Annotated in this window: 92 protein-coding genes, 1 tRNA gene, 2 rRNA genes and 1 pseudogene (2 of these 96 running past the window's edge); 54 read left to right on the top strand and 42 right to left on the bottom strand. The window is 69.3% G+C overall.

All coding sequences use genetic code 11. The features are described from left to right. The 4 genes from BJ988_RS16015 to BJ988_RS16000 all read left to right on the top strand — a co-directional run. Nucleotides 1–1,166: ribosomal RNA gene (locus BJ988_RS16015) — 23S ribosomal RNA — on the top strand; it begins 1,924 nt to the left of the window's first position. Nucleotides 1,167–1,340: 174 nt separating this feature from the next. Next, nucleotides 1,341–1,457 (top strand): 5S ribosomal RNA (rrf, locus tag BJ988_RS16010). Nucleotides 1,458–1,586: 129 nt separating this feature from the next. Beyond that, nucleotides 1,587–2,693 (top strand): tetratricopeptide repeat protein, encoded by a 1,107-nt coding sequence (locus BJ988_RS16005; RefSeq protein WP_179658870.1) that lies wholly within the window; start codon nucleotides 1,587–1,589, stop codon nucleotides 2,691–2,693. A gap of 222 nt (nucleotides 2,694–2,915) precedes the next feature. Continuing rightward, a complete protein-coding gene (locus BJ988_RS16000) occupies nucleotides 2,916–3,446 on the top strand; it encodes a DUF3145 family protein (protein ID WP_179658869.1) in 531 nt (176 codons plus the stop codon). An 80-nt stretch (nucleotides 3,447–3,526) separates the two neighbouring features. Here BJ988_RS16000 and BJ988_RS15995 read toward each other — a convergent pair whose 3' ends face one another. The 7 genes from BJ988_RS15995 to aceE all read right to left on the bottom strand — a co-directional run bounded on the left by BJ988_RS15995 (nucleotide 3,527) and on the right by aceE (nucleotide 13,259). Beyond that, on the bottom strand, nucleotides 3,527–4,996 hold the full coding sequence (locus BJ988_RS15995; protein WP_179658868.1) for an acyl-CoA carboxylase subunit beta: 1,470 nt from the start codon (nucleotides 4,994–4,996) through the stop codon (nucleotides 3,527–3,529). A 161-nt stretch (nucleotides 4,997–5,157) separates the two neighbouring features. Next, a complete protein-coding gene (locus tag BJ988_RS15990) occupies nucleotides 5,158–6,426 on the bottom strand; it encodes a beta-ketoacyl-[acyl-carrier-protein] synthase family protein (RefSeq protein WP_179658867.1) in 1,269 nt (422 codons plus the stop codon). 90 nt (nucleotides 6,427–6,516) lie between these two features. Continuing rightward, a complete protein-coding gene (locus BJ988_RS15985; RefSeq protein WP_008364250.1) occupies nucleotides 6,517–6,768 on the bottom strand; it encodes an acyl carrier protein in 252 nt (83 codons plus the stop codon). A gap of 55 nt (nucleotides 6,769–6,823) precedes the next feature. Beyond that, a complete protein-coding gene (locus tag BJ988_RS15980; protein WP_179658866.1) occupies nucleotides 6,824–7,810 on the bottom strand; it encodes a beta-ketoacyl-ACP synthase 3 in 987 nt (328 codons plus the stop codon). Further along, complete coding sequence (locus BJ988_RS15975) at nucleotides 7,807–8,997, bottom strand: acyltransferase domain-containing protein (RefSeq protein WP_179658865.1); 1,191 nt, start codon at nucleotides 8,995–8,997, stop codon at nucleotides 7,807–7,809. Before BJ988_RS15975 ends, BJ988_RS15980 begins: the two co-directional genes overlap by 4 nt. 103 nt (nucleotides 8,998–9,100) lie before the next feature. Beyond that, nucleotides 9,101–10,288, bottom strand: coding sequence for a PucR family transcriptional regulator (locus tag BJ988_RS15970; protein WP_179658864.1), 1,188 nt, complete (start codon nucleotides 10,286–10,288; stop codon nucleotides 9,101–9,103). A gap of 130 nt (nucleotides 10,289–10,418) precedes the next feature. Next, nucleotides 10,419–13,259: a pyruvate dehydrogenase (acetyl-transferring), homodimeric type gene (aceE, locus tag BJ988_RS15965; RefSeq protein WP_179658863.1), complete on the bottom strand. Its 2,841-nt coding sequence runs from the start codon at nucleotides 13,257–13,259 to the stop codon at nucleotides 10,419–10,421. 85 nt (nucleotides 13,260–13,344) lie between these two features. Between aceE and BJ988_RS15960 the strand changes: the two genes are divergently transcribed. Beyond that, complete coding sequence (locus BJ988_RS15960) at nucleotides 13,345–14,238, top strand: carbohydrate kinase family protein (RefSeq protein ID WP_343051638.1); 894 nt, start codon at nucleotides 13,345–13,347, stop codon at nucleotides 14,236–14,238. Here BJ988_RS15960 and BJ988_RS15955 read toward each other — a convergent pair. Then, the gene (locus BJ988_RS15955) at nucleotides 14,235–15,209 is read right to left on the bottom strand and encodes an NAD(P)/FAD-dependent oxidoreductase (protein WP_179658862.1); all 975 of its coding nucleotides are present in this window, start codon (nucleotides 15,207–15,209) and stop codon (nucleotides 14,235–14,237) included. The two genes, BJ988_RS15960 and BJ988_RS15955, sit on opposite strands and share 4 nt — an antisense overlap. Further along, nucleotides 15,206–16,300 (bottom strand): glutamate-cysteine ligase family protein, encoded by a 1,095-nt coding sequence (locus BJ988_RS15950; RefSeq protein ID WP_179658861.1) that lies wholly within the window; start codon nucleotides 16,298–16,300, stop codon nucleotides 15,206–15,208. The genes BJ988_RS15955 and BJ988_RS15950 overlap by 4 nt, the downstream gene beginning before the upstream one ends. 67 nt (nucleotides 16,301–16,367) lie before the next feature. Here BJ988_RS15950 and BJ988_RS15945 point away from each other — a divergent pair, with 67 nt between their 5' ends. The 6 genes from BJ988_RS15945 to BJ988_RS15920 all read left to right on the top strand — a co-directional run bounded on the left by BJ988_RS15945 (nucleotide 16,368) and on the right by BJ988_RS15920 (nucleotide 22,071). Beyond that, nucleotides 16,368–17,144, top strand: a complete 777-nt coding sequence (locus BJ988_RS15945) for a siderophore-interacting protein (RefSeq protein WP_179658860.1) — start codon at nucleotides 16,368–16,370, stop codon at nucleotides 17,142–17,144. 194 nt (nucleotides 17,145–17,338) lie between these two features. Then, the gene (locus tag BJ988_RS15940; protein ID WP_179658859.1) at nucleotides 17,339–18,898 is read left to right on the top strand and encodes a TIGR03767 family metallophosphoesterase; all 1,560 of its coding nucleotides are present in this window, start codon (nucleotides 17,339–17,341) and stop codon (nucleotides 18,896–18,898) included. Between the two features lie 132 nt (nucleotides 18,899–19,030). After that, nucleotides 19,031–19,444 (top strand): DUF3052 domain-containing protein, encoded by a 414-nt coding sequence (locus BJ988_RS15935; protein WP_179658858.1) that lies wholly within the window; start codon nucleotides 19,031–19,033, stop codon nucleotides 19,442–19,444. Between the two features lie 151 nt (nucleotides 19,445–19,595). After that, a complete protein-coding gene (locus BJ988_RS15930) occupies nucleotides 19,596–21,350 on the top strand; it encodes an AMP-binding protein (protein WP_179658857.1) in 1,755 nt (584 codons plus the stop codon). After that, complete coding sequence (locus tag BJ988_RS15925; protein WP_179658856.1) at nucleotides 21,347–21,811, top strand: redoxin domain-containing protein; 465 nt, start codon at nucleotides 21,347–21,349, stop codon at nucleotides 21,809–21,811. Before BJ988_RS15930 ends, BJ988_RS15925 begins: the two co-directional genes overlap by 4 nt. Nucleotides 21,812–21,995: 184 nt before the next feature. Next, nucleotides 21,996–22,071: transfer RNA gene (locus tag BJ988_RS15920), tRNA-Val, on the top strand. A 441-nt stretch (nucleotides 22,072–22,512) separates the two neighbouring features. Here BJ988_RS15920 and BJ988_RS15915 read toward each other — a convergent pair. The 3 genes and pseudogenes from BJ988_RS15915 to BJ988_RS15910 form a co-directional block, all read right to left on the bottom strand. Beyond that, nucleotides 22,513–23,451 (bottom strand): annotated as a pseudogene (locus BJ988_RS15915) (integrase core domain-containing protein); the annotation flags it as partial. Nucleotides 23,452–23,522: 71 nt separating this feature from the next. Then, nucleotides 23,523–23,654, bottom strand: coding sequence for a hypothetical protein (locus tag BJ988_RS31020; protein WP_281365482.1), 132 nt, complete (start codon nucleotides 23,652–23,654; stop codon nucleotides 23,523–23,525). Continuing rightward, nucleotides 23,651–23,866, bottom strand: coding sequence for a site-specific integrase (locus tag BJ988_RS15910; protein ID WP_179658855.1), 216 nt, complete (start codon nucleotides 23,864–23,866; stop codon nucleotides 23,651–23,653). The genes BJ988_RS31020 and BJ988_RS15910 overlap by 4 nt, the downstream gene beginning before the upstream one ends. Between BJ988_RS15910 and BJ988_RS15905 the strand changes: the two genes are divergently transcribed. Continuing rightward, nucleotides 23,859–24,389, top strand: coding sequence for a hypothetical protein (locus BJ988_RS15905; RefSeq protein ID WP_179658854.1), 531 nt, complete (start codon nucleotides 23,859–23,861; stop codon nucleotides 24,387–24,389). The two genes, BJ988_RS15910 and BJ988_RS15905, sit on opposite strands and share 8 nt — an antisense overlap. Nucleotides 24,390–25,063: 674 nt before the next feature. On the opposite strand, the gene BJ988_RS15900 is transcribed toward BJ988_RS15905, so the two are convergent. Together BJ988_RS15900 and BJ988_RS15895 are read right to left on the bottom strand one after the other, a co-directional pair. After that, the gene (locus BJ988_RS15900) at nucleotides 25,064–26,545 is read right to left on the bottom strand and encodes a purine-cytosine permease family protein (protein ID WP_179658853.1); all 1,482 of its coding nucleotides are present in this window, start codon (nucleotides 26,543–26,545) and stop codon (nucleotides 25,064–25,066) included. After that, nucleotides 26,545–26,706 carry a hypothetical protein gene (locus tag BJ988_RS15895; RefSeq protein WP_179658852.1) on the bottom strand — a complete coding sequence of 54 codons (162 nt, stop codon included), beginning with the start codon at nucleotides 26,704–26,706 and terminating at the stop codon, nucleotides 26,545–26,547. The genes BJ988_RS15900 and BJ988_RS15895 overlap by 1 nt, the downstream gene beginning before the upstream one ends. 118 nt (nucleotides 26,707–26,824) lie before the next feature. On the opposite strand from BJ988_RS15895, the gene BJ988_RS15890 reads away from it, so the two are divergent. The 9 genes from BJ988_RS15890 (at nucleotide 26,825) to BJ988_RS15850 (ending at nucleotide 41,778) form a co-directional block, all read left to right on the top strand. Then, nucleotides 26,825–28,213, top strand: a complete 1,389-nt coding sequence (locus tag BJ988_RS15890) for a flavin monoamine oxidase family protein (RefSeq protein ID WP_179658851.1) — start codon at nucleotides 26,825–26,827, stop codon at nucleotides 28,211–28,213. A gap of 10 nt (nucleotides 28,214–28,223) precedes the next feature. Continuing rightward, on the top strand, nucleotides 28,224–28,826 hold the full coding sequence (locus BJ988_RS15885; RefSeq protein WP_179658850.1) for a TetR/AcrR family transcriptional regulator: 603 nt from the start codon (nucleotides 28,224–28,226) through the stop codon (nucleotides 28,824–28,826). Nucleotides 28,827–29,012: 186 nt separating this feature from the next. Then, a complete protein-coding gene (locus tag BJ988_RS15880; RefSeq protein WP_218860910.1) occupies nucleotides 29,013–31,076 on the top strand; it encodes an acetate--CoA ligase family protein in 2,064 nt (687 codons plus the stop codon). Further along, nucleotides 31,073–32,479 (top strand): aldehyde dehydrogenase family protein, encoded by a 1,407-nt coding sequence (locus BJ988_RS15875; RefSeq protein WP_179658849.1) that lies wholly within the window; start codon nucleotides 31,073–31,075, stop codon nucleotides 32,477–32,479. Before BJ988_RS15880 ends, BJ988_RS15875 begins: the two co-directional genes overlap by 4 nt. A gap of 65 nt (nucleotides 32,480–32,544) precedes the next feature. After that, nucleotides 32,545–33,702, top strand: a complete 1,158-nt coding sequence (locus BJ988_RS15870) for an acyl-CoA dehydrogenase family protein (RefSeq protein WP_179658848.1) — start codon at nucleotides 32,545–32,547, stop codon at nucleotides 33,700–33,702. A gap of 45 nt (nucleotides 33,703–33,747) precedes the next feature. Then, entirely contained in the window at nucleotides 33,748–34,725 is a 978-nt protein-coding gene (locus BJ988_RS15865) for an NAD(P)H-dependent flavin oxidoreductase (protein WP_179658847.1), read from the top strand. Between the two features lie 149 nt (nucleotides 34,726–34,874). Then, the gene (locus BJ988_RS15860; RefSeq protein ID WP_179658846.1) at nucleotides 34,875–38,009 is read left to right on the top strand and encodes a glycoside hydrolase family 78 protein; all 3,135 of its coding nucleotides are present in this window, start codon (nucleotides 34,875–34,877) and stop codon (nucleotides 38,007–38,009) included. Next, nucleotides 38,006–40,378, top strand: coding sequence for a glycosyl hydrolase family 2 protein (locus BJ988_RS15855; protein ID WP_179658845.1), 2,373 nt, complete (start codon nucleotides 38,006–38,008; stop codon nucleotides 40,376–40,378). The genes BJ988_RS15860 and BJ988_RS15855 overlap by 4 nt, the downstream gene beginning before the upstream one ends. Then, nucleotides 40,375–41,778: a glycosylhydrolase-like jelly roll fold domain-containing protein gene (locus BJ988_RS15850; RefSeq protein ID WP_179658844.1), complete on the top strand. Its 1,404-nt coding sequence runs from the start codon at nucleotides 40,375–40,377 to the stop codon at nucleotides 41,776–41,778. The genes BJ988_RS15855 and BJ988_RS15850 overlap by 4 nt, the downstream gene beginning before the upstream one ends. Before the next feature lie 27 nt (nucleotides 41,779–41,805). On the opposite strand, the gene BJ988_RS15845 is transcribed toward BJ988_RS15850, so the two are convergent. Beyond that, nucleotides 41,806–42,765, bottom strand: a complete 960-nt coding sequence (locus tag BJ988_RS15845) for a GlxA family transcriptional regulator (RefSeq protein ID WP_179658843.1) — start codon at nucleotides 42,763–42,765, stop codon at nucleotides 41,806–41,808. Nucleotides 42,766–42,874: 109 nt separating this feature from the next. Here BJ988_RS15845 and BJ988_RS15840 point away from each other — a divergent pair, with 109 nt between their 5' ends. Further along, the gene (locus BJ988_RS15840; RefSeq protein WP_179658842.1) at nucleotides 42,875–43,510 is read left to right on the top strand and encodes an isochorismatase family protein; all 636 of its coding nucleotides are present in this window, start codon (nucleotides 42,875–42,877) and stop codon (nucleotides 43,508–43,510) included. 13 nt (nucleotides 43,511–43,523) lie between these two features. Here the strand turns inward: BJ988_RS15840 and BJ988_RS15835 are convergent, their stop codons facing one another. Continuing rightward, nucleotides 43,524–44,762, bottom strand: coding sequence for an MFS transporter (locus BJ988_RS15835; protein ID WP_179658841.1), 1,239 nt, complete (start codon nucleotides 44,760–44,762; stop codon nucleotides 43,524–43,526). A gap of 75 nt (nucleotides 44,763–44,837) precedes the next feature. Here BJ988_RS15835 and BJ988_RS15830 point away from each other — a divergent pair, with 75 nt between their 5' ends. Next, nucleotides 44,838–45,770, top strand: a complete 933-nt coding sequence (locus BJ988_RS15830) for a LysR family transcriptional regulator (protein WP_179658840.1) — start codon at nucleotides 44,838–44,840, stop codon at nucleotides 45,768–45,770. Between the two features lie 29 nt (nucleotides 45,771–45,799). Here BJ988_RS15830 and BJ988_RS15825 read toward each other — a convergent pair whose 3' ends face one another. From BJ988_RS15825 to BJ988_RS15805, 5 genes are all read right to left on the bottom strand, one after another. Continuing rightward, nucleotides 45,800–47,086 carry an MFS transporter gene (locus BJ988_RS15825; protein WP_179658839.1) on the bottom strand — a complete coding sequence of 429 codons (1,287 nt, stop codon included), beginning with the start codon at nucleotides 47,084–47,086 and terminating at the stop codon, nucleotides 45,800–45,802. Nucleotides 47,087–47,103: 17 nt separating this feature from the next. Beyond that, entirely contained in the window at nucleotides 47,104–48,675 is a 1,572-nt protein-coding gene (locus BJ988_RS15820; protein ID WP_179658838.1) for a carboxylesterase/lipase family protein, read from the bottom strand. A 102-nt stretch (nucleotides 48,676–48,777) separates the two neighbouring features. After that, a complete protein-coding gene (locus BJ988_RS15815; RefSeq protein WP_179658837.1) occupies nucleotides 48,778–49,110 on the bottom strand; it encodes an ArsR/SmtB family transcription factor in 333 nt (110 codons plus the stop codon). Beyond that, nucleotides 49,107–49,580, bottom strand: coding sequence for an SRPBCC domain-containing protein (locus BJ988_RS15810; protein ID WP_179658836.1), 474 nt, complete (start codon nucleotides 49,578–49,580; stop codon nucleotides 49,107–49,109). The genes BJ988_RS15815 and BJ988_RS15810 overlap by 4 nt, the downstream gene beginning before the upstream one ends. Before the next feature lie 35 nt (nucleotides 49,581–49,615). Continuing rightward, the gene (locus tag BJ988_RS15805) at nucleotides 49,616–50,806 is read right to left on the bottom strand and encodes an MFS transporter (protein WP_179658835.1); all 1,191 of its coding nucleotides are present in this window, start codon (nucleotides 50,804–50,806) and stop codon (nucleotides 49,616–49,618) included. 110 nt (nucleotides 50,807–50,916) lie between these two features. Here BJ988_RS15805 and BJ988_RS15800 point away from each other — a divergent pair, with 110 nt between their 5' ends. The 5 genes from BJ988_RS15800 (at nucleotide 50,917) to BJ988_RS15780 (ending at nucleotide 56,498) form a co-directional block, all read left to right on the top strand. Beyond that, on the top strand, nucleotides 50,917–51,543 hold the full coding sequence (locus tag BJ988_RS15800; RefSeq protein WP_179658834.1) for an anthrone oxygenase family protein: 627 nt from the start codon (nucleotides 50,917–50,919) through the stop codon (nucleotides 51,541–51,543). A 103-nt stretch (nucleotides 51,544–51,646) separates the two neighbouring features. Beyond that, nucleotides 51,647–52,474 (top strand): endonuclease/exonuclease/phosphatase family protein, encoded by an 828-nt coding sequence (locus BJ988_RS15795; RefSeq protein ID WP_179658833.1) that lies wholly within the window; start codon nucleotides 51,647–51,649, stop codon nucleotides 52,472–52,474. 84 nt (nucleotides 52,475–52,558) lie between these two features. Continuing rightward, nucleotides 52,559–54,637, top strand: a complete 2,079-nt coding sequence (locus BJ988_RS15790; protein ID WP_246321499.1) for an MMPL family transporter — start codon at nucleotides 52,559–52,561, stop codon at nucleotides 54,635–54,637. Continuing rightward, nucleotides 54,634–55,881 carry a sensor histidine kinase gene (locus BJ988_RS15785; protein ID WP_179658832.1) on the top strand — a complete coding sequence of 416 codons (1,248 nt, stop codon included), beginning with the start codon at nucleotides 54,634–54,636 and terminating at the stop codon, nucleotides 55,879–55,881. Before BJ988_RS15790 ends, BJ988_RS15785 begins: the two co-directional genes overlap by 4 nt. Next, on the top strand, nucleotides 55,878–56,498 hold the full coding sequence (locus BJ988_RS15780; RefSeq protein WP_179658831.1) for a response regulator: 621 nt from the start codon (nucleotides 55,878–55,880) through the stop codon (nucleotides 56,496–56,498). Before BJ988_RS15785 ends, BJ988_RS15780 begins: the two co-directional genes overlap by 4 nt. 16 nt (nucleotides 56,499–56,514) lie before the next feature. On the opposite strand, the gene BJ988_RS15775 is transcribed toward BJ988_RS15780, so the two are convergent. Beyond that, the gene (locus tag BJ988_RS15775) at nucleotides 56,515–57,174 is read right to left on the bottom strand and encodes a response regulator (protein WP_179658830.1); all 660 of its coding nucleotides are present in this window, start codon (nucleotides 57,172–57,174) and stop codon (nucleotides 56,515–56,517) included. Beyond that, nucleotides 57,171–58,436, bottom strand: coding sequence for a histidine kinase (locus tag BJ988_RS31385; RefSeq protein WP_179658829.1), 1,266 nt, complete (start codon nucleotides 58,434–58,436; stop codon nucleotides 57,171–57,173). Before BJ988_RS31385 ends, BJ988_RS15775 begins: the two co-directional genes overlap by 4 nt. 148 nt (nucleotides 58,437–58,584) lie before the next feature. On the opposite strand from BJ988_RS31385, the gene BJ988_RS15765 reads away from it, so the two are divergent. Together BJ988_RS15765 and BJ988_RS15760 are read left to right on the top strand one after the other, a co-directional pair. Next, nucleotides 58,585–59,508, top strand: coding sequence for a type II CAAX endopeptidase family protein (locus BJ988_RS15765; RefSeq protein WP_179658828.1), 924 nt, complete (start codon nucleotides 58,585–58,587; stop codon nucleotides 59,506–59,508). Between the two features lie 59 nt (nucleotides 59,509–59,567). Next, nucleotides 59,568–60,164, top strand: a complete 597-nt coding sequence (locus BJ988_RS15760) for a DUF4232 domain-containing protein (protein WP_179658827.1) — start codon at nucleotides 59,568–59,570, stop codon at nucleotides 60,162–60,164. A gap of 28 nt (nucleotides 60,165–60,192) precedes the next feature. Here BJ988_RS15760 and BJ988_RS15755 read toward each other — a convergent pair whose 3' ends face one another. Then, on the bottom strand, nucleotides 60,193–61,449 hold the full coding sequence (locus tag BJ988_RS15755; protein ID WP_179658826.1) for an MFS transporter: 1,257 nt from the start codon (nucleotides 61,447–61,449) through the stop codon (nucleotides 60,193–60,195). Between the two features lie 104 nt (nucleotides 61,450–61,553). Here BJ988_RS15755 and BJ988_RS15750 point away from each other — a divergent pair, with 104 nt between their 5' ends. From BJ988_RS15750 to BJ988_RS15730, 5 genes are read left to right on the top strand one after another with little or no spacing between them, the layout of a single operon-like run. Further along, nucleotides 61,554–63,005 carry a pyridoxal phosphate-dependent decarboxylase family protein gene (locus BJ988_RS15750; protein WP_343051635.1) on the top strand — a complete coding sequence of 484 codons (1,452 nt, stop codon included), beginning with the start codon at nucleotides 61,554–61,556 and terminating at the stop codon, nucleotides 63,003–63,005. Continuing rightward, nucleotides 63,002–64,393: a lysine N(6)-hydroxylase/L-ornithine N(5)-oxygenase family protein gene (locus BJ988_RS15745; protein ID WP_179658825.1), complete on the top strand. Its 1,392-nt coding sequence runs from the start codon at nucleotides 63,002–63,004 to the stop codon at nucleotides 64,391–64,393. The genes BJ988_RS15750 and BJ988_RS15745 overlap by 4 nt, the downstream gene beginning before the upstream one ends. Next, complete coding sequence (locus BJ988_RS15740; RefSeq protein WP_179658824.1) at nucleotides 64,390–66,642, top strand: GNAT family N-acetyltransferase; 2,253 nt, start codon at nucleotides 64,390–64,392, stop codon at nucleotides 66,640–66,642. The genes BJ988_RS15745 and BJ988_RS15740 overlap by 4 nt, the downstream gene beginning before the upstream one ends. Continuing rightward, entirely contained in the window at nucleotides 66,639–68,639 is a 2,001-nt protein-coding gene (locus BJ988_RS15735; protein WP_179658823.1) for a penicillin acylase family protein, read from the top strand. The genes BJ988_RS15740 and BJ988_RS15735 overlap by 4 nt, the downstream gene beginning before the upstream one ends. Beyond that, entirely contained in the window at nucleotides 68,630–69,142 is a 513-nt protein-coding gene (locus BJ988_RS15730) for a GNAT family N-acetyltransferase (protein WP_179658822.1), read from the top strand. Before BJ988_RS15735 ends, BJ988_RS15730 begins: the two co-directional genes overlap by 10 nt. Nucleotide 69,143: 1 nt before the next feature. On the opposite strand, the gene BJ988_RS15725 is transcribed toward BJ988_RS15730, so the two are convergent. From BJ988_RS15725 to BJ988_RS15715, 3 genes are all read right to left on the bottom strand, one after another. After that, complete coding sequence (locus BJ988_RS15725) at nucleotides 69,144–69,479, bottom strand: DUF1048 domain-containing protein (RefSeq protein ID WP_179658821.1); 336 nt, start codon at nucleotides 69,477–69,479, stop codon at nucleotides 69,144–69,146. A gap of 122 nt (nucleotides 69,480–69,601) precedes the next feature. Next, a complete protein-coding gene (locus BJ988_RS15720) occupies nucleotides 69,602–70,891 on the bottom strand; it encodes an HNH endonuclease (protein WP_179658820.1) in 1,290 nt (429 codons plus the stop codon). Between the two features lie 444 nt (nucleotides 70,892–71,335). Beyond that, nucleotides 71,336–71,833 (bottom strand): hypothetical protein, encoded by a 498-nt coding sequence (locus BJ988_RS15715; protein WP_179658819.1) that lies wholly within the window; start codon nucleotides 71,831–71,833, stop codon nucleotides 71,336–71,338. A gap of 95 nt (nucleotides 71,834–71,928) precedes the next feature. Here BJ988_RS15715 and BJ988_RS15710 point away from each other — a divergent pair, with 95 nt between their 5' ends. The 4 genes from BJ988_RS15710 (at nucleotide 71,929) to BJ988_RS15695 (ending at nucleotide 78,119) form a co-directional block, all read left to right on the top strand. After that, nucleotides 71,929–74,226, top strand: coding sequence for an HAD-IB family phosphatase (locus BJ988_RS15710; RefSeq protein ID WP_343051634.1), 2,298 nt, complete (start codon nucleotides 71,929–71,931; stop codon nucleotides 74,224–74,226). 29 nt (nucleotides 74,227–74,255) lie between these two features. After that, nucleotides 74,256–75,446 (top strand): zinc-dependent alcohol dehydrogenase, encoded by a 1,191-nt coding sequence (locus tag BJ988_RS15705; protein ID WP_179658818.1) that lies wholly within the window; start codon nucleotides 74,256–74,258, stop codon nucleotides 75,444–75,446. 26 nt (nucleotides 75,447–75,472) lie between these two features. Continuing rightward, on the top strand, nucleotides 75,473–77,053 hold the full coding sequence (gene larAH, locus BJ988_RS15700) for an NPN-dependent hydroxyacid isomerase, LarAH14/15/16 family (protein WP_179658817.1): 1,581 nt from the start codon (nucleotides 75,473–75,475) through the stop codon (nucleotides 77,051–77,053). 133 nt (nucleotides 77,054–77,186) lie between these two features. Then, nucleotides 77,187–78,119: a lysophospholipid acyltransferase family protein gene (locus tag BJ988_RS15695; protein ID WP_179658816.1), complete on the top strand. Its 933-nt coding sequence runs from the start codon at nucleotides 77,187–77,189 to the stop codon at nucleotides 78,117–78,119. 26 nt (nucleotides 78,120–78,145) lie between these two features. Here BJ988_RS15695 and BJ988_RS15690 read toward each other — a convergent pair whose 3' ends face one another. After that, nucleotides 78,146–79,228 carry a baeRF2 domain-containing protein gene (locus BJ988_RS15690; RefSeq protein WP_179658815.1) on the bottom strand — a complete coding sequence of 361 codons (1,083 nt, stop codon included), beginning with the start codon at nucleotides 79,226–79,228 and terminating at the stop codon, nucleotides 78,146–78,148. 44 nt (nucleotides 79,229–79,272) lie between these two features. After that, on the bottom strand, nucleotides 79,273–79,707 hold the full coding sequence (locus BJ988_RS15685; protein WP_179658814.1) for a hypothetical protein: 435 nt from the start codon (nucleotides 79,705–79,707) through the stop codon (nucleotides 79,273–79,275). 166 nt (nucleotides 79,708–79,873) lie between these two features. Between BJ988_RS15685 and BJ988_RS15680 the strand changes: the two genes are divergently transcribed. Both BJ988_RS15680 and BJ988_RS15675 read left to right on the top strand, forming a co-directional pair. Then, entirely contained in the window at nucleotides 79,874–80,218 is a 345-nt protein-coding gene (locus tag BJ988_RS15680; RefSeq protein ID WP_179658813.1) for a hypothetical protein, read from the top strand. A gap of 8 nt (nucleotides 80,219–80,226) precedes the next feature. Continuing rightward, the gene (locus BJ988_RS15675) at nucleotides 80,227–81,099 is read left to right on the top strand and encodes a serine/threonine-protein kinase (protein WP_179658812.1); all 873 of its coding nucleotides are present in this window, start codon (nucleotides 80,227–80,229) and stop codon (nucleotides 81,097–81,099) included. A gap of 29 nt (nucleotides 81,100–81,128) precedes the next feature. Here BJ988_RS15675 and BJ988_RS15670 read toward each other — a convergent pair whose 3' ends face one another. Genes BJ988_RS15670 through BJ988_RS15660 form a run of 3 tightly spaced genes read right to left on the bottom strand, consistent with a single transcriptional unit; the run spans nucleotide 81,129 to nucleotide 83,498 of the window. Next, nucleotides 81,129–81,794: a response regulator transcription factor gene (locus tag BJ988_RS15670; RefSeq protein WP_179658811.1), complete on the bottom strand. Its 666-nt coding sequence runs from the start codon at nucleotides 81,792–81,794 to the stop codon at nucleotides 81,129–81,131. Then, nucleotides 81,779–83,263: a sensor histidine kinase gene (locus BJ988_RS15665; protein WP_179658810.1), complete on the bottom strand. Its 1,485-nt coding sequence runs from the start codon at nucleotides 83,261–83,263 to the stop codon at nucleotides 81,779–81,781. Before BJ988_RS15665 ends, BJ988_RS15670 begins: the two co-directional genes overlap by 16 nt. Then, entirely contained in the window at nucleotides 83,235–83,498 is a 264-nt protein-coding gene (locus tag BJ988_RS15660) for a hypothetical protein (protein WP_179658809.1), read from the bottom strand. The genes BJ988_RS15665 and BJ988_RS15660 overlap by 29 nt, the downstream gene beginning before the upstream one ends. A 102-nt stretch (nucleotides 83,499–83,600) precedes the next feature. Here BJ988_RS15660 and BJ988_RS15655 point away from each other — a divergent pair, with 102 nt between their 5' ends. After that, nucleotides 83,601–85,142: an AMP-binding protein gene (locus tag BJ988_RS15655; protein WP_179658808.1), complete on the top strand. Its 1,542-nt coding sequence runs from the start codon at nucleotides 83,601–83,603 to the stop codon at nucleotides 85,140–85,142. 7 nt (nucleotides 85,143–85,149) lie between these two features. Here the strand turns inward: BJ988_RS15655 and BJ988_RS15650 are convergent, their stop codons facing one another. The 3 genes from BJ988_RS15650 to BJ988_RS15640 all read right to left on the bottom strand — a co-directional run bounded on the left by BJ988_RS15650 (nucleotide 85,150) and on the right by BJ988_RS15640 (nucleotide 88,580). Next, nucleotides 85,150–86,088, bottom strand: a complete 939-nt coding sequence (locus BJ988_RS15650) for an intradiol ring-cleavage dioxygenase (RefSeq protein ID WP_179658807.1) — start codon at nucleotides 86,086–86,088, stop codon at nucleotides 85,150–85,152. A 418-nt stretch (nucleotides 86,089–86,506) separates the two neighbouring features. Next, nucleotides 86,507–87,865: an HNH endonuclease signature motif containing protein gene (locus tag BJ988_RS15645; RefSeq protein ID WP_179658806.1), complete on the bottom strand. Its 1,359-nt coding sequence runs from the start codon at nucleotides 87,863–87,865 to the stop codon at nucleotides 86,507–86,509. Nucleotides 87,866–88,328: 463 nt separating this feature from the next. Further along, nucleotides 88,329–88,580: a zinc-ribbon domain-containing protein gene (locus BJ988_RS15640; RefSeq protein WP_246321498.1), complete on the bottom strand. Its 252-nt coding sequence runs from the start codon at nucleotides 88,578–88,580 to the stop codon at nucleotides 88,329–88,331. 38 nt (nucleotides 88,581–88,618) lie between these two features. Between BJ988_RS15640 and BJ988_RS15635 the strand changes: the two genes are divergently transcribed. Further along, nucleotides 88,619–89,920, top strand: a complete 1,302-nt coding sequence (locus BJ988_RS15635) for an MFS transporter (RefSeq protein ID WP_179658805.1) — start codon at nucleotides 88,619–88,621, stop codon at nucleotides 89,918–89,920. A gap of 14 nt (nucleotides 89,921–89,934) precedes the next feature. On the opposite strand, the gene BJ988_RS15630 is transcribed toward BJ988_RS15635, so the two are convergent. From BJ988_RS15630 to BJ988_RS15610, 5 genes are read right to left on the bottom strand one after another with little or no spacing between them, the layout of a single operon-like run. After that, the gene (locus BJ988_RS15630) at nucleotides 89,935–91,581 is read right to left on the bottom strand and encodes an amidohydrolase (protein ID WP_179658804.1); all 1,647 of its coding nucleotides are present in this window, start codon (nucleotides 91,579–91,581) and stop codon (nucleotides 89,935–89,937) included. Then, nucleotides 91,581–92,414 carry an ABC transporter permease gene (locus tag BJ988_RS15625; RefSeq protein WP_179658803.1) on the bottom strand — a complete coding sequence of 278 codons (834 nt, stop codon included), beginning with the start codon at nucleotides 92,412–92,414 and terminating at the stop codon, nucleotides 91,581–91,583. The genes BJ988_RS15630 and BJ988_RS15625 overlap by 1 nt, the downstream gene beginning before the upstream one ends. Then, nucleotides 92,411–93,340, bottom strand: coding sequence for an ABC transporter permease subunit (locus tag BJ988_RS15620; protein ID WP_179658802.1), 930 nt, complete (start codon nucleotides 93,338–93,340; stop codon nucleotides 92,411–92,413). Before BJ988_RS15620 ends, BJ988_RS15625 begins: the two co-directional genes overlap by 4 nt. After that, entirely contained in the window at nucleotides 93,333–94,538 is a 1,206-nt protein-coding gene (locus BJ988_RS15615; protein ID WP_343051631.1) for a polyamine ABC transporter substrate-binding protein, read from the bottom strand. The genes BJ988_RS15620 and BJ988_RS15615 overlap by 8 nt, the downstream gene beginning before the upstream one ends. Further along, nucleotides 94,535–95,677 (bottom strand): ABC transporter ATP-binding protein, encoded by a 1,143-nt coding sequence (locus BJ988_RS15610; RefSeq protein WP_179658801.1) that lies wholly within the window; start codon nucleotides 95,675–95,677, stop codon nucleotides 94,535–94,537. The genes BJ988_RS15615 and BJ988_RS15610 overlap by 4 nt, the downstream gene beginning before the upstream one ends. Before the next feature lie 154 nt (nucleotides 95,678–95,831). Between BJ988_RS15610 and BJ988_RS15605 the strand changes: the two genes are divergently transcribed. From BJ988_RS15605 to BJ988_RS15595, 3 genes are read left to right on the top strand one after another with little or no spacing between them, the layout of a single operon-like run. Next, nucleotides 95,832–96,629 carry a Nif3-like dinuclear metal center hexameric protein gene (locus tag BJ988_RS15605; RefSeq protein ID WP_179658800.1) on the top strand — a complete coding sequence of 266 codons (798 nt, stop codon included), beginning with the start codon at nucleotides 95,832–95,834 and terminating at the stop codon, nucleotides 96,627–96,629. Nucleotides 96,630–96,671: 42 nt separating this feature from the next. Beyond that, nucleotides 96,672–97,388 carry a zinc ribbon domain-containing protein gene (locus BJ988_RS15600; RefSeq protein WP_343051629.1) on the top strand — a complete coding sequence of 239 codons (717 nt, stop codon included), beginning with the start codon at nucleotides 96,672–96,674 and terminating at the stop codon, nucleotides 97,386–97,388. Next, nucleotides 97,385–98,071 carry a histidine phosphatase family protein gene (locus BJ988_RS15595; RefSeq protein WP_179658799.1) on the top strand — a complete coding sequence of 229 codons (687 nt, stop codon included), beginning with the start codon at nucleotides 97,385–97,387 and terminating at the stop codon, nucleotides 98,069–98,071. Before BJ988_RS15600 ends, BJ988_RS15595 begins: the two co-directional genes overlap by 4 nt. Nucleotides 98,072–98,183: 112 nt before the next feature. Here the strand turns inward: BJ988_RS15595 and yaaA are convergent, their stop codons facing one another. Next, nucleotides 98,184–98,960 carry a peroxide stress protein YaaA gene (yaaA, locus tag BJ988_RS15590; RefSeq protein WP_179658798.1) on the bottom strand — a complete coding sequence of 259 codons (777 nt, stop codon included), beginning with the start codon at nucleotides 98,958–98,960 and terminating at the stop codon, nucleotides 98,184–98,186. A gap of 101 nt (nucleotides 98,961–99,061) precedes the next feature. Here yaaA and BJ988_RS15585 point away from each other — a divergent pair, with 101 nt between their 5' ends. The 7 genes from BJ988_RS15585 (at nucleotide 99,062) to BJ988_RS15555 (ending at nucleotide 107,474) form a co-directional block, all read left to right on the top strand. Beyond that, nucleotides 99,062–99,382 (top strand): hypothetical protein, encoded by a 321-nt coding sequence (locus BJ988_RS15585; protein ID WP_179658797.1) that lies wholly within the window; start codon nucleotides 99,062–99,064, stop codon nucleotides 99,380–99,382. 17 nt (nucleotides 99,383–99,399) lie between these two features. Beyond that, on the top strand, nucleotides 99,400–100,878 hold the full coding sequence (locus BJ988_RS15580) for an RNB domain-containing ribonuclease (protein ID WP_179658796.1): 1,479 nt from the start codon (nucleotides 99,400–99,402) through the stop codon (nucleotides 100,876–100,878). A gap of 58 nt (nucleotides 100,879–100,936) precedes the next feature. Next, on the top strand, nucleotides 100,937–102,220 hold the full coding sequence (locus BJ988_RS15575; RefSeq protein ID WP_179658795.1) for a hydroxyacid-oxoacid transhydrogenase: 1,284 nt from the start codon (nucleotides 100,937–100,939) through the stop codon (nucleotides 102,218–102,220). A 69-nt stretch (nucleotides 102,221–102,289) separates the two neighbouring features. After that, complete coding sequence (locus tag BJ988_RS15570; protein WP_179658794.1) at nucleotides 102,290–103,501, top strand: Bcr/CflA family efflux MFS transporter; 1,212 nt, start codon at nucleotides 102,290–102,292, stop codon at nucleotides 103,499–103,501. A gap of 36 nt (nucleotides 103,502–103,537) precedes the next feature. Then, nucleotides 103,538–103,963, top strand: a complete 426-nt coding sequence (locus BJ988_RS15565; RefSeq protein WP_179658793.1) for a PaaI family thioesterase — start codon at nucleotides 103,538–103,540, stop codon at nucleotides 103,961–103,963. A 198-nt stretch (nucleotides 103,964–104,161) separates the two neighbouring features. Next, nucleotides 104,162–106,873 (top strand): DEAD/DEAH box helicase family protein, encoded by a 2,712-nt coding sequence (locus BJ988_RS15560; protein ID WP_179658792.1) that lies wholly within the window; start codon nucleotides 104,162–104,164, stop codon nucleotides 106,871–106,873. Between the two features lie 136 nt (nucleotides 106,874–107,009). Then, entirely contained in the window at nucleotides 107,010–107,474 is a 465-nt protein-coding gene (locus tag BJ988_RS15555) for a lysozyme family protein (protein WP_218860901.1), read from the top strand. A gap of 51 nt (nucleotides 107,475–107,525) precedes the next feature. Here the strand turns inward: BJ988_RS15555 and BJ988_RS15550 are convergent, their stop codons facing one another. After that, a complete protein-coding gene (locus BJ988_RS15550; RefSeq protein ID WP_179658791.1) occupies nucleotides 107,526–108,278 on the bottom strand; it encodes a GDSL-type esterase/lipase family protein in 753 nt (250 codons plus the stop codon). A 133-nt stretch (nucleotides 108,279–108,411) separates the two neighbouring features. Between BJ988_RS15550 and BJ988_RS15545 the strand changes: the two genes are divergently transcribed. Continuing rightward, nucleotides 108,412–109,571 carry the 5' portion of a DUF7134 domain-containing protein gene (locus tag BJ988_RS15545; RefSeq protein WP_179658790.1) on the top strand. 79 nt of this gene lie beyond the right edge of the window, so only the first 1,160 of its 1,239 coding nucleotides appear in the window; its start codon is at nucleotides 108,412–108,414; its stop codon lies beyond the right edge, outside the window.

The following is a 109,571-nucleotide window of genomic DNA, read 5'->3' as shown; positions in this document are numbered from 1 at the left end:
GCTGGGGGAAGCGTGAAAGGCCGCAGAGACCAGGCCCAAGCGACTGTTTACTAAAAACACAGGTCCGTGCGAAGTTGTAAGACGATGTATACGGACTGACTCCTGCCCGGTGCTGGAAGGTTAAGAGGACGGGTTAGCCTCACGGCGAAGCTCAGAATTTAAGCCCCAGTAAACGGCGGTGGTAACTATAACCATCCTAAGGTAGCGAAATTCCTTGTCGGGTAAGTTCCGACCTGCACGAATGGAGTAACGACTTGGGCGCTGTCTCAACCGTGGACTCGGCGAAATTGCACTACGAGTAAAGATGCTCGTTACGCGCGGCAGGACGGAAAGACCCCGGGACCTTTACTATAGTTTGGTATTGGTGTTTGGTTCGGCTTGTGTAGGATAGGTGGGAGACTGTGAAGCGCACACGCCAGTGTGTGTGGAGTCAACGTTGAAATACCACTCTGGTCGTACTAGATGTCTAACTTCGGACCATGATCTGGTTCAGGGACAGTGCCTGATGGGTAGTTTAACTGGGGCGGTTGCCTCCTAAAGTGTAACGGAGGCGCTCAAAGGTTCCCTCAGCCTGGTTGGCAATCAGGTGGCGAGTGTAAGTGCACAAGGGAGCTTGACTGTGAGACAGACATGTCGAGCAGGGACGAAAGTCGGAACTAGTGATCTGGCCACGGCATGTGGAAGCGTGGTCACTCAACGGATAAAAGGTACCCCGGGGATAACAGGCTGATCTTCCCCAAGAGTCCATATCGACGGGATGGTTTGGCACCTCGATGTCGGCTCGTCGCATCCTGGGGCTGGAGTAGGTCCCAAGGGTTGGGCTGTTCGCCCATTAAAGCGGCACGCGAGCTGGGTTTAGAACGTCGTGAGACAGTTCGGTCCCTATCCGCCGCGCGCGTAGGAAACTTGAGAAATGCTGTCCCTAGTACGAGAGGACCGGGATGGACGAACCTCTGGTGTGCCAGTTGTACCGCCAGGTGCATGGCTGGTTGGCTACGTTCGGAAGTGATAACCGCTGAACGCATCTAAGCGGGAAGCACGTTTCAAGATGAGGTTTCCCACCCTATATGGGTTAAGGCCCCCTACAGACCATGGGGTTGATAGGCCGGAGGTGTACAGCAGTGATGCCCAGCCGACCGGTACTAATAGGCCGAGGGCTTATCTTTCATAAACCCTCAACAAAAACAACAACCATCGAAGACAACTTCTTTGATGAGACTGTTCGCGTCCACGAACCAACTAGCAACAAGCTAGAACTAAACAATGGCTTGGCCACCCCAAGCATCTCTGCCTGGCAGCGAAAGCGCCGACAGATCAACGCAGGGGTGAGTCGATAGAGTTACGGCGGCCATAGCGAAGGGGAAATACCCGGTCCCATCCCGAACCCGGAAGTCAAGCCCTTCAGCGCCGATGGTACTGCAACCGAGAGGCTGTGGGAGAGTAGGACGCCGCCGGACAAAATTTCAGGTAGAGGCCGCCCTTTTGGGCGGCCTCTACTGCATTTACTGGCACTTAGTATGTCAACAGAGCGATCGCGATGATCGTTCGAAGTCGGCCGCGGTGACGCGGCAGTGAGGATGGCGGCTATGGCTGAAGAGCGCCGTAGCAACAGAGGCGGAAAGCCCGCCGGACGCCCGGGGGGTCCGAAGAGCTCAGGTTCATCGAACGGCCGTGGCGGCCGAGCAGGTGGCGGCCGGCCCGGAGCCGGACGTAGCAGCGATCGCCGCGATGGCGGCACTGGTGGCGCCGGAGGCGCTGGCCGCGGAGGCGAGCAGCGCCGGGACGGTGGCCGTGGAGGCGACGAGCGTCGCGACGGCAAGCCGACGGGCGGCCGCAGCGGCGCCCCGCGCGCAGGAGGCCGTTCGGACGGTCCGAAGCGCGGCGGTGCCAGCAGCGACCGCAAGGGTGGCTACTCCAAGGACCGCGGCGGCAAGCCGGGCGGTAAGCCCCCTGCTGGCGCGCGGCGTCGTTTCGACGAGCCGCGCGAGGAGCGTACGGACGATCAGCGGGTCTACGACGGCCCGGAGCTGCCGGAAGAGGTGAGCGGCAAGGAGCTGGACCGAGCGATCTCGGCTCAGCTGCGTGGCTTGCCGGAGAAGCTGGCGGCGCGTATCGCCCGTCACCTGGTCGCAGCCGACATGTTCATCGACTCTGACCCGGAGCTGGCCTACCAGCACGCGAAGGCCGCCAAGTCGCGCACACAGCGGATCGCCGTGATCCGCGAGGCGCTCGGCGAGGCTGCGTACGCAGCGGGCCACTACTCCGAGGCGCTCGCGGAGCTGCGTGCAGCGAAGCGGATGAACGGCGCGGGGGCCTACCTGCCGATCATGGCGGACTGCCACCGCGCTCTCGGTCAGCCCGAGCAGGCGATCAAGCTCGCTCACAGCCCGTCTGTTGCAAACTTCGAGGCGCCGGCCAAGGCCGAGATGACGATCGTCGAGGCCGGTGCTCGTCGCGACATGGGCCAGCACGACGCGGCTCTGCGGATCCTCGAGCAGGCGCCGCTGAACAACAAGAGCCGCGAGTCCTGGGTGGTGCGACTGCGCTACGCGTACGCCGACACGCTCCAGGAGGCCGGCCGCGACAAGGACGCGCTGACCTGGTTCCACCGCACCTACGCGATCGACTCCGACGAGATCACCGACGCCGCGGTACGGGCCGAGGCGCTCGAGAAGACGGTCCAGCGGGACTGAGAACCCTTCAGAGCATGCAGTCAGTGGCGGTCGGCACCTGTGCCGACCGCCACTGACGGTTTTGCTTCGGTACTGGAGATCCTTGGCCGCGTAGGTAAGAATGGGTCCTACTACAACTACATAGCCAACTACATCCGTGTGAACCACCGAAGCATTTTCCTTCACGCATGATCGAGCCCGCTGGGGAAGGCGTAGCTCGCGCCGCAACGAAGGAGATATTCGGTGACCACTCAGATCAAGGACCCGAACGCCTCGCGTGGTACCGCCCGAGGCGTTGTGTTCGTGCATTCGGCTCCCTCCGCGCTCTGCCCCCATATCGAATGGGCCGTCGCGGGGGTTCTTGGCGTGCCGGTGACCTTTGACTGGACGCCGCAGCCGGCCCAGGCAGGCACCTACCGAGCCGAGCTGTTCTGGTCCGGTGCGGTCGGTTCCGCAGCGGCCATCGCCTCGGCGCTGAAGGGCTGGACGCACCTGCGCTTCGAAGTCACCGAGGACGGCACGTCGACCTCTGAGGGCGCCCGCTACTCCTTCACCCCCGATCTGGGCGTCTTCCACGCCACGACCGGGATGCACGGCGACATCATGATCCCGGAGGACCGGCTCAAGGCTGCGGTCGTGAAGGCCTCGCTAGGTGACACCACGCTCGAGCTCGAGGTGGACAAGCTCCTCGGCAAGCCGTGGGACGACGAGCTGGAGACGTTTCGTCACGCCGGGGAGGGCGCGCCCGTACGCTGGCTGCACCAAGTCGTCTGAGTGACTCGTCGGCCGCAGAGCACGGTCGACCACAACGCCGAGTCGGCGCGTCATGACGCGCCGACTCGGCGTGATTTGGATCAGAGCGGGATGTTGCCGTGGGCGCCGCGGCGTACGCCGTCGGTCTGGATGGCCTCTTCGAAGGCGGCGGCGATCGCGCTGCGAGTCGCCGCAGGCTCGATGACCTCGTCCACGACACCGATCTCGACCGCCTTGTCGACGCCGCCGGCGAGACGCTCGTGCTCGGCGGCGAGCTCCGCCTCGACCTGAGGACGGAGGTCGGGCGCGACCTCGGCGAGCTTGCGGCGGTGCAGGATGCGGATCGCGGCGACAGGGCCCATGACCGCGACCTCAGCGCCCGGCCAGGCGAAGACCTTGGTCGCGCCGAGGGAGCGCGCGTTCATGGCGATGTAGGCGCCGCCGTAGGTCTTGCGGGTCACCAGGGTGACCCGGGGGACCACGCACTCGCCGAAGGCGTGCAGAAGCTTGGCGCCGCGGCGGACGACCCCGTCCCACTCCTGGCCCACGCCCGGCAGGTATCCGGGGACGTCGACGAGGACGATCAGCGGGACGCCGAGAGCGTCGCAGAGGCGTACGAACCTCGAGGCCTTCTCCGCGGAGAGGGAGTCGAGACATCCGCCGAGCCGCAGCGGGTTGTTGGCCACGACGCCGACGGTGCGGCCACCGAAGCGGCCCAGGGTGGTGACGATGTTGGGCGCCCAGCGTGCGTGCAGCTCCTGGGCGGTGCCCTCGTCGAGGATGTTCTCCACCAGCGGGTGCACGTCGTAGGCGCGCTTCTTCGACTCGGGCAGCTGCTCGGCGAGGTCCTTGTCCTCTACGGCGCCGACGTCGAGGCCACCCTGAGAGCCGAGGAGGGAGGCGACCGTGCGGGCCTTGTCGAGGGCCTCGCGCTCGGACTCGGTGAGGATGTGCACGACGCCGGAGCGCCGGCCGTGGGGCTCAGGGCCACCGAGGCGCAGCATGTCGACGTCCTCGCCGGTGACTGAGCGTACGACGTCGGGACCGGTCACGAAGATGCGGCCCTCGGGGCCGAGGATGACCACGTCGGTGAGGGCGGGCCCGTAGGCAGCACCGCCGGCAGCCGGGCCGAGGACGACCGAGATCTGTGGGATCTTGCCGCTGGCCTGGGTCATCACATGGAAGATGCGGCCGACCGCGTGCAGAGACAGTACGCCCTCGGCGAGCCGGGCGCCGCCGGAGTGCCACAGTCCGATGATCGGCACGCCGTCGGTGATCGCGCGGTGATAGGCGTCGACGACCACACGGCAGCCGAGGTCGCCCATCGCGCCGCCCATGACGGTGGCGTCCGAGCAGAAGGCGACTGCCCGGGTGCCGTCCACCTCGCCGACGGCAGCCAGCATGCCGGAGCGCTGTCCTGAGCTTGTCGAAGGGTCGTCGTCGGGGGAGATGAGCTCGAGGGTGCCCTCGTCGAAGAGCGCCTCGAGGCGGGTCACCGGGTTGCGCGGGTCCTGGTCACGCGGAAGCTTCTGCTTTTTCGCGGGCGCAGGCGCGGAGGTGGTGATGGTCATCAGGCGATGTCCTGTCGATCGGCGCCGAGCGGGCGCCGTCCAGCCTGTGGGCTGGCTGGGCGCCGCCTCGACGGCAGAGTGAGGTTCTTCCGAGAGGCGGCAGCGCCGCCAAATCGCGCGATGGGCATCGCGCAGCCGGTGCCCGGCCGGCAGGACATGCCCTACAGGCTCCCGTAGATCACCGCGACGTTCGCGCCGCCGAAGCCGAAGGAGTTGTTGAGGGCGGCGATGTCGCCGGCCGGTAGGTCGCGGGTCTTGGTCGCGATGTCGAGCTCGACCGCGGGGTCGAGGTTGTCCAGGTTGATGGTCCGCGGCGACTGGCGGTGGTGGATCGCCAGGACGGTCGCGACGGTCTCGAGAGCACCGGCTCCACCGAGCAGGTGACCGGTCATGGACTTGGTCGAGGTGACCACGACGTTCTCGACGTGGTTGCCGAGGGTGGCGTGGAGCATAAGACCCTCCGCGATGTCGCCCTGCGGCGTCGAGGTCGCGTGGGCGTTCACGTGGACGATCGTGCTCGGGTCGACGTCGCCGTCCTCGAGCGCGCCCTTGATGGCACGGCTGCCGCCGCGGCCCTCGGGGTCGGGCTGAGCGATGTCGTGGGCGTCGGCTGTCACGCCGGCGCCGAGGACCTCGGCGTAGATCCGGGCGCCGCGCGCCTGAGCGTGCTCGAGCCTCTCGAGCACGACGATGCCCGCGCCCTCACCGAGGACGAAGCCGTCACGACCGGTGTCCCAAGGGCGGCTGACCGTGGTCGGGTCGCCACCGTCGGGGCCGGACGCGGTCTTGGACAGGGCCATCATGTTGGCGAAGGCCGCGATCGGCAGCGGGTGGATCGCTGCCTCGGTGCCTCCGGCCAGCACGACGTCGGCGCGTCCCAGACGGATCTGGTCGGCGGCCAGCGCGACTGCCTCGGACCCGGAGGCACAGGCGGAGATCGGGGTCTGAGCCGCGGCGCGGGCGCCGTAGGTCAAAGAGATGTTGGCTGATGAGGCGTTGGCCATCAGCATCGGGACGGACAGCGGGCTGACCCGGCGCGGTCCCTTGGCCAGCAGGATGTCGTAGTTGTCGAGCAGGGTGGTCACGCCGCCGATACCGGTGGCGACGGCGACGCCGAGGCGCTCACCGTCGAGGCCTGCCTCGGTGGCTGTGCCCTCGAAGCCGGCGTCCTTCCAGGCTTCGGCCGCAGCGACCACGGCGAACTGTGCGGAGCGGTCCAGGCGCCTGGCCTTGACCCTCTCCAGGACCTCGGACGGCTCGACGGCGATGCGGCCGGCGATGCGTACGGGCAGGTCGTTGGCCCACTCCTCGGTGAGCTCGCGGATGCCGGAGCGGCCGGCGATCAAGGCATCCCAGGTGGTGGCTACGTCTCCGCCGACCGGGTTGGTGGTGCCCAATCCGGTGATGACTACTCGGGTGCGGCTGCTCATGTGGTCTCCGTGGGTGGTTGGCGCGTCGTGTTCAGGTGAGGAAGGTCCGGCGACTCGGCCTGGGAGGGTTGGCCGAGCCGCCGGGGCGCGTCAGGCGTTCGCGGAAGCCTTCTCGATGAAGCTCACCGCGTCGCCGACGGTCTTGAGGTTCTTGACCTCCTCGTCGGGGATGGAAACGCCGAACTTCTCCTCGGCAGCGACGACGACCTCGACCATGGACAGCGAGTCGACGTCGAGGTCATCGACGAAGGACTTGTCGAGCTGAACGTCGGCGACATCGATGCCGGCGACCTCGTTGACGATCTCGGCGAGGTCGGAGCGGATCTCTTCGGTGGTGGCCATGTGTGGTGGTTCCTCTCGGATTTTTGGGTGCTGAAACTGTGGGACTGAATGCAGGCTAAGGGACGACGACGACCTGGGCGGCGTAGACCAGCCCTGCGCCGAAGGCGATGAGCAGAGCGGTGTCACCGGATTTTGCTTGGCCCTGCTCGATCATCCGCTCCAGGGCGAGCGGGACCGAGGCGGCCGAGGTGTTGCCCATGGTGGCGATGTCGCGGGCGATCTCGACCGTCGCCGGCAGCTTCATGGAGCGGGCGAGGGCGTCGACGATGCGCATGTTGGCCTGGTGAGGCACGAAGCAGTCGAGCTCGTCGGCGGTGATGCCGGCCTTCTCGAGCGCCTCCTGCCCGACCTTGGCCATCGCGAAGGCGGCCCAGCGGAAGACCGGGTTGCCGTCCATCGTCAGCCAGGGGATCTCCTTGGCCTCGTTCGCCACGAACCAGTCCGGGGTCTGGATCATGTCGGCCTTGTCGCCGGACGATCCCCACACCACCGGACCGATGCCCGGCTCGTCGCTGGGCCCGACCACAGCCGCTCCGGCGCCGTCGGCGAAGATGAAGGCGGTGCCGCGGTCGTGCGGGTTGGTGATGTCGGAGAGTCGCTCGACCCCGATCACGAGCACGTGCTTGGCGCTGCCACCTCGGACGAGGTCGCTGGCCATCGCGATGCCGTGACAGAAGCCTGCGCAGGCTGCCGATACGTCGAAGGCGGCCGGGTGGTCGGCGCCGAGCTCGTCGGCGACCAGCGCGGCGACGGCAGGCGTCTGACGCAGGTGGCTCACCGTCGCCACCAGGACGCAGTCGATCTGGTCGATGCCGATCCCGGCGTGCTCGAGCGCCTTGCGTGAGGCGGCGACAGACATCATCTGGACGGTCTCGTCCTCGTTCGCCCAGCGACGCTCGGTGATGCCGGAGCGGGTGCGGATCCACTCGTCGGAGGAGTCGATCAGGTCGACGATCTCGCTGTTGGGGACCACCCGGTTGGGGCGGTAGCCACCGACGCCGAGGATGCGGGCGTGCGGGGAACCTGAAGGGGCTGAGATCACGAGTGCTGCGCCCCCGTCGGGTGCAGACGCAGCAGCGGCTGACCGGGGGAGACGAGGTCGCCGTCCTCGACCAGCCATTCGATGATCTCGCCGCCGTGGGCGGACGTGATCACGATGGTGTCGCGGAGGCTGGCGATGGCGCCGATGTCGGTGCCGGCGGGGATCACGTCGACCCCGGAGACGGCCTCGGAGAGCTTGAACGTGCCCTTGGTCGGGGAGACGACCAGCCGCCACGTGGGCGTGGTCTCGATCAGGTTGGTCTCGCCGTGCTTCTCGACGAACGCGCGGGCGTCCTCGAGCTGGTCGGGAGTCTTGAGCGCGAAGGTCTCGACCCCCTTGAGAGCACGCTTCGCGATCCCGGTCAGGGTGCCGGCCGGCGGCATCTCCAAGATGCCGGTGACACCGATGTCGGACATGGTGTCGAGGCAGAGGTCCCAGCGGACGGGGTTGGCGATCTGGCCGACGATCCGGCCCAGGGCCTTGGCGCCGTCGTGGACGATCTGGCCGTCCTTGTTGCTGATCAGGCGCGTACGCGGGTCGTGGGTCGTGACGCTCTGGGCCAGCCGGGCCAGGTGGCCGACGGCGGGCTCCATGTGCTCGGTGTGGAAGGCGCCGGCGACGCTGAGCGGCATCAGCCTTGCCTTGGCGGGCGGCTCGGCCGCGAACGCCTCGAGCTGCTCGAGCGTGCCCGCGGCGACGATCTGGCCGGGGCCGTTGTCGTTGGCGGGGGTGAGGCCGTGCTTCTCGATCGAGGCGAGCACCTCGTCGCGGGAGCCGCCGAGGACCGCGGTCATGCCGGTCGGCGTCTTCGCGGCGGCCTCGGCCATGGCTTTGCCGCGCTCGCGCACGAGCACCATCGCCTGCTCGGCGCTGATCGCGCGGGCACCCGCGGCGGCGGTGATCTCACCGACGCTGTGGCCGGCGACTGCGCCGATCTTCGCGAAGGCGTCCGCGGGGTGCGGGAAGAGCTGGAGGGCCGCGACCAGACCGGTGGCGACCAGCAACGGCTGGGCGATCTCGGTGGCGCGGATGGTCTCTGCGTCGGCATTCGTGCCGTAGTGGATCAGGTCGATGCCTGCGACGGTTGAGAGCCACTCCATACGAGCGGCGAAAGCGGGGTCCTCCAACCACGGGGTGAGGAATCCTGGTGTCTGAGCACCTTGTCCTGGGGCGACAATGACGAGCACGAGACGATACTCCCGTCTGGAGGGGGGTCGGAGCACCTTCAGCGACGACGAATATCTGTCGCGCAATCTTGTAGGAGTGCTACAAAGCCGGAGAATGTGAGCCTCAGTGGTCCTGCTGCCGGCCGAGGATCAGGGCGACCTGCAGGGTGAGCGCGTCGCGGGAGTCGGTCGGGGAGAACCCGGTGAGCTCGGCGACCTGCTTGAGCCGGTAGCGCACGGTGTTCGGATGCACGAACAATGTGCGCCCGGTCGCCTCCAGGCCACCGCCGGCGGCGAAGTACGCAGCCAGGGTCTCGATCAGGGTGCTGCGAGCCTCCACCAGCGGCTGGTAGAGATGCTCGATCAGGTAGCGATGGGCCCACGCGTCGCCGGCCAGCGCACGTTCGGGCAGGAAGGACTGGCTGAGGGCCGGCCGAGGCGCATCGGGCCATCCGGGCGCTGCCCGATAGGCCGAGAGCGCAGCCCGAGCAGAGTTGGCGGCGGTCGCCAGTCCGGCGGCCACCGGTCCGACCACGACGGGGCCGTCTGCGAAGAGATCGTCGATGCGGCCGGCCGCCTTCAACGGATCGTCGATGCCGCCGAGCAGGGCCACGAGCCGGTCTCCCTGGACGGCGCACAGGGTGTGTAGGCCGTGGGTGCGGGCGCGGCGGCGTACCTCCTCCATGGCGGCGTCGAGGCCGATCCCCTCGGGGGCGTGGCCCAGCACCACGCACAGCGGCAGGTCGGCGTCCCAGCCGAGCGCGCTGGCGCGGGAGAGGACGACCTCGTCGGTCTCGGCGCGCAGGACGGCGTCGACCACGAGCGCCTCGAGCCGGGCGTCCCAGGCGCCGCGCTGCTCGGCGGCGCGGGCGTAGACCTCGGCGGTGGCGAAGGCGACCTCACGGGCGTAGCGGCCGATCGCCTCGTGCACGTCGGCGGCGTCCTCGGGGCCGAGGAGATGGTCGATGTTGGCCTCGACGACCTCGATCGAGAGCCGGACCAGGTCGACGGTCTGCTGGAGGGTGATGATCCCGGTCAGCGCCCGCGGCGCGACGCCGAACATCGACGCGGCCAGGTCGGGCTTGGCGGTGTCTGCGGAGGCGCCGCCGGCGTACCAGCCGACGAACTCCTTGATACCCGCCTGGACGATCAGGCCGACCAGAGAGCGGTTCTTGGCCGAGAGGTCCTTGAACCATGGCATCGCGTCGTCCATACGTGACGTGGCGGCGGTCGCCAACCGGCCGGTCGCGCGCCGCAGCGCCTGCGCGGTGCGCTGGCGGGTGGGAGGGATAACTGCGGTCACATCGTCCATTCTTGCGCGGCTTACGTCCAGAAACTTGCCGGGGGCGGGTGTTTGCCCCAGGTAGAAGCGCCGAGTCGGCGCAGATGTCTCAAGGATCTGGGACATCTGCGCCGACTCGGCGGCTTGCAGGGTCGCCGGCTCAGGCGTCCCCGCCCTCCTGCATGATGCCCTTCGCGGCAGTCGGGTCGTCGATCCGGTAGGCGTCGAAGGCCTTCTTCACCAGAGCGCCGTCGATCTCGCCGGCCTCGGCCAGGGCCTGGAGGGCCTGGACGACGACGGACTGGGCGTCGATCTGGAAGAAGCGACGCGCGGCCGGGCGGGTGTCGGCGAAGCCGAACCCGTCGGCGCCGAGGACGCGGTAGTCGTCAGGCACCCAGCGGGCGATCTGCAGCGGGACGGCCCGCATGTAGTCGGAGACCGCGACGACGGGACCGTTGGACGCCGAGAGCTTCTCGGTGACGTACGGCGTGCGCGGGGTCTCGCCCGGATGGTTGAGGCTCCACTGCTCGGCGTCGATGGCGTCGCGAGCCAGCTCGTTCCACGAGGTGACCGACCAGGTGTCGGCCTTGACGCCCCACTCCTCCTCGAGGAGGCGGGCAGCCTCCTCGATCCACGGGAAGCCGACGCCGGAGGCCATCAGGCGGACCTTCGGTCCCTCGCCCTCGGCGGTCGAGACCTTGTGGATGCCCTTCAGGATGCCCTCGACGTCGACGTCCTCGGGCTCCTTGGGCTGGCTGACCGGCTCGTTGTAGACCGTCAGGTAGAAGATGACGTCCTCCCCGTGCGGGTGCTCCTCGGACGTGCCGTACATCCGCTCGAGGCCGTTCTGCATGATGTGCGAGACCTCGTAGGCGAACGCGGGGTCGTAGTGCACGACCGCCGGGTTGGTCGCCGCCAGCAGCGGGGAGTGACCGTCGGCGTGCTGGAGACCCTCACCGGTCAGCGTGGTGCGACCTGCGGTGGCGCCGATCAGGAAGCCGCGGCCCATCATGTCGGCCATCGCCCAGATCGAGTCACCGGTGCGCTGGAACCCGAACATCGAGTAGAAGATGTAGAACGGGATCATCGGCTCGCCGTGGGTCGCGTACGCGGTGCCGGCAGCGGTCGCGGAGGCCATCGCCCCTGCCTCCGAGATGCCCTCGTGCAGCATCTGGCCCTGCGCGGACTCCTTGTAGGAGAGCAACAACTTCCGGTCGACGCTCTCGTACTGCTGGCCGCCCGGGTTGTAGACCTTCGCGCTCGGGAACATCGCGTCCATGCCGAAGGTGCGGTACTCGTCGGGTGCGATCGGGACGATGCGCTTGCCGATCTCCGGGTCACGCATCCAGTCCTTGAGGAGCCGGACGGTCGCCTGCGTCGAGGCGACCTTGTTCTTGCCGGAGCCCTGCTTGAGCTCGGTGTAGATCTTCTCACCCGGCAGGGTGAGCGGCTTGAACTCGACCCGGCGCTGGGGGAGCGGGCCGCCGAGCTGCTTGCGGCGCTCCATCATGTACTCGATCTCGGCCGACTCCGGACCCGGGTTGAAGAACGGCGCCGCACCGGTCTGCTCATAGGTCGCCTCGAGCTCCTTGTCGGAGATCGGCAGCAGCAGCCGGTCGCGGAACTTCTTCAGGTCCGCCATCGTCAGCTTCTTCATCTGGTGGGTGGCGTTCTTGCCCTCCAGAGCGTCGATCGTCCAGCCCTTGATGGTGTGGGCGAGGATGACGGTCGGCTGCCCGACGGTCTTGGTCGCCGCGTCGAAGGCCGCGTAGACCTTGCGGTAGTCGTGACCGCCGCGGGGGAGCTTGCGGATCTGCTCGTCGCTCATCTGCTCGACCATCTTGCGCAGGCGCGGGTCGGAGCCGAAGAAGTTCTCCCGGACGTACGCACCGGTCTCGACCGAGTAGGTCTGGAACTGGCCGTCGGGGGTGGAGTTCATCTTGTTGACCAGGGTGCCGTCGACGTCCTTCGCGAGCAGCTGGTCCCACTCGCGGCCCCAGATGACCTTGATGACGTTCCAGCCGGCGCCGCGGAAGTTGGACTCCAGCTCCTGGATGACCTTGCCGTTGCCGGTCACCGGGCCGTCGAGCTGCTGCAGGTTGCAGTTGATCACCCAGACCAGGTTGTCGAGCTCCTCGCGGGCGGCGACCCGGATGGCGCCGAGCGACTCGGGCTCACCCATCTCACCGTCGCCGAGGAAGGCCCACACGCGCTGGTCGGAGGTGTCCTTGACGCCGCGGTTCTGCAGGTAGCGGTTGAACCGCGCCTGGTAGATCGAGTTGATCCCGGTCAGGCCCATCGAGACCGTCGGGAACTCCCAGAAGTCGGGCATCAGACGCGGGTGCGGGTAGGACGAGATGCCCTGGCCGACGCCGTGCTGCACCTCCTGGCGGAACCGGAAGAGCTGCTCCTCGTTGAGCCGGCCCTCGAGGAACGCACGCGCGTAGATGCCGGGGGAGGCGTGGCCCTGGATGAAGACCTGGTCGCCGCCGCCGGGGTGGTCCTTGCCGCGGAAGAAGTGGTTGAAGCCGACCTCGTAGAGGCTCGCGGAGGACTGGTAGGTGGCGATGTGGCCGCCCACCTCGAGGCCCTTGCGGTTGGCGGAGGAGACCATGACGGCGGCGTTCCAGCGGATGAAGGCGCGGATGCGTCGCTCGATGTCCTCATCGCCCGGGAACCACGGCTCGCGGTCGGAGGGGATGGTGTTGATGTAGTCGGTGCTGCGCAGTGCGGGGACCCCGACGGACTTCTCTCGGGCACGCTCCAGCAGACGCAGCATCATGTAGCGGGCTCGCTCGCGTCCGCTCGACTCGAGCATCGCGTCGAACGAGCCGAGCCACTCACTGGTCTCTTCGGGATCAATGTCCGGAAGCTGGGTCGGTAGACCCTCGTGGATTACGGTCGGCTGGGCGGGGGTCGGGCCCTGCGGACCACCAGTCGTCTCGGTGGATTCATCGGTCACATCCTCAATGGTCGCACGCGGTCTAGAGCGGTTGCCCATCCGCGGTGGGTTACTGGACAGTAGGCGGTTTCTGCTGGTCAACCCCGGAAAATTCGAACGTGCGCCGAGTTGCTAATCTGCCGCTGTGACCAGCCTGGATCGTGACAATGCCGCTGCTGACGTCTTGGTGGTAGGTGAGGCACTGGTCGACGTCGTCACCACGGCAGACGGCGCAACCCAGGAACATCCCGGCGGGAGCGGCGCCAACGTCGCCGTCGCGCTGGGTCGGCTCGGCCGGCCGGTGCGCTACGCCGCCTCCTATGCCGATGACGCGCGTGGACAGTCCCTGGCCACGCATCTGGCCGGGTCAGGGGTCCGGATGGCGTGCGACCCGCACGTGCTGGCCCGGACCTCGACCGCGCAGGCCACGATCGCGGCCGACGGGTCGGCGGCGTACGTCTTCGACCTGGAGTGGAAGCTCGGCGAGATCGCCGTGGGCACGCCGCGGTTCGTCCACATCGGGTCGCTCGCTCCGGTGCTCTCGCCCGGCGCCGAGACGGTCTTCGCGCTGCTCGACGGGCTCCCGGACGGTGTGCGCGTCCTCTATGACATCAACATGCGGCCCACGCTGACCGGAACGGGCCAGGAGGTCGTCTCGCGGATCGAGAGAGCCGCGGCGTACGCCGATGTGGTCAAGGCGAGCGACGAGGACCTGGAGACGCTCTACCCCGGGCTGGGGCTCGACGACGCGGCGGCTCGGCTGCTCGCGCTCGGCGCCGGCGCGGTCGCGGTGACCCGTGGTGGCGACGGCGCCAGCTGGATCACCACGTCCGAGCGGATCGACGTCAGTGCGGAGAAGGTGACGGTCGTGGACACCATCGGTGCCGGCGACACCTTCTCCGCCGGCCTGGTCGACGCGCTCTGGGACGACTTCGAGCGCGACCGGCGTGAGGTGCTCGCCCACGGCGTCCGCGCCGCGGCGATCACCGTCTCGCGCGCCGGTGCCAACCCGCCGACCCGCGCCGAGCTGGGCGCCTAAGCGTCCAGGCGCTCGGCGAGCGTACGTCCCAGCCAGGCGGCAGAGCGGATGGCGCTGCCGCAGTTGGCGATGAGCAGGCCGGGCGCGGGTTCATCGACCACGAGGGTCTTCTGTGCCGTGTCGACGCCCCAGAGGATGTCGTCGACGCGGGCCTCGCGAAGCCAGGGGAGGGTCGCGCCGAGTCCACGGTCGAGGATCGTCGTCCAGTGGTCGACAGGTCCTGAGGTGTCGTCGTCCTCGACGATGTCCTCCTGGCCGACCAGGACCCGCAGCCGGTCGTCGATGAGCTTGAGGAAGACGTAACCGAAGCCGTCGCCGACGGGCACGATCGTGTGGGGCATCTGCTCGCGTTCGGGTGGCACCGGGAGGTCGAGCACGAAGAGCTGGCGCTTCTCGGGCGTCGCGCTGCTCTGCGGGAACACCGTGGCGTTGGCGGCACCCATCGCTCCGAGGACCCGTCCGGCGCGGACGGTGCCACGGGAGGTCTCGACGATGTGCCCGGAGCCGTCCGGACGGACCCCGGTGACGGCGGCAGCGTCGACGAACTGTGCTCCCCGCTCTTCCGCCTGGTCTCGCAGCAGCTCGACCAGCCGCGTGGCGGAGACGTTGAGCGCCGGGATGAGCTCACCGGTGTGGAGCAGGTGATAGGTGTTCTGGAGCATCGCCAGATCCGCATGGGGTGCGGCGTCGCGGATGAACTTCTCGGTCTCTGTCGTCATCTCGCGCTTGACCGGGTCCGGCCAGGTCCAGCGGATGCTGCCCCCGGAGTAGCGGTAGGTCGCGAGGTTCGCCGGATCGCCCGCGGGGTCGTAGTCGAGCACCACCACACGCAGGCCCGGCCTGGCCAGGAAGCAGGCCGTTGCGGCGCCGATGGGTCCGGCTCCGCAGATCGCCACATCGGCCTCCGCGGGCAGAGTCACGAGCGGGTCAGTGGTCGTGTCAGCGGGCAGGTCGGCGGGCAGATCGGTCAACGAAGTCCTTCCGAGAGGTACATCAGGCCTGTGCGCGAATATGCGTCCAGAAGGCTATCGGCAGGCGTACGTCCCGCGCGCAGCAACTGGTCCAGTCGGTCGAGGTGGCCGGCCTCCGCGCCCATGGTCGACCCCGCGGCGAGGGCTCGGTGGGCTGCGGTGAGCACCTCGCGGGCGCCGGCGGCGATCTCCGGATCGGCGAAGGCGGCCATGGCGGCACGCTGGTGCAGGTCACGGCTGGGGGTGTCGGCGAGGCCGGGGAGGTCGTCGGCGAGACAGACCCCGAGCGTCAGGGCGGCGCCGGCGAGCAGCAGGTCACGGGAGAGGAAGGCGTCGAAGGCCTTGAACTCGATGCGTCCCTCCTCGCGGGGGATCCGCGGCGGGTGGACCATCGTGGGTTCCGCCCCCGCCGGCGGTGAGCCCACGAAGCAGCGCGCCGCCACCCGCCGCCAGGTGCGCTCGTAGGTGCGCTTGCTGGGGCCGTGCCACGGCCGGCCGGCGTGGAACGGAGAGCTGAAGCTGAACGGCACCATGAACGGGCTGTAGTAGGTCAGCCGCCGGGTCACCTCGACGACCTCGGCCGCGGAGAGCTCGGGGAAGGAGAGGTTGATGTCGGGGCCGTAGCTCAGGTTGGAGACCTCGGCATGGTCGTACTCGCGGTGCTCGGCCCGCATCCGCTGCTCCCACTCGTTGAGCGGCGGGTCGAGGACGTACGCCTCTCGGACCGGGTTGAAGCCGACGATGCCCAGGCGCAGGCCCAGGGGATCGAGACGTGCGGAGAGATCGTCCTGCAGATCGATCAGCCGGTCGGCGGCCTCGGTCGTGTTCGAGCAGATCGGGGTGCGGATCTCCACCCCCTTGACCAGCATCGACGTGAAGACGCCATTGGGGTCGAACCGCTCGTCTCCCTCGAGGTACCAGTAGCCGTTCTTGATGCCGAGGTCGCCGCGCACCAGACCTTCGTCGGTGGTGCCGGAGCCGTCGGCGAGGGCGTGTTGGAGGGCGGCGAAGTCGAGGTCCCCGAAGTCATGGAAGGTGCCCGTCCCGCTCACCAGGGCATACTCGAACTCGAACCCGGCGGAGTAGAGCACGACGACACTCTAGGGCAGTCCACGGGCCGCAACCTGCCTTTCTCAGAATTTAGGTTAGGCTCCCCTCATGTTTCGCGCGGTCAAGCCGGAGGCAAAGCCGGATACGCGGGTCGTGGTCACCGCGACCCGCCGTCTCAGCGCCGGGATGACCCGTGTTCACCTCCGCGCCGAGGACCTCTCCGCGTTCGACGGCAGCGTCTGCACCGACCGGTTCGTGCGTCTGCAGATTCCGGTCGGTGACGGCTCCACCGTCTGCCGCACCTACACCGCGCTGGACCCCTCGGTTGCCGAGGGGACCTTCGCCATCGACTTCGTGCACCACGGCGAGGAGGGCGTCGCCGGTCGCTGGGCGGCGACGGCCGGACCAGGAGATGTACTCACCGTGCGCGGGCCCGGCGGGACGTACGCTCCTGACCCGACTGCCGACTGGCACCTGCTGGTCGGCGACGAGTCCGGTCTGCCCGCGATCCGGGCGGCGCTGGCGGTGCTGCCGGCCCATGCGGTGGGCTACGCCGTGATCGAGGTGCCCTCGGCGGAGCATCTCCAGCAGGTCGATGCGCCGGCTGGGGTCGAGGTGCGCTGGCTGGACGCCACGGTCGACCCGCCCCTCGACACCGTCGTGCGGGAGCTGCCCTGGCTGCTCGGCCGGGTGCACGCCTTCGTGCACGGCGAGGCCGAGGTCACGATGCAGCGGATCCGTCCCTACCTGCTGCGCGAGCGTGGCGTTCCGCGCGGCGACCTGTCGATCTCCGGCTACTGGCGCCGCGGGAACAACGAGGACAGCTTCCGTACCTGGAAGCGCGGGCAGGCCGTCGACCGACAGGTCGCCTACGCCGCTCGCTGACGTCTCGACCTCACGACCGCCGAACGTGATCGGCGGCGAAGAGGAGGTAGTCCGCGGCGGTTTAGCTGTCGGCACGGCAGCGCAGCCCGGCGCCGGTGTTCGCGCCGAGGTTCCCGCCCAGAGGGGCGTGGGCGAGGGGAGTAGGGTTCGCGCACCGGACGGTGTTGGCCGGGTATGAGGAGAGGGCGGCGCAGATGGGTGTCACGAGCGAGAGCGGACGGATCGTCGCGGGTGGCCGGAAGGGTCCCTACGTACGTCTGGCCGAAGGCCCGCAGGAGCGCCACGTCTCACGCACCGACCTCACCCGGCGGCCCGAGAAGCTCGGTGATCCCGTGCTCACCGTCGCGCACCTGTCCGACATGCACATCTGCGACCACCAGTCGCCGGCCCGGGTCGAGGTCCTGGACCGGCTCATGGACCCCGACAGCACCACCTGCGACCTGATCGACCAGGTCGGGACGTACCGGGCGCAGGAGCTGCTGACCGCCCACGTCGGCGCGGCGATGGTCGAGGCGGTCAACGAGATCACCGAGGGCCCCGTCGGCGGTGGCCCGCTCGACTTGGCGATCGCGACCGGTGACAACACCGACAACGGGCAGTTCAACGAGCTCGACTGGTATCTGACGCTGCTCGACGGAGGCCGGCTGACGCCCGACTCCGGCGACATGCTCCACTACGAGGGCGTCGCCATACTGCCCGACAAGCGCTTCTGGCATCCGCAGGGCGAGACGTACGACATGCGCCGCGGCGACCACGGCTTCCCGCTCGTTCCCGGACTGCTGAAGGCGGTACGCCGCGCGGTCGACTCGCCCGGGCTGGAGGTGCCATGGCTGGCCGTCAACGGCAACCACGACGGGCTGCTGCAGGGGACCGTGCCGGGCACCGCCGCCATCGGCGAGGTGGCCGTCGGTGATCTGAAGGCGATCGCGATGCCGGAGCACTGGACCGACGAGGCCAAGGCGAAGCTCATCTCCGGCCTGGTCTCCGGCGACCCGGTGGCGTTCGGGATGCTGGCCGAGCTGGAGCCCTACGAGGTGACCGCCGACCGGCGGCGCCGGCAGACCACGCTGCAGGAGTTCGTCGACTCCCACGTGCACGACGAGGCGCAGCCGCCCGGGCACGGGTTCAAGGCCGGAGGCGAGCCCTACTACCGCTACGACGTCAACGACCAGGTCACCTTCGTCGTCCTCGACACGGTCAACCCGGCCGGCGGCTTCCAGGGGTCGATCGACGCCGAGCAGCTGGACTGGCTCGACGCCGTGCTCGCGTCCACCGACTACGACGAGCGGCTCGCGGTGATCGCCAGCCACCACGACGTGGCCTCGCTGCACAACGACATGAGCGGCCCCGGCGGCAAGCGGCGGGTGCTCGGCGACGAGATCGTGCAGACCGTCTCGAAGCATGAGAGCGCGGTCCTCTGGCTCAACGGGCACACCCACCGTACGTCGGTGAAGCCTCACGGCTCCTGGTGGGAGGTCACCGCGCCGTCGCTGATCGACTGGCCGCAGCAGGGCCGGGTCGTCGAGCTCATCTCGGACGGTGACGTCCTCACCATCGCCACCACGATGCTCGACCACGCCGGCCCCGCCCGGTGGAGCGGCTCGATCGAGGAGGTCGGCCATCTCGCCTCGCTCTCCCGCGAGCTGTCCGCGAACGACTGGCAGGGGCCGCGGGTGCGCCTCGCCGAGCACCCGTCGGCCGGGACGGCACAGGACCGCAACGTACTGCTGCACCTGCTCGATCCGAGGGCATGAAAGGCTTACGACACGCCGTTAACTAGCGCCTGACAGGCGGTTGGGGTTGCATGGACTCGCGTTCTCCGCTGGACTACCACCAAACAAGTCCATGCAAGCGGTGTGGACGACAAGCTTTGGAGGAAACGACACGTGAGCTCGACCGCAGCCACAGGGCCTGCGGACCGGCTGGGCCTCAAGTCCGGCATGGTCATCCAGGAACTGGGCTGGGACAACGACACTGATGACGAGCTTCGGGTCGCCATCGAAGACTCCGTCGACGCAGATCTGGTCGACGGCGACTACGGGAACGTGGTCGACGCCGTGCTGCTGTGGTGGCGCGTCGATGACGGTGACCTCGTCGACGGACTCGTCGATGCGCTGACCGACCTCGTCGGCGGCGGAGTCATCTGGCTACTGACGCCGAAGGTGGGCCGCCCTGGTGCGGTCGACGCGGCCGACATCGCCGAGGCGGCACCCATCGCCGGACTGTCCCAGACCACCACCGCATCTGTGAGCAAGGACTGGGCCGCGACGCGTCTGCTGGCGCCGAAGACCCCTGCGTGATGTCCGCGATTCTCGGGATCGCCGGACACCCGCCAGAGGCCTCGCGTGAGTGATCGCGAACGGAGGTTCCGCAGGGTTACTGCGACGCCGTGTCCGTATTGTGGTTCGATTCTTACGGAGGCGACGCCACCACGTGGCTAGACTTCCGACGGTGTTCTCGACTACGACTGCCAAGGCACGCACCGCCGGATCCGCGGCGAAGATCCTGGCCGGCTCCGGCATCGTCCGGCCGATCAACCCGATCGGGCTCGCCCGGACCGGTCTGGCGCTGGCGCGCTGGGGCACCGGTCCGGCCGGTGGGTTCATCGGCCTCGCTCGCCGTTATCCACGCCGCACCGCGGTCATCGACGAGCTGGGGTCGCTGACGTACGCCGACCTCGATCGCCGCTCCAACGCCATCGCCCGGGCCCTGGCTGCCCGGGGAGTGGGGGAGGGCGACGGGGTCGCGATCATGTGTCGCAACCACCGTGGGTTCGTCGACGCCACCTTGGCGGTCGCGAAGCTGGGCGCCGATGCGCTCTACCTCAACACCGCCTTCGCCGGCCCGCAGCTCGTCGGGGTGCTGGAGCGAGACAAGCCCGCCCTGATCATCCACGACGAGGAGTTCACCGGGCTGCTGTCCGCGGCGAGCTCGGCTCAGCGCCTGGTCGCGTGGGTGGACTCCGAGGACCCTGCGGACACGACCGGAGCGAGGTCGAGCGGCGAGCTTGCTCGTCCGCTCGCGCCGAGCGAGGGAGTAACCGAGCGAAGCGAGGAGACGCTCGAGTCGCTGGTCTCCGGTGACGCCCGGCCGGTGCCGCCGCCGAAGCGGCACGGGCGGATCGTGATCTTGACCTCCGGCACGACGGGGGCGCCCAAGTCGGCGCCGCGTCCGGAGGCTGGGTTCGACGCCGCCGTGGCGCTGATGTCGCGGATGCCCATGAAGGACGGGTGGCGGTGCTTCGTCGCCGCTCCGCTCTTCCACACCTGGGGGCTCGCCCACCTGCTCTTCGCCGAGCTGCTCGGCACCACCATGATCCTGCGCCGCCGGTTCGACCCGGAGGACGCGCTGGCGACCCTCGCGGAGACCCAGGCCGACTCGTTCGTGGTCATCCCGGTCATGATGCAGCGGATCCTGTCGCTGCCGGAGGAGACGCTGGCTGCGTACGACCTGGAGGCGATCGCATCCAGGCTGAAGGCCGTCGCGTCCTCCGGCTCGGCGCTGCCCGGCGACCTGGCTCTGGAGTGGATGGACCGCTTCGGCGACAGCCTCTACAACGTCTACGGCTCGACCGAGGTCTCCTACGCCTCGATCGCCGACCCGGTCGACCTGCGCGAGGCGCCGACCTCGGCCGGCAAGGTGCCGTGGGGCACCCAGATGCGGATCCTCGACGGCGACGGTGCGCCGGTGCGCGACGGTGAGGCCGGCCGGATCTTCGTCGGCAACGGCCTCCTCTTCGAGGGTTACACCACTGGTGGCGGCAAGGAGGTCCTCGACGGGCTGATGGCCACCGGGGATGTCGGCCGGTTCGGGCCGGACGGTCGGCTCTACGTCGAGGGCCGCGACGACGACATGATCGTCTCCGGCGGCGAGAACGTCTTCCCGCAGGAGGTCGAGGACTGCCTGATGCGTCATTCGCTCGTCGCCGACGCGGCCTGTGTCGGTGTCGACGACGCCGACTTCGGCAAGCGGTTGCGCGGGTTCGTGGTGCTGGTTCCTGGCGCCGATGCCGAGGCGGCGGGCGACGTCGATGTGACTCTGAAGGACTGGGTCAAGGAGAATCTGGCTCGCTTCAAGGTTCCGCGCGAGATCGTCGTGATCGACGCTCTTCCGCGCAACGCGACCGGCAAGGTGCTCCGGCGCGAGCTTGCGACCTGGGACGACGAGGCGGCAGGACCCAACGGCGAGAGGGTGGCAGGGCAGTGAGTGGACTTGAGACCGGCGGGCCGGCCCCGGACTTCACCCTCCGTGACCAGTTCGGTGCCGACATCACGCTGTCGGACTTCCACGGCAAGAAGGCCGTGGCGATCTTCTTCTTCCCGTTCGCCTTCTCCGGCGTGTGCACCGGCGAGATGAGCGGGCTGCGCGATCGGCTCGACGAGTTCGTCACCTTCGACACCGAGGTCCTGGCGATCTCGTGCGACCCGATGTACGCCATGCGGCAGTTCGCCGACACCGACCGACTCAACTTCCCGGTGCTCTCCGACTTCTGGCCGCACGGTGAGGTGACCAAGGCCTACGACGTCTTCAACGACCGCACCGGCGCCCCGCTGCGCTCCTCCTACATCGTCGACAAGTCGGGGGTGCTGCGGTGGGCCGTGCACAACGCCAACGCCGACGGCCGCGACCTGGACGAGCACCTGACACAGCTCCACGCCGTGGTGTGAGCGGATAGTTTACCAATCATCCAAGTTGTGTTAACAGGGTGGTTACATCGCTTTTCTTATGCCCTGGGTGGGATCTAACCTATAACTGTTGAGCCGCTGACGACCCGAGACGTCAGCGGCTCAACTTCCATTTACGGCCCGGTTCGTCGGGCCAGCCCCTGGTCGCGTATTCTTGGGGCGCTTCGGACGCATAGCTCAGTTGGTAGAGCGCCTCCCTTACAAGGAGGATGTCGGGGGTTCGAGTCCCTCTGCGTCCACCACCTTGTTTTGCCAGGTCAGGACCCTGTTTCGTCCTCATCCTCTCCGGTCTCCTCTGTCGTGTCTCAGGACATCGGTGACAGTTCTGCATCAGGACATCGGTGACGTTTGATGTGTCAGGACATCGGTGACGTTTTGAGGTTTCCGGGGCCGGGGTTGAGGGGTCGCCCGTTGCCGACGTAGGTGACGCCTGGTGCGGGTCGGGTGTGCTCGATGAGGATCTCGCCGTCCAGATCGGCGATGGTGATGTTCTCACCGCTGGTGATGACCAGGACGTGTTCGTGACGACGTCCTCTGGCGACCTTGTACTGGACCTTGTCCAGGAAGAGTGTGCCGACGCAGGTCAATTTCCGAGCTTGGGTGTCGGGCGGCAGGTCGGTCGGGATCACCGCTGGTCGCGGTCGGTGGGCAGGGGTGAAGGGTGTCGGCGTGGGTCGCGGTGCCTCGGTCTTTTCGGTGGCCTCCCACGCCGTCTGCGGCGTGACGCGGCCAGGTAGCCCTTGATGGGGGCGCTGGGTGTTGTAGATCTGGTCGAATGTGTCGACTTGGGCCTGCAGCTCGGCCAGGCTGGCGGCGAGTGGTTGTTTGTCGAGGTAGCGAAACAGGGTCTGGTGGAAGCGTTCGTTCTTGCCCTGGGTGGTCGGCTTGTAGGGCTTGCCGGTGATGGGCTCGACTCCCAGCTCCATCGCTCGCACCACGAGACGGCCCAATATCCCGCGCCGGGTCGGATTCAGCGCCAGGCCGTTGTCGGACAGCAGACGTTGGGGCACGCCGTGGGCCGTGAGGGCCTTGTCGAAGACGGCGACCGCCGCATCGGAGGTCTCTGCCCACGCCACATGGGAAGCGACCGCGTAGCGGGAGTGGTCATCGATGAGCTGGAAGATCACGCACCTACGGCCCCTGGTCAAGACGTACTCGGTGGCATCCAGCTGCCAGCACGCGTTCGGTGCGGGGTACACGAACCGACGCCACGCCGAGCGGGGCTTCTTCCTCGGCTCAAGACGAGCCACACCAGCGGCACGGAAGATCCGTGCCAACGATGCGACCGAGGGGACCGGGTCGAGCCCCATCGCGTGCATCTTGTCGTGCACGCTGATCGGGCCGTGGTCCAGGCCCGAGGACTCCAGTGCCGCACGCACCTCAAGGGCTTGCTGCTTGACCACCTCGGTGATCCGAGAAGGGCTCGCCTGGGGCCGCCGGCTGCGGGGCTCAAGCGCTGGGGCCGCGCCCTCGGCGCGAACCCTGGCACGGATCGAGTAGAAGGTCTTGCGAGAAATCTCGTGCTCGGCACAGAAGGTCGTCACCGCTCCCCGCGGCGCATCACGTGGCCACTCCACGATCGCGAGACGGACACGAGGATCAACAGGCTCATTGGCAGGCACCACCCAAACCCAGCCAGAAGTGTCACCACCAAGGTGATTCGAAGTGTCACCGATGTCCTGATGCAGAACTGTCACCGATGTCCCGCGACATGACACTCTCCGGTCTCCTCGTCGGGCTCAGATGCCCCCAGGATGCCCCCGGGCCGCTTGGCCGAGTCCCAGAGGTTGTCGTCGATCAGATGGCCGTAGAGGTCCATCGTCATGCGGCGGAGGCGTGCCCCAGGATGCGCTGCAGCACCTTGGGGTCAGCGCCGCCACCCAGCCAGAGCGCGGCGCGGGTGTGGCGGAGGTCGTGAACTCGCGGGGTCGGCCACGCGCTCGACGTGGCTTGAGTAGAAACCGCTTGGAGACCACGGATGCCGTCATATCCGATGGCGTAGGCGCGATGATTCAGCCAGTCTGGACGGGTGGCCACCAATCCAGAGGACATCCCATCGCCAGCACTGGTTAGTGCTTGGGAAACCCTCGGGACGCTACGGACAGAGCTCGTTCCCATGTGGGCGGCGTATTGGCTGGCGCAAGGTCAGGACGGAGAAGGGATCGTCGCGCTCGCTTCTTTGAACTCCAGCGACATTCGAGAAGTGCATGACCTCCTCCCGGACGCCCTGGCCGATGCGGGCGTCGAGCCGATCAGCAAGGCCGGCGCGGCGGCGCGACTTGCGTTCGATCACATTGCACGCATGCACCTCGACGGCAAAGCAGGCTGGCGATGGGTTCTTACAGCAGTTACCGGTGTGTTCGAGCAGAATGACTACGGTCGCGAGTTTCACGACGACCCGCTTGGTGCGCTCTACGGCCTCGAGGACGAGGTAGCGGGTGGATGGGGTCGGCGCCTGGCGGAGATCGAGGTTGAAGTTCATGACGCGTGTGAGCGTCAGGTCCGACTCACAAAAAGTGAGGTCTTCGATCTCTGGGCAACTGATCTGCGACGCCCCTAACCACTCCGCGATGAACCACCCTGCGGATCGTTCCTCCGTGCCAAACTGTGCATATGGGCTGGTGGCGCGTCGTGAGGACCGAAAACGGCCGCAGGGTTGCACCGCGATGGGTGACTCGTAGTCACCTCCCAGACTTTCTGCCGGTCTTGCTTTGGCGGCGAGGCCTGGTGCTGCTGGGCGGTCGACTCCACTTCTGCGTGGGCAATCTCGAGTCCGCGCGCCGCACCATCGAATGGAAGTCCACCGATTGGCTCGTCGGCTACCGCACGTACGTCGGACCGCACCGTGAGCGGGAGACGAGCCGATTCGACGATCCAGACTCGTACGTTGACGAGTAGTCGAGCAGGACGCGCCCGCAATGCCGCGCAGAGAGCGGTCCAAGCCAAGGGCGGCAGATCAGGTGACGGAGGCCTGTCGCGCCGTCGCCAGGCGGATCACAGACTCATCCGGCCGGTTTGTGAGAACTTTCTCTACTGACTCAAGGCGGCTTGCGGCCGCGTGCACGGCCTCCGGGGGCGTGCGGCCTGATCGGTGTGGCATTGGCCGATCTCATGCTCGTCGTCTTCGGCGTCCCCCCCCGACGCGGTGATTGCCGGCGCCGGGGGAGTCTCGAACGACGGCCGCGGCTGCGTCGTACGTCTCCGGCTTCTCGCCTCCGGGTCCGAGGCCTCGGCCTACGCTTCCGTAGCTGGACGTATCCGGGCTGAGGTGCTGTCCGGGTAGCCGCCGACTGAGGTACGTGCCACGAGGGCCTTGGTGAGGACGTAGTGGATCCCGCCTGCGGCGACGAACGCGGGGACCGAGGCAGTGGCGTAGCGGAACCATGCGGCCGGCTCGTAGGTCACCGGATTGAGCAGCAGTGCGTAGACGGTCGCACCGCAGGCGAGGGCGAGGATCGCGATCGGGTTGAAACCGTTCCAGAACCAGTACGCGGAGCGTCGGTCGGGCAGGTAGAGATCGCGGAGTGCGAGCTCCTGGCGCCGGAGGAGGAAGTAGTCCGCGATCTGGATGCCGCACAGCGGAGCGACAACGATCGCGCCCCAGGACACGAACCGACCGTAGTTGTCATAGACGGCGCCGGGGAAGAACACCAGGATCGCGGCCGGGAGCAGCACGATGATCGCCAGCAGCGCCCAGGGTGCGCGGCGGAGCCGATCGCCGCCGCCTCCACGAAGGGCGACCAGGGCGGAGTAGCTCTGAGCGACGATGCTGGTGATGTTCGCCATCCCGACGAACGCCAGCGCGATGACGCCGAGCACGGCGCCGCCGAGAGGCACCATCCAGAGTGTCGGGTCCTCGGAGTTGAGGGCGAGGGCCGAGAACACGCCGACGATGGCCGCGACGACCGAGGCGAGGAACAGGCCGATCATGTTCGGCCAGTACGCAGCGCGCGGGCTGTCGGTGAGGCGGGCGAGATTGCCGACGTTGGGCCACCATGCGAAGCCACCCGCGATGTTGAGCTCGACCGCGAGCATGAAGTCGAGGTGGCTGTCACCCCAGGGGTCGATCGCCGGGAGGGCGGCCAGATCGCTCCAGCTGGTCTTGGTGAAAACCAGGACGAGCATCCCTACCGTGACGAGCATCAGTCCGGGCGCGATGAGGCGATTGACCCATTCGATCGACTGGGGTCCACGAGCGACGATCGTCCACGACACGGCCACGGCCAGGAGTCCGAGGACGCTCACGGCCGCGCTGGTGGTGGAGATGCTGGTGCCGAGCACCTGGTTGGCGACGTTGGCGAGCGCGTGCCCGCACATGATCGCCAGTACGGCTGACCAGGCGGCGGCCAAGATCACGGACATCACGAGCATGACGATCCTGGCGCCGCGTACGCCGAAGGCGCTGCGCAGGCTCGCGAACTGCTCGATGCCCCACCGGGAGCAGGGCAGGCACGGCGCCAGCGCGACGAGGAGCACGCTGATGCCGTAGCCGATGACGATGCTGGCGATGGCTTGCTTGGCGCCGACGTAGTACGCGACCGCCCCGCCCTGGAGGAAGGCCCAGGTGGCGATGGCGAGACCGACGTTGACGGCGCTGTAGTCCCAGAAGCCCCAGATCCGCTCGGATCGCATCAGGGGCAGCTCGTTGAGGGTGCCGTCCTTGTCGGCGGCTGGGGCCACATCGGTCCGCGAGGCCCCGCTGTTCGAGTCACTCATCACAGGCACCACAACAACAGCGCAACCGACAGAACCACGAGGCCGACGACACTCAGTACGACGTCAGACAACGGTAGGCGGGGGAGAGGACCCTCTTCGGTGCTGGGGTCGTCGATCAGGCAGAGTCGTCGTTCCAGCTCGGCCTCGAACTGCTCGTCCATGTGGTCTCCATAGTTGACTAACGGATCAGTTATCTATCAGAGTGGGTGGCCGAGGTCACACATGTCAAGGTTGTGAGTCGGATTTCGTTCTCCGGGTCCGTGAAATGGGAGGTCTGTGATGAGTGCGCTGCCGAGGCGTTGCCAGGTCGTGGTCGTCGGAGCCGGGTACGCGGGTCTCGCGACCGCGATCGAGCTGCGCGAAGCGGGGGTCGACGTGGTCGTGCTCGAGGCGGCCGACCGCGTAGGCGGTCGGATCTGGTCGGAGCGCCGAGACGGCGTCGTGGTCGACCACGGTGGCCAATGGGTGGGGCCGACCCAGACCCGGTTGCTCGCCTGGGCGGAGCGCTTCGGATGCCCGACCTTCCAGTCCTACGACGTCGGCCGGCACGTCGAGATCTGGGCGGACGGTACGACGTACCCGTTCACGTCGGACCAGCACTCCGAGGGTCCCGGCGTCGAGGACTACGAGCGCCTCGAGGGGCGGCTCGATGCGCTGGCCGCGACCATCGACCTCGCCGATCCGCTGGCATGCTCGTCGCTGGAGGAGTGGGACAGCCAGACCGTGCACTCATGGGTGGATGCCCATGTGGATTCGCCGGCGGCCAGGCGGAGGCTTGCGCTCGCAGTGCAGGGAGTGTGGTCGTGCGAGCCGCGCGACCTGTCGATGTTCCACCTGCTCTTCTATGTTGCGGGTGCCGGCGGCATGCGCTCGCTGATGGAGACGATCGGCTACGCCCAGGACAGCCGGTTCGTCGATGGTGCGCAGGCGCCCGCCCTGGCGGCTGCCGCCAGCCTCGGCGGGCGAGTCCATGTCCGGACGCCGGTCTCGGCGATCCGCCAGGGCGACGATGCGGTCACGGTGGAGACCGCTCGCGGCAATGTCCGCGCAGATCGTGTGGTGGTGACGAGCGCGCCCGCCGCGACGTCCCACATCGAGTTCGAACCCGCGCTTCCGACCTCCCGTCGACGCTGGCTGGCCTCCAGCGTCATGGGAGACGTCGCGAAGGTCCACCTTCGGTACGACTCTCCCTTCTGGCGTGAGGATGGGTTGTCCGGCCAGATGGTCGCCTACGACGCCCAGCCGGTCGGGGTCGTCTTCGACAACTCTCCTGACGACGGCTCGCGCGGGGTGCTGGTCTGCTTCACCTACGGTGACCGCTACCGGACCTTTGCTGCCCTGGATCCGGGCGAGCGGCGTACGGCGGTCCTCGACGTGCTTGGCCGCGTATTCGGTCCGCAGGCGATGCAGCCCCTCGACTACGTCGAGCAGCTCTGGCCCGAAGATCGTTGGGCTGAGGGCGGGTACGCCGCGGTCCCGGTGCCCGGGGCCTGGCTCGAGCACGCGCGGGACGGCTGGCGTACGCCGTGCGGGCGCGTGCACTGGGCGGGGACGGAGACGGCGACGGTGTGGAACGGCTACATGGACGGCGCGATCCGGTCCGGGGAGCGTGCAGCGGCCGAGGTGACTGCGGCGTTGGCGGCTGAGTCGCCCGGTGCGGTCCGTTAGGATTTCCGCCATGCCACGCCCCAGTGTCGAAGCAGAGCGCAAGGAGCAGATCCTGGCGGCCGCCTGCACGGTTCTCGCCGACAAGGGATTCACGGCACTGCGGATCGCGGACGTGGCGAAGGAGATCGGCACCAGCACGGGGACGGTCCACTACTACTTCGACACCAAACGTGACCTGACGACGGCTGCGTTCGAGTGGAACTTCGCCCGGTCGCTGGAGAGGCGCCAGCACATCCTCGACCTCCACGATGACCCGCGCAGCGAGCTGCGGGCTTTCGTCGAGTCCTACCTGCCGACCGACGAGGAGACCGTTCGGGCGTGGCACGTATGGGCCGAGCTCTGGGTCGAGGCGCTTCACGACGCCGAGCTGGCGCGGCTGAACGAGCGGGTCTACGGTGCCTGGCGCACGATCGTCCGCTCCATCATCGAGCACGGTCAGCGGGTCGGACACTTCCGTGCTGGCGACCCGACGTCGATGGCCAACGCGTTGATCAGCATGATCGACGGGCTGAGCCTGCAGGTTCTGCTCGGTTCGGAGCAGCTCGGCGTCGACCAGATGCGCGCGGTCTGCGACCAGGCCCTCGCCTCGTTCGACGTGCCTGTCGCGACCTGACGCCGGAGGTCATCCTCACCCTTCCCTGCTCTTTGGCCTAGGCCGGAGAGGGGCTGTTCGGCGCATCCGTGAGGCCGTGGCGCCTGCGCTGCCGACTGGCCTTCGCGGAAGGTTTGTGCTGGCCGTTGACCGGATGTCTGCTTGCCTCTATATTTAACTGACGCATCAATCAACAAAGGAGAACCTGTGCTCAGTCCCATTGACCGGACCCGGCCCGGCGCCCTCCGAGCGTTTCGTGATCCTCGTTCGGTGGCCGTCGTCGGCGCATCCGACAACCCCGCCAAGTGGGGCTACTGGATCGCCCAGGGCGCACTTCGGGGAGCACACCGCCGGGACGTCTGGCTGGTGAACCGATCCGCGGACCAGGTGCAGGGGCATCCGGCTCACCCGTCGATGTCTGCGCTTCCCAAGACTCCGGAGCTCGTCGTCCTCTGTGTGCCTGCCGCGCACGTCGATGCGGTCGTCGAGGACGCCTTGGAACGGGGAGTACGGGCGTTCCTGGCGATCACGTCCGGCGTAACAGACTGCAGCCGGATCCGGGAGCGTCTCGCCTCGGCAGGGGCGCGCCTTGTCGGTCCCAACAGTCTCGGCCTCTTCGACGCCGACACGGACCTTCAGCTCGCCTGGGGACACTTCGAGGCAGGAGAGATCGGCATCGTCTCTCAGAGCGGCCAGCTCGGCTCGGAGATCGCGAACCTCGCTGCTCGCGCCGGTCTCGGGGTTTCTCGCTTCGTATCCGTCGGAAACCAGCTCGACGTCCGGGCGAAAGAGGTTCTCGAGGACCTCATCGACCACGACTCGACGAAGATCGTCGCGCTCTACCTGGAGAGCTTCGACGGTGGCCGTGACCTGGTACGAACCGTGCGTCGGCTGCGGGAGGCCGGGAAGCACACGTTGGTGCTGGCGACGGGTGCCAGCGAGGGCAGCAAACGCCTCGCCGCCAGCCACACCGGCTCCATGACCTCGGCGATCGACGTCGTCGACGCCGCGTGCCGGGCCGCCGGCGCGGTCCGGGTCCGCACGCCGACCGAGCTGGTCGAGGTCGCCCGGTTCCTCTCGGTCGCCGAGCTGCCGGCGGGCGCACGGGTCGCGGTGGTGAGTGACAGCGGTGGTCAGGGCGGGGTTGCTGCCGACGTGGCCGGTGGCCTGGGCCTGGACACGCCGGCCTTCTCCCCACAGCTGCAGCGCGTCCTCGCGGACCTGCTGCCCGCCGGCGCCTCGGTCGCCAACCCGATCGATCTGGCCGGAGCCGGCGAGGCCGACCTGATGACGTACGCCGTGATCTGCGAGCGACTCGCCGCCTCCGGTGAGGTGGATGCCGTGCTGCTGTCGGGATATCTCGGCTGCTACGGCGAGGACACCCCCGCGTTGGCCGGCCAGGAGCTCGCCGTCGTCGACCGTCTCGCCCTGCTGGCCCGGAACACACACGTTCCGCTTGTCGTGCACACGATGAGCGCAGCTTCGGCGGCGCTCACGCGGATGTGGGAGCACGGCATCCCGACGTTCCCGGCGGTGGAGTCGGCACTGCGCGCATTGGCCCGCGCTCGCCACCTCTCGGCGCATCCCGGCCGCGACCTCGAGCGTCCGGTGTTCCGCAGTCTCGAGGTCCGACCTGGCTATTGGGCCGCGCGCGACCTGCTCGATCGGATGGGCGTCCCGGTGCCGCCGGGGGCTCGGGTCAACACCATCGGCGAGGCCCGCGCCGCCGCGGAGGTCTTACGGGCACCGTTCGTGCTCAAGGCTGGGTGGCTCACCCACAAGAGCGAACATGACGGCGTCGTGCTCGGCCTGCGCTCCGCGGACGAGCTCGCTGACGCCTTCGCCCGGATGCATCGCCGGCTCGGCGACGGGGAGTACGTCGTGGAGGAGCAGGACGAGAGGAGCGACGTCGTCGAGCTGCTCGTCGGGGCTCGTCGCGACCGCGACTTCGGCCCGCTCGTGACCGTGGGATCCGGTGGGACGGAGGCGGAGCTGTGGCGCGATGTGCGCACCGAGATCGCGCCCGTCGACCGGGAGACCGCGGGCGCGATGGTCGACGCACTGCACAGTCGGCCGCTGCTCGCCGGCTGGCGAGGTCGGCCGGGTGTCGACGTGCCTGCCCTTGTCGACGTGATCGTCGCCGCCTCCGCTGCGGTCACCGCCGATCCCGTCCTGGCCGAGCTGGAGATCAACCCGGTGAGAGTCTCCCCGGCCGGAGCACTGGCCGTCGACGCTCTGGCAATCACGGACGACGGGGAGACGGACAGATGAGGTGGTCGCGGGATGAAGCACTGATCGGCGGCCGCTGGATCCGGCCAGGGGCGACCATCGAGGTCGAGAACCCGGCTACGACGGCGGTGATCGGCACTTCAGCACGGTCCGGCCGGGCCGAGGTGGAGCAGGCAGTGGCCGCGGCTCGAGAGGCTCACGGGTCGTGGTCCGCGCTCGCGCCGGAGGAGCGGGCTGACCACATCGACGCCGTGCTCTCCGAGCTGCGTCGCCAGCGCGAGGAGCTCATCGAGATGACAGTCGCAGAGGTGGGCGCACCGGTGAGGGTGGCGGCGACCTGGCACGTGGATGCCTCTTTCGACGTCCTCGCCTCTGCCGCCCGGCACGCCCGGACCCTGCCGCTCGTCGTGGAGCAGGGCAACCTCTCCCTGCATCGGCGCTCGGCGGGCGTGGCTGCACTGATCACGCCCTGGAACTACCCGCTCTACCAGCTGGCTACCAAGGTCGGCTCGGCCTTGGCCGCGGGATGCACCGTGGTCCACAAGCCCTCCGAGCTGACCCCGCTCTCGGCGTACGCGTTCGCCGAGGCGACGCTCCGCGCGGGCCTGCCCGACGGTGTCGTGAACCTGCTGCCCGGAACCGGGCCGGAGGTCGGCGCGCCGCTGGTCGCTCACGAGCAGGTGGACGTGGTCTCGTTCACCGGTTCCACCGCCGTGGGCCGTCAGGTCGCGGCGACGGCCGTGGACCATCTGGCGCGGGTCACCCTCGAGCTCGGGGGCAAGTCCGCGAGCATCGTGTGCGACGACGCCGACCTTGCAACCGCGGTGCGGTGGTCGGTCGACTCCTGCATGCTCAACTCGGGACAGACCTGCAGCGCCTGGACCCGACTGCTCGTCCCCGAGGACCGGCTCGACGAAGCGGTCGAGATCGCGGCCGCTCGCGCCGACGAGATGGTGGTCGGCGACCCTGCCGACCTGGCCACCGAGCTGGGTCCCCTGACCAACGCCGCCCAGCGTGCGAAGGTCACCGAGATGGTCGCCGGGGCGGTCGTCCGCGGCGCCCGGGTCGCCACCAAGACCACCGCAACCCCTGAGACCGGCCACTTCCTGCGGCCGGTCGTGCTCACCGGACTGCCGGTCGACGACCCGATCAGTCAACACGAGATCTTCGGTCCCGTACTCGTCGTCCATGGCTATCGCGACGACGAGGACGCCCTGCGTATCGCCAACGGCACGGCGTACGGGCTGTCGGGCGCGGTCTGGTCCCAAGACAGCGACCGGGCCCGATCGCTGGCGAGCCGGGTCGACGCCGGGCAGGTCTTCATCAACGAGGCCGAGTACGACGTCGAGGCGCCTTTCGGGGGCTGGAAGAACTCCGGGACGGGCCGCGAGCTCGGCGTCGAGGGGCTGCTCGAGTTCACCGAGCTCACCGCCGTCCACCTCTGACCACTTCAGACCCCACCACCGATTCCACGAAATCACCGACCCACCACGCACACCCAGGAGAGACCATGACCCAGCGCAACATCGAACACTGGCCGCTGACCCAGGAGCAGCGCGACATCATCGACCTGTGCACCACCTTCGCGGCCGAGGAGATCCGACCCCGTGGGCGCGAGGTGGACGAGGCCGACGTGGTGTCGCCGGTCGACATCTTCCAGAAGGCCGCCAAGGTCGGCATCACCGACTTCATGCTGCCCGAGGAGTACGGCGGCGGTGGCTTCACCGATGTGTTCACGCAGTGCCTGGTGCAGGAGACGCTCTGCTGGGGCGATCCGGGCATCGGCAACTTCGTGTGCTCCAACGGCTTCTTCGCCGACCCGTTGCTTGCGCTCGGCACCGACGACCAGAAGGAGAGGTGGCTGCGCCCGCTGACCGGGGACAGCCCGATCTACACCGCGTTGGCGACCACTGAGCCCGGCTCGGGGTCGGACGCAGCATCGATCGTCACTCGCGCGGAGAAGGTCCCCGGTGGGTACGAGATCAGCGGACAGAAGGCATGGATCTCCAACGCCGGGCTCGCCGACCAGTACGTCGTCTTCGCCAAGACCGACCCGAGCCTGCGGTCGCGCGGCGTCAGCGCCTTCCTGCTCACCAAGGACACCCCAGGCATCACCTTCGGCGAGCCGATGAAGAAGATGGGTCAGCGCGCCATCGTTTGTCGCGAGGTCTTCTTGGACAAGGCGTTCGTGCCCGAGGAGAACCGCCTGGGGGAGGAGGGCCAGGGGTTCATCGGTCTGATGAAGACCTTCGACGTCTCCCGAGTCGTGCTCGCAGCGGCCGCGACCGGTTCCGCTCGGGCGGCGTACGAGTTCGCGCTGGACTACGCGCGTACGCGCACCCAGTTCGGCAAGCCGATCATCGAACACCAGGCGGTCGCCTTCCGGCTCGCCGACATGGCGACCCGGATCGAGTCGGCCTGGCTCATGACCCTGCACGCCGCGCGGCAGCTGGACGCGGGCGCGGACGTCACCGGGCTGGCCGCGATGGCCAAGCTCCAGGCCTCGGAGACGGCGATGTTCGTGACCCACGCCGCGGTGCAGACGCTCGGTGGCTGGGGCTACTCGCGGGAGTATCCCGTCGAACAGTGGATGCGCGACGTGAAGCTGGAGGAGATCGAGGAGGGGACCTCCGACATCATGCGCCTGGTCATCTCCCGCAACCTCTGAGCGGTTGGAGCGGACCCGACCAGACCGAACCCGAAGGAGCAACCCATGATCAGAACCACCTTCACCGAGATGTTCGGTGTCGAGCACCCACTCGTATGCGGCGGAATGACCGGCCTGGGCACCGCAGAGCTCATCGCGCCTGTCGCGAACGCAGGGGCCCTCGGTTTCCTGACGGCGCTCACTCAGCCGACGCCGGAGGCGCTCGCCGCCGAGGTCGCCCGCACCCGTGAGCTGACCGATCGGCCCTTCGGCGTGAATCTGACGATCCTGCCGACCCGAGACCCGGTCCCGTACGACGAGTATCGCGCGGCCATCATCGAGTCGGGGGTTCGGATTGTCGAGACGGCAGGCTCCAGCCCGGAGCCGCACCTCCCGGACTTCAAGGCTGCCGGTGTCCAGGTGATCCACAAGGCGACCAGCGTGCGGCACGCCCTGTCGGCGCAGAGGAAGGGCGTCGACGCGATCAGCATCGACGGATTCGAGTGCGCAGGCCACCCCGGAGAGGACGACGTTCCCGGCCTCGTCCTGATCCCGGCGGCGGTGCGGGCCCTCGAGATTCCGGTCATCGCCTCAGGAGGTCTGGCAACGGGTGCTGGCCTGGTCGCCGCGCTCGCGCTGGGTGCCTGTGCGGCGAACATGGGCACTCGCTTCATGGCCACGGACGAGGCGCCGCTCCACGACAACGTCAAGCAGCAGCTGGTCGCGAACGACGAGCGCGACACCGTGCTCATCTTTCGCGAGTTCCGCAACACCGCCAGAGTGGCTCGCAATGCCGTGTCCGAGCAGATCCGTGAGATCGGCGCTCGACCGGGGACGACCTTCGCCGACGTGGCCGACCTGGCGTCAGGCGTCCGCGGCCGCGAGCGAGTGCTCACCGCCGGCGCGCTCGACGACGGCCTGTGGTGGGCGGGTCAGGCCCAGGGGCTCATCCATGACGTTGCGCCGGCCGCAGACGTAGTCGCGACCATCATCGCCGAGGCGGAGCTGCTGCTCGGCGGCACGTTGCCTGCCTTGGTGCGATGACGTGGTGAGCACCGGAACCGGAGGTGCGACGTCTGACGTGGCCGCATCCGGCCGCTTCATTGACGTGATGCACGTCACCTCGCTAGGTTCCAGAGCGCGTTTGAAACGTTTTTATTCGGCTTGATCTGACCCACCTGGGAGTGGAGCCCATGCCACGAATCATCGCCACGCTAGTCACGGTCGCCCTGCTGTTTCTAGGCAGTGGCGTGCACGGGATCGGGGCCGCTGCGGCCGCCAAGCCAAGTGATCTCCGGGTGGGCAAGCTGACCACCAACGGCGAACGCCACCCCCTCGGCATCGACGATCGAACACCGCGATTCGGCTGGGTGATGCGCGCCAGTCAGCGTGGCCAGGCGCAGACTGCGTACCGGGTGCAGATCGCGTCCAGCCCTGGTCTGCTGGCGAAGGGCGACCCGGACGTGTGGGACAGCGGCAAGGTCGAGGCGGCTGACTCGGTTCAGGTGGCGTACGACGGCCCGGATCTGACCTCGCGGACGCGCTACTTCTGGAGCGTCGAGGTGTGGGACGCCGATGGCCGGGCCGCTCCGCGAAGCCCGGTGTCGTGGTTCGAGACCGGACTGCTGGAGAAGTCGGACTGGTCGGCGGAGTGGATCGCCCACGACGCGCCGATCTGGCTGCCGACCGCCAACAACGAACAGAACCAGCCGGCCGAGCTGCTGGTCGACCGCACCCTCGGTCAGACCTTCACCACAGACCGACCGTTCGTGGCGGCAGCCGGCCGGATGCCTACCTGGAACACGGCCGACGCCGACTTCACGCTCACCCTTCGTCGTGACGGGCCGGAGGGCGATGTCGTTGCGACTGAGCGCGTCGTCGACCACGCCGACAACGGCTGGGGCGAGGTGCGCCTCGACGAGCCGGCCGAACCGGGCACCTACTACTTGGAGATGGGTGACGTCGAGGGCAAAGCCGGTTGGTGGAGCCACTCCGGCGAGGTCTATGAGCACGGCAGGGCCCATGCCGACGGTGCGCCGGTGGCCGGGGACCGCACCATCAGATGGACGCCGACCGAGGAGGTTGAGGACGAGCGCACCTCGCAGCTGCGCAAGGAGTTCGAGGTGGGCGGCGATGTCGAGTCGGCTCGTCTCCACGTCAGCGCGCTGGGCGTCCACGACGTGCAGCTCAACGGCCGGATGGTCAGTGCCGACCGGTTCGCCCCGGGCTGGACCGACTACGCCCAGCGGGTGCAGTACCAGACCTACGACGTCACCGACCTGCTGCGCGACGGCGACAACGCCATCGGCGCCCGGCTCTCCACCGGTTGGTACGCCGGCCGGGTCGCGATCTATGGACCCAACCTCTACGGCGAGCTGCCTGGCCTGATCGGCCAGCTCGAGATCACCTACGCCGACGGCACCACCGAGACGGTCAAGACCGACACCTCCTGGCGCAGTGCCCGCGGCGCGATCCGCGTCTCCGACATGCTCGACGGTGAGGAGTACGACGCTCGCGAGGAGACCCGCGGCTGGACCCGCGCCGGTTACGACGACACGTCGTGGAAGCCGGTGGTCCCCAAGACCGACGTCACCGCCGAGCTGGTCGCACAGGCCGACCCGCCGGTCCGGGTGACGCAGGAGCTGCCGACGCGGCAGATGACGGAGCCTGCACCCGACACGTACGTCTTCGACCTGGGCCAGAACATGGTCGGCACCGCCCGGATCAAGGTCCGCAAGCCGAAGCCGGGCCAGCGTCTCACCATCCGTTATGGCGAGGAGATCAACCCCGACGGCACGCTCTACACCGAGAACCTGCGGTCGGCGAAGGCGACCGACCATTACACCGCGCGGGGTGACGACGTCGAGACGATCGACCCGGTCTTCACCTTCCACGGCTTCCGCTACGTCGAGATCACCGGCTATCCGGGCCGCCCCCGCCCGTCGGACGTCGTGGGTCAGGTGATGAACACCGACGCGCCCGAGACCGGCTCGCTCGACACCTCCAGCCCGATGCTCGACCAGCTGCAGAGCAACATCGTGTGGTCGCAGCGCGGCAACTTCCTGAGCGTCCCGACCGACTGTCCCCAGCGCGACGAGCGGATGGGCTGGACCGGCGACATCAACGTGTTCGCCCCGACGGCAGCCTTCAACATGGATGTCTCGACGTTCCTGGGCGACAAGTGGCTGCAGGACCTGCGCGACGCGCAGCGTGACGACGGCGCGTTCACCGACGTGGCGCCGTACGTCCCCGTCGTGGGCGCGGGCAACGCCGGCTGGGGTGACGCCGGCGTGACCGTGCCGTACACGGTCTGGCAGACCTACGGCGACACCGAGGTGATCGAGGAGAACTACGCCGCGATGGCGGCATGGATCGACTACCTGGAGACCAACAGCAACGGCTACATCCGGCCCGACGCCGGCTACGGCGACTGGCTCAACCTCGACGACAACACCCCGCGCGACCTGATCGGCACGGCCTACTTCGCCCACGTGACGAGGCTGCTCTCCGAGATGGCGTCGGCGATCGGCAAGAACGCGGACGGCCAGCGGTACGCCGAGCTCGCCGACGACGTGGAGCAGGCTTTCGTGGAGAAGTACGTCGCCGACGACGGCCGCCTGCCCGGTGACGCGCAGGCCGGCTACGTCATCGCGCTGTCGTTCGGTCTCGTGCCCGACGACCTCGTCGACTACGCCGCCGACCACCTGGTGGCCAACCTGAAGCGGCACGACTGGCATCTGGCCACCGGCTTCCTCGGTACGCCCGACCTGCTGCCGGTGCTCACCGAGACCGGCCATGCCGATGTGGCCTACCGGTTGATCAACCAGCGCAGCTACCCGTCGTGGGGCTATGAGATCGACAAGGGCGCCACGACGATCTGGGAGCGGTGGAACTCCATCATGCCCGACGGCAGCTTCGGCGACGTCAACATGAACTCGTTCAACCATTACGCCTACGGCGCGGTCGGCAACTGGATGTACCAGACCGTGGCGGGCATCCAGCCCGACCCGGAAAAGCCGGGCTACGAGCACTTCACGATCGCCCCGGAGCCCGGCGGCGGGCTGAGCCACGCGAAGGCGTCCTACGACAGCGGATACGGCACGATCCGGTCGGCCTGGCGCCTCGACGACGGCGACCTCTCCCTCGATGTCACCGTGCCGGTCAACACGACCGCCACCATCGTCGTGCCGACCGACGGCGACGTGCTCGTCGACGGCGACCCGGCGGCCGACGCCCCCGGCGTCATCTCCGTGAAGCGGGACGGCGACGTGGTTCGGGTCGAGGTCGGTTCGGGCGACTACCGGTTCACCGAGCGGAGCGGACGATGAGGACGCCGAGGCTCACTGTGGTCGGGCGGTCGCTGGCGGGCCTGGCCGCGGCGGCGCTGCTGGTCGGCGGGCTGCAGCCCGCGTACGCCGAGAAGTCCGGCGGCGGCACACCCGCCTGGGACGACCGCACCGGCCGGCTCGACCCGGCGGCGTTCGCCGACCCGCCGACCACCAGCCGGCCGCACGCGTTCTGGTTCTGGAACGGCGAGCTGACCGAGGCCGAGCTCGACCGCCAGCTCGACGAGATGCAGGCAGGTGGCGTGGAGGAGTTCTTCATCCACCCCCGCCAGGGTCTTGGCGGCGAGTTCGGCAAGTCGGAGAACGACTACTACCTGTCCACCGACTACTTCGACAAGGTCGAGCACGTCGTCGAGCAGGCTGCCGATCGCGGCATGAAGGCCTGGCTCTACGACGACCTCAACTGGCCGAGCGGCTTCGCCGGTGGTCGTACCGTCCGCGGCGGCGAGGTCGACGGCCGGACCGTCGAGCCCGATCCTCGTTACGTGCCGTGGTACCTCACGCCGGTCGCTACCGACGTGGCCAGCGGTGCGACGTACGACGAACCGGTCGCGGCCGAGGACCGGCCCGGTCCTGTCGACGACGAGCTGGTCGCCGCGGTGGCCTACCGGAAGTCGGCGAGCGGCTCCTGCCGGACCAACGGGGAGGCGCGAGGCGTGGCGCTGGACGGAGCGTCGGCGCGCGAGCTCACCCCCGAGGGCGGTCGGCTCACCTGGACCGCGCCGGAAGGTGACTGGTGCGTCCTTCAGCTGGTGCAGCGTCCGCTGCTCGACTACAACCCCGACCTCGAGCCGGAAGAGCTGTACGTCGACATGCTCAACCCGGACGTGACGGAGAAGTTCATCGACGTCACCCACGAGGTCTATGCCGACCGGGTCGGAGAGCACTTCGGCGACACCATCCCCGGCATCTTCAACGACGAGCCCGGCTTCTACAACAACTTCCCCGACGGCCGCGGCGGCGCTGACTCGCGCGGCTCGGTGGCATGGACACCGGGCTTCCGCGACTACCTGGAGGACAACGCCGGCTACGACCTCACCCGCGACCTGGCGGCGCTCTGGTACGACACCGGAGCAGCCACCACGAAGGCGCGCGTCGACTACCACGACGCTCTCTCTGACCGTTACAACGAAGCGCACACGGTGCCGCTCGCCCGCTGGGCCGAGGAGCACGACATCGCCCTGATATCCAACCCGCTGGTGGAGGAGGACCTCGGCAGCCACCGGCTGATCCAGGGTGGCAGCTGGTTCGAGATGCAGCGCGACTATCACCTCCCCGGCATGGACCTGATCAGCGGCCTCGACACGTCGGCGATCACGCCGAAGCTCAACTCGTCGGTGGCCCATCTGTTCCAGCGCGAGCGCAACCTCTCGGAGAGCTTCGGCGCGTTCGGTTGGGATCTGACGGTGGAGGAGATGCGGCGTACCGTCGCGTGGCAGGCCTCCGGCGGCGTCGACCTGATCGACAACCACGCGTTCTACTACTCCACCGACGGCGACCGGGCGCACGAGAGCCCGCCGAGCGAGTTCTTCCAGAACCTCTTCTGGCCGCGATTCTCCGAGTACGCCGACTACGTCGGCCGGCTGACCGAGCCCGCCCGCGGCGCGACACCGGTCAACCCGGTCGGTGTCCTCTACCCCAGCTCCTCGGTGATGGCGAGTGGCACCCCGTGGGAGGTTCGCGGGTTCGCCGGTAACGGGTCGTCGCTCGGGCCGGTCGACGCTTCCTGGAAGGCGACGTCCAACGCGCTGCTGCAGGCGCAGCTCGACTTCGACTACCTCGACGAGCTCGCCCTGGCCGGCGACGAGGACCTGGGCGTCGATCTCGAGGTGAACGACGGCGATGTCGTGCTCGGCGACCAGCGGTGGCAGACCCTGGTGATGCCTCGGGCCGACGTGCTGTCGCTGGAGGCACTGGCGACGATCGAGCGGGTGGTGCGCACCGGCGGCACGGTCGTCGCGGTCGACGGCCTCCCCACCCGTGAGGCGGAGGGCCGCGACGCCAAGCTGCGCATTCGGCTGCAGGCGCTGTTCGGCACCGATCCGGCCTCTCCCTCGGAAAGCCGGAAGTCCCACGGCGGCGGTCTCGCCGTCTTCCTGCCCGACCGCAGCGGCCTCGCCGAGGTGGTCCGCGAGCGGGTCACACCGGGCGTGACGATGCGGCCGGCGACGTCGGCACTGCGGGTCCGCCAGGTCCGCCGCGGCGGCGACCAGGCGTTCCTCGTGGTCAACACCGGCGACGACGAGGTGCGCACCACCGCCGACTTCGACGCGACCGGGGTGCCCGAGCTGTGGGATCTCGACACCGGCGAGCGCCGGGTCGCCCCGGTCCACCAGCGCAAGGGGCCTTGACCGAGGTCGACCTCGACCTCGCGCCGTACGAGGCGGTGTGGGTGATGTTCCGCCCGGGCGCGAACGCGCCGGGACGTACACCTCACCTGACCGCGACCAACGCGGCCGAGGTGGAAGAGGTGACCGCACGCGACGGCGCCGTACGCACGACCCTGGTCGCGGAGAAGCCGGGACCGCTCTATGCCGTCGGTCGTCTCGGCGATCGCGAGTACGCCGCTCGGACCACCGTCACCGATCCGATGGAGCCGATCGCGCTCGGCGGCGACTGGGAGTTCCGCTTCGAGGCCGACGGCGCCAGTCCGGTGCAGCGGCCGCTGCGCAGCTGGACCGACCTCGATCCGCGCTTCTCCGGTTCGGGTGTCTACACGCGGGACGTCGACGTTCCCGAGGACTTCCTCACCGAGGACCGGCGGATCCGACTCGACCTGGGTGACGTCCGTGAGCTGGCGTCGGTCTCGATCAACGGAGACGAGCCCACCCCGTTGGACGCGCGGCCCTACGTCGCCGACGTCACCGATCGGTTGCGACCGGGCGACAACACCATCGAGGTGACCGTCACCAACACCCAGGCCAACGAGATCCAGAACAGCAACCGGGCGTCCGGGCTGCTGGGTCCGGTGTCGTTGCGCCCGGTGAGCGTGGTCTCGCTCGACCTGCAGCGGGGAGCTGACGTGACGTCGTACGACCTGACCGTCGACCCTGCCCGCACCACTGTGCTTCCAGGCGGGACCGGCACCGTGACCGCGCGGATCGATGCCGTCGCGCCCGACCGGTTCACCGGTACGGTGACCGCGCAGGCGCCGGACGAGTGGACCGTCACCCCCGCCAGCACACCGGTCGACCTCGAGTCGAGCGGCCGCCGGGTCTCGGAGGAGGTGCCGATTCGGGTGACCGCGCCGGAGGACGCGACCGAGGGCGCCTATGACGTCGCGGTCACCTTGACGGCCGACGGTGGTGAGCCGATCACTCGCACGGTGACCGTGCGGGTGGCGAACGCGTTCGCCACATGGGGCTTCGAGACCGACGGCGACCCGGAGGGCTGGACACCTGGTAACCACGTGGGCGAGCTGACCACGGCTGAGGGTGCCCTGCGCTTCTCCGCCAACGGCGGTGACCCATATATTGTCGGGCCGCGCGTCGACATCGACCTCGCGGACGGCGCGGTCGTGGAGATCACGATGCAGTCCTCGCTCGCTGGGGCCGGCCAGCTCTTCTGGGCGACCACTGACGGCGGGTTCGCCGAGGGACGGAGCAGTCGCTTCGACACTGTTGCGGGGACCTCGACCTACCGGATGCCGCTGCCCGCGGGAGCCGCCCGCCTCCAGCAGCTCCGGCTCGACCCGCTCACCGGGCCAGGAGATCTCGCGATCGCCTCCATCCGGGTGCTCCCAGGTGGGTGACCCGCTCGGGCCTCGTTCGCCACGGGATCACGCCTGGGTTCCTGGAGGCGCGAACCTCCGGCGGTAGGAGGTCGGCGTCGTCGAGAAGGCCGCGGCGAAGTTCTGTCGGAAGGTCACGACGCTGCTGAAGCCGCACGCGTCGGCGATGTGGCTGATCGACCAGGTCGTCGTCTCGAGCAGGCGGCGCGCTTCGTCGAGGCGGCGGGTCAGGACCCACCGCGCGGGAGTGGTCCCGGTGACCTCTGTGAATCGTCGGGTGAAGTTGCGCCGGCTCATCCCGGCGCGGTCCGCCAGGTCGTCGACGAAGAGGTGCGCGTCGAGGTGCGCCAGAGCCCAGTCGATGGTTGGTCCGAGGTCTCCGACACCGCCGGCTTCGGGGATGGGGCGGGCCACATACTGGGCCTGGTCGCCGTCGCGATGGGGTGCGACGACGAGGTGGCGTGCGACGGTGGCTGCCGCGGCCGAACCGAGGTGAGAGCGCACGATCGACAGGCAGGCGTCGATCGCAGACGCCGTGCCCGCTGAGGTGAGGACGTCGCCGTGGTCGCGGTAGAGCGCTGCCGGGGTGACGGTCACGGCCGGGCGTCGGCGGGCAAGGTCGTCGACCGCGCCCCAGTGGGTGACAACGTCTCTGCCATCGAGGATCCCGCTGTCCACGACCGGGAACGCGCCGAGGCACAGGCCCGCGACGCGACTGCCTCGTGCCTGCGCGGCACGGATCCTGCCGCTCAGGGCAGCGTCGGCCGGCGGGAGATCGCTCGGCCACGACGGCAGGACCACCAGCTCCGCGCCCTCGACGACATCAGGGCCCGCGACGTCATCGACTCGCAGCCCCTCGGCAGTTCGTACGCCGCGCCCGTCCTCGGTCCACACGACCGGGTCCCAGCCGTCGGCCAGGCCCAGGCGGCCGACCTCGCCGAAGACCATCAATGGTGTGGCGAGATGGAACATGGTGATGCCGTCGAAGGCGTGTACGACGATGCGCATTGTGGCCCAATCTCATCGAAAGTCGTCATTCGTGCCACTCACGATACCGGCTCGCAGCGAGCCAGAGTGGAGGGGAACGACAAACGCCATCGAACCGAGGAGACCCTTCGTGACCACGCCCCGCCGCGCCCTGATCGTCGTCGACGTCCAGCAGGAGTACTTCGACGGGATCCTGCAGATCCAGTCCCCGTCCCGCGAGCAGGCGCTCGCCAACGTCCTGACCGCACTCGATGTCGCCGAGCGCCAGGACCTGCCCGTGGTCGTCGTCCAGCACGAGCTGCCGGAAGGCGCTCCGGTCTTCGCCGTCGGTAGCCCCAGCTGGACCCTGCACCCGGAGATCGAGGCGCGCCTGAAGCCCTCCTGGAAGCGCGTGACCAAGGACAAGAGCAGCGTCTTCGCCGGCACCGACGTCGCCGCGTGGCTGGCCGATCAGGGGGTTGACACCATCACGATCGCCGGCTTCATGACCAACAACTGCGACATCGCCACTGCGGTCGGTGCCGAGGAGCTCGGCCTGGCCGCGGAGATCCTCTCCGACGCGACGGGTGCCATCCACCTGGCCAACGAGGCCGGCAAGGTCTCCGCCGACCAGCTGCACCAGACCCTGCTCGTGCTCCTGCACTCCAACTTCGCGGCCGTCGCCAGCACCGAGGATTGGGCAGGGGCGGTCGCCGCCGGGACGGCGCTGCCCAAGAGCGACCTCGGTACCTCCGCCGTGCAAGGCCGCTCGGCATTCGCGGGTTGACGCGTGGCTAGGCTCACCGGGGAGAGCTAGGGGCTGCGTACGTCTTGGACGGGGTGTGCACCCCGGGCTCGACGGCAGGATGGGGGAGGAGCGTGAGGGCGGCCGTGAACGCGAGCAGGACGATCACGATGACCATGCTCGCGGTTCCCGTCCAGCCGGCGGCGAAGGCGAGGCCGCCGAGCCAGCCGAAGAGGCTGGACCCCGCGTAGTAGAACAGCGTGTAGAGCGAGGTGGCCTGCGCGATTCCGCTGGTCGCCATCGGTCCCACCCAGCCCGAGGCGATCGAGTGTGCGCAGAAGTAGGCCGTGGTGAACAGAAGCAGTCCGATCAGCACCGAGGTCAGCCGGTCGGGGATCGTCAGCGCGGCGCCCGCGACCATCGTCAGCGATGAGGCCAGGAGTACGCGTCTGCGGCCGAAGCGGCCGGCGAGCGTGGCCGCCAACCGGGCCGAGACCGCGCCGGCTAGCCCTGCGAGGAAGATCACGGCGGTCAGCGACGGTGGCAGGTCGAACGGCTCCAGCTCGAGTCGGTAGCCGAGGTAGTTGAAGACGGCCACCTGCGCTCCCATCAGCAGGAACGCCTGCGCGTAGAGCGCCAGCTGGCCAGGGTTGGTGAGATTGGCGAGCATCCCCGATCGCATGCTCGTCGGTCGGGACCGGGGCGTCGCCGGGCCGCGGCGCTCGCGCGGGAGGGCGGTGACCGCGACGACGGCGCAGAGCGCGCTCACGCTCCCGGCCACCAGTGCGGCGACGCGCCAGTCGCTGACGTCGGCGATCGGCGCGGCGATGAGCCGTCCCGCCACGCCGCCGAGGACGGTTCCGGAGATGTACGTCGCCCCGGCGGACAGGGCGGCGCCTCGGCTGACCTGCTGGTTCAAGTAGGCGAGGGCGAGCGCCGGGGTGCCGCCCAGGGCGACGCCCTGCCCGACACGGAGCAGGACGAGTGCGGGGAACGAGGGCGCGAACGGGACCACCAGTCCGATGACCGCCGCGGTGACGACGGCGATCGTCATCGCCGGGGCCTGGCCGATCCGGTCGGCGACCCAGGACCAGCCGAGCGCGGCGACGGCCAACCCGATCGTCGCCGCGGAGACGGTGAGTGCGGCGTGCGAGGCGTCGACCGTGAAGTCGCGGCTGATCGCGGGAATCAGCGCCTGCGGGTAGTAGAGCTGCACGAACGTCGTCATCCCGATCGCGACGAGCGCGATCAGCACCCGTCGATGCCCCGGCTCGACCGCTTCCTGTCCGCTCACCCCTGTCACGCTACGAAGTCGGAAACCATGCGTCCAATGCATTGGTGGCCTGCAAAGCATGCAGATTCGCATAGCATGTCGGATGTGGATGCCACCGCCCGAAACGTCCTGCCGATGCTCCCGGCTCTCGCTGCACTGGCAGAGACGGGACAGACGCTCGCTGCCGCCGACCTGCTGCAGATGCCCCAGCCCACGGTGAGCCGCATGCTCGGCCGCCTCGGCAGAGAGCTCGGCGTCGACGTGGTCGAGCGCCACGGTCGAGGGCTGCGGCTCACTCGGGCCGGCGAGGCGCTCGCCCCGCACGCGGCGGCGGCGGTCGCTGCGGCCACGGCAGGCATCGAGGCGGTGCAGGCCCAGGAGTCCGGCGCTCGCGGGCGGATCGCCCTCGCGTTCCAGAGCACGCTCGGCGAGAGGGTCGTGCCGGCGCTGGTCAAGGCGTTCCTCCAGGAGCATCCAGGTGCTTCCGTCGACCTGATCCAGACCTCGCGTCCGCGGTGCCTGGCGGCTCTCGCCGATGGCACGGCCGAGATCGCACTGATCTCGCCGCTCGAAGAGGCATCCGGCATGCGCCAGTGGCGGCTGCACACCGAGCCCCTGGTCTTGGTCGTGCCGACCGGCCACCGCCTGTCGACACGCGCCCGGGTGAGCTTCGAGGAGGCCGCCGAGGAGACGTTCATCTGCATGAAGCGCGGTTATGGGATGCGTACGCTGCTCGAGGATCTCGCCCAGGCCAGCGGCGTCACGCCGACCATCGGGTTCGAGGGCGACGACCTCGCCACCCTCCGCGGGCTCGTCTCGGCCGGCCTCGGCGTGAGCCTGGCGCCTCGCGACCCGCACGGCGCCACCGGCTGTGTCGAGGTGCCGCTGACGAACCCGGAGGCGGTGCGGCACATCGGTGCCTGCTGGCTCGATCGCCGGCCGTCGACCCTCGCGGGCGCCTTCCAGGAGCTGCTCCGGCGGCGGGGGCGACGACTGACCGAGATCGGTCTGCGGCCCCTGGGCGGATGAGTCGGGCTGGGTTCGAGTCCATTTGCGTTTCACCATGTGCCGGTGGACAGGGCGCGTGCTCGGGAGCTCGCGACGAGGATCATCCCGGCGAGGAGCACGGGGAGGGCAGCGGCCGCGAAACCCCAGGGCACCGAACGCTGCAGGACGAGTCCGAGCATGGCGATCGACAGCGGCTCGAAGACCGCCCGGGAGAGCGCGAGGATGGAGTTGGCCCTGGCCAGCAGATGACGTGGGGTCGTGGTCTGGATGAAGGTCGGCAGGGCGACGTCGGAGCTGTACGCGACGCCCACCCCGAGCGGCAACAACAACGCGGCGGCCCACCAGATCCCGCTGACCTGGCCCAGAAGGATGAAAACGGCGCCTTCGGCGAGGGTCATCGTGATGATCAGCCATCCCCATCGTCTGGGGAGTCCGGTGATGGCGGCGGCGAGCGCTCCGATCAGCTGGCCGGCGCCCCAGGAGGAGACCAAGACGGATAACCCGAGCGCGGTCTCGCCCATGGATCGCGCCAAGACGGGAAGTCCGATCGCGAACAGTCCGGAGTAGCTCAGCGTCGCCGCTGAGACCACGAGGAGCACGACCCGCATGCTGTGCGTCCGCCACGCGTACCGCAATCCTTCGACGACGTGCCTGCCCAGACCGGCAGGTGCGGCGGACGTGCCGTGCCGGGAGGGTATGGCCAGGGAGGGGATGGCCAGGGAGGGGATGGCCAGGGAGGGGATGGCCAGGGAGGGGATGGCCAGGGAGGGGATGGCCAGGCAGGTGATGGCCGCGACGCCGAAGGTCACGGCGTTCGCTCCGATGGCGATTCCCGCGCCGTACGCCGTGGTCAGGACACCCCCAGCGAGCGGGCCGATCAGGAAGGACACCTGCTCGGTGATGCTCTGGATCGCGTTGCCGCGGGCGTAGTGGACTGGGGAGAGCAGCTGCGGTAGGACGGAGTCCGCGGCCGGCGTGAAGAACGCCCCCGCGGCTCCCATGACCACGGCGAGCGCGTACAGGTGCCACAGCTCCCAGGTCCCGGCGACCACGAGCGCACAGACGACGGCTGCGCCCGCCGCGCGCAGGACGTGGCAGGCGATCATGACCGTGCGTGGAGTGAGCCGGTCGGTGACCGAGCCACCGATCAGCAGCAGCGCGCCCCTGGGGATCGTCTGTGCCAGGAGCACGCCGGTGAGAGCGGCTGGCGATCCGGTCGCCTCGAGCACCAGCCACGCCAGCGAGATCGCGAATGCCGCATCCCCGGTCATCGACAGCCCCTCGCCGCCGATGACGACGAGGAACCGGCGATTGCGCAGCGCTGCGGTTCTATCCATGAGAGGTGGTCCCTATCTCAGCGTGGCAAGCCCGCCCAGAAGTCGCAGTGGTGATCGCCGGCGGAGGGTGTCGGGGCGATGCCGGTGGTGGAGAGCTCGACCACGGTGCTGCCTGGCGCGTACTCGGGCCAGTGCGGTCGTCCCGGCCCGTTGGGATCGCCGGTGCGGGCGAACGCCGCCCAGTAGTCGATCATCGTTGCCGACAGCTGCTCCTGTTCACGGGTGAGGTCAGGGTAGGGGTTCTGGTCCAGGCTCAGGTCCCACAGGTAGGGCAGGTCGAGACCGTGGAAGCTCCCCAACGGCACCCCGTTGTAGGGGGTGTCGGTCGCCTCTGTGAACTCGTAGGCGTACACCGGCTGATGGGCGGACGCGCCATCGGCGGTACGCAGCGCCGGGCAGGTGCCGATCGAACCACCCCAGTCGCCGAGAACGGTCGCCAACGCCAGCGGCGGGCTGGCGTAGCCAGAGACCGGATACTCGGCGAGAACCTCGTCCGCGCGATCACCGAACGCATCGGTCAACGCCGCCTCGTAGCCGTCTTCGGTGAGATCGGGCGTGTAACCAGCGACGAAGGAGCGCATCTCGTCGCGGGTGCCGCCGATCAGCAGGGGCACGCTCGCGGCGGTGCCCTCGAGGACGGCATCGCCCGGCTGCCGCGGCAGCACACTGGTGCCGGCCACCGGGCCCCAGGGACGATCCTTGACCCGGGCGGTCACCTTCTCGAACCCGACCCCGCGCAAAGCGCCGACCAGCTCCGCCGCAGGAAGTCCGCGGAGGCAACCGGCGACGTCGGCAGCCGAGGCGCAACCGAGATCGGAGGTCGCCTGTGCCGCCCATCGCTCGGCCTGCGTCCGGCCGGGCAGCTCGGTGTCGCAGGCTCCGCTCTGCAAGATCGCCCGATCGAACAGCTGCCGCGCCCGTGGCGAAGCCAGCTGGGCACACACCGCACGAGCACCCGCGGACTGCCCGGCCAGCGTGACGTTGTGCGGGTCGCCGCCGAAGCGGGAGGCGTTTCGCTGCACCCACCGCAGCGCCGCTTGCTGATCCGACAGACCGTAGTTTCCTCCGGTCGAGTCGAGCGCTGGGGATGAGAGGAACCCCAGCGCTCCTAGCCGATAGTTCGGGGCGACCACGATCACCTGGCCCTCCGTGGCCAGCCGAGCGGCACCGTACGCCCGAGTCCCGCCGTTGGTGAACCCACCGCCGTACAGCCACACCACGACCGGCAGGCGGGTGCCGGGTCGGCTGCCGCGGGGCACGGTGACGTCGAGATAGAGGCAGTCCTCGGTCCCGATGACCTCCCCGTCGCCTGGCTGCGGACACAGCGGGCTCGGGGACGTTGCCTTGCGCACGCCGGACCAGCGGTCAGGCGGTGACGGTGCCCGCCAGCGCCGCTCGTCCACTGGCGGCGCGGCGTACGGGATGGAGGTGAATGCGACATGGTCCTCGGCGACCTGGCCCCGCACCCAGCCGGTATCGACTCGGACGACACCAGGATCGTGCGGGGCCGAAGCAACCGACGGTGGGGCGAGGAGAGTCGCCCCGGCAAGAGCGATGGCGGCGAACAGTGACAGGATGCGAATAGACATGTGCCCGAGTCTGATCGGGTTCTCTCCGATGCACGTACGCCGCCAGGCGGGTCTTCACCTACGCAAGATCGCGTATCGGCGCATGCCGTGACACGAGCCGCGTCAGAGGTCTTCGGCGATCTGCTTGATGGCGGCGAGACGACGGTCCCATTCGCTGCCGATCGCGTCGAGACGGCGAGCCGTGGCGCTGAGCTGCGTGCCGATGACCCGGTACTGCACCTCGCGCCCGGCTTGGACGGTCTCCACGAGGCCGGCCTCGTGCAGGACGTTGAGGTGCTTGGCGATGGCTTGACGGGTGACGGGCAGCCGCCGAGCGAGGGCCGACGCCGAGGCGTCGCCCTCGCCGAGGACGGTGAGGATGCTCCATCGGGTCTCGTCGCCGAGTGCACTGCACATGCCGACCATGGCCTGGTCGACGAGATGGCCGGTGCTCATGAGCTGTGCTCGACCAGCGCGACGAGCTTGTCGAGCTCGGCGTCCCAGCCGCCCCGGTGGTCTGCCATGAGCCCTGCCGGGTCGCTGGTGTGCTCGAAGCCCGTCTCGATGACGGTGAGCCGAGTGCCGCCAGGGGTGGCCTCGAGGGTGAAGCTGAAGACCGTCGAACGCTGCTCGTCCACCGTCTCCGGCAGCGGGCCTTCCTCGTTGCACCAGCGGTAGGACACCTCCGACGGAGGGTTGAAGGTGTCGACCCGGATCGGCACCCGGCGCTCACCTGGCCAGCCGATCGTGCCGAGGGCGCCCGCGCCGGTCCCGGTGAGGGTGATCTGACCGAACCACTGCGAGATCAGCTCGGGCTCGGTGACGGTGCGCCAGACCTTCTCCCGGGGTGCGTTGATGTGGATCGTGCGGCGTACGCTGAAGGTGTCGGCGTCGATCACGGCCTGCGGGTTCTGTGTGTTCTCCATGAGTTTCCTCTTCTCGATGTTGATGTTGTCGATGGTCAATGGACGGCGGCAGGTTTCGGCGTCAGCGCCGGTTCGGTCGTGGGTATGGGTGCGGGCCGCAGGGAGCGGCTGGCGATCGCGGCGGCGATGGCGATGGTGGCGAGGACCGCAGCGGTGAGGATCGCTGTTTGGACGCTGCCGGTGTCGATCGCGTGTCCTCCGGCGAAGGCGCCGATGGCATCGCCGAGGTTCCCGGCGGAGGCGGGCAGCGAGGCCGCGAGGATCGCGCCGGGGCCGGCGAGGTGTTCGACGCGGTGCTGCCACGGGGTGGTGATGCCTGCGGCGCACATGCCGAGGCCGAGCACCGCGAGGACGGCGACGACGGGGTTCGATCCCCAGAGGATCATCGCGACGAGCGAGGCCGATACGCCGATGGTGCCGATGGTCAGGGCGCGCGCGGCGCCGGTGTCGGCGAACCCGCCACCGGCGAACGATCCAGCTGCGGCGGCGATGCCGTAGCCCATCAGGCATAACCCGATCCACGGCCCCGAGACGCCGGCGACGCCGTCCAGGAACGGGACGAGATAGGTCAGCGCCGCTGAGACGCCCGCGAACAGCAGCACGCCGACCGCGAGCACCGCAAGCACGCGCGGGGCGAACGCGAGCCGTAGCTGGCCGAGCATCCCGACGTCGCCCTCGGCCGCCACTCGGGGCAGTACCAGCCACGAGATCAGGAGCACGGCGGTCCCCGCCAGGACGACGGCGAGGAAAGACGCGCGCCAGCCGACGGCTTCGCCGAGGAGGCGGCCCAGTGGCATCCCCACCGCGCCGGAGACGGCGAACCCGGAGATCACGACCGCCATCGCCCGGCCGGCTCGTTCAGGTGGCACGATCGAGGTCGCCGTGGTGATGGCAGCTGCGATGAACAGCCCTTCCACGCCGCCGATCACGACCCGAGCGGCGATGAAGGCCTCCAGACCGGCGCCGAGCGCGGGCAGCAGGTTGAGCCCGATGAACACCACGAGCGCGGCCAGCAGCACCGGCCGCCGGTCGAGTCGGGTGGTCAGGAACGTCAGCAGCGGTCCGCCGACAGCGATCCCGAGTGCATTCGCCGACACCAGCACGCCCACGGCTGAGACCGGAACGGATAGGTCCGCGGCCATCAGGTCGAGCATGCCCATCACGAGCATCTCGGCGCACCCCATCACCAGCGTTCCTGCGAACAACGCGCCGAGGGCGATCGTCACTCGTGATCGACCGGCTGCTGAACGACTCTGTCCGAGCATCGGTTCCTCCAAAGATATGCAACTCCGTGGTTGCATCAACTCTGCCACGTCTTTGGGTATAGTGCAACCGCTTGGTTGCATCAGTTTGGTGCTGTGGCTCGGCGCACTTCGCGGAGATCCGTGCGGAGTTCGAGGACCCCTGGGTCATCGGGAACGCCATCCGCACCCTGTTCTGTATCGCTAGCCTGGCTGTGCTCACCCGTGCGCTGCTCCATGGCCGCGGAACACTGACGACGCGACTCGGCGCAGGTGACAGCGCTGCCGAGCCCGAGAGGAGCACGTGCATGAGCCAGCACCGCAATCTGGAGCCGGGAACGCCGGCGCCGCAGACCGGCCTGTACGCATGTGGGTACTGCGCGCCCGGCGGCCTGTTGGAGACGCTGACCGGCGGGGTCACGGGCCTGCGCGGATCGGACGCCGTGTTCGCCTCGTCTGGCGAGGTGTCGGCTCGCTTCGAGGCTGGTGCCGCGTTGCCCGAGTGTCAGCGTTGTGGTCCCGCGACCGGGTGGGACCTGGTCGAGGGAAGCATCGAGGACTACCGTCGCGCGAATGCCGAGTCGCAGCGCGCCGTCTACGGGACCCTCGGCATCGGCGCCGCCCGTGGTCCGAAGCCGGCTCGTCACCGGTCCATGGCAATCGGAGTGCTTGTCGTCGTTGCCGTGCTGATCCTGGTCGTTCTGTTCCTGCTGCTGCGATGAGGATGGCCCGGTGTTCCCGCTCCGTTCGTCTCGGCGCTGTCGGGGTGACTGGTCACAGCCGTAGCGTGCGGGCTTCGGCCTCTATCGGAGAGTGAGTGACCCCATGTTGAAACGCCTGTTGTCCGCACTGCTGCTTCTGATCTCCCTGTTTCTGGCGGCCCCTGCGCCGGCCTCGGCCGACGGCGGGGAGGGGGCACGGGTCGTCGACGTGATGACGTTCAACATCCACCACGCCCAGGGCACCGACGGCGTGCTCGACCTCCAGCGGATCGCGGACGTCATCGAGGCCAGCGGGGCCGACGTGGTCGGGCTGCAGGAGGTCGACCGGCACTACTCCGCACGCAGCGGCTGGGTCGACCAGCCGGCGGCGCTTGCGGAGCTGTTGGGTTGGCACTCGGCGTACGGTGCGAACCTCGACTCCCCGCCGCCTGCCGGTCAGACCGAACGCAGCCAGTACGGGACCGCCGTGCTCTCGCGCTACCCGATCGTGGCGAGCGAGAACACCCGTCTCCACAACGCAGACGGCAAGGAGCAGCGCGGCCTTCTCCACGCGACCATCGACGTACGCGGCCAGCGGCTCGACTTCTACTCGACCCACCTCGAGCACAGCTCGCAGGCCATCCGGAGTCGTCAGACCGCCGAGATCGTCGACCTCGTCGACAAGGACCCGGCGGTCGTGGTCGGCGACTTCAACGCCTACCCGGACGCTCCCGAGATCGCCACGCTGACCACGGCGTTCGACGACGCGTGGGAGGTCGCCGGGCACGGGGACGGTCACACCTACCCCGCCGAGGCTCCGCGCGGCCGCATCGACAACCTCTACGTCACCGATCGCGTGCGCCCGGTCACCGCCGAGGTCGTCCTGACCGATCCCGTCGCCTCCGACCACCTGCCGGTCGTCAGCCGCGTCGTGATCGGGCCGAAGGGGTGACCAGCGGCATCAGCCATTTGGTTGATACCTGATTCAGCCTTGCTCGCGATGATCTGAGTCGCCGCGACTGGTGGAGTTGCGGGCATGACAGATTTTCTGGTCCGTGCGCGCTCGACTGCTCGCCCGCATCTCGCAGACAGGTTGACCTCGCGGCGTGGAGCGTGGCTGGCGCTCGGTCTCGCGGTGATGGTGATGGGCTCGCTCTTCGGGCTCCTCGGTGGCGTCGAGGCGCAGAACCAGTCCGGGCAGGCGCCGGTGGGCTCGGAGTCGACGCAGGTGAGCGGCCTCCTGGAGGAGTTCCCGGACGCGGATCGTCAATCGGTGCTCGTCGTGGCTTCGCGAGCAGACGGTGGTGAGCTCTCCGAGGGCGACCTCGAAGGTCTTGTCGAGCTCGTCCCCGTGATCGGCGGGACCGGTGCCACCGCGCCGATGGTCAGCGAGGACGGGAGAGCGGCGGTCCTGGCTGCTCCGATCACGGTCGGCGCCGACGACGCCGAGACGGCGGGGGCGATCAAGAGGCTGCGTACCGACATCGCGGCGTCGGCTCCGGACGGGCTCACCCTGCAGGTGACGGGTGGGCCGGCGTTCGGAGCCGACATGGCCGCCGCGTTCGAGGGCGCCGACGTCACCCTGCTGCTGGTGACGGTCCTGATCGTGGCGTTGCTGCTGATCATCACCTACCGCTCGCCGGTGCTGTGGCTGATCCCGCTGATCGTGGTCGCCGTCGCCGACGCGCTCGCCGGGCGGGTCACCGCGGCGGCGGGGGCGCAGTGGGACTTCGGCTTCGACGCCGGCATCGTCAGCGTCCTCGTGTTCGGTGCGGGGACCAACTACGCGCTTCTCCTGATCTCGCGATACCGGGAGGAGCTGCAGCGGACCGAGGATGACCGACTGGCGCTGAGCACGGCGTGGCGGAGAACGGCTCTCGCGATCCTCGCTTCCAACCTGACGGTGGTGCTGGCCCTGCTGACGCTGGTCCTGGCCACGATCCCGATGACCCGCGGACTGGGGGTTCCCGCGGCGATCGGTCTGCTGATCGCCCTCGTCGCGGTGCTGTTCGTGCTGCCGCCGGCCCTGGCGGTATGTGGGCGGGGACTGTTCTGGCCGTTCGTCCCTCGCCCGGGCGAGTCACGTGACCAGGGCCGGGTCTGGCGCGGGGTCGCATCATGGGTCGTGAAGCGTCCCGCGCGGAGCCTGCTGGGTGGACTGGCTCTGCTCGCTGTGATGGCAGCCGGCCTCTCCGGTACGTCGGTAGGGCTCGACCAGCTCGAGAAGTTCCGGGTGCAGTCCGAGTCGGCTGTCGGTCTCGACACGCTCTCGGCGCACTTCCCGCCGGGCGAGGCCCAGCCGGTCTACATCGTCGCGGACAGCACGGCCGCCGCGGAGGTGGCCACGGTCGTGGGTGACGTGGCGGGCGTGGTGCGTGCCCAGCCGGCCGGAGTCACCGACGACGGCTCCTCGACGAAGATCATGGTGACCAGCGACTACTCGCCCGGCACCGAGCGGAGTCTCGACCAGATCACCGACCTGCGTGAGGCGGTCCACCCGATCGCGGGCGCGGACGCTCTCGTCGGCGGTGCGGTCGCGACCGAGCTGGACGCCGCCGCGGGGAGCGAGCGCGACCTGCTGCTGATCGCACCGCTGGTGCTCGCGGTGAGCTTCCTCGTGCTTCTCGTCCTTCTGCGCTCGCTGGTCGCGCCAGGCCTGCTGCTCCTGGTGAACCTCGCCAGCGCGGTCGCCGCGATCGGCGCGGGGGCCTGGCTGAGCCGCGTCCTGTTCGACCAGCAGGCGCTCGACCTGCAGGTGCCGATCCTGGCGTTCCTGTTCCTGGTCGCGCTCGGGATCGACTACACGATCTTCCTCGTCCACCGGGCACGCGCGGAGGCGGCGCGGCTCGGCACCAGGGCAGGTGTGGTCGAGGCAGTCGCTCACACCGGCGGCGTGATCACCAGCGCCGGAATCGTCCTGGCCGGGGTCTTCGCCGCCCTCGGTGTGCTGCCGCTGGTCACTCTCGGTCAGCTCGGCCTGATAGTCGGTGTGGGCGTGCTCGTGGACACGCTCGTGGTGCGTACGGTGATCGTGCCGGCGATCTTCGTCCTGGTGGGCGACCGCATCTGGTGGCCGGGACGACTGCAGCCGGCCGGAGGAGAATCGAGCACATGAGTGTCGTACACGTGCCACTGGGACGGCCCGGCGCTTCGCATCCGACCCCTGCCGCCTCGACGGTGCGGGCGATGGAGATCGGGCAGCACGTCATCGCCGTCGTACTGACGACGATCGGGGTCAGCAGAGCGATCGGTGACGGAGCGGCGCTTCCTGCCGCGATCGTCTCGGGGCTGGCGATCCTCGCCTGGCACACCGCCGGCACGGTCTTGCCGGCCAGGACGAGCTCGCGGCATCTCCCGGTGTGGTGGCTGCTCGGCTTCACGGTGATCTGGGTCGCCGCCGTGGCCGTCTCGGACGAGTTCGTCTGGCTCGCGTTCCTGCTGTGGCTGCTCGCCGGGCACCTCCTGCCGCTGCGCTGGGGCCTGGTCTTCTCGGCGGTGATCCTCGTGGTGGTGCTCGTCGCCCCGATCCTGCACCGTGGCACCACCAGCTACGCGGACGTCTTCGGACCGTTCATCGGCGGCATCTTCGCGTTCGGCATCTCCCGCGGATACCTGCAGCTCCTCCGCGACGCCGCCGAGCGAGAACGGCTGGTGACGTCGCTGCGGAGCGCCCAGCAGGAGATGGCCGAGCTGCAGGACGAGCTCCTGCTCGCCCAGCGGCACTCCGGAGCGATCGCCGAGCGCACCCGGATCTCGCGAGACATCCACGACACCATCGCGCAGGCGCTCTCCTCGATCCGGCTCCTCACCCACGCCGGAGGCAACCGCACCACGGACCCGGAGTCGTCGCGAACCTTCGTGCAGGTCGAGGCACTGGCGGGCGACAGCCTCGCGGACGTACGTCGGATCGTCGAGGCCCTGGCGCCGGCCGAGCTCGAGGACGCCGCCCTCGCCTCGGCGCTTCGGCGCATGCTCGACCGCGCGCACGAGGAGGCCGGCCTGCTCGTCGAGCTCCATGTCGACGACACGCTCCCGCTGCTGCGGACCGAGGTCGAGGTCGCGCTGCTCCGCACCGCGCAGTCAGCGCTCGCCAACGTACGTCTCCACGCTGGTGCGACCCGGGCCGTCGTCACGCTGACCGACGACCACGACTCCGTGCGCCTGGACATCAGCGACGATGGAGCCGGCTTCGACGTCGCCGCCTGGGAGCGGGACGCCGGTGCCGGATCGTCCAGCTACGGCCTACGCTTCATGCGGGCGCGCCTCCGGGAGCTCGGGGGTGGCCTAGACGTCGAGAGCACGCTCGGGGAGGGCACCGCGGTCTCAGCCCACCTGCCGATCCATGGGGAGAAGTCATGACGACCACCGTGCTCCTCGTCGACGACCACCCGGTCGTACGCAGCGGCCTGCGTGCGGTGATCGAGGCAGGCGACGCCCTGACGGTCGTCGGGGAGGCCGCCACTGGCGAAGAGGCGATCGCTCTCACCGGTCACCTTCACCCCGACGTGGTGCTGTGCGACCTGCGCCTCGGGAGCGGGATCGACGGCATCCGGACCACGATCGGGCTGCGCGCCCTCGATCCGGCGCCGGTCGTGCTGATCCTGACCACCTTCGACCGCGACGCCGAGGTGCTCGGTGCGATCGAGGCGGGAGCCGCCGGCTACCTCCTCAAGGACGTCGACCCGGAGGTCATCGTCCAGGGCATCCACCGCGCCGCCGCCGGGGACATGGTCCTCGCTCCGGACCTGGCCACCCGGGTTCTCAAGGGCATGCGCAGCCCGCTGCCGAAGCTCACCGATCGCGAGATCGAGGTGCTGCGGCACCTCGCCAGAGGCGCGACCAACAAGGAGATCGCGCGCACGCTCTTCGTCACCGAGGCGACCGTCAAGAGCCACCTCGCCCACATCTTCACCAAGCTCGACGTCGACAGCCGGTCCCGGGCCATCCACGTCGCGCAGGAGACCGGCCTGATCTGATCGGCCGGCCCGTGCCTCAGTGCTCGACGAGTCCCGACTGGTAGGCCCACACGGCGGCCTGGAGGCGGGACTTGACGCCGAGCTTGGGCATCATCCGGGCCAGGTGGGACTTGACCGTGGAGACCTCGAGGAAGAGCGCCTGGGCGATCTCGTCGTTGGACATGCCCTCGGCGAGGTGGAGCAGGATGTCGAGCTCGCGGGTGGTGAGGACCTCGCTGGCGCGCGCCGCGGTCACCGGCTGCGTACGTCTGCGGGTGACGACCTCGCGAAGGACCCGTCGGGTGAGGGAGGTGTCGAGGGTGCCGTGGCCGGCGGCGACGGAGCGGACCGCGGCCACGATGGCGTCGGGTTCGGCATCCTTGAGGAGGAAACCGGAGGCGCCGGCCTCGAGGGCGCCGAAGACGTAGTCGTCGATGTCGAAGGTGGTCAGGACGAGCACCGGGACCGGGTCGGCGACCTCGGGACCGCAGAGCTCGCGGGTGGCGCTGATGCCGTCGCGGCCGGGCATGCGGATGTCCATGTAGACCATGTCGGGCCGCAGCGCGAGTGCCTGCTCGACCGCGGCGGCGCCGTCCGCGGCCACCGCGACGACCTCGATGTCAGGCTCGGTCTCCAGCAGCGTACGCAGCCCGGCACGCACCAGCGGCTGGTCGTCGGCGACCACGACCCGGATCATCCGGCCACCTCCGCGGTCGCGGTGGCGGGGATCCGCAGCCGCGTCTGCCAGCCGCCCTCGGCGGTCGGTCCGGCCTCGAGGGTCGAGTCGGTGAGGTCGGCGCGCTCCTGCATGCCGACCAGGCCCAGGCCACGCCGGCGCGGCATCCCGACGGGGGCCACGGGCGGTGGCCCGTTGCGCACCGTCACCACCACCGCAGCCGGGTCCCGGGCGTCCAGGACCACCTCGCACCGGGCACCCGGCGCGTGCCGCGCGGCGTTGGCGAGGCACTCCTGCGCGGTGCGGTAGGCGGAGAGCTGGGCGAGCGGCCCGACGCTCTCGGTGACGGAGACGGCGCCCAGGGTGGAGAGAGACACCTCCAGCCCGGCACGACGGGCCTCGTCGACGAGCGAGGCCAGCTGGGACAGGCGCTCCTGCCCGCTCGCCTCCTCGGTCTGCCCCGGACTCCGCAGCAGCGTGACCAGTCCACGCAGCTCGCGCAGCATCGCGGTGCTCTGGGTGCGGACCTGGCGTACCGACTCCTTCGCGCCCGCCGGGTCGGTGTCGATCTGCCGCTCGACCGCGCCGGTCATGACCGCGATGCCGGTCAGGTGGTGGGCGGCGATGTCATGGAGCTCGCGGGCCATCGCCGTTCGTTCCTGCGCGATCGCCGCGGCGATCTGGGCCGACTGCTCGCGCTCGACGGCGTCCGCGAGGTCGGTCCGGGCTGCCCGCGCGTCGCGGCGTGCATGCACGGTGGCGGCGAGCAGCGCGGGGGCGGCGATCACCCCCGCACCGTGGGCCAGACCGGCGAGGACCGCGGTGCCGACCGGCAGCCCGATGCTCGTCTGGCTCAGGCAGGTGCCGAGCGCGACCAGCAGGCCGGCACCGGTCAGTGCCCCGGCGAGAGCACTGGCGCGGCGGGGGAGCGACGTCGAGGTCACCGCCGACCAGACCGCGACCAGCACAGCCGCCGAGGCGAGGCTGGTGGCGTCGCCCGCGCCGCTGACCGCCAGCACGACCGAGGCGGCGGCCACGACCAGCAGCACCGCCAACGGTCGCGAGCGCCGCTCGAGGAGCACCACCGCCTGGGCGGTGAGCACCGCCAGTGCGACCCACCAGCCGCCGCTGCCGAGCGTCGGGCTCCCGCCGATCTCGGCGTCGGCGGAGTCGAGGCCGGGCACGGCCACCAGCGACGCCGTGGTGACCAGCCAGACCACCACGGGCCCGATCACGACAGGCGCAGTCAGTCGCGGCATCATCCGGTTCGTCTCGTCACTCACGCCATCATCCTTTCGGCAGCCGGTCCCGGTCGCCAGCATCTTTCGATGCAAGTGCGAAGGTTCGCTCTTTTGCCCGGCGCGGTGAGTTCGGTCCCGTTCATAGGTTCAGGTCCACCAGCAAAGCGACCTCCGCCGAAAGGGAACGACCATGACCACGACCCAGCCAGTGACCCAACCATTGACCCCGCCACTGATGGAACCGGAACAAGGCATACGAGCATTCGTACGCGGCCATCAGCTCTCCACGTTCTTCGTGCTCGCCCTCGCGGCGAGCTGGCTGGCCTGGACTCCGTACATCCTCTCCAACAGTGGCCTGGGCGTGTGGGACCTCACCTTCCCCGGCGGCATGATCGGCGGCCAGCTCCTGGGGATGCTCCCGGGTGCCTACCTCGGCCCGATCGGCAGTGCCGCATTGGTCACCGGGATCGTCGGCGGCCGGGCCGGCCTGCGTGCCTGGGTCGCCGGGATGTGGCGCTGGCGGGCGAGCTGGCGCTGGTACGCCGGCATCCTGATCGGCGTGCCGGCCGCGATCATCGTCGCGACCCAGGTCACCGGCGGGCAGATGGCGGCGCCGTCGCAGGCGTGGCTGTTCGTGCTGGTGGCGTACGTCCCCGGGCTGCTGCTGCAGATGATCACCACCGGACTCGCCGAGGAGCCGGGCTGGCGCGACTTCGCCCTGCCCCGGCTGCAACGGAAGGTCGGACCGCTCGGGTCCGCCTTCGTGCTCGGGCCGATCTGGGCGCTGTGGCACATGCCGCTCTTCCTGACCGACTGGGCCGGGCCGGAGGTGAGCTGGTACGCCCCGTTCGTCTTCACGGCCTTCTGCGTCACCTTCGGCATCGTGATGACCTGGGTCTTCAATCGCACCGGGGCGAGCCTGCCGCTGGCGATGCTCCTGCACACCAGCGTCAACAACTACGCCTCGGTGGCCTCGACTGAGCTCTTCCCGGGCGTCGACGCCGACGAGTTCCAGCTCGCGCTGCTGCTCGCCGCGGGGATCGGCGCGGTGGTCGTCATCCTCGCCACGCGCGGGCGGCTCGGCTACGTAAAGGAAAGGGCCCGGTCTGTATAGATTCAGGGCCCCGGACATCCCAGCGAGCGTCCGCTCGCCAGACCATGACAAGAGAGCAGATGCCCACCAGTATCCGGCGCCGTCTCGCGCCGCTCCTCCTCGCTACCGCCACCATCGTGCTCGCCGCGTCGGCTTGCTCCTCCGAGCCCGCCGACGACGGGGGTGAGCAGAGCAGCCCGAGCCCTTCGGCCGAGCCGACCGACGAGCCGACCACGGACGCCACGGACGCCACGGACGCCGCGGAGTCCGGCGGTGTGTGCGCCACCGGTGACCTGTCCTTCACTGTCACCGAGAAGTCCCAGGCGGGTGGCTACTACCTGATCACGGCGAGCGCCGAGCCCGGCGTGACCTGCACCCTGGAGGGCCGGACGGTCGAGGCCGGCTTCGGCTCGGGCGTCTCCGGCGACGTGAAGCCCAGCGAGCAGGCGGAGGGCGAGCCGATCACGATGACGGGCTCCATCAAGGCGTACGCCGGGGTGAACCCGCACAGCGGACCGCAGGAGGGTGGCGTGCAGTTCGAGGAGATCATCGTCTCCGCGCACGAGGGCGACATGGACCCCGTGTCCCTGAAGCTGCCGGGCACAGCGGAGGTCGACCAGCCGATCGGCACCAACTGGCACACCGACGCCGCGAAGGCGGTTCCGTTCTCCAGCTGATCCTGAGCCTCCTGATCGACGTGGTCGCCTAGTCGGCGGCCACGTCGACCGGTTCCCGGCGGGTCTCGGCCTGCGGGGCGGCGCCGTCCTCCTCCGCGGTGAGCAGGAACCGGAGCCTGGTCAGCACCAGGCCGGCGGTGAGGGTGCCGCCGATCACGACGATCGCCCACAGGTGGCCGAGCCCGCTGCCGATGAGGGTGCCGGCCAGCGCGGGACCGAGGATCTGGCCGAGGGTCAGGGTGAGGCCGAGGGAAGCGTTGTAGCGGCCGCGTAGGTGGTCGGGGGCGATGGTGTTCGCCAGACCGGTCACGATCGGCGCCCACAGCGTCTCGCCGAGGCCGAAGATCGCGAGGCCGACCACGACCGCTGCGATCGCGCCGGCGGTCGGCATCAGGTCCGCGGCGGCCAGCACGGTCCAGGCGAGGGACCAGGTCAGGACAGCGCAGGCCAGCGCCGACGTACGCCGCCATCCGGAGGTGAGCCGCAGCAGGATCACCTGGCCGCAGACGATCACGGCGGCGTTCGCGGCGAAGGCCCAGCCGAGGGCGGTCGCCGGCACCCCGGCCACTTCCACGGCGTACGCGGTCGCGCCGGCCTCGAGCTGCCCGTAGCCGAAGGTCACCGCGAGGACGCCGCAGCCGACCAGCGCCACCGCACGGCGGTCCCGCAGCACCTCGCCCCAGGTCCCTCCGGTCTCTTCCTGGGCCGCGTCGTCCCCGGCGGGGGAGCGGACGAGGAGCGCCAGGACCGCGGCATAGGCCAGGTAGGCCAGCGCGTCGCACAGGTAGAGCACCTGGAAGGTCTCAGGGCGGTCGACATCGACGAGGAACGCACTGACCAGGCCGCCCACGCCGATGCCGACGTTCAGCCCCAGGAAGGCGAAGCCGTACGCACGCTCGCGGCCCTCGGCGGAGACCATCCCGGCCAGCAGGGTCGTCGTGCCGGGCCAGAGGGGAGAGGCGCCCACCACCACGCCGGCGAGCACCGCCATGGTCGGCACGGTGCCGTCGGCGAATCCGAGCGAGCCGATGGCGGCGGCCTCGATGACCAGCGCGCCGATCAGCACGGCACGAGGTCCGAAGCGGTCGAGGAGCGCTCCGACCCCGGGGGCGGCGGCCAGCCCGACAAGTCCCATCCAGGCGAACATCCAACCCGCGGTCGATGACCCGAGGTCCTGCACCTGAGCCAGGTAGACGTAGAGGAACGGCAGGGTGAGGCCGTTGCCGAGGGAGGCGAAGGCGAAGCCGGCGAGCACTCGACGGGCCTGCGTGGGGGAGTGGTGCACGGGTGTGATCGTCCTCTCTTTGACCCGCTCATCTGGCGGCGGTGCGTTTAGGGTAACCTCACTTAGGCTTGCCTAACCTAATCACCCCGCGATGAAGGAGACCAGTGAGCGCACCGCACTTGGAGCATCTGTTCCACCCCGACAATGCTCGTGAGTACACCAGCGGCATCACCGAAGCGATCAGGCTTCTCGTGGACCAGCTCGCCACGCTCGAGGGCCCCACCACCGGTATCTCGCCCGAGCTGGCCGCCAAGCCCGTCGCCGAGGTCGATCTCGACGATCCGCTCCTGGACGGCGGCGCCGCGTTGGCCGAGGTCAGCCGGCTCTGGCTCGAGGACGCGGTCTGGTTCCACGACCCTTCCTATGCGGCTCACCTCAACTGCCCGGTCGTCATTCCCGCCCTCGTCGGTGAGCTTCTGATCGCGGCGGTCAACACCTCGATGGACACCTTCGACCAGTCGGTCGGCGGGACGTTCATGGAACGCCGTCTCATCGACTGGACCGCGGCCCGTGCAGGCTACCCCGAGGCGACCCGCGACGGCATCTTCACCAGCGGTGGCAGCCAGTCCAACCTGCAGGCGCTGCTCCTGGCCCGCGGTGAGGCGGAGCGCCGAGGCGTACCTCTGGACCGGCTGCGCTTCCTGACCTCCGAGGACAGCCACTTCTCCATCGCGAAGTCTGCCCGTCTGCTCGGTATGGGCGACGCGGCCGCGATCGCGATCCCGACCGACGCCGACCGCCGGATGGACGTCGTCGCTCTCCGGGCCGCACTCGACGACTGCGTCGTCGACGGTCTCGTCCCCGCGGCCGTCGTGGCCACCGCGGGCACCACCGACTTCGGGGTCATCGACCCGCTCCACGCGATCGCCGACGCCTGCCAGGACTTCAACGTCTGGTTCCACGTCGACGCGGCGTACGGCGGTGGGCTGCTCGCCTCGCCGAGGTATCGGCATCTGCTCGACGGCATCGAGAGGTCGAACTCGATCACGATCGACTACCACAAGACCTGGTTCCAGCCGGTCTCCTCCAGCGCCCTCCTGGTGCGTGACCTGGCCACGATGCAGCACGCTTCCTGGTATGCGGACTACCTCAACCCGCGGGAGTCGGAAAACCCCAACCAGGTCGACAAGTCGCTGCAGACCACCCGCCGCTTCGACGCACTCAAGCTGTGGCTGACGCTGCGCACGATGGGCGCCGACCAGATCGGCGCCTACCTCGAGTCCGTGATCGACCTGGCGCGCGAGGTCTACGACCTCCTCGGCGCGCAGCCCGACATCGAGGTCGTCGCGCCCTCCCAGCTCTCCACCGTCGTCTTCCGCTACCGCGATCCTCTCCTGGACGAGGAGGCACTCGGTGACCTCAACCGCCGGATCCGGGCCGAGATGTGGAGCGGCGGCCGGGGTGTCGTCGCCGCGACCAAGGTCGACGGTCGCCAGTTCCTCAAGCTCACGCTGCTCAATCCCAAGGCCTCCGTGCAGGACGTACTCGAGCTCATCGAGCAGGTGCGTGCGCTGGGTCTCTCTCTGGGCCGCGTCGTTCCGGAGGTCGCCCGATGAACGCACCCACGACTCCCGCAACTGTGTTCACAGTCTCTGGTGGATCGGCTCACGTCCACGACCTGATCGGCATCGGGCTCGGCCCGTTCAACCTAGGCCTGGCCGCGCTGGCCGACCCGATCAGCGAGCTCGACTGCCTCTTCCTCGAGGGCCGCGACCGGTTCGACTGGCACCCCGGCATGATGCTCGACGACGCCACCTTGCAGGTGCCGTTCATGGCAGACCTGGTGACGATGGCCGACCCGACCTCGCGCTTCAGCTTCCTCAACTTCCTCAAGCAGAACGGCCGGATCTACCCGTTCTACATCCGGGAGAGCTTCCTGCCCCATCGACGCGAGTACAACCAGTACTGCCAGTGGGTCGCCGAGCGGCTCGACTCGGTCCGGTTCGGGCAGCAGGTCACCTCTGTCGAGCACGACGGGGAGACGTACGTCGTCACCACCGCCACCGGCGAGAGGCATCTGACCAGGCGGCTGGTGCTCGGGACCGGCACGAGCCCGCGCGTCCCCGAGTGCGCCGCTACGGCGGTGGCGGGGGACGGGCCGGCCATCCACAGCGCGGAGTACCTGGCGCGCAAGGACGAGCTCGTCGACCGACGCAGCATCACGGTGGTCGGCAGCGGCCAGTCGGCCGCCGAGGTCTACCTCGACCTGCTGACCGACCAGCCCGACCACGACTACCAGCTGGCCTGGCTGACCCGCAGCCCGCGGTTCTTCTCGATGGAGTACACCAAGCTCACCCTCGAGCTGACCTCTCCGGAGTACTCCGCCTACTTCCAGGCGCTGCCCGCCGACAAGCGCGACCGGCTGCTGAAATCGCAGCAGAGCCTCTACAAGGGCATCTCGGGCGACACCATCGACGCGATCCACGAGGCGCTCTACACCCGCTCGGTCGGCCAGGGGGGTGGTGGCGTCGCCGGGACCACTCTGCTGACCAACACCGAGGTGCGCGGCGTGACCGGCACGGAGGATGGCTACCACCTTGCGCTGCGCCACGTGGAGCAGGAGGAGGACTACGAGATGGACACCGAGGCGCTCGTCCTCGCCACCGGCTATCGCGCCGGCATCCCGGCCTTCCTCGAGCCTGTCCGCGACCGGCTCCGCCTGGACGAGAATGGCCGCTACGCCGCCAGCTCGACCTTCTCCGTCGACCACACCGACCGCGAGATCTGGGTGCAGAACGGCGAGGAGCACACCCACGGCTTCGTCGCTCCCGACCTCGGCATGGGTGCCTACCGCAGCTCGGTGATCCTCGCCGCCATCCTCGGCCGGGAGCCGTACCCAGTCGAGAAGCGCGTCGCGTTCCAGGAGTTCGGCGTGCCTGACCGGTTCAAAATTCAGCCCGGCAAGATTCAGCCCAGCGAGCTCCAGACGGAGGAGAACCGATGAGGATCACGATCGAACCGCTCGAGATCGAGACCCACCTCGCGACCGTCCACTCGTGGGTGACGCACCCGCGCTCGGCGTACTGGATGATGCTGGACGCGTCGCTGGAGGACGTCGCCGGCGAGTACGCACGCATCGACCGGCACCCGCACCACGACGCCTGGCTCGGCCGGGTCGACGGCGTACCCGCGTTCCTGGTCGAGACCTACGACCCCGCCCGCAGCGAGCTCGGTGGCATCGCCGGGCTGCCCGATCTGGTCCCCGGCGACCTGGGCATGCACGTCCTCGTCGCACCGGCCTCCGGCGAGCCGACCTCAGGATTCACGACCCGGGTATTCCGAGCGGTCATGCGGCACTGCTTCGCCGATCCGGGGGTCCGCCGCGTGGTGGTCGAGCCGGACGTACGCAACGAGGCGATCCGCCGCAAGAACACCGAGGCCGGCTTCGTCGAGCTGCGCCAGATCAAGATCGGTGAGAAGACCGCGATGTTCTCGGTCTGCACCCGGGAGATGAACGCCGCCGCCCACCTGCGCCCGGAGAACCTGGGGGTCGCCCACAGGCATCTGGTCGCGAAGGCGATCGCGGAGTTCAGCCACGAGCGGCTGATCGCCCCGGTCGCCACCGATGAGGGCTGGGAGCTGAGCGGCCCGTCCTCGACGTACTCCTTCTCTGCGCGGCGCTTCCTGCTCGACCACTGGGTGGTGGACCCCGCCTCGATCGTGCGGCGGACGGGTGATGTCGAGGCCGAGGTCGACGCCCAGGCGTTCGTCGCCGAGTTCGCCCCGGAGCTGGGCATCCCCGAGAGGCTGCTGCCCACCTACCTGGAGGAGCTGGCGGCCACCATCGCCTCGTCCTGCTGGAAGCTCGAGCACCAGACGCTGACCGCCGCCGACCTGGTCGACGCCGACCACCAGAGCGTCGAGGGCGCGATGAGCGAGGGCCACCCCGCCTTCGTCGCCAACAACGGCCGGATCGGCTTCGACATCGACGACCACGCCCGCTGGGCGCCGGAGACGAGCAACGACCTGAGCCTGCTGTGGGTGGCCGTGTCGCGTGACCAGTCCCACCTGGCCCTCGGCCGTGGGCAGGACGAGCAGGAGCTCTACGAGGCCGAGCTCGGCGAGGCGACGCTGGCCCGGTTCGCGGCGAGGCTGCGGGGGCTCGGCCTCGACCCGGACGGGTTCCGCTATCTGCCCGTCCACCCGTGGCAGTGGCGACACAAGCTGGCGGTCACCTTCGCGGCCGACGTCGCCGCCCGCCGGCTGGTGCTGGTCGGCGACGGTGAGGACGTCCACCGCCCGCAGCAGTCGATCCGGACGTACTTCAACACCAGCCGGCCGGAGCGGCACTACGTCAAGACTGCGCTGTCGATCCAGAACATGGGGTTCATGCGGGGCCTCTCACCGGCGTACATGGCCGCGACCCCGGGCATCAACGACTGGGTCGCCGACCTGGTCGAGGGCGACGCGGAGCTGAAGGAGCGTGGCTTCGGGGTGCTGCGTGAGCTCGCCTCGATCGGCTGGACCGGCGACGTCTTCCACGCCCTGCCGAGCCCGTCGCCCCACCGGAAGATGATCGCCGCGCTGTGGCGGGAGTCGCCCGTGCCGCGGCTGGCCGAGGGCGAGCGGTGCGCGACGATGGCGGCGCTGCTCCATCGCGACGCCGCCGGCGGGTCGTACGCGGCCGAGCTGGTCCGTGCGTCCGGGGTGCCCGCCCGGGAGTGGGTGCGCAGCTACCTCGACGCCTACCTGCGCCCGCTGGTCCACTGCCTGCTGGCGTACGACCTCGCCTTCATGCCGCACGGCGAGAACCTGGTGATGGTGCTGCGCGATCACGTGCCGGTGCGGATGTTCATGAAGGACATCGGCGAGGAGGTGGCGGTGATGGGCGACCTGCCGCTGCCCGAGGAGGTCTCCCGGATCCGCGGGGAGTTCCCCGACGACGTCAAGGCGCTGGCCGTCCACACCGACATCTTCGACGGAGTGCTGCGCTACGTCGCCGCCATCCTCGATGATGAGGGCGTGCTGCCGGAGACCGAGTTCTGGGCCGAGGCGCGAGCCTGCATCGTCGACCATGCCACCGACCATCCGGAGCTGGCCGACGCGGTCGAGCGCTACGACTTCCTCCGCCCGCGGTTCCGTCACTCCTGCCTCAACCGGCTCCAGCTGCGCAACACGCTGCAGATGGTCGACATCACCGACCAGGCCGAGTCGCTCATGTTCGCGGGCACGCTGGCCAACCCGGTCGCATGAGCTCCTCGTCGAGCGGGCTCAGCCGTGACCAGTGGGGCATCCCGCACGTACGCGCTGCCTCGCTGACCGAGGTGGCCCGGCTGCAGGGCTGGGCCACCGCTCGGGACCGGACCTGGCAGCTGGAGATCGAGCGGCTGCGCGGGGAGGGTCGCACCGCCGAGCTGCTCGGTCCGGCCGGGCTGGAGTGGGACACCTTCGCCCGCCGCGCCCGGCTGGCGGAGGTGGCCCGGGAGGCGTTCGAGCGGCTCGACGAGGAGACACAGGGATTCCTGGCGGCGTACGTCGAGGGCGTCCGCTCCGGTCTGGAGGGGGCGACCTGCGCGGAGCTCGACGGGCCTGATGGGCTCGGCCCGGCACCGGGAACCTGGCAGCCGTGGACGCCGCTGGCGGTCTTCTGGGTGCAGCAGATCCTGTTCGGGTCGTTCCCCTCGAAGCTCTTCGGTGCCAGGGCGGCCCGGGTGCTGGGAGCCGACGCCGAGCTGTTCCGCACCGAGGGCCTGTCCGGAGGATCCAACGCGTACGCAGTGGGTGGCGGCCGCACCCTCTCCGGTCTGCCCTTGGTGGCCGGCGATCCGCACCGGGTCTTCGAGGCACCCAACGTCTACCTCCAGGTTCGGTTGGCGTGCACCGACCCCGACGACGCCTTCGACCTGGTCGGGATGACGTTCCCCGGAGTGCCCGGTGTCCAGCACTTCGCGCACGCCGGCCAGGTCGCGTGGGGGATCACCAACGCGATGGCGGACTACCAGGATCTCTACCGCGTCGATCTGCGCTCGAGCAGCGACGTGGTGCGGCGCAGCGTGGAGACGGTGCTCGTCCGCGACCAGGAGCCGGTCGAGGTCGAGGTGCTGGAGACCGACCGCGGACCGGTGGTCCTCGGCGGTCCCGACGAAGGCTGGGGTCAGGTGCTGCGTACGCCTGGCCACGAGCTCGGTGACCTCGGGTTCGGAGCGCTGCTGCCGCTGCTGCGGGCGCGCTCGGTCGCCGACGTGGAGGCCGCGGTGGCTCACTGGGTCGAACCGGTCAACAACTGGGTGATCGCCGACGTGGCCGGCGATGTCGTCCACACGGTCGGCGGCCGGGTGCCGCGGCGTGACGCGGCGGGGGAGTGGACCGGCTGGATCGACCCGCTGCCGCGGCGTACGGCTCCGGTCGACGGTGCCGTGGTGACGGCCAACGACCGGTGCATGCCGGAGTTCGACGTGCTCGCGACCGGCTTCGCGCCGCCCTTCCGGGCACATCGGATCGGCCGGCTGCTCGACGACGCCGGTCCGCTCGACGCGGAGCAGGCGGTGGCGGTGCTCGCCGACACCACCCAGACCGCGGGTGAGCAGCTGCTGGCGCTGGTCCCGGCCGACCTGCGGCCGCCGGCGCTTGCCGGGTGGGACGGTGCGATGGACGGCTCGGCAGGCGCCGCCTGGTACGCCGCGCTGCGTGCCGAGGTCGTCGACCGGATCTGTACGGCGCCGGTGCTCGCGCCACTGCGGGAGCCGTCGGAGCACGGGTCTCTCTACGAGCCCTGGTTCAGCCTGCCCGCCCGGGTGGCCGGCGCGCTGCACGTCATCCTGGCCGCTGAAACCCCGTTCGGGCTCGACCCGCGCGAGCTGGTCGCCGAGGCGGCGAAGACCGTGCTCGAAGCCGATCGCGAGGCGGCATCCTGGCCAGAGACGCACCGGTTCTGGCCGCTGCACGCGCTGGAGCAGTTCGAGCTCCCACATACCCGGACCGCGCCCGCAACGCCACTCCCAGGGGACACCGACACGGTTCGTTGCAACGCCTGGATCCCAGGCACGACCGTGACCGTCCGGGGCTCGGTGGCCCGCTACGCCTGGGACCTGGCCGACCGCGACAACAGCCGATGGGTCGTACCCCTCGGCGCCAGCGGATCCTCCGACAGCCCCCACCACACCGACCAGCACGATGCCTGGGCCCGCGGAGGCGCCGTGCGCGTCGTCACCGACTGGTCCCTGCTCACCGAGGAGAAGACATGGCTCTGACAACCCCAGTCCTGACCATCCGCGACCTGGCGCCTTCGGCCGACATCGACCTGCTGTGCAGCTGGCTGCAGGATGATCGGGCCCGATTCTGGGGCATGGTCGAGAAGCCGCGCGAGGAGATCGAGGAGATCTACACCTGGCTGCAGGAGCAGCCGCACCTCGCCGCGTACATCGTCGAGATCGACGGCGATCCGGTCGCCATGTTCCAGACCTGGGACCCCGAGGTCGACGAGCTCGGCACCTTCTACGACCGCCGCCCCGGCGACCTCGGTATTCATCTGTTCCTGGCCGACTCCCCGGCCCGGAAGGGCCAGACGAAGACCGTCATCGACTTCTTCTTCGAGACCGTCATCGCCAAGACCGGTGCCCGCCGGGTCGTCGTCGAGCCGGATGCCTCGAACGAAGCATCGATCGTCCGGCTCAACGACTACGGTTTCAAACTCGGCCCGGTGGTCCAGCTCCCGCACAAGGTCGCCCAGTACGCCTTCCTCGACCTTTCCTGACTCACGACAGCTTCCGGGCGACCTCGTTGAGGTTGGCGCGGAGCTTGTTGCGGTAGGTGTCCGGCTGCTCGGGCAGTCGGGCGTCGCAGAAGGCGGCCAGGTCGGTCCCGGTGACGTCGATGACCGGCCGTCCGGCGGCGGCCTCGCTCTCGAACAGGTCGAGGACGTCGCGAAGGATGGCCACGATGTCCATCCCGTCACCGGCGGTGAAGCGCCACATGTAGCTCTTCATCTCGCCGTAGACGGTCCGGTAGTCGGAGGGCAGCTGGGCGGCGCGGGCCTCCATGCGCTTCCATTCCTTCTTGTCGCCCACCAGGCGGCTCAGGAGGTTGTTCATGTCGTGCTCCTTTGATCGGTGTTCCCGTTCGGCGCCCGGTTTGGGGCCGTGGAAGAAGCGTGCAGCCCTGACGCAGGGTCAAGGTCAAGCACCGATCCGAAGAAAGTTCGACAGCGCGACTCTCAGGCCGCGACGTCGAGGAGTACGTCGCGCAGCATGAACTCTGCTCGGGACAGTGGTGGTGGGTCTGGTCGCCAGGTGTCGGGTGGTGGGCTCGTGTATGTGTGGCCAGTGGGTGTGATGGTGATGATGCTGCCGTCTGGTCCTGGTCTGGCCTGCCAACCGAGAGCTTCTTTCGCTTGATTGCACCGCTCGCAGAGACCTTGGAGATTTTCGGCACTCGTGCGGCCGCCGTCAGCGTGGCGTTCGACGTGGTCGACGTTGCGGATCGGGGCGTCGCAGCCGTTGGTGCGGCAGATCCCGCCGTCGCGGGTGGCGATGAACTCGGCCAGGCCGTCGGGGGCTTTGCGGGAGCGGGACTCCATCGCGACCAGCTGCCCGGCCGGGTCGGTGAACAGACGCCGCACGAACACCTCGGCGTCAGCGAGCGCTTCACGGGCCCACACGGCAGGAACGGGACCGTAGCCCTCGACCATGGCCGGCTGATCGGTGTCGTTGGCGAGGGCGTCGGCGGTCATCACGATCTTGACCTCGATCCGAGGCTTCACCTCGGTGCCGGTGCGGCCGGTGACTCGGTTCACGAGGGTGTCGGCCATGACCTGACCCCTCGTTCGTTCATCGCCAGCAGCCTGCGCGGCCTTGGCTGCCTGGTCCAACGCCGCGTAGACGGCAACACCGTCCTTGACCGGCAACAGGGCACCGAGCCAGGTCATCGTGTCCGGTGCCGGCCGCACGCTGACCCGACGGTCCTTCTCTGCGTTTGCGGCACGGTTGACGACGGATTCTTGGTCGAGGGTGATCGCGAGCTTCTTGGCCGCGTTCTCGAGTTGCCGCAGCCCCATGGTCACGACCTTCGGAACTTCACGGTCTTGACTGAAAGCACAGAGTTCGTAGTCGATGACCCGGCGGTCCTCCATCGAGAGGCAGGCGGTTTCGCGGGCGAGGATCGTGGCCTGCCACTGCGAGAACAGGCCTGCTTTCATCAACCCGAAGGTGTGGGGCATCTCCGCGAGAAGGATCTTCGCCAGCCCGAGCAGTGTGGCGCCCTTGGCCGGTGAGACTCGTCGCGCGAGCGCGATCTGGGAGGCGACGCCTTCGCCGAGCTTGCGGGCAGGGACTCCAGCCTCGGCCTGCCGGGCGCGGGTGGCTTCCTCGAGGCGTACGGCTGCTTCTGCCTGCACCGCCTCAGCGACGCACTTGATCTCTTCGAGCCGGGCGATCCAGTCGACTAGCTCACCCTCGGACGCACCCAGGGGCGGCCCGGTGAGGAGCTGGTCGACGGTCTCGTTCATACGCCTCATTATATGTGAATGAGTCGCCCGTGGCTACCTGTTTGTGCTGGTCAGACCTGATTTATGCAGTCAGCGAACAAGCATGATGAACCCCGCGCCACACCCTCGCCGCCGCCCCGATATAGGCGAAATCTTTCTCGATCAGGTGTCGAGTCAAGGATGGCCGAAGGCCACCGCGAAGCGGCGGGCGAAGCCCGTCCTTGACGCGGCGGCTGATCGAGAAACACTCGAGAAAGGGTCGGCGGCGAACACCGAAACGAAGAAACAGTCGCCAAGCGAGGTTTCCCCGACGCGAACCGTGTTGGTCTCGACACGCCTCCGCCTAGCGGCTCCGGCGGCTCGACCAGCGGGAGACAGGTCTCGACAAGCTCGACCAGCGGGAGACAGGTCTCGACAAGCTCGACCAGCGGGAGACAGGTCTCGACAAGCTCGACCACCGCCCCCCTACGAGCCAGCAACCATCTCCACAAGCCGCCCCATAGCCTGAAGCTCAGCATCATCAACACCCTCGTCCGGCACGATGACAAGCGACCAGAGCCGACTACCGACGGCGACGTTGCCGACAACGAGGTCGCCGTCATCGTGCGACTCGATGCACACAAAAGCGCGCTCGCCGATGTCTACAGGCGAAGGAGAAGCGATGCAGTCCTCCCGACTAGCGGAGAGCCCGGCCCCGACGGAGGTGTCGACGAGCGTGGTCACGAAGATGGCGCCCCGGTCGCTGGTATAGGTGCAGACGTCTTCGTCGGCGGTATGCGACCAGGTACCAGGAATGGCGCTGGCGACCTGGCCAGGCTCGAAGAGGCAGGGACCGCCGGCCGTCGCTGGCGAGGAGGTCGCCGGACTCGGCCCGGGGCTGCTGGTGGTAGGCGCCCCGGAGCCGCAGCCCGTAAGAGCGGTCGCGGAGAGGACGGCTGCGATCCTGAGCAGCTTCCTCGACACGTATGTCTCCTCGGGTTTCGGTGTTCCTGCAGTTTCTCAGGTCCAGCCCGGAAAAGGAGTCCCGGGGGTTGGCTCGAGCGGGCACAATCACATCCGTGACCTCGGACCTATTGCAGGGAACCAGCCAGGATGACGCTCGGGCCTCCATCCAGGAGCGGCTCGCGGGGCAGCATGTGCTGCTGACGGGAGTGACCGGGTTCGTCGGCGAAGCGCTGCTGCACCTGCTGCTGACCGAGGTGCCAGACGCACGTCTCAGCGTTCTCGTCCGGCCCAAGGGGTCGATCTCGGGAACCGAGCGGATCGCGAAGATGCTGGCCAAGCCGATCTTCGAGAGCGTCGCGGACGCGGAGGTGAACGTCGTCGAGGGCGATCTCTCCGATCCGCCCGCGCTCCCCGACGATCTGGATGCCGTGGTGCACTCGGCGGGCGATGTCTCCTTCGATCCGCCGGTCGACGAAGGGTTCGTCACCAACGTCGTCGGTGTCCGTGAGCTGCTCAGGCGGATCGAGGAGACCGGACGCGACATCCACTATCTGCACGTCTCCACCGCCTACGTCTCCGGCCGTCGCCGCGGGGCCATCCCGGAGGGCCCGGTCGAGCATTCCGTCGACGTCGAGGCTGAGCTCGCCTGGGGCGTGGCGCAGCGCGCCGCGGTCGAGGACCGCTCGCGCAGCGTCGAGGTGATCTCCAAGCTGCGCAAGCAGGCCGAGCGCGAGCACGGTCGCGCGGGCATGATGACGGCCGCCGCTGCCGCCGAGGAGGCGCGCAAGCGGTGGGTGAAGAAAGAGCTCGTACGCCTCGGCGCGGAGCGGGCTCGCTCGCTGGGCTGGACCGACTGCTACACCTTCACCAAGGCGCTGGGGGAGCGGGTGGTCGAGGGCTATGCCGCGACCGGGCGGCGCGCGACGATCTACCGTCCGGCGATCATCGAGTCGGCGCTCGCGCGTCCCTATCCGGGCTGGATCGAGGGCTTCAAGATGGCCGAGCCGCTGATCCTCGCCTATGGGCGCGGTGAGCTTCCGCTCTTCCCCGCCGCCGCGGACACGACGGCCGACATCGTGCCGGTCGACCATGTCGTCGCCTCGATCGTGGCGTGCCTGGCCCACCCGCCGGAGCAGGGCGAGCCGGCGTACTTCCATCTCGCCTCCGGCGACCGGAACCCGTTGACCTTCGGGATGCTCTACGAGAGCGTGCGCTCCTACTTCGAGAAGGAGCCGTTCGCAGCGGGGGACCGGGGTGCGGCCAGGCTGCCGGAGTGGACCTTCCAGGGCGGGGCATCGGTCGAGCGGCTGATGGCCACCGGGGAGAAGGTGCACAAGGTCGCCGACACGCTCCTCGGGCTGGCGCCGCGCAGCGACCGGACCCGGGGGTGGGCGCGCGACCTGGACCGGCAGGGGCGGCGGTTGCAGTTCCTCCGGCGCTACCTGGACCTCTACAAGGAGTACGCCCAGGCCGACCTGCGCTTCGTCGACACCAACACGCTCTCGCTCTACCGGTCGCTGTCGCCGGCCGACCAGGAGACGTTCGCCTTCGACACCGCCGTCATCGACTGGCACGCCTATCTCCATGACATCCACGTGCCCTCGGTCACCAAGCCGGTCCGTGAGCTCGACGAGCTGCGCAAGCTTCGGAAGAGGCCGGTCGCCGGCGCGCTGCCGAAGGTCTCGAAAGCCTCGCCCGAGGAGGGCCGTGTCGCCGCCTTCTTCGACCTCGACGGCACGCTGATGTCCTCCAACGTGATCGAGACCTACCTGTGGCTCCGGCTCGGTGAGCTCTCGGGCACGGCCAAGGCGGCGGAGATCGCACGCGTGGCCGGCAAGGTGCCCAAGTACGTGTGGACGGACCGGACCGAGCGGAGCTCGCTGCTGCGTACGGTCTACCGGGAGTACGCCGGCGCGGGCCTCTCCGACCTGGACGAGATCGTCGACGAGCACCTGACCACGCACATCCTCGGACGACTGGCGCCGGACGCGGTCCGGCGGATCCGGAAGCACCGCGCCGCGGGGCACGTGACGGTGCTGGTCACCGGCGCGATCCGGCCGCTGACCAGGCCGTTGCGCCCGCTGTTCGACCACATCGAGGCGGCCGACCTGGCCGTCGACGACCGCGGGTTCTGCAACGGTCACCTGGCCGCCTCGCCGCTGGTCGGTGAGTCCCGCGGTGCGTTCGTCCGCGAGTGGTCCCGTCGCGAGGGCATCTCGCCCGCCGACTCCTTCGCCTACGCCGACTCCCACTCCGACCTCCCGCTGCTCGCGGCGGTCGGCCACCCGGTCGCTGTCCGGCCCGACGTACCGCTCTTCCGGCACGCCAAGAGGTCGCACTGGGCGATCGTCGACTGGGAGTCCCCGGGACACGCGAGCCGTACGCTCGACCCGGCCGCGCTGAACCGTTGAGATCGACGAGACCGATGAGGAGGGCCTGAATGCTCGCGCTCGAGATGTACCGCAGCGTTGCCAAGACGGCGCTGGGGAAGGTCGCCGGCGGACGGATGCCGCTGTTGCTGACCGGCGCCGCGGCGCCGCTGCGGATGGTGACGCTCGAAGCACCGAGGATCGAGCACGACGGGTGGGCCCGACTGCGGGTCTCGCTCTCGGGCATCTGCGGGTCCGACCTGGGGATGCTGTCGGGGCGGACGAGCCTCTACTTCCAGCCGCTGGTGAGCCTGCCGTTCGTACCCGGCCACGAGATCGTGGGCGAGCTGATCGACCCCTGTGGCGACCTGGAGGCGGGGACGCGGGTCGTGATCGACCCGGTCCTGACCTGCGCTGCGCGCGGGCTGGAGGCGTGCGAGGCGTGTGCACGAGGCGAGACCAACCGGTGCTCCCGGATCACCGTCGGTGACATCTCCTCCGGACTGCAGACCGGGTTCTGCCACGACACCGGTGGCGGCTGGTCGCAGCAGCTCTCGGTGCACCGCTCCCAGCTCCACGTCGTGCCGGAGGGCTACTCCGACGAGCAGGCGCTGCTCGCCGAGCCGGTCGCCTGCGCGGTCCACACAGCACGACGAGCCGCGGTCAGACCAGGCGATCGGGTGCTCGTCTCGGGCGCCGGTGCGGTCGGGCTGCTGGCCACGCTCGCGCTGCGCGAGCTCACCGACGCCGGCGAGATCGTGGTCGTCGCCAAGCACGCCCACCAGCGGGAGCTGGCGCTGCAGTTCGGCGCCACCGAGGTGGTCGCGCCATCGGAGACGCTGCGCAGGATCAGGCGCGCGACCAGCGCTTTCATGATCGAGCCGGAGATGATGGCGGCGCCCTACCTGCTCGGCGGTGTCGACGTGACCGTCGACGCGGTCGGCTCGAAGGAGTCGCTGCAGACCTGCCTGCACGCCACCCGCGCCGGTGGCCGCGTGGTGCTCTCCGGGATGCCCGCCTCGGCCGACCTGTCCGCAGCCTGGTTCCGGGAGCTCGAGGTGGTCGGGACCTACGCTTCCTCCCGTGGGTCCGGCGACTTCGCGACCGCGCTCGACCTGGTCGGTCACGACGCCATGTGCCGCCTGGCCAAGACCGTCGCGCCCTACCCGCTCCACCGCTGGCGTGAGGCTCTCGACCATGCCCACTCAGCCGGTCGGCTCGGCACCGTCAAGGTGGCGTTCGACCCCCGCCAGACCAATTGATCCCGTCGTCCAAAGGAGATTCATCGATGACACGACCAGGTTTCGTGCTGGAGGTCGACGACCGTACGCCGCCCCTGCTCGTCCACGAGGGGCTCGGGTTCCGGCTCGAGGAGTTCCCCCAGGGCACCCGGGTGATCTATCCGCCCGAGTCGTTGCCGACGGTGCCGGACGTCGAGGAGGCGATCCGGGAGTCGCTTGAGAACCCGGTCGACTCCGAGCCGCTGCGCGAGCTGATGTTCCCGGGGATGCGGCTCACGATCGCCTTCGACGACCTCTCCCTGCCGTTGCCCACCATGAAGGCCCCCGACATCCGGGGCAGGATCATCGAGCAGGTGCTCACGATCGCCGCGGAGAAGGGTGTCGACGACGTCGAGATCGTCGCCGCGCTCGCCCTGCACCGCCGGATGACCGACGCCGAGATGAGGCACATCGTCGGCGAGCGCGTCTTCCGCAGCTTCGCGCCGTCGGGGAGGCTCTACAACCACGACGCCGAGGACCGCGCCAACCTCGAGCACATGGGACAGACCGAGAAGGGCGAGGACGTCGAGATCAACAAGCGGGCGGCCACCTCCGACCTGCTGGTCTACGTCAACGTCAACCTCGTCGCCATGGACGGCGGCCACAAGTCGGTCGGCATCGGGCTGGCGTCCTACAAGTCGATCAAGCACCACCACAACGCCAAGACGATGGTGCACTCGCGCTCGTTCATGGACCACAAGCACTCCGAGATGCACTCCTCCGCCTGGCGGATGGGCCGGTTGATCGGCGAGCACGTCAAGGTCTTCCAGATCGAGACGACGCTCGACAACGAGGTCTTCGGGAAGCCGTACGACACGCTGCTCAAGCGCGAGTGGGAGTGGTCGTTGCGCGACCAGGCCACGGTGCTCGGCCTGCGCCGCGGGCTGGCGGTCGCACCGCAGAAGATGCGTCACAAGATGTTCCACGACCTGCGGTCCAACTATGGGCTGACCGGGATCACCGCCGGGGCCGTCGAGCCGGTGCACGAGCTGACCGTGCAGCGCGTCCATCAGCAGCAGCGGGTCAAGGTCGATGGGCAGTCCGACGTGATGGTGATGGGGGTGCCCTACCTGGGCCCCTACAACGTCAACTCGACCATGAACCCGATCCTGGCCGCGTGCATGGGGCTGGGCTACTACTTCAACTCCTACCTGCGGCAGCCGGTCGTGCGTGAGGGTGGCGTCGCGATCCTCTACCACCCGCTCGACGAGGGCTTCAACACTCTCACCCACCCCTCCTACGTGGACTTCTACGAGGAGGTCCTGGCCGACACGAACGACCCGGCGCTGATCGGGCCGAAGTTCGAGGAGCAGTTCGCCACCGACCCCTGGTACGTCCACCTCTACCGCACCTCGAACGCCTACCACGGGGTCCACCCGTTCTACATGTGGTACTGGATCGCCCACGCCCTCGACCACCTCGGTGACGTGATCTGGGTCGGCGGGAACCCGAAGGCTGCCGCGCGGATGGGCTTCCGGTCGGCGACCACCTTGCGCGACGCGCTGGAGATGGCTTCCTCGACCGTCGGATCGTCCCCGTCCATCACCTATCTCCGCAACCCTCCGCATCTTCTGGCGGACGTGCGATGAGTGCCGTACGTCGGACGAGCGTCATCGTCGAGACCAACACGGTCGATTCGAGCGCGGAGGGGACTGTGTTGGTTTCGACACGCCTCCGCCTAGCGGCTCCGGCGGCTCAACCGGCGGGGGCGGGGAGGTCCGCATGAGCAGCTTCTGGAAGGACACTGCCCGCGACGTACGCCTCATGAAACGGGGCTGGCGGTGGGGCCACCGGGCGCAGGTGCCGCGCTCGGCGGAGCCGTTCGTGCCACCGGCGACGACGACCGTGTTCGACAACGAATGGTCGCGCCGGCCGGCAGCGCGAGCGGTACGGGAGGTGGCCCAGACCGGGCTCGAGGCGGTCTTCCGGTCGCAGGTGAAGACCCAGGTCGAGGGGCTCGACGTGCTCGAGCGGCTCGACGGGCCGGTGATCTTCGTGGCCAACCACGCGTCCCACCTCGACACCCCGCTGATCCTGCTGAGCCTCCCCGACGAGTGGCGGCGGCGTACGGCCGTGGCGGCCGCGGCGGACTACTTCTTCGACACCTGGTGGCGGGCGGTGGGCTCCTCGCTGGTGTTCAACACGCTCCCGATCGACCGTCGTGGCGGTGCGCTGTCGACCCAGCCGGGCGAGGTGCTCGCCGAGGGCTGGTCGCTGGTGGTCTTCCCCGAGGGCACCCGCTCCAAGGACGGCACCGTGGGTCGGTTCCGGTCCGGCGCTGCCTATCTGGCCACCGAGTACGGCGTCCCCGTCGTCCCGATCGCCCACCGGGGCACCTATGCGGCGATGCCACGCGGGGTGAATTGGCCCGGCAAGGACAGATCCGGTGGCCGCCGCCAGCTGACCGTACGCTTCGGGGAACCGCTCCACCCCGCCGCGGGCGAGTCGGTGCGCGAGTTCGCGCCTCGGATCCGGTCGGCGGTCTCGCGGCTGCTCGACGAGGACGCCACCGACTGGTACGCCTCGATGCGCCGCGCCGCCGAGGACCGCACCCCCGACCCGGCGGGCGAGGAGATCGCCGAGTGGCGCAAGGTCTGGGCGGCGACCGAGTCTCCCGACCCCGAGCCGGACAAGATCAGAGCCTGGCGCCGCTGAGCGCGAGCCGCTGAGCTGGAGCCGGCTCAGGCCCAGCGCAGCAGCGCGGCCACCGGAGCGTCGCCGAGCACGCTGGCGGGCAGGACGCAGACCTGCGCGTCGGTGAGGACCGCGGCGGCGACGAGCGCCTCGCCGGCCTCGACCGGGCCGGAGACCGGAGCCTCGCCGAAGGTGAGGCCCGGGTGGTCCGCCGGGTCGAGCGTGCGGCCGGCCAGCGCGTCGGGGTCGATCAGCAGGGTCTCGACGCGGCCGGTGACGAAGGCGTCGGCGACGTCGCGGACGCCGGTGGCTGCGCGATCACCCCTGCCCCAGGCCTCCTCGAGGCGCCGGACGAGCGCGGTGCGTTGGCGTACGACACGGTCCATGAGCGCGCTGCGGATCGCGTCGTGAAGGGCCTCTTCGCCGCCGTCGGCGGCACGCTGCCCGCTCTCCAGCTCGACCACCTCGACGGGTTGGTCGGCGAGGACGTCCCGCAGCCTGCTCACCGAGTGCGGGTCTCCGCCGACGAGCACGAGGTCGTGGCCGTGGTCGCGGACCAGCCTGGTCACCTCTTCGGCCACCTTGTCGGCGTTGTGGCGCCAGACGTTGTCGGTGGTCTGCTGCATGCGGTAAGCCGCCCACCCGACGTCGTCCTGCACCTTCTGCACGTGCTCGAGCTCGTCGCCCTCGACGGTGGTCGTGCTCGTCGGCCGAGGCAGGCCCGAGTCCCACAGCGAGATCTCGCCGCCCGCGTGGTCGACCAGGACCAGCACGAACGACACCGAGGAGTCGCGAGCGGCGATCCAGGAGCCGAGGTCGGGCAGCGGGTCCCACGTCGCGACCTGGTTCGGCACCTCGGCGACGGCGACCTGGTCGTAGGCGACCCCTTCAGGCGTCGCGACGACGACGCGTGCCGCGGGTGCAGGCAGGCGTACGTTGGCCGCCAGCCGGTCGGAGACCTCGGCCACGACGTCCGGTGGCGCACCCTGCGCGGAGAGCTCCTCGCAGGCGGCGCGCACGCGCAGCTCCTTGGCATGGGCCGCGTTGTCCGAGTCCTGGCTGACATCGGCCAGGACAGTCGCGTACGGCCCGGGGCGGGTCAACAGGTTGGTGAATCCAGCGGTGTCCATACCTGAGTGGTACCCACCACAGGCCGACGTCACACGGGCCGATCTCAGCCGCCTGCGCAGGTCACCTCGGTCACCCGCCACTCCTCGTCCTTGCCCTTGCCGGAGCGGGTGACCTCGAGGGTGAAGACCGACTGACCGCCGTCGGGAGTCAGCTTCACGACGGCCCCGGGCTCGGCGAGGTCGGTCGAGGTGATGCGTACCTTCTCCAGGTGGCCGCGCGCATCGGCGGTCTTCTCGGTGGGCGGGGTCTGGACCGAGGGACAGGCTTGCGCCCACTGCGTCACCAGCTCCGGCTTCGCCTCGACCGTGGTCCAGCTCGTGGTCCGCGCGAACCGGCTGGCGGCCGTCTCGGCCTGCTCGGTGGCGTGCTCGCGGAAACGTGAGCGCGAGTAGCCGTATCCGGCGACCGAGATCAGCACACCGACCAGCACCAGCACGCCGACCTTGAGCGCGATCTCGCGCCTCTCGCTGCTTTGCACGGGACGTTCCTACCACCGCCGGCCTCAGGACCCGAACCGGCTCGCGGATGAGAGAGCTCTCATGGTCGTCTCACGGTCACCTCACCGCGGGTCGAGATGGTTCTTCCATGGCGCCGGGAACACCCGGGGCAGAACCTGAGAGGGACGAATGATGAAGAAGCTTCCGATGATCCTCGGTACCGGCCTGGTGGGCGTGGTCGCGGCTGGTGTGTTCAGCTACCAGAGCGCTGCCGCTGCCGATGACGACGGCTATGCCAAGCGTGAGGAGAAGTCCAACACGCAGGTGACCACCGTCGACGATGACGACGACAACGACGCCGACGACGTCACCCGCGACGGTGTCGATGACGACGCGACCAACGGGACCGGCGTGACCAAGGCGACCAAGGACAACACCCGCGACAACACCCGCGACGACCAGACCAAGGACAACACCAAGAACGACGTCACCAAGGACAACACCAAGGACAACACCAAGAACGACAAGACCAACGACAAGACCGAGGACTGAGCCCGCCGATGATCGACACCTGGGACCTGGCCCAGGGTGACGCGATCACCCCCGAGCTGACCGCCATGCGGCTGCTCGGGGGCGGCTCGTCGTACGAGGCCTTCCTGGCCTTCGACGAGGTCACCTACGGCCCGGTCGTCGCCAAGGTCCTGCGACCGAACCTGATCGACAGCGAGAGCAGCCGCAATGCGCTGCGGCGCGAGATCGACGCCCTGACGGAGTTGAAGCACCCGGTCCTCGTCCGCGGCCTGCGCGAGGACCTCGACGCCGAGCGTCCGTACGTCGTGATGGAGCATGTCGAGGGCCCCCGGCTCTCGACGCTGATCCGCCGCCACGGCCGCCTTCCGGAGCAGCAGTACCTGCCGCTCGCGCTCGACCTCGCCTCGGTGCTGCACTACCTGCGCCGCTCCGGCTGGGTGCACCTCGACGTCAAGCCGAGCAACCTGATCATGGGCTCGCCGGCCCGGCTGATCGACCTCTCCGTGGCCCGGCCCGCGGCCGCTGCGGCCGCGTTGCGCCACGAGATCGGCACCGACGCCTACATGGCGCCGGAACAGTGCCTGCCCGGTGAGTGGGGCGAGGTCGGTCCGGCCAGCGACGTGTGGGCGCTCGGCGCGACGCTCTTCCACGCCGTGACCGGAGAACGGCCCTTCGCCCACGGAGACCCGGCGGCCTCGGACCGCACCGAGCGCTACCCGCAGCTCGTCTCCCGGCCCGTCACCCTCCCCAGACGTACGCCGCCCGAGGTCGTCAAGATCATCGAGGCGTGCCTCGCCCCGGCTCCCGGTGACCGGCCCGCGCCGGCGGAGATCGCCGAGACCGTCTCACCCGCGCTGGAGCGCCTTCCGCGGGCCTCGCTGGGCGGCCTGCGACTCGGCTGATCCTCTGGACTGATTCCCCCGGGTCCGGGTCAGGGCTGGAAGCGGTAGCCCATGCCGCGTACGGTCTCGACCCGGGCCGAGCCCAGCTTCTTGCGCAGGTAGCCGACGTAGACGTCGACGACGTTGGAGCCCGGGTCGAAGTCCATTCCCCAGGCCAGGTCGAGCAGCTGCGCGCGAGAGAGAACCTGCCCCGGATGGCGCAGCAGCACCTCGGCCAGCGCGAACTCACGCGCCGAGAGGTCGCTCTCGCGCCCGTCGACCCGCAGCCGCCGGGTGCGCAGGTCCAGCCCCACCGACCCGGAGCGGAGCTCGCCCACCTCGGCGTCGGTGTTGTCCTGCTGCCGCAGGCGTACGTGGATCCTGGCCCGCAGCTCGGCGAAGCGGAACGGCTTGGCCAGGTAGTCGTCGGCGCCACCCTCGAGCGCGGAGACGGTGTCGTGCACCGAGTCGCGGGCGGTGAGGACCACCACCGGCATCCGGGATCCCTGGGCGCGGAGCTGGTCGAGCACCTCGAAGCCGTCGATGGTCGGGAGCCCGATGTCGAGGACCATCAGGTCGAAGGCGCCGCTGAGCGCCTCCTCGAGTCCCTCCAGCCCGTCGGCGACGGTGCTGACCTGGTGGCCGTCGGCGCTCAAGCCCTTGGCGAGGAAGGCCGCGATGCGGTCCTCGTCCTCGACGATCAGGATGCGGGCCATGCCTCTCCTTCGGTGCGTGCGGGCAGGGTGATCGTGAAGCGGGCGCCGGACGGCGTCGCGTCGTCGACGCCCACGGTGCCGCCGTGGGCGCCGGCGATTGCGGAGACGATGGCCAGACCGAGACCCAGGCCCGGACGGTCGCCCGAGCCGCTCTCGGCGCCACGCGCGAACCGCTCGAAGATCCGTTCCCGGTCCTCGGCCGGCACGCCGGGGCCGGTGTCGCGCACCCACAGCCGCAGGGTGCCGTCGACGGTCGCCGAGCCGACCGCGATCCGGTCGCCGGGCGAGGTGTGGCCGGCGGCGTTGTCGCACAGCTGCAGCATCGCCTGGGTGATCCGCTGCGGGTCCAGGCGCCAGGTGCCGGGAGTGGCCGCGTCCAGGTGCCAGTCGCGGTTGGCGAGCGCGCTGGCCTTGGCCAGGATGTCCTCGGTGAGGGTGTCGACGTCGACCTCCTCCAGGGTGAGGAAGTCCGGCCGGTCGTGCTTGGCCAGCAGGATCAGGTCGCCGACCAGACGGCTCATCCGGTCGACCTCGTCGAGCGCCAGCCGCCTGGTCTGCTCGACCTCGGCCGGGTCGGACTCGTCGAGGAGCTCGAGGTGGCCGCCGATGATCGTGAGCGGCGTACGCAGCTCGTGACCGGCGTCGTCGAGGAACTGGCGCTGGTCGGTGAAGGCCTGCTCCAGGCGCGCCAGCATGTCGTTGAAGTTCCTGGTCAGAGCCGAGATGTCGTCGTTTCCCGACTCGGGCAGACGCTCGGAGAGGTCGGTGGCGCTGACCGACCCGGTGGCATGTCTCAGCCGGGTCAGCGGGGCCAGTAGCCGCCCGGACTGCCAGGCCGCGACCAGCGTGACGAGCAGAGCGAGCAGCCCGGCCACGATCGTGTAGGTCCGCATGGTGCTGCGCAGCTCGGCACGGTCCTCGTCGAGGTAGGAGACGACCAGGAGCGCGCCTTCGGTGGTGCCCTTCGCGTTGTCCTGCCGCACCGGCTGGCTGGTGATGCGCACCTCGCCCTGAGCGGTGTCGAGGTAGGTGGTGCCGCCGTTGATGGCGAGGGCTTTGACCGCGTTGTGGAATCGCGGCGAGTTGACCAGTGGATCCTTCGGGAAATGGGCGCGCGGTTTGCCGTCGACCCATGCCACCAGGAGCTCGTCGTCGTCGGGCACGTTGCGGCGTAGGAACGTCAGCAGCAGGCCCTCCACGTTGAACGGGGCGCCCGTCTCGGGGTCGACACCCTCCTGGCGCAGCTTGGCGAACTCGTCGAGCTCCTGCTCGACCTCGCGCTGCATCGCCGCCTCGACGCGGCCGAGCTCGACGACGTAGACGATGAGTCCCGCGCCGGCGAGGGCGAGCGTCACCAGGAGGGCTACCGAGGCGGTGATCCGGGCGCGGACCGACAACCCCCGGCGGGGCGGGGGTGGGCCGGCCTCGGGTGGCTCCGGCTCAGTCGTCATCGCGGTCGTCGTCGTCATCGTCGTCATCATCATCGTCCACAGGGCTGGGGGAGACGACGGGGACGCGCGTTGACGGGCTCGGCGACCTGGTGCTCGGCGTGCCGGTGCTGGGGGAGGTCGTGTCCGAGGGGAGCACGACGGGCTCGCGGGGTGGCGGGTCGTTCTCCGAGGCACCGGCGAACGACCCGGCGAGGTAGACGCCGACGATCAAAACGACGGCGATGGGGAGCAGGAGCTTCAGGGTGCGGGACATGACTCTTCGATAGTGCCTGACCACGGGGCAGAAGCGGGGGTCCATGAGAGAGCTCTCATCGATACAGTGATGCGGGTCACGACATGCAACTGGAGGTAGCCCGTGTTCGTTCCGTTCAGCGTCAACGACTTCATCGACCGTGCCGCATCCGTCTACGGCGAGCGGGTGGGGATCGTCGACGAACCCGACCAGCCGGCTACCTCTCTCGGGGAGGTGACGTACGCCGAGATGAAGGCGCTCGCGAAGCGGATGGCGGCGAAGCTGGATGAGCTCGGCATCGGCGTGGGGGAGCGGGTCGCGATCGTGTCCCACAACTCCGCGCGGCTGTTGACCGCCTTCTACGGGGTCTCCGGCTACGGCCGGATCCTGGTGCCGGTCAACTTCCGGCTGCGGCCCGACGAGGTCGCCTACATCGTGGAGCAGTCGGGCGCCTCGGTGCTCTGGGTCGATCCCGAGATCGACGAGGCGCTGAAGGACGTGACCGCCAAACATCGCTTCGTGCTCGGCGACGACGCCGCCCTCTACGCCGACGAGGGCGTCGAGCCGGTGCCGTGGGAGCCGGACGAGAACGCGACCGCGGCGATCAACTACACCTCCGGCACCACCGCCCGGCCGAAGGGCGTGCAGATCACCCACCGCAACATCTGGACCAACGCGCTCACCTTCGCGCTGCATGCCGGCTGCAGCGACCGCGACGTCTATCTGCACACGCTGCCGATGTTCCACGCCAACGGCTGGGGGATGCCGTTCGCGGCGACCGGTCTCGGCATCAAGCACGTGGTGCTGCGCAAGGTGGACGGGATGGAGATCCTGCGCCGCGTACGCGACCATGGGGTCACCTACATGTGCGCCGCACCCGCGGTGGCGGCCGCGGTGCTCGACGCGCTTCCGCAGTGGCAGGCCACCGAGGGCGACATCCCCGGACGCGACCGGGTGCGGATCATCATGGCCGGTGCCCCGCCGCCGACGAAGACCGTCGTCCGGGTCCAGGAGGAGCTCGGCTGGGAGTTCATCCAGATCTACGGCCTCACCGAGACCTCGCCGCTGCTGACCATCAACCGCACCCGCGCCGAGTGGGACGACCTCGACCCGATGGAGCGCGCCACGAAGCTCACCCGTGCCGGCGCGCCCGCGATCGGCGTGAGCCTCGACGTCTCGCCTTCCAACGAGGTCCTGGCGCGATCAAACGTGGTCCTCGAGGGCTACTGGGAGAAGCCCGAGGAGTCCGAGAAGGCGCTGGCCGACGGCTGGTTCCACACCGGTGACGGCGGCAGCCTCGGTGACGACGGCTATCTCACCATCTCCGACCGCATCAAGGACGTCATCATCACGGGCGGTGAGAACGTCTCGAGCGCGGAGGTGGAGGACGTCCTCTTCCTTCATCCCTCGGTCGCCGAGGTCGCCGTCATCGGCATCCCGAGCGAGAAGTGGGGCGAGACCATTCTTGCTCTCGTCGTCCTCGCCGAGGGGGCCTCTGCGACCCAGGAGGAGCTGGTCGCCTGGTGCAAGGAGCGGGCCGCCGGCTACAAGGCGCCGACCGTCGTCGAGTTCCGCGACTCCCTGGCCCGCACCGCGACCGGGAAGCTCCAGAAGTTCAAGCTTCGTGAGCCGTACTGGGGTGACCGCGAGCGCAAGGTCAACTGACGTCGGATCACTGCGTCGGCGGCTCGGGCGGGGTGCCGCCCGCGCCGCCACTCGGCGCCCCGCCCATGGCGGCTTCGGTGGTGGTGTCCACCGCCACGGCGAGCGAGCCCCGGTAGCCCGCGCTCGGGTTGCCGGTGAACGTGCCCATCTCGAGGTCGTAGCCGTCGCTGAAGACGTTGTCGGTGTCGAGGCTGACCTTGTTCAGGTTCTCGGCCGAGCCCTCGTAGGCGTCGTCCTGGTAGACCGTGGTGAGCATCTCCTCCGGGAAGGCGACCTGAGAGGTCGCGATCGCGTTCTCACCGGTCGTAGCCGAGTCGGCGTCGGGGTAGACCTCGAAGTGCATGTGGGTCCAGCGGCCGTCGTAGCAGCCGGGGACGATGGTCTTGAAGGTCACCTGTCCCTTGGCATCCGCCACCTGGACACCACGGAGGTACGTCTCGTTCTCGACGCCTTCGGAGTACATCGAATAGCGGCCCAGCGCGTCGCACTGCCACAGATAGACGGCGACACCCTCGAAGGGCACGTCGTCGTTGGTCATGTCGGTCACCGTGAAGGTGAAGGCGAGCGGCACACCGTCGACCGTGGTGCCGCCGTCGAGGCTGGTCGTGATGTCGCTGCGTACGATCCCGGACTCGGTCAGCACATTGGTGCCGTTGGTGCCGTCGGCCGGGTAGGGACCGTTGGTCTCCTGCGGGATCTCGCCGTCTGTCGTGGCCGCGGAGCCGCTGGAGGAGCCGGACGAGCTCGAAGAGGCGGACCCACACGCGGCCAAGGCAGCCGCCCCGACCCCGGCGCCGACCAGTCCGAGGATCCGGCGGCGCGTCAGCAGCGTCGTGACGTCGAAGCCGGCCCCTTGGTCGACCACCTCCTCCTCCGGGCGGGGAAGCAGACGCCCTTCGTAGGCGGGGCCTTCAATGGTCTTCTCGGGTTCGGGTACGCGGCTCATACTGTGTCTCTCCTGGAGGTCGGTCATGATGCTCTGACCTGACTCTGGCGAGTCAATCCGTCTGCACCTTCGGCATCAACTGTGAGGTCGCTATGAAGTCGCCTCCGGTGGTCGAGCTTGTCGAGACCTCCCCTGTGTCACGGTCGACTCTTAGAGGCCTGTGTCGTCCGGGCCGGGCTTATTGAGGTTTCTGTGTTGCGGTCGGCTGAGCGGCTTGGGTGCCTGTCCGGGGGCCGTAGGGCGGGTGGGGCCTAGTGCCTGACCGGGTTGGGAGATTAAAAGCCAGGGTGTCCGGCCGGGGTGCCGTTTGACTGTCTTGCGGACTTCCAGCCCTGGTCGGGGGTTGCGTCGGGATATCTGTCCCTGTCCGGGTTGTGGAGGGATGAGGGCGTATGCCGGGAGTGAGTGTGCTTGTGGGTCAGGCCGCGTCGTCTTGGCTGACGTCGTCCACTACGGCAGGCGCTGCCTCGGGAGTGATGGCGACTGTGCCGTCGGGGCTGGTGAGGAACTCGTAGCCGTGGGGGGATCGCCATCGGTAGTGGCCGGGGGCGAGGCGTTGGTAGGTCCAGCCGAGGTGGGTTTTGGCGCGGTGGTGGTGTCGGCACAGGCAGGTCAGGTTGGAGGTGGTGGTCTTCCCGCCCTGGTCGAATGGGATGCGGTGGTCGAGGTCGCAGTTTTCGGCTTTGACGTTGCAGTTGGGGAAGGCGCAGGTCTGGTCGATGAGCTGGATCTGGGTGCGTAGCTGTCTCGTGGGGGTGTAGGCGTCGGTGGTGATCTCTTCGTTGAGGTCGATGACCGTCATGGGTTTGATGGTCACGCCGGGCATGGTGGCCCATCGGTCGAGCTGTTCGATGGTGGCCAGGCCGCGGGTGTTTCCGATCCGGATCAGGCCGGTGGTGGCCAGGTCGCGGGTGTCGGTGTGGATCTTGAGGTCGATGACCCGACCCTTCCCCGGTGGGACGCCCGCACGCTCGGTGTCCAGGGTGCCGGTGTTGTAGGCCCGGGCCAGGACCCCCAGGGCAGCGGCGCGGCGGGCATCGAGGGGCAAGTCGGTGGCGTCGTGGTCGAGGAGCCCGTGGGCGATCGCGGAGACCGCGGCTTCGAGGTCGAGGGCGTCGGCGGCGTCGAGGGTGGCGGTGACCTGAGCGGTTGCGCCGGCGGCTTGGCCTTGTTCGGCACCGACCGGGGGCAGGAACAGGCTGGGGTCGGTGTCGATGTCGCAGCGGCGGTGGTCGACGGCCTCTTCGGCGATCGCGGCGGCCAGGTCGGGCTCGAACAGGGCGGCTGCTTCTTTCGCGGTGCGTTCCAGTTGGGTGAGACCGATCTTGTGGGCATGCGCGGCCACGTGCGTGTCGACCCAGGCGGCGACCTCGGGGTCGAGGTGGCGGGTGACGTCGGCGACCCGCCGGGCCCGCCACGTGGTCAGCGACCCGTCGAGGATCCTGGCCCAGGTGCGGGGCAGCCGCCAGGCCAGCTCGACCGCGTCAGCGAGGTACTTGCGGCCGGTGTAGGTCGAATACCCCAGCACCGCAGCGAACTCGATCACCGCGGCCTCGGAGATCAACGGGGCACCTGCCCCGGTCAACAAGACCGCCCGATCCCCGTAGGTCTCGACCTCAAGGATTGCTGCCTCCCCGACCGTCTCCACGACGTTGGCGGCCGCGTACTTCGCCGCTGCGATCAGGGTGTCGCGGGCGGCTTGGTCCTCGACCGCACGCGAGGCCCGCACCGTGGCCAGCAGGCCGGGCGAGGTCTCGGGATCGAAGGAGATGTTCATGCCCATATGCTACCGAATTTGCATGTTATGCACAGCCTTTTTGGGCAATGTTTTCGCAGATCAGACGGTCTTTTGGTGTCACCGGCCACATCGGGACAGGTGGTCGTAAACCCGGACAGGGACAGGTATCCCGACGCAACCCCCGGACAGGGCTGGAAGTCCGCAAGACAGGCAAATGGCACCCCGGCCGGACACCCTGGCTTTTAAATCGCCCAACCCAAGCCGGCACTTGGCCCCACCCGCCCTACGCCCCCCCGGACAGGCACCCAAGCCGCTCAGCCGACCGCAGCACGGAAATCTCAACAAGCCCGGCCCCGGACGACACAGGCACCTCAGAGTCGACCGTGACGCATGGGGGTCTCGACAAGCTCGACCACCGGGGGTGCACCGGGGGTGACGGGGTCTCTCAGGGGCGACCGTGGCGCATGGGTGGTCTCGACAAGCTCGACCACCGGGAGCGTCGTCAGCCGGCGGTCGGCCGCGGCGCAGAAGTGATGAGCTGCTCGGCCTGGTCCTTGGACACCTTGGAGGCATAGCCGCAGTTGATGCAGTCCATGCGCCGTGACGTACCGACCGGGATGAGCGGGATGAAGAAGAGGGTGAACTTGCGGACGACCTCGAAGAGCCGGTGCGCCGCGCGCTGGTGACAGCTGGGGCACACGAGGGAGAGGGTCGCGAGCAGTCGGGTGTACGACTTGATCCCGAAGATGATCATGTTCAAGTCTCCCACGCACGGGCTGATTTACTTGCCCGGTGGTACGGACCCCCAACCCCCTCTGGCACACCCTCACCCATCTTCGCGGAAACCCGCGCGCGTGCGTCTGGACCGAGCCGATGTGGGGCCTGTCGATGGCACTGGTGCTGCCGTACGCCTCGGTGTTCATGCTGGCACTGGGCGTGCACGACGAGCAGATCGGTCTGATCGCGAGCGCGGGGATGGTCTCCCAGGTCTTCTTCGGCCTCGCCGGCGGGATCATCACCGACCGGCTCGGGCGGCGCGCGACGACGGCCCTGTTCGACGTGGTCGCCTGGGTGATCCCGTGCCTGATCTGGGCGTTCGCGCAGAGCTTCTGGGGCTTCCTCGCGGCATCGATGGTCAACGGCGCGATGCAGGTGACTCAGAACTCCTGGGACTGCCTGATGGTCGAGGATGCCGAGCGCGGCCAGATCACCCGGATCTACTCGCTGGTGCGGGTGGCTGCGGACTGTTCGGCTCTCTTCGCCCCGATCGCCGCGATCCTGGTGGCCCAGCTCGGGCTGGAGCCGGCGGTCCGGGTGCTCTTCATCAACGCCGCGGTGGTGATGACGGCGAAGATCATCTGGCTCTACCTGTGGTCCTCCGAGACCCGGCAGGGACGGATACGGATGGCGGAGACCGACGGGCACAGCCTCTGGCGGCTCCTGGCCGGATACCGCGGGGCGCTGGCGCTGCTGGTGCGCTCCCGCGGCTCTGTCCTGGCGCTCGCGATCGCAGCGCTGTTCGCTGCGGTGACGCTGATCAACGCCACCTTCTGGCAGGTCGTGGTCAGCCAGCACCTGCAGGTGCCCGATCCGTTGCTGCCGTTCTTTCCGATGGTGCGCTCGCTGATGTCGGTGCTCTTCCTCTTCACGCTCATCTCCCGGCTGACCGGCGGGATGGACCTCAAGAGGGCCACGCTGTGGGGCTTCGGGACCTACCTCGCCGGCCAGCTCCTCCTGGTCCTGATCCCGGCATCGCGGGGCGACGCCGACCTGGCCACGTACGCACTCCTGGGGGTCTGTCTGGTTCTCGACAGCTTCGGAGCGGGGATGCTGTTCATGCTCTCGGAGTCCCTGGTGGCTCTGCACGTCGACGAGGCCGAACGTTCCCGGGTGATGGCGCTGCAGCGAATGTTGATCATGCTGGCCGCCGCTCCGTTCGGGTGGATCTCCGGATGGCTCTCGGGGATCGACCGCACATACCCGTTCTGGCTGACCGCCGGACTGCTCGTCCTCGGCGCGGTCCTGACCGCGACTCGCTGGGTGCCGACCCACCCGGAGCCGGAACCGGAACAGGAACCGGAGCCGGTCGCCTAGCCCAGGACGTGGGCTCAGGGCTTTCGGTAGACCTCGCGGCCGTCGGCGTAGGTATGGGTCACCTGCGTCCGGGCGAGCACCGTGGTGTCCTCGTCGAGGATGTCGTCGTCGACCACGACCAGGTCGGCTGCGTACCCGGTCTCGATGCGGCCCGTCGAGCCCTCCAGACGGTTCAGGTAGGCGGTCCCGGTGGTATAGCCGGCGAGCGCCTGGAGGACCGTGAGCGCCTCGTCCGGCAGCAGCGGGGCAGCGTCGGGCGGCTGGTCGGGGGAGCGGCGGTTGACCGCGACGTGCATGCCGAGCAGCGGCGCCGGGTCGGAGACGGGCCAGTCGCTTCCGCACGCGATCCGAGCGTCCGTACGCAGCAACGACCCGAACACATACTGCTGCTCGCGCGCGTCGGGCGCCAGGAACGGGAGGGTCAGCACCTCCACCGCCTCGTCCAGGCATGCCCACAGCGGCTGGATGTTGGCGGTGACGTCGAGCGCGGCGAACCGAGGGACGTCGGAGCGCTCGACGACCTGGACGTGAGCCAGATGGTGTCGCAGCCCGCTGGCTCCGTTGAGAGTGCGCGCGTGCTCGATCGCGTCCAGGCTGTCTCGCACTGCCCGGTCACCCAGCGCGTGGACGTGGGCCTGGAACCCGTTGGCGTCCAGCGCAGCGACGTACGAAGCCAGCGCATCGGCGGGGATGAAGGAGAGCCCGCGGTTGTCGGTGAGCCGCCCGAGCGAGTCGAGGTAGGGGGAGAGCATCGCGGCCGTATGCGTCTCGCAGACCCCGTCCTGCATGATCTTGACGCTGGCGGCGTCGAGCCCGGCGCGCGCCGCCAGGGCGCGACGCTCGAGGAGCTCGGGCAGCTGCTCCAGGCCGCGGCCGCGGTCCCACCACTGGGCGAGGACGACCTTCGCGGTGAGCACGCCGGACTCCTGAGCGGCGATGTAGGTCGGCAGCGAGTCCGGCATGCCCAGACCCTCGCCGACCAGTGCGTCCTGCCAGCCCACGATGCCGACCGAGTGGAGATGACGCTGCGCGGTGAGCAGCGCCTCGGTCAGGTCGCCCGAGGTCGGCGCCGGCACCAGCGAGCCCACCAGCGCCATCGCACCCTCGTGCAGCGCGCCGGTCGGTCGGCCGGCGGCGTCGCGCTCGATGCGTCCGTCGGCGGGGTCGGGTGTGCGGGCATCGATACCGGCGAGCTCGAGCGCGCGGCTGTTCACCCAGGCCGAGTGGTGGTCGCGGTTGGGCAGGAAGACCGGCCGGTCGGGAAGGATCCGGTCGAGGGGCTCGGCGGTGGGCACTCCACCGGGGAAGGAGTCCATCGACCAGCCACCGCCGGAGATCCAGGCCCGGTCAGGGAAGGCCTCGGCGTAGGCGCCGATGGCATCCAGATAGCCGTCGAGCGTCGACAGCCCGGTCAGGTCGCACTGGTTCATCTCCAGGCCGGCCTGGATCGGGTGCACGTGTGAGTCGTGGAAGGCGGGCAGCACCCACCGGCCGTCGAGCTCCTCGACCAAGGTGTCCGGGCCGGCCAGAGCATCGAGATCTGCGCCGACGGCCGCGATCCGCCCGTCGTGGACGGCAATGGCCGCATCCTCCCAGCGGCCTGCACGCAGCACCCGGCCGCCGCGCAGTAGCAGGTCCACGGGGCCGGTCTGGCCGCTCATCAGGCCGCGGCCATGGTGTCGGTGACCGAGGAGCCCGAGCGCTTGAGCACCCACGCCACCAGGCCGAGGACCAAAAGCGTGAAGACCAGCAGGATGGTGGAGACCGCGGCGATCTCGGGCTTGAGGCCGGAGCGGACCGAGGAGAGCACGTAGACGGGCCACGAGGTCGTGCCGGAGACGTTGATGAACGAGGAAATGACCGTGTTGTCGAGGCTCAGCGTGAAGGCCAGCAGCCCGCCCGCCAGCACCGCGGGCCCGACGAGCGGGATCGTGACCTTGAAGAAGGTCGCGACCGGTTTCGCGTAGAGATCCGCCGAGGCCTCCTCCAGGGACGCGTCCAACCCGATCAGGCGGGCTCGGACGATGTAGGTGACCACGGCGGTCGCGAAGAGCGAGTGACCGATCACGAGACGTACGTAGCCGTTGTTGAACGGCAGCAGCGACCAGTCCTGGCCGAGCGTCACGAACCAGGGGAGCAGGGCGATGCCGTCGACGATCTCGGGGGTCACCGAGACCAGCAGCAACAGCAGCGTGAACGGGCCCGTCCAGCGGCCCGGGAACCGGGCCATCGCCATCCCGGCCAGGGTGCCGAGCGCGCTCGCCAGGAGGGCGGCGACCACGGCGGTCTGCAGCGAGACGGCGACGGCGTGGCGTACGGACGGCCGTTCGACGATCGCCATGAACGGCTCCAGGCTGAAGCCGTCCCAGGCGGTGAGCAGCCGACCGCCGTTGAAGGAGTAGATGCCGATCACGATGATCGGCGCGAACAGGAAGAGGAAGACCAACGTGGTCCACACGCCGAGCGCGATGTTGGTCCCGGAGGGCTTGCTCATGCCGCCACCTCCTTGGTGTGCAGCGTCAGGTCAGGTGGCGGGACGGTTCCGACGACCAGCCTGCTGCGCCGGCGCACGAGCCAGCCCACGACCCACATCAGCGTGATGGCGAGGATGACGATGAGCATGGTGAGCAGGATCAGGACGATCGCCATGGCGGAGCCCAGCGCCCAGTTCTGAGCGGTGAGGAACTGGCTGGCGATCAGCGAGCCGACCATGGTGCCCTTCGCGCCGCCGAGGACGGCCGGGGTGACGTAGTCGCCCATCATCGGGATGAAGACGAGGATGACGCCCGCGATGATCCCGGGCCGTGCCAGCGGCAGCGTGACCTGGAAGAACGTGCGTATCCGGCCTGCGCCGAGGTCCTTGGACGCTTCACCGAGCGCGCTGTCGACGCGGTCGAAGGCGACGTACATCGGCAGGATCATCAGCGGCAGATAGTTGTAGATCAGGCCCAGCAGGACCGCGCCGCGGGTGTTGAGCAGGTCGTGCGGGTCGGCGACCAGACCGACGTCGGTCATGAAGCCGGCCAGGACGCCCTCGGAGGACAGGATCACCTTCCAGCCGATCGTCCGGATCAGGAACGAGGTCCAGTAGGGCACCATCACCAGTGCGACCAGCAGCCCTCGTCGGTGCGCGGGGACCTTCAGAGCCATGAAGTACGCCGCGGGCAGAGCGATCAGCAGGCAGGCGATGGTGCCCAGCACGCTCATCCACAGCGTCGCCCGGAAGATCATGAAGAAGGTCGGGCTGAACGCCTCGGCGTAGCGGTCCAGCGACATCACCGCGTTGCTGTGGCTGCCGAACATGCCGGGTTTCTCGCCGAGGCTGAACCAGGCGACCTGCAGGAACGGCACGACGAAGAAGGCCGTCAGCCACAGCCACGCCGGGACAGCGAGGACGAACCCTGGAAGCCGGTTACGCACTGGCGGCGGCCTTCAGCTTGTCGTAGACCTCCGTACGCCGGTCCTGAGCCTTGTTGACGGCGCCGTTCTTCATGGTGGCGAGCTGCTCGTCGGTGAAGAAGATCATCTCGGGCAGCTCGACCTTGCGCTCCTTGGCCATCTCCTCGATGCCCAGCGCGCCGGTGTTGTAGCCGATGTAGTCCATCTCCAGGAAGGAGTTCTCCGGCTCCAGCACGTAGTCGAGGAAGGCGTGGGCGGCCTCGGGATGGGGAGCTCCGGCCGGGATGCACCAGTTGTCCATCCACAGCTCGGTCGTCGGACCGGCGAGGACCCACTTCCAGCGGTCGGGCTGCTTGTGCTCGAGGATGCCGAGGCGGGAGTCGCCGTTCCAGTTCTGCATCAGCGCGAAGGTGTTCTGCTGCATCGCGCCGGTGGCCGGGTAGGAGTCGAAGCCGGCGATGTGCGGCGCCCAGCTCTCGACCGCCTCGGCCTCGAAGGCGTCGTAGTCGGCCATGTCCTCGGTGTTCCAGTCGATGCCGTTGGCCCAGAAGTAGATGCCGGCGATGCCCTGCGGGTCGTCGAGCAGCGAGGTCTTGCCCGAGGCCTCGTTCTGCATCGCGTCGATGAAGTCGTTCCAGGTCGACAGGTCGCGCTTGATAACCGTGGTGTCGTAGACGAAGCCTGTGGTGCCCCAGGCCTTGCACACCGAGTACTCGTTCTCCGGGTCCCAGTCCTGTCCGAGGAACTGCGGGTCGACCTTGGACATGTTGGGGATCAGGTCCTTGTTGAGCGGGACGATGATCTCGTTCTCGATCAGCTGGGGGATGTAGACGCCGGTCGGCACGACGATGTCGTAGCCGCTGGTGCCCTTGGCCGCGACCAGCTTGGAGATCAGCTCCTCGTTGGAGCCGTAGGAGTCGAGTGTCACCTTCGGGCCGGTCTTGCCGAAGGCGTCGATCACCTCGGGGGAGTCGTAGTCGCCCCAGGTGTAGATCGAGAGCGACTTCTCCACCGGCCCGCCGGTCGCGCCGGCGCCCGGCTCGACCGCGCCGGACTCGCCACCGCCACCGGCGCCGCAGGCGCTGAGCGCCGCCCCGGCGCCGGCGATTGCCGCCAGGCTCAGGAAGTTGCGCCGCGAGAGCTCCCGGCGGATCGCTCGTGCGCCTGCATGGCTGGCCAGGATGCGTACGTCGCCACTCTTGTTTACAGGCTTGCTCACTGTGGGCTCCTAGCGGTGGTCGGGTCGATCGGGGCATCGAGGGGGAAGAGGCGTACGTCCGCGGCGGCCCAGCCGCAGAGGACCTGGTCGCCGGGGGAGAGCCGGACGGCGCCGTGGGTGGGGCGGCGGATCAGCAGGCTGTACTCGTCGGTGACCTTGACGAGGTACTGGATCACCTCGCCCAGCGGGGAGACCTGGAGCACCTCTCCGGCGACACTGTTGCGGCCCTCTGGAACCGTCGCCGCGGCCGACCCAGGCTCGATCGAGATCAGCTCGGGCCGGACGGCGGCCTGATGGGGCTCGCCGGGCTTCGCGTCGGGCTTCGCCGGCCCCTCGACGACCACGAAGGGGGTCTCGACGGTGGTGCCGTCCGCGCTCACCTCGCCGTGCAGGAAGTTCTGCTGGCCGACGAAGCCGGCGACGTACGCGCTGGCGGGCTGGTTGTAGACGGTGTCGGCGTCGGCGAGCTGCTCGATCCGGCCGGCGCGCATGATCGCGATCCGGTCGCTCATCGCGAGTGCCTCGTGCTGGTCGTGGGTGACGAAGACGAAGGTGATCCCGAGACGGGACTGGAGCAGCTTGAGCTCGACCTGCATCTCCTCGCGCAGCTGGCGGTCCAGGGCGCCCAGCGGCTCGTCGAGGAGCAGGACGCCGGGGCGGTTGACGAGCGCCCGGGCGAGGGCGACCCGTTGCTGCTGGCCACCGGAGAGCTGGGTGGGCGAACGATCCGCGAAGTCGAGCATCCGCACCATCCGCAGCGCCTCGACGACGCGCTCCCGCGTCTCCGCCCTGGGCGTCTTGCGCTGCTGCAGGCCGTAGGCGACGTTCTCGGCGACGGACTTGTGCGGAAACAGCGCGTACGCCTGGAAGACCGTGTTCACGTCGCGCTGGTAGGGCGCGAGCCGGACCACGTCCTTGCCGCCGATCAAGATGCTGCCGGAGTCGGGCTTCTCGAACCCGGCGATCATCCGCAGCGTCGTTGTCTTGCCGCAGCCCGACGGGCCGAGCAGCGAGATGAACTCGCCGGCCCGGATCTCCAGGTCCAGGCCGTCGACCGCCGTGGCCTGGCCGTAGGTCTTGGTCAGGCCGCTGATGGTCACCGAGCCGGAGGGTGGGGCCGGGGTAGCTGTCGTGGTCATCGCTGCTCCAGTCGATTGTTCACTTAGCGCTGCATTCCACCACAAGATCCGGCGAAAAGTACGGAATCGGTTGTAAAGGAACGGTTACGAACTCGATTCCGTGCTCGCGTGCGGCGCTGAATCTGGTCCCGGTGGATGGATCTAGGGTTACACCATGCCGACCTCGCCGACTCTGTCTGCCGTCACGTCGTTGCTGGACGACTGGTATCCGCCTGCCACCGCCGACGCCTGGGATGCCGTCGGTCTGGTCTGGGGCGAGCCCTCGCAGCCGGTCTCGAAGGTGCTTCTCGCCGTCGACCCGACGCTCCCGGTCGCCGAGGAGGCGGCCGCGTGGGGAGCGGACCTGGTGGTGGTCCATCACCCGCTCTTCCTCAAAGGTGTTCACGGGTTCGCGGCGACGACCCCGAAAGGACGTACGCTCTCGACGCTGGTCTCCGCTCGCTGCGCGCTGCTCACCGCCCACACCAACGCCGACCAGGCCCTCGGTGGCGTCTCGGAGTCGCTGGCGCTCGCGCTCGGGCTGGGCTCGCTGCGGCCGCTGGTACCGGGGGTGAGCGACGACGTCGGGACAGGCCGGGCCGGGACGGTGGAGCCGACGACGCTGGGCGCCTTCGCCGAGTCCGTGGCGGCGGCGCTGCCCGCCACCGCGGCCGGGATCCGGGTCGCGGGCGACCTCGACCGGCCGGTCTCCTCGGTGGCGCTGTGCGGCGGCGCGGGCGACTTCCTGCTCGACCAGGTGGCTGCGTACGACGTCTATGTGACCAGCGACCTGCGCCACCATCCGGCCTCGGAGTTCCTCGAGAAGGGTGGCGCGTTGATCGACATCCCGCACTGGGCTGCCGAGTGGACCTGGCTGCCGGTTCTGGCGAGGCGACTGAACGAGGCTCTGGGGGATACGGTGGAGACCCGGGTCAGTGAGATCGTCACAGACCCGTGGACTTTGCGATTGTGAATAGCTGAGGAGAATCCGCTGAAAGCCGACCCGTTCGCCCAGGTGAAGTTGCTCGACGTCTGTGAGCTGGACTCGCGAGCGCTCCAGCTGCGACACCGCCGTGCGCATCTGTCCCAGGCCGCCGTCGTGGCGGAGCTTCAGGCATCGAAGAAGACCACCGACGATGCCGTACGTGACGCCCGGGTCATCCGCGACGACCTCGAGCGGGTGCAGAAGAAGGCAGACGCCGACGTCGAGGCGGTCAAGACCCGCCGCCGGCGTGACCAGGAGCGGATGGACTCGGGGGCGATCAGCAGCGCCAAGGACCTCGAGCGCATGCAGCACGAGCTGGTCACCCTCGACCGCCGGATCTCGGTGCTCGAGGACGAGGAGCTCGAGGTCATGGAGAAGCTCGAGGAGGCTCAGTCGAACCTGACCCGACTCGAGGCCGAGCTCGCCGAGATCGACGACAAGCTTGCGGTCGCGACCGACTCCGTCGACGTCGAGACCGCGAAGATCGACGCCGAGCTCGCCGGGGTCGCCGAGGAGCGGGCGCCGGCGCTCGAAGGCATCCCCGATGACCTGCTCGCGCTCTACGACCGGCTGAGCGGCAAGCTCGGAGTCGGTGCCGCCGAGCTGCGCGCCCGCCGCTGCGGCGGCTGCAACCTCCAGGTCGACCCCGCCGAGCTCTCCCGCATCCGCCGCCTCGCCGCCGACGAGGTCGTGCGCTGTGAGGAGTGCTCCCGGATCCTGGTCCGCACCGCCGAGTCGGGGCTATGAGCTCGAAGACCTCGCGGGGCTGGGGAGCCGGCGACGCGACGACGACGCTGGTCCTGGTTCGTCACGGCGTCACCAAGCACACCGCCGCCAAGGCGTTCTCCGGCGGGCTCGGTGGCGACAACCCGCCGCTGATCCAGGAGGGTCGTGAGCAGGTCCTGCTGACCGCCGAGTGGCTCAAGCCGCTCGCCGCATCGGTGTCCACCGTCGTGAGCTCGCCGGTCCTGCGGGCCGTCGAGACCGGGGAGATCGTCGCCGGTGCGCTCGGCGCCCGGCTGGTCGAGGACCCCGGGTTCGCGGAGATCGAGTTCGGCAAGTGGGAGGGGCTCACCTTCGCCGAGGTCGGCCAACGGTTCCCCGACGAGATGAAGACGTGGATGGGGGCGACCGAGGTCGCCCCACCGGGCGGGGAGTCGTTCGACTCCGCCCAGACGCGGGTGCTCGACGGCCTCTCGCGGGTGCTCGAGAAGCACGCAGGAGAGACCGTCGTGATCACCTCGCACGTCTCGCCGATCAAGCTGATCGTCGCTCACGCCCTGGGCGCCCCGATCGGCGGAGTCTTCAGCATGGAGCTCTCACCCGCATCGGTCACCGTCGTCTCCTTCTTCTCCGACGGCCGCGCCTCGATGCGCCTATTCAACGGCCTCCCGGTCTCCCGCGACCCCTTCGCCTCCGGCGCCTTCTGACACGACTATCGCTCCGCTGGTCGAGCCGCCGGAGCCGCTAGGCGGAGGCGTGTCGAGACCAACACCTTCCGTTCGGCGACCGGTGGGCTAGCGGCCCGATCGAGGAGGCAACTCAGATCTCGGCGACGACGATGTCCAGCTGGGTGCCGGTCTTCGTGATGGGGCCGGTCTCGACGGTCCAGCCGAGGTCGCGGAAGGCTTCGGCGAGCTTGGTGGGGGTGCGGGGGTTGGCGCCGGACTCGAGGAGAGCGCGGACCAGGCGGCCCTTGGTGGCCTTGTTGAAGTGGCTGACCACCTTGCGCTGACCGTTGTGCTCGTGCAGGACACGGACGGTTGCGGTGCGGGCGGCGACCTCCTCGGGGCGCCAGAAGGCGGCGTACGTCCCGGACCGGAGGTCGACCAACAGGCCGTCGCCGAGGGCCTCGGTCATGCCGGGGCCGAGGTGCGCACGCCAGTGGGCCTGGATGCCGCCGATGCCGGGGAGGGTGGTGTCCCCCGAGAGGCGGTACGCCGGGATGCGGTCGGCCAAGCCGACGAGGCCGAACACCGAGCTGGTGACCATGACCCGACTGGTCGCGCGGCGCTTGGCGGCGGGCGACAGGGTCGCGGGGGACAGCGCGTCGTAGAGGACGCCGGTGTAGATCCGGTCGGCGCGCGCGGTGGGTGCCTCGGCCAGGTGAGCGTTGGCGTCGACGAGCTCGGGCTGGGTCTTCGGGATGCCGAGGACGTCGACGGCCTCGGCCGGGCGCGTGGAGCAGAGCTCGACGAGCGCGTCGACGACCTTGGCGCGGGCCGGGTTGAGCACCGGGAGACGGAGGTCCTCGAGGTCGAGCGGTTTGCCGCGTACGGCCGCGGTCTTGCCCTCCGAGGGCGGCAGCAGGATCAGCACAAGGACTATCGTGCCGCCCGGGAAGTGGATGGCCGAATCGAGGATTGGGTATCTTTCAAAGCGCCTGTGACCTGGGGGTACGCGCGAGCTTAGAGTCAGTCATGATCGTTCTGGCCGCCGAGTCCACCGCCGGGTCCAATCTCGGTGGCGTCCTCGTCGTGATCGTCATCGGCGGGCTGTTCTGGCTGATCCAGGACGTCTCGAAGAAGACCAAGGCGCGGTCCGCGCACCTCCGGGCGAGGCGGTCGCTGACCTCGTCCCAGCGCCGGGCACTGGCCCGGATCGACAGGTCGGCGAAGGCGTACAACGGCTCCACGAAGGACCTGTGGGGCCAGTTCGCCGCCTTCAAGGGCAACCCGAAGGCGTTCGGCAAGGACGCCGCCGCGCTGCACAAGACGTACAAGGCCTCGAAGAAGAAGTAGCCACTACAGTTCTGGCCATGGGTTCCGCACGCATCATCCGGGTGGCCAGAGCCGACAGCGGTGTCGCCGCCACCACGCTCCGCGACGGGATCGCCGCGCTCCAGGCCGAGCTGAAGGTGACGGCGGAGTTCTCGCGGGAGGTGGAAGAGGCCGCGGCCGCAGCCGCGGCCAGCCCGAGGCTTCCCGAGCTGGACCGCACCGACCTGCCGTTCGTCACCATCGACCCCGAGACGTCGATGGATCTCGACCAGGCGCTCCACCTGGAGCGCGACGGTGACGGCTACGTGGTGCGCTACGCGATCGCCGACGTGGCCGCCTTCGTGACGCCCGGCGATCCGGTCGACATCGAGGCCAACAAGCGCGGCGAGTCCCTCTACGCCGCCGATGCGAAGATCCCGCTCCACCCCAAGGTGCTCTCCGAGGACGCCGCCTCGCTGCTCCCGGACCAGGTGCGCCCCGCCCTGCTGTGGACCCACAAGCTCGATGCCGGCGGTGAGGGGATCGACACCGTCGTCGAGCGCGCGCTCGTGCGGTCGCGGGCGAAGCTCTCCTACGACGGTGTGCAGAAGATGTTCGACGGCGACGGGTTCGGAGGCCTCGACGAGCTCGACGACCGGATCGGGGAGTCTCTGCAGCTGCTGAAGGAGGTCGGCGAGAAGCGGATCGTCCTCGAGGCCGCCCGCGGCGGGGTCAACCTGCCCCTGCGCGACCAGGAGATCTCGGTGGAGGGTGACCACTGGACGCTCGAGTACCGCGACCTGCTGCCCGTCGAGGACTGGAACGCCCAGATCTCGCTGCTGACCGGCTTCGCGGCGGCAGACCTGATGGTCTACGCCCGCGTCGGGCTCCTCAGGACCCTCCCGGAGCCGGACCCCCGAGACGTCCAGCGGCTGCATCGCACCGCTCGTGCGCTCGGGCTGGAGTGGCCGGCGGAGATGCTCTACCCCGACTTCATCCGTTCCCTGGACGGCAAGAACGGCAAGCACGCCGCGATGGCGATCGCCAGCACACGGCTGCTGCGCGGAAGCGGGTACGCCTCGTTCAACGGCGAGCTCCCCGAGCTGACCGAGCACTCGGCGCTGGCCAACGAATACATGCACGTGACCGCGCCGCTGCGCCGGCTGATCGACCGCTACGCCGGTGAGGTCTGTCTGGCGCTGTGCGCTGACACGCCGATCCCCGAATGGGTGACCGCCGCGTTCACCACCCTCCCGGAGACGATGCGCGCCTCGTCCCGGTCCAGCGGGGCCTACGAACGTGGCGTCGTCGATCTCGTCGAGGCCGGGCTGCTGTCCAAGCGGGTCGGGGAGGTCTTCGACGCGGTGGTCGTCGAGGTCGACGACGAGGACAGGACGAAGGGCTCGATCACCGTCGAGGAGCCCGCGATCGAGGCGAGAGTCACCGGTCGGTCGGCCCTTCCGCTGGGCGAAGAGGTCCAGGTGCGACTGGAGACGGCCGACGTCGTCGCCCGGAAGGTCAGCTTCACCATCGCCTGACCGTCGTTGTGCAGTCCGACCCGTGGAACCGGTATGGGGCGGCCGCTATCGTGCGCTCATGACGCACGCGACACCCGAGACCGTGTTCACCTACGGCTCCCCACAGCTCAAGTTCGGCACCGGCGCATCGGCCGAGATCGGCTACGACCTGGCGTCCCTGGGCACCCGCCGCGCCCTGGTGGTGACCGATCCCGGCATCTCCGCGACGGGGCTGCCGCAGCGGGTGGCCGAGCAGATGAAGGCGTACGACGTCACCGCCGTCGTCTTCGACGGTGTCCACGTCGAGCCGACCGACGAGAGCATGCGGTTCGCGGTGGAGTTCGCCCGCGAGAACGGGCCGTTCGACGCGATCGTGGCGGTCGGTGGTGGGTCGAGCATCGACACCGCGAAGGCGGTCAACCTGCTGATCACCAACGACGGCGATCTGATGGACTACCTCAACGCGCCGGTGGGCAACGGACTCGCACCGGCCAACCCGCTGCTGCCGCTGGTCGCGGTGCCGACCACCACCGGGACGGGGGCGGAGTCGACGACCGTGTGCGTGCTCGACGTGCTGTCGCTCAAGGTGAAGACCGGGATCTCGCACGCGCGCCTGCGCCCCACGCTCGCGGTCGTCGACCCGGACCTGATGATGTCCCAGCCGGCCGGGGTGACCGCCGCGTCCGGGATGGACATCCTGTGTCACGCGCTGGAGAGCTACACCGCCCGCCTCTACACCTCCTACGACCGCAAGGAGCCTGCCCAGCGGGTGCCCTACTGCGGCGCCAACCCGATCTCCGACATGTGGTCGGAGAAGGGGCTGTCCCTGCTGGCGGGCTCGTTCCGGCAGGCCGTCGCGCATGGCGACGACACCCTCGCGCGCGGTGACATGGCGTTCGCGGCGACCTTCGCGGGCCTGGGCTTCGGAAACGCCGGGGTGCACATCCCGCACGCCTGCGCCTACCCGATCGCGGGGCGGGTGCGGGACTTCCACCCTGCCGACTATCCCGGTGACGAGGCGATGGTGCCGCACGGGATGGCGGTCTCCCTGACCGCGCCGGAGGCCTTCCGCTACACGTTCGACGCCGACCCCGAGCGCCACCTTCGCGCGGCCCGCCTGCTGGCTCCCGGCTTCGACGAATCCACCGTCGACGCGCGCGACCTGCTGCCCACCGTGCTCGCTGATCTGATGCGGGACATCGGGATCCCGGCGGGCATCGGCGAGGTCGGCTACACGACCGGCGACATCCCCGACCTGGTCGAGGGTGCGCTCAAGCAGCAGCGGTTGCTCGCCACCGCACCGAAGCAGCCGTCCGAGGAGGACTTGGCCGGGATCTTCGAGAGGTCCGTCACGCTCTGGTGAGGAATGCTCGGCGGGGCGGTGCTGTTCTGTTGGTTGTCTTCCTCAACCAACTCTCCGGAGGTTCACTCGGTGACGTCAGTCCCGCCGCGGCTCTTGCTCGCGCTCGCCCTGCTCGCGGCATCCGCACCGCTCGCGATCGACTTCTACCTGCCCTCCTTCCCGCAGATCGGGTCGGAGCTCGGTGCGGCCGCTAGTGACGTACAGCTGACTCTCACCGCCTTCCTGATCGGTCTCGCGCTCGGGCAGATCGCCTGGGGTCCGATCTCGGACCGTTTCGGGCGGCTCAAGCCGCTGCTGATCGGGTCGGTCGTGGCGGCGGCGGCCGGTGTGCTGGCGGCGCTGGCGCCCACCGTCGAGCTGCTGATCGCGGCGCGGTTCCTGCAGGCGCTCGCCGCCGCGGCCGGGATCGTGATGGCGCGGGCGATCGTGGCCGACGTGCTCCACGGCTTCGCCGCGGCACGGGCGATGTCGATCATGATGTCGATCAGTGGGATCGCGCCGATCCTGGCCCCGGTGATCGGCGGTGCCATCGCCGGGTTCGTGCCATGGCGCGGCGTGCTCGGCATCGTGGCCGCGATCGCCGTCGCGCAGGTTGTCTGCGTGCTCTTGGTGATCCGCGAGTCGCTCCCGGCCGAGCGCCGGACCAGCCGGGTCGAGTACGCGGACCTGGGCCGCCTCCTCGCGAAGCCGGCGTTCCTCGGCTACACGCTGACGCAGGCGCTCACCTTCGCCACCCTGATGACGTACGTCTCGTCCTCCTCGTTCCTCTACCAGTCGGTGATCGGCACGTCGGCCGCGGTCTACGGCATCGGGTTCGCGGTCAACGCCGCGTTCCTGACCGTCGCCGGGCTGGCCTCCGCGCGGCTGGCCAAGCGGCAGGTGCACCCGGCGCGGATCATCCGCTCCGCGCAGCCGGTGCTCGCCATCGGCGCGATGCTCGTGCTCGTCGTCGCCCTTCTGCCGGTGCCGAAGGCACTCATCCTCCTGCCGATCCTCGTCGTCACGACCTCGGTGGGCCTGATCATGGGCAACACCGGCGCGCTGGCCATCGAGCAGGCCCGGCCCGCAGTCGGCTCCGGCTCGGCGTTGATGGGCGGGATCATGTTCCTCGGCGGTGGGCTCGCCTCGCCGCTCGGCGCCGTCGCCGGTGAGCACACTGCGGTGCCCCTGGCGATCACCATGGTGGTCACCTCCGTCCTCGGCGCGGTCACGTTCTCCCTCGCCAGGCGTTCGGTCGCTCGCAACCCGGAGTCGGAGGCGGCCTTCGCGACTGCTGCCTAGGCGCCGGCGCCGGGCCTGGCCCGGTAGGTTTCAGCCATGGCGGAGACACCTGCGGTGACGGCCCCGGAGGCCGAGGAGATCCTGGCGAACCAACCCTTCAGCCGGCTGATCGGCGTCGAGGTCGGCGAGGTCGGCTACGGGCACGCGACGTTGCGCATCCCGCTCCGGGAGGAGCTGCTGCAGCAGTTCGGCACCGTCCACGGCGGCGTACTCTCCTATGCCGCCGACAACGCCCTCGCCTTCGCCGGCGGCACCATCCTGGGACCGCACGTCCTGACCCGAGGCTTCTCCATCGACTTCCTGCGCCCATCCAACGGCGACCACCTACGGGCCTACGCCGAGGTGATCAACCACACCAGCCGCAACGCGCTGACCCGCTGCGAGGTCTTCACCGTCGGCGACGACGGCTCCGAGATCCTCGTCGCCGCCGCCCAGGGATCCATCGCTCGCATCGACCGCTAGCCGGCCGAAGCGTCACGCCCGCCGCCCGAGACGTCACGTACGTCGGCCGAGACGTCAGTTAGGTCGGCCGAGACGTCAGTTAGGTCGGCCGAGTTGGCACAACAGTTCTCACTCGGCCGACGTACGTGACGCTTCGGCCGACCTAACTGACGTCTCGCGCGACGGGGGTGACGTCTCGGCATGGCTAGGCTTCGCGGCGTGAAGCTCCGTGTTCATCAGCAGCGCGCGCTCGCAGCGCTGGAAGCGGCCTGGGTCGAGGGGCGGAGGCGGGCGTGGGTGGTGCTGCCGCCGGGGGCCGGTAAGACGCTGGTGGGGTTGGAGATCGCGCGGGAGGCGATCACGGACGGCGCGAAGGTCGTCGTGCTCAGTCCCAACACCGCCATCCAGGGGCAGTGGCTGCGTCAGGCGGCCACGCTTGGCCTGTCGACGTCCGCCTCGCGGGACCTCGACGCGCCACTGACGTCGCTGACCTATCAGTCGGTGGCCGTCTTCGGCGACCCCGACGACGAGGCCGAGACCGGCGAGAGCCACCTGGCCAGACTGCACGACAACGGCCGGGCGCTGGTCTCCGCGCTGCGTACGGCAGGACCGCTGCTGCTCGTGCTGGACGAGTGCCATCATCTGCTCGAGGTCTGGGGCGAGCTGCTGGGCGAGATCCTTCAGCTGCTGCCGGACGCGCGGGTGCTGGGACTGACCGCGACGCCGCCCGAGGCGCTGACCAAGGAGGAGTCCGCGCTGGTCGGGACGCTGTTCGGCGAGATCGTCTTCGCGACCTCGATCCCTGCGGTGGTGCGCGAGGGCGACCTGGCGCCCTTCGCCGATCTGGTGTGGCTGACCTCGCCGACGCCGAGCGAGCGCGAATGGCTGCGGGGGAGCGCGGAGCGGTTCGAGGAGCTGCTCACCGCGCTGACCTCCGCCGACCTGGGCACGGTGCCGTTCCTGACCTGGCTGGACGGTCGGTTCGTGTCGCGGTCGGACGGGGCGCCGACCTGGGGCGAGATCGTGAAGGCATCACCGGAGCTGGCCACCGCGGCCCTGCGTGCGCACCATCGCGGCCTGCTCGCCCTCCCGGACGGCGCGACCCTGACCGAGGCGCATCGTCGCGCCCCGTCGGCCGAGGACTGGGTGGCGCTGATCGGCGACTGGGTGCGCGGACATCTGTCCTCCTCCGAGGCGGCCGCCGACCAGGAGGCGCTGGCCGCGATCAGGCAGGCGCTGCCGGCGGTCGGCTACTCGCTGACCCGGCGTGGGATCCGGGCCGGTCGCTCGCCCGTCGACCGCGTGCTGGCGCGCTCGGAGGCCAAGACGACCGCGACCTCTGCGATCGTCGACCACGAGCGGCTGGCGCACGGAGACTCGCTGCGGCTCCTCGTCGTCACCGACCACGAGCGGGCCTCGGCGACGCTGCCGGTCGACCTGCGCGGGGTGATCGCCGAGCAGGCGGGCTCAGCGCGGGCGGTGCTCGCCACCCTGTGCACGGCTCACGACGACGTCCTGCTGGTCACCGGCGCCACCGTCGCCGGACCCGCGGCGACCCTCGCTGCGCTGGTCGCGCACATCGCCGAGACCGACCCCGGTCTGGCCGACGGCCTGAGGGTCGAGCCGGGGGAGGCGTACGCCACGCTGGTCGGGCGATGGGGTAGCCGGCAGTGGGTGGGCCACGTGACCAGGTTCTTCGAGGCGGGCGGCTGCCGGGTGCTGGTCGGGACGCGCGGGCTGCTCGGGGAGGGCTGGGACGCCCGGTCGGTCACCGGCATCGTCGACCTCACCGCGGCCACCACCACGACCGCGGTCGTGCAGCTGCGCGGTCGCTCGCTGCGTACGGATCCGGCTCGACCCGACAAGGTCGCGGTCAACTGGACGGTCGTCTGCGTCGAGGAGGAGCACCCCCGCGGGGACAACGACTGGAAGCGGCTGGTGCGCAAGCACACCGGTTTCTTCGGCGCTGACGAGGACGGGTCGGTCGTCGACGGCGTCGGACACATCGACGAGTCCTTTTCCCCGTACGCCGCCCCGCCCGAGTCCGACTTCGACGAGATCAATGCCCGGATGGTGGCGCGTTCCGAGGACCGCACGGCGATCCGGGAGCGGTGGCGGGTCGGAGAGCCGTACGCCGACGTCGCCGGCCGCACCGTCAGGGTCCGGCTGCACCGGGCCGGTGCGCTACGTGTCCCGGCGGGAGTCGTGCTCGCTCCTCGGCCGCCAGGCTTTCGGCTGGTGGAGAGCCGGGTCCCGGAGTGGCGGCTGCCGGCGAAGGGTTGGCTTGCTGCCGCGGTGCTGCTGAGCATCGTGCTGGTGGTGGCCATCGATGCGGGCAGCGGGGCCGGGGGAGTGCTGGGCGGTGCGGCCGGTGGGCTCTGGGCGATGTGGGCTGCGTACGCCTATCGGGACGGGACGCGGATGGCCTCCCAGCTACGGAGGCGGCCGACGGTCGGAGCGGTCGGTGCGGCGGTCGCCGACGGGTTGAAGGAGACCGGCCAGACCTCCCTCGGCGCCGACGGACTCGAGATCGCGGTCGACTCCGACGGCAGCTACCGGCTCCACCTCGCCGGGGTGCCGGAGGAGGAGTCCGCGCTCTTCGCGGCCTCGCTCGAGGAGGCGCTGTCACCGATCGCCGCTCCGCGCTATCTGGTCTCGCGGCCGGTCGTCGGCGACCTGACGGCGCTGAAGCGGCTGCGGCTGGGCGTCGTCGGTCACCACACTGCGGGCGGCGAAGCGTGGCACGCCGTCCCCACGGCGCTCGGTCGTCGCGCCGCGGACGCGAAGGCGTTCCGCGCCGCTTGGGAGCACTGGGTCGGCGGTGCTGCTCTCCTCTACACCGGCTCGCCCGAGGGCGTCGGCATCCTCGCCGCCCAGCGTGGCGCCGATCCGTTCGACGTCACCGCCGTCATCCGCCGCCACTGGTCCTGAGGCCGCCGGCGTTCTGGAATCCGGACGACAGGTTTCTGTCAGATCGTGGACACCGGTGTCAGATTCCGGACCGATTCCAGAAGGCTCCGACCGATTGGCTTGTCACGACAACCCAGCACCCACGAAGGGAACCATCGTGACCTCCACCATCACCCGACGCCTGGTCGGCTCCGTCGTCGCCGTCGGCCTCGCTGCCACCGGCATCGTCGCCACCGCGAGCATCGCCACCGCCGAGGTCGGCGCCGGCAACATCGCCGCCTCCTCGATCTCCGCCCAGGCGACCCAGAACTTCGGCCTCACCACGGCCGAGGCCAAGGTCGTCCAGGTGAAGCTGCTGAAGAAGTTCGGCTTCACCGGCAAGGCGTATCCGGGCAAGATCGACGGCAAGCTCGGCACCAACAGCTGGAAGGCGTTCCAGGTGTACCTGAAGAAGAGGTACGGCTACACCGGCAAGATCGACGGCGACCCGGGGAAGAACACCATCAAGGCGCTGCAGCGGTTGCTGAACCACCGCGTCCTCAGCAGGCTCACCGTCGACGGCGAGGCTGGGCCGAAGACGAAGGCGGCGTTCAAGAAGTACGCGAAGTCGCTCGCCCGCTGATCCCGTACGCCTCCTGACACCCGGCCGCCGGCGAGATGCCGCGGCCGGGTCTCACATCTCCGCGGTGGGAGTCCAGGTCGGGAACTTGGCAGCGCGGCCGTCGCCGGAGGAGCGGCCGGTGAGACGGCGGTGGATCCAGGGGCCGACGAACTCGCGGTAGTAGGCCAGACCGTTCTTGCCGGCCGCGGCCTCGAAATCGAGGTCCCACCAGCCCTCGGGGGCCCCGACGCCGACCGAGTCCAGAACGCGGGCGGCGACCCGGTGGTGACCGCGGGCGTTCATGTGGAGGCGGTCCTCGGACCAGAAGCGGCCGTCCATGAGCGTGGTGTCGGGCCAGTTGTAGGCCCGCACGATGTCGTCACGATGGGCGACCCGCTGCTCGACCAGGTCGCAGAGCAGGTCGCCGCGACGCTGGAAGACCTTGCCGAGCGGGAGCCGGGCCGACGGGTTGGCGCCGGAGAGCAGGATCAGCGTGATCCCGTTGGCGTCGCAGGCCTCGAGCACCGGCTTGAGCATGTCGGCGATCGCGTTGGGGTCGGCCTTCGGGCGGAGCATGTCGTTGCCGCCGCCGTTGAAGGAGAGGTGGGTCGGCTTCAGCGCCAGCGCGGCGGGAAGCTGCTCCTCGACGATCGGTCGGATCAGGCGGCCGCGGATGGCGAGGTTGGCGTACTCCACCGGCGTCCCGGACGCGGCCCAGCCCTGGGCGACAAGATCGGCCCAGCCGCGTACGTGACCGTCCGGGGTCTCGTCGCCGACTCCTTCCGTGAACGAGTCACCGATCGCGACGTAGCGCACTGCCTCCACGAGTCCTCCAAGCACGTCTCACGCGGACGAACATTCATCGCCCGCCTCTGGATTCTAGTGCGTCCGCGGTCTGACGAGCACATCCGTCCCCGGGCTGACGCCGTCGCCGCCTCGGCTCCTCTACGGTGGGCCTGTGGAGGAGTTGGTACGGCCCTGGCGGCTCGGCCCGCGCGGGCGATGGTGGTTCGACGTCCTGCTTGCCGGCACCTTGTTCCTGATCATCCCGTTCTACGCCATCCAGGCCATGGTCGACGGCGGCGCGGCCCAGGACATGTCGAGCACCAACCATTTCGTCGACCTGGCCCTGGTGGTGGTGCAGCTCGTCCCGCTGCTGTGGCGCCGGCGTCATCCGTTGATCGTCTACACCGTCGTGGCCGGCGCCTGCGGCCTGCAGGTGCTTCTCCTCGACTATCCACTGGTCTCGCAGCTCGCCTACCCGATCGCGGTCTACTCGGTCGCGCGCTACGCCAGCCCGCGCTGGGGCCTGGCCGCGCTCGCGGTCGGTCTGTTCGGATCCGTCCTCGGCTCCTACGACTGGCTGAGCGCCCTCGAGGCCCCCAACGGCGCGACCCGGAACGACATCGGCGGGGGCACCTACGTTCCGGTCGTGCTCTCCCTCGCCACCTTCCCGGTGGCTGCTTGGGCGCTGGGTGCACTGGCGCGGACCAGAGCTGCGTATGTGGACTCGCTGATCCAGCGCAACGAGCAGCTGCGCCGCGAGGCCGAGCAGCGTGCCGAGCTCGGGGCGACCCAGGAGCGGGCGCGGATCGCGCGCGAGATGCACGACGTGGTCGCCCATGGGTTGAGCGTGATCGTGGTGCAGGCGGACGGGGCTCGATACGCGGCCGAGCAGGATCCGACCGTGGCTCCCCAGGCGCTGGAGACCGTCGCGCAGACGGCGCGGGAGGCGCTGGCGGAGATGCGGCAGCTGCTCGGCCTGCTGCGTGACGGGGACACGCTGACCCGCCCGCAGCCCCGGCTGAGCGACATCGCGACGCTCGTCGAGGAGACCCGGGCCGGTGGGATGGAGCTGGCCGCGACCCTTCCCGAGCCTGGCCGCGCCGTGCCCGAGGGCGTCGCGCTGACCGCCTTCCGGGTGGTGCAGGAGGCGCTCAGCAACGTACGCAAGCATGCGGGGCCCGGCGCCGCGGCCAAGGTCACCGTGACGGCCGACGCCGACAGCCTGGAGATCGAGGTCACCGACAACGGCCGCGGTGCCGCTGCCGAGGAGAGCCGCGACTCCGGCGGGCTCGGGCTCGTCGGACTGGGCTTGATCGGGATGGGCGAGCGCAT

The organism is Nocardioides panzhihuensis (genome assembly GCF_013408335.1).
Classification (GTDB): Bacteria; Actinomycetota; Actinomycetes; order Propionibacteriales; family Nocardioidaceae; genus Nocardioides; species Nocardioides panzhihuensis.
Note: the sequence above shows the minus strand (reverse complement) of the source record. Positions and strands in the feature narration are given on the sequence as shown.

Bases quoted from the DNA above. Each gene is read 5' to 3' on its own strand.
- BJ988_RS16005 (WP_179658870.1), top strand. From the start codon at position 1,587: ATGGCTGAAGAGCGCCGTAGCAACAGAGGCGGAAAGCCCGCCGGACGC.
- BJ988_RS15995 (WP_179658868.1), bottom strand. From the start codon at position 4,996: ATGACCATCACCACCTCCGCGCCTGCGCCCGCGAAAAAGCAGAAGCTT.
- BJ988_RS15990 (WP_179658867.1), bottom strand. From the start codon at position 6,426: ATGAGCAGCCGCACCCGAGTAGTCATCACCGGATTGGGCACCACCAAC.
- BJ988_RS15985 (WP_008364250.1), bottom strand. From the start codon at position 6,768: ATGGCCACCACCGAAGAGATCCGCTCCGACCTCGCCGAGATCGTCAAC.
- BJ988_RS15970 (WP_179658864.1), bottom strand. From the start codon at position 10,288: ATGGACGATGTGACCGCAGTTATCCCTCCCACCCGCCAGCGCACCGCG.
- aceE (WP_179658863.1), bottom strand. From the start codon at position 13,259: ATGGGCAACCGCTCTAGACCGCGTGCGACCATTGAGGATGTGACCGAT.
- BJ988_RS15945 (WP_179658860.1), top strand. From the start codon at position 16,368: ATGTTTCGCGCGGTCAAGCCGGAGGCAAAGCCGGATACGCGGGTCGTG.
- BJ988_RS15940 (WP_179658859.1), top strand. From the start codon at position 17,339: ATGGGTGTCACGAGCGAGAGCGGACGGATCGTCGCGGGTGGCCGGAAG.
- BJ988_RS31020 (WP_281365482.1), bottom strand. From the start codon at position 23,654: ATGACGATGGACCTCTACGGCCATCTGATCGACGACAACCTCTGGGAC.
- BJ988_RS15900 (WP_179658853.1), bottom strand. From the start codon at position 26,545: ATGAGTGACTCGAACAGCGGGGCCTCGCGGACCGATGTGGCCCCAGCC.
- BJ988_RS15895 (WP_179658852.1), bottom strand. From the start codon at position 26,706: ATGGACGAGCAGTTCGAGGCCGAGCTGGAACGACGACTCTGCCTGATC.
- BJ988_RS15890 (WP_179658851.1), top strand. From the start codon at position 26,825: ATGAGTGCGCTGCCGAGGCGTTGCCAGGTCGTGGTCGTCGGAGCCGGG.
- BJ988_RS15885 (WP_179658850.1), top strand. From the start codon at position 28,224: ATGCCACGCCCCAGTGTCGAAGCAGAGCGCAAGGAGCAGATCCTGGCG.
- BJ988_RS15875 (WP_179658849.1), top strand. From the start codon at position 31,073: ATGAGGTGGTCGCGGGATGAAGCACTGATCGGCGGCCGCTGGATCCGG.
- BJ988_RS15870 (WP_179658848.1), top strand. From the start codon at position 32,545: ATGACCCAGCGCAACATCGAACACTGGCCGCTGACCCAGGAGCAGCGC.
- BJ988_RS15865 (WP_179658847.1), top strand. From the start codon at position 33,748: ATGATCAGAACCACCTTCACCGAGATGTTCGGTGTCGAGCACCCACTC.
- BJ988_RS15860 (WP_179658846.1), top strand. From the start codon at position 34,875: ATGCCACGAATCATCGCCACGCTAGTCACGGTCGCCCTGCTGTTTCTA.
- BJ988_RS15855 (WP_179658845.1), top strand. From the start codon at position 38,006: ATGAGGACGCCGAGGCTCACTGTGGTCGGGCGGTCGCTGGCGGGCCTG.
- BJ988_RS15845 (WP_179658843.1), bottom strand. From the start codon at position 42,765: ATGCGCATCGTCGTACACGCCTTCGACGGCATCACCATGTTCCATCTC.
- BJ988_RS15830 (WP_179658840.1), top strand. From the start codon at position 44,838: ATGTCGGATGTGGATGCCACCGCCCGAAACGTCCTGCCGATGCTCCCG.
- BJ988_RS15825 (WP_179658839.1), bottom strand. From the start codon at position 47,086: ATGGATAGAACCGCAGCGCTGCGCAATCGCCGGTTCCTCGTCGTCATC.
- BJ988_RS15820 (WP_179658838.1), bottom strand. From the start codon at position 48,675: ATGTCTATTCGCATCCTGTCACTGTTCGCCGCCATCGCTCTTGCCGGG.
- BJ988_RS15815 (WP_179658837.1), bottom strand. From the start codon at position 49,110: ATGAGCACCGGCCATCTCGTCGACCAGGCCATGGTCGGCATGTGCAGT.
- BJ988_RS15810 (WP_179658836.1), bottom strand. From the start codon at position 49,580: ATGGAGAACACACAGAACCCGCAGGCCGTGATCGACGCCGACACCTTC.
- BJ988_RS15795 (WP_179658833.1), top strand. From the start codon at position 51,647: ATGTTGAAACGCCTGTTGTCCGCACTGCTGCTTCTGATCTCCCTGTTT.
- BJ988_RS15790 (WP_246321499.1), top strand. From the start codon at position 52,559: ATGACAGATTTTCTGGTCCGTGCGCGCTCGACTGCTCGCCCGCATCTC.
- BJ988_RS15785 (WP_179658832.1), top strand. From the start codon at position 54,634: ATGAGTGTCGTACACGTGCCACTGGGACGGCCCGGCGCTTCGCATCCG.
- BJ988_RS15780 (WP_179658831.1), top strand. From the start codon at position 55,878: ATGACGACCACCGTGCTCCTCGTCGACGACCACCCGGTCGTACGCAGC.
- BJ988_RS15775 (WP_179658830.1), bottom strand. From the start codon at position 57,174: ATGATCCGGGTCGTGGTCGCCGACGACCAGCCGCTGGTGCGTGCCGGG.
- BJ988_RS15765 (WP_179658828.1), top strand. From the start codon at position 58,585: ATGACCACGACCCAGCCAGTGACCCAACCATTGACCCCGCCACTGATG.
- BJ988_RS15760 (WP_179658827.1), top strand. From the start codon at position 59,568: ATGCCCACCAGTATCCGGCGCCGTCTCGCGCCGCTCCTCCTCGCTACC.
- BJ988_RS15745 (WP_179658825.1), top strand. From the start codon at position 63,002: ATGAACGCACCCACGACTCCCGCAACTGTGTTCACAGTCTCTGGTGGA.
- BJ988_RS15740 (WP_179658824.1), top strand. From the start codon at position 64,390: ATGAGGATCACGATCGAACCGCTCGAGATCGAGACCCACCTCGCGACC.
- BJ988_RS15735 (WP_179658823.1), top strand. From the start codon at position 66,639: ATGAGCTCCTCGTCGAGCGGGCTCAGCCGTGACCAGTGGGGCATCCCG.
- BJ988_RS15730 (WP_179658822.1), top strand. From the start codon at position 68,630: ATGGCTCTGACAACCCCAGTCCTGACCATCCGCGACCTGGCGCCTTCG.
- BJ988_RS15725 (WP_179658821.1), bottom strand. From the start codon at position 69,479: ATGAACAACCTCCTGAGCCGCCTGGTGGGCGACAAGAAGGAATGGAAG.
- BJ988_RS15720 (WP_179658820.1), bottom strand. From the start codon at position 70,891: ATGAACGAGACCGTCGACCAGCTCCTCACCGGGCCGCCCCTGGGTGCG.
- BJ988_RS15705 (WP_179658818.1), top strand. From the start codon at position 74,256: ATGCTCGCGCTCGAGATGTACCGCAGCGTTGCCAAGACGGCGCTGGGG.
- larAH (WP_179658817.1), top strand. From the start codon at position 75,473: ATGACACGACCAGGTTTCGTGCTGGAGGTCGACGACCGTACGCCGCCC.
- BJ988_RS15695 (WP_179658816.1), top strand. From the start codon at position 77,187: ATGAGCAGCTTCTGGAAGGACACTGCCCGCGACGTACGCCTCATGAAA.
- BJ988_RS15690 (WP_179658815.1), bottom strand. From the start codon at position 79,228: ATGGACACCGCTGGATTCACCAACCTGTTGACCCGCCCCGGGCCGTAC.
- BJ988_RS15680 (WP_179658813.1), top strand. From the start codon at position 79,874: ATGATCCTCGGTACCGGCCTGGTGGGCGTGGTCGCGGCTGGTGTGTTC.
- BJ988_RS15675 (WP_179658812.1), top strand. From the start codon at position 80,227: ATGATCGACACCTGGGACCTGGCCCAGGGTGACGCGATCACCCCCGAG.
- BJ988_RS15670 (WP_179658811.1), bottom strand. From the start codon at position 81,794: ATGGCCCGCATCCTGATCGTCGAGGACGAGGACCGCATCGCGGCCTTC.
- BJ988_RS15665 (WP_179658810.1), bottom strand. From the start codon at position 83,263: ATGACGACGACGACCGCGATGACGACTGAGCCGGAGCCACCCGAGGCC.
- BJ988_RS15660 (WP_179658809.1), bottom strand. From the start codon at position 83,498: ATGTCCCGCACCCTGAAGCTCCTGCTCCCCATCGCCGTCGTTTTGATC.
- BJ988_RS15650 (WP_179658807.1), bottom strand. From the start codon at position 86,088: ATGAGCCGCGTACCCGAACCCGAGAAGACCATTGAAGGCCCCGCCTAC.
- BJ988_RS15645 (WP_179658806.1), bottom strand. From the start codon at position 87,865: ATGAACATCTCCTTCGATCCCGAGACCTCGCCCGGCCTGCTGGCCACG.
- BJ988_RS15640 (WP_246321498.1), bottom strand. From the start codon at position 88,580: ATGATCATCTTCGGGATCAAGTCGTACACCCGACTGCTCGCGACCCTC.
- BJ988_RS15630 (WP_179658804.1), bottom strand. From the start codon at position 91,581: ATGAGCGGCCAGACCGGCCCCGTGGACCTGCTACTGCGCGGCGGCCGG.
- BJ988_RS15625 (WP_179658803.1), bottom strand. From the start codon at position 92,414: ATGAGCAAGCCCTCCGGGACCAACATCGCGCTCGGCGTGTGGACCACG.
- BJ988_RS15610 (WP_179658801.1), bottom strand. From the start codon at position 95,677: ATGACCACGACAGCTACCCCGGCCCCACCCTCCGGCTCGGTGACCATC.
- BJ988_RS15605 (WP_179658800.1), top strand. From the start codon at position 95,832: ATGCCGACCTCGCCGACTCTGTCTGCCGTCACGTCGTTGCTGGACGAC.
- BJ988_RS15595 (WP_179658799.1), top strand. From the start codon at position 97,385: ATGAGCTCGAAGACCTCGCGGGGCTGGGGAGCCGGCGACGCGACGACG.
- BJ988_RS15585 (WP_179658797.1), top strand. From the start codon at position 99,062: ATGATCGTTCTGGCCGCCGAGTCCACCGCCGGGTCCAATCTCGGTGGC.
- BJ988_RS15580 (WP_179658796.1), top strand. From the start codon at position 99,400: ATGGGTTCCGCACGCATCATCCGGGTGGCCAGAGCCGACAGCGGTGTC.
- BJ988_RS15575 (WP_179658795.1), top strand. From the start codon at position 100,937: ATGACGCACGCGACACCCGAGACCGTGTTCACCTACGGCTCCCCACAG.
- BJ988_RS15565 (WP_179658793.1), top strand. From the start codon at position 103,538: ATGGCGGAGACACCTGCGGTGACGGCCCCGGAGGCCGAGGAGATCCTG.